Here is a 115,343-nt window from a genome sequence, read left to right as displayed (position 1 = left end):
GGCCGAAGAAGGTGTTGACTATGCACGTGAGCAGGTGGCCAAATTGATTGGCGCTAATGAGAAAGAAATAATTTTTACTTCTGGCGCTACAGAATCAGATAACCTTGCTATCAAGGGCGTATTTGAAATGTATAAGGATAAAGGCAATCACATTATAACTACCGTTACCGAGCATAAAGCGGTGCTTGATGCCTGCAAACACGTAGAAAAACTGGGTGGCAAGGTTACTTACCTTCCGGTTAAAGAAGATGGTCTTGTTGACCTTGCTGTTTTAGAGGCAGCCATGACCAGCGAAACCATTTTGGTATCGGTAATGTATGGTAACAACGAGATTGGTGTCATACAACCTATAAGAGAAATATCTGCTATCGCTCACAAGTATGGCGCACTGTTTATGACAGATGCTGTACAGGCGGTTGGTAAAATACCTGTTGATGTTAATGCTGATGGTATTGACCTTTTGGCACTATCAGCACATAAAATATATGGCCCTAAAGGTGTTGGCGCATTATACGTTCGCCGTAAAGGACCAAGGGTTAAAGTTACAGCACAAATGGATGGCGGTGGCCACGAACGCGGTATGCGTTCTGGTACATTAAACGTACCGGGCATTGTTGGTTTAGGTAAAGCCTGCGAGCTTTGCGGTTTAGAGATGGAAAGCGAAGCAAAACGCCTTTCAGCTTTACGCGATAAACTACAATCGGCATTAACTGTACTGGAAGAAAGCTATGTAAACGGAAACGTTGAGCATCGCTTACCACATGTAGCCAACATCTCTTTCAAATATGTTGAAGGCGAAGGTTTAATGATGGCGATGAAAGACCTTGCTGTATCATCAGGCTCTGCCTGTACCTCAGCTTCACTGGAGCCTTCATACGTACTGAAAAGCTTAGGTTTATCTGACGATTTGGCACATTCATCTATCCGCTTTGGCTTAGGTCGTTTTACTACCGAAGAAGAAGTTGATTACGCTATTGAAGTAACCAAAAACTCGGTTACCCACCTGCGCGAGCTTTCTCCGCTTTGGGAAATGTTTAAAGAGGGAATTGACCTTAACTCTATTGAGTGGGCAGAACATTAATTTTTGATGCTGGATTTCGAAATTTCAATTTCGGATTTGGCGCAAGATTTATTTTAGAATTTAGAAATTAGAGTTTAGGATTTACCTGGCTCAGAACAAATAACTACTACTTAAAAATTTTTGAAATGGCATATTCTGATAAAGTAATCGATCACTACACTAACCCCCGCAATGTGGGCACTTTGGATAAAAGTAGCCACAAAGTAGGTACCGGCTTAGTTGGTGCGCCTGAATGCGGAGACGTTATGCGTCTGCAGATTGAGGTGGATGATAACAATGTTATCACCGATGCAAAATTTAAAACTTTCGGTTGCGGTTCAGCAATCGCTTCTTCATCTTTAGCTACTGAGTGGTTAAAGGGCAAAAGCATCGATGATGCCATGAAGATTGACAATATGGATATCGTTGAAGAACTGGCTTTGCCACCTGTAAAAATCCACTGCTCTGTTTTGGCAGAGGATGCTATAAAAGCAGCTATTAATGATTTCCGCGTAAAAAACGGCTTAGAAGCATTTGTAAGCGAAAAAGCGCACCATTAATAAGTAGCAAGTATCAAGTAGTTAGTATCAAGATTTAGGTACTAACGTATCAATTTAAGCTTGATACTTAACGCAACTTATTTGTACTGAAAGTGGTAAGATATTTGTTTGATAAATGCATCTTTCTACTTGATACTAACTACTTGATACTAATAAAATGGTAACTGTAACTGATAAAGCTAAAAGTAAAATAGAACACCTGATGCAGGATTCGGGGCTTGATGCCTCTTATTTTCTGCGTGTGTCTGTTCAGGGAGGTGGCTGCTCTGGTTTATCATATAATCTTGATTTTGATAACGAAGAAAAAAAAGGCGACCAATTTTTTGAAGACCAAGGCGTACGCATGGCCTTGGATATGAAGTCATTCCTATACCTTGCCGGTACCGAACTTGATTTTTCTGACGGTTTAAACGGAAAAGGCTTCAATTTTCACAATCCTAATGCAAGCCGTACCTGTGGCTGTGGCGAAAGTTTCTCTGTATAACCATTTACAATAATAAAATATATTAAAGCGGCGTCGGATTGATGCCGCTTTTGTTTTTACCGCTTTTTTCTGTTAAAGAAAATTTGGGTTAACCACATTCAGCAGGATGTGGTTAAATATTAATCTCCGTCACCACAAATCAACAAAACTTCTATGCTGAATTGATTTGAAAAATAATTAACTTGTAAGGTAAATAACCATACCAGGTATGCCGCTCCAGATTAAATTACCGCTCATATTATTGATAAGTGCCCTGTTTACGCTTCAACAAAACAACTATAAAGTTGACGTGGAAACTATCAAAGCTTCAAGAGCCGCATCCAACACGGCCATTGCTAAACATAATATTGACGGTATGGCTAAATACTGGCTGCCTGATTTTACTCAAACCATTGGCAGGGGAATTACCACCACAGGCAAAGACAGCATTATTGCCGGCTGGAAAAAATTATTCAAAACCAATAAAACCGTAGCTTACATCCGCACACCCGCAACAATTACCGTAGGCGACAATGGAATAATGGCATGGGAAACCGGTACCTGGATAGCAAATAATTCGTACAGCAGGGGTGGCAATTATTCGGCCATGTGGCGTAAAATTAATGGCACCTGGCAATTACAGGCCGAGTTATTTGTATCATTAAAGAAATTATAAAACAAAAGAGGCAATGTCGCCTCTTTTGTTTTTACTAAGTTTTCTTAAAACATATCTTCAGCCTCAATACCTTCCGGCACAGCCTGTTCTACGCTCCAGTGCTCTGCAATCTTATCAGTGTCAACCCTAAAAACTTCATAGCGTACAAATCCCTTCCCCCCTCTTTTAAATTGAGATTGAACTACTACAAAATCTCCTTCGGCGATAACACGGTGAATTTTAATGTCACGATCAGGATCGTCTGATAAATAATCCGCAAGGTCTTTACCGCTGCTAATTACCGTTGGATTATGCTCAATGTAATCAGGCTTAATAAGCTCAATGGGTGATTGCTTATTGATGACAGACTCATAAAACCTATTTACCACCTGTTTACTGTTTTCTGCTGATTTCCTTTCATCGATATCTGTGGCACCGTTGGTCGCGGTGATAGCAAGGCCTGTTTGATCGGGCATTTCCTGTATGGCATCCCAATGTTCAGCCAGCATTCCGTCATTTAGTTTAAACAGGTCAATAACTACCATGTGCTTACCCATAAACTGAATATCAAGATGAGTAATAACAAGATCGCCCTCCTGTACAGCGCGAATGATGGGTGATTTAGCTCCCGCAGGCGGCGGTGGCAGCGTTTTCAGGTAGTTGATCATCCCGGTGATGCCCGCTCTGCCCTGGGCAACCGTAGGGTTGTGTTGTTTATAATCCTCCAACACAAATTCGGGGATAAGTTCGGCCTTGCGCTGACCAACAATCAGCTTGTAAAACGCTAGTACTTTTTGTTTATTTGATAAAGTATCCATAGGTGTATTTGCTTTGATGGCCGGGCTTGTGCACATTAATGCGCAGCAAAAACCCATTGCCAATGTATGTGTAATTTTCATTACGATTAGATTAGAATAATAGAATGATGTAAAAATTAGATTGTGCGAAACACTTGCGCTAAGCAATCAGCGTTTCAGAAACCTGGATTAACAGGCAGGATTTTTGGCAATCCTTATTTGATATGTTGTTGAAGTAATTATGGAATAAAGATAGCTTTTTAGAGCGAAGTACCCGAACAAAGAATAAAAGAATTTTTGAAGACAGAATTTGGACCGAGGTCACTTAAATTGCTGACAATTCATATCAAAAGTATTCCGGACGATGTTTTCACATGACAGAAACTATGCACCTGATCACTAAAATTCCACCGGAACCTTATAAAAGCGATTATCAAAATTCACTAAAAACAGTTCGGTAGTGGCACGGGTAACAGCGGTGTAAAACCATCGAAGAAAATCCATATTGATCATTTCGTCGGTTACATAACCCTGGTCAACAAAAACCGCATCCCACTGGCCGCTCTGAGCCTTATGACAGGTAATGGCATAGGCGAATTTGATCTGCAGGGCGTTATAATATGGGTTCAGTTTTAACTCATTATGCATTGCCCTTTTATTTGTCAGGTGTGCATAATCCTTCATTACCTCCTCGTAAAATTTCTTTTGATTTTCCTGTGATAAGGCCGGCGAATCGGCATACAAGGTATCCAATAGTATTTTGCAATCCAGTACCGGGTCTTCGGCGTAGTCAATAAACTCTATTTGCACATCTGCAAAACGAAAACCATACATGTCCTCAATCCGGCGTACCTTTCTTATACGGGCAATATCACCGTTGGCAATAAAATCGGTACTATTCTCATCATTATCTTTAAGCCAGAAATAGTTGTTCTTAACCACCATGATCTGATCGCCGCCGGTGAGCTCCTCTTCCCGGTACAGGATGCGGTTACGGATCTGGCCGTTATATAAGTTGGCATTCTTGTTTGAGCGGCAAATAATGAGCGTTCTATCGTACCCGTATTTGTTATAAGCATAGTTCAACCCTTCTTCCAGTCGTTCACCCGTCATCCTAAAAACATCCTTATAACCTTTGGTAATAATTTTAGGTGTAGTCACCTCTTTTTGGCGGATAATATCGCGGATAGCAGTAGCATTAAACAAGATACCCGAATCCTTTTGCTGACGAAGTACATCCGTAAGCTCATATTTAAAAACGTTTACGCCAAACTTCCCCTTCATAATAGCTTCATCCAAAGCAGGGCTATTATCTGAGCCCACAGGAGGCAGCTGCGCGGTATCACCCACCAACACCAGTTTGCAGTTTTTATCGTTGTACACGTACCTTACCAAGTCATACAACAAAGATGCCCTGCTACCAACAGGATCATCTGATATCATCGATGCCTCATCCACAATAAACAGGGTATCGCTGGCCAGGTTATCAGCAATAGCAAAACCATCATCAAGGTTAAGGGCCGATTTTTTACGGTAAATACGTTTATGAATAGTGAAAGCTTTTTTTCCCGAGTAATTGGTGATCACTTTGGCAGCCCGCCCGGTGGGCGCCAGTAATATCGATCTGTAATTATATTGCTTTAATGCTTTTACAAGTGCGCCAAGCACCGTAGTTTTACCGGTACCGGCATAGCCCCGCAGGATAAAACATTCGTCGCCATCGCGGCTCTGTAAAAAAGCATGTAACCGATCAAACAGTTCCAGTTGCTGGCCTGTGGGAGTATGCGGGAATGCTTTACGGATATGATCAATTACAGTCACTTTGCAAAAATGCTGATAAGTAATTGAAAAACCTTTACCCTTATTAAAAAGCTAACAGGATTAGTTATAAATTTGACCATGGAATTTAATGAGGATAAAGTAGAAGAACAACCAGACGATTTTGTAGATATTTATTCAAAACGGGCAATTTTTGGTTTTTCTATTTTCAGTTTTTTATTTGCCGGGGTGTTGCTTGTTCTAAACTTATGGGCAGCCGGCTATAAAAAAGCAATAAGCCAGGTTTTACTTTTCCTGGTGCTTTTTTATTTGTTATATATTAATGTAATAAGGTATTCTGGTATTAAAATAGATACCGAATTACTTAAAAAAGCTTCGTCGGGTGCAACTTTAACATTTGGCCAGCTATTACCCATGATGGAACTTATGGGCTTAATTATAGCGCTAAACATTATAGGCGGGTTGATACTAACAAGATATTTCTTTAAAAAATACTTCCCCGATGATGACTATTACCCCAAACCTATCTGGCGGCCTCTAATTATTTATATTCTGCTATCTCTTTTTTCAAGGTTTCTTATTTAGGCATCACCCAAAAGTGAAAGCATTTTAATAGTTGCCTATATGGTATCTGCTAAAAAATATTACTTTTGTTAAACTGGCATGAGCGAACACAACTACAATTACCATGATGATAACTTTAGTCTTGATAAAGCACAGGGCTATACTTTATTAATACAAATTGATAAAACATCGTTTTCATACGCGGTAAGCGATCAAAACAAGCTTATCGCCTTGGCAGATAAACACCCGCTGGATGAATTAAGTGATCCGCAGGAGTTGCTCGATCTGTTATCTGCAAACTACAAAAAGGTAGTTATTGGTTTACCCAATACAGGCTTTACACTTTTGCCACAAAGCATTTTTAAACAGGACCAGGTAAGCAATGTGGCTCGTTTTCTTGATGTACAGGCTAACGAAAAAGTTTTGGCCCAGCCATTAGATAATAAAAACATCATTATTTATAAAACATCAGAAGCTTTAATAAGTGCCGCTGAGGATTTTGGTTTACGCAATACTGTATTTTCATCAAAAGGCTGGTTAAACGCGATAGCTGCTAACCACCCCGGCGACCGGGACCTGTACCTGAACATCAATGAGGAAACGGTGGAGATAGCCAACTTCAACTTTAGCAAGCTTCGTTTTTACAATACCTTTGAGTTTACCGGCGAAGATGAACTGGCTTATTTTGTATCATTAGTAACCAGCGAGCTTAATTTACAACCTGCCTACACTTATGTATATTTAAGTGGCGAGGTTAATACCGGCGATAAAAACATCACCCGCTTAGCCGAATTTTTCGGAAAGGTAGAGATCAATACCATAACTCCACTTCAATTACCTTACGAAATTGAAGGTCACAAAATACTGTCACTTTCTGCTCTTTCATTATGCGCATCATCGGAGGCACTTTAAGAGGTTTAAGGCTTAACCCACCTAAAAATCTTCCGGTACGCCCTACTACCGATCTGGCGAAGGAAGCTCTTTTTAACATTCTGCTCAATCAAATTGAATTTGAGGGCATCAAAGTGCTCGACCTGTTTAGCGGTACCGGCAATATATCATTGGAGTTTGCTTCAAGGGGTGCTGCTGAAGTTATTTCTGTTGACAGGAGTATCCATTGTGTAAATTACCTGAAAGATACATCGCGTCAGCATAAACTAAACCAGGTAAAAGCTTACAAAGAAGATGTGTTCAAATACCTGCAAATAGAAACGGAACAATATGACCTGGTTTTTGCCGACCCACCATATGACCTGAACAAGATTCCCGACATACCAAAAATCGTTTTTGAAAGGAACATTCTTTTACCAGGCGCTCTGTTAATAGTTGAACATCAATCAATGCAAAACATTAGTCAACACCCGGCTTTTGTGGAGCAGCGAAAATATGGGCATTCGTCGTTTTCTTTTTTCAGAAACCCCACAGATCAGCCACTTTAGTTATTTCACTTTTAAAATAGTTAAAGCAGTATCTTTAAAGCAGGCCAGTTTTGCGTCATCAGCATTGGTAATAATGGCTTCTACCTGGTTAATATCAGCAAACTTTAAATAAGTTTCTTTTCCTATCTTACTGCCATCACACAACATATAAGTGTAGGCACTTTGTTGTATATAGGCTAACGTAATATCAGCTTCCAGCTCACTATTGGCAAATAACCCGTTCTGTGATATACCATCAACACCCAAAAAGGCTTTGCCCGCATGATACCTGGCTATATGTTCATTTGCTATTTTACCATGCACCGCTTGTCGTTCGTTATTAAACTCGCCTCCTACTACATTTAGTGAAACTGCGCAATTTTGTAATTCATAAACAACAGGTAACGAATTGGTTATCACCTTTATTTTTTTATTTTTTATAAACTGGCATAAACGAAAAACAGTACTGCCGCAATCCATAAAAATAATATCGCCATCGTTTATATGTTCGGCTGCCTCACGGCAAATATTATCTTTAACTGTTGAATTTTGAGCAGTTTTGTTCAAGAAATCATGTGGTTTTGCCAACGGATCAAGCTTCATCCCCCCGCCGTGCGTACGGTAAAGCAGCCCATCATTGGCAAGCTGATTTAAATCCCGCCGGGCGGTGATCTCTGAAATATTTAATTCAATAGCCAGATCTTTAATATCCACCTCCCCTAAGCTATTTAGTTTATCAAGAATTTTTTGTTTTCTTTTTTGAAAGTTCATTTAAATATTGTTGATTTGTTCAAAATAATCATAATCGATCAAATTCAATCATAAATCATGGATAAAATTAAAATATTAGAGATTGATATCCTATCAAACAATTGGTATACCCTAAATAAAGTGACTTTTGAGGCAACCAAAAAGGACGGCTCGGTATCGCAACTCAGCCGCGAAGCCTATGACAGGGGCAATGGTGCTACCATACTTTTATATAATACTGCCAATAAATCTGTAATACTTACCAGGCAATTCAGGATGCCTACTTACATCAATGGAAACGCAAACGGGATGCTTATTGAGTGTTGTGCCGGCCTGCTTGATAAGGATAACGCCGAAGATTGCATAAGGAAAGAAACTGAAGAGGAAACAGGCTACAAGATTGCCAATGTAAAAAAAGTATTTGAGGCCTACATGTCGCCCGGATCGGTAACTGAACTACTTTACTTTTTTATAGCCGAGTATACAAAAGACATGAAAGTGAGCAATGGCGGCGGCCTTGACGAAGAGAACGAAAATATTGAAGTGTTGGAATTACCTTTCGCCGAAGCCTTACTAATGATGAACAATGGCGAAATAAGAGATGCCAAAACAATAATGTTATTGCAGTATGCCCAAATAAATAATTTAATATCATGATGAATAAACCTTTAACAATTTTAATAGCCGGCCCCTACCGTTCTGGCACAAATGATAATCCTGAATTAATGGAAGAAAATTTAAAAAAAATGGAAGAGGCGGCGCTCCCCATATTCAGGGCAGGGCACATCCCTGTAATTGGCGAATGGTTTGCCTTACCTCTTTTAAAACAAGCTGGCTCAAAATATCCCGGCGACGAAGCTTACGAAGAAATTTCATACCCGGTATCGCGCAGGATACTTGCAAAATGTGACGCGATATTAAGAATCTCAGGTGAATCAAAAGGAGCTGATGAAGATGTTAGAATAGCAAAAGAACAAGGCATTAAAGTTTATTACAAACTGGAAGATATAATAGCATTATAAATTCCATCTAACAGCATTAAACTTTAAAAATCATTGCTACTTTTGGCAGAAGCATTAACATTACCCTACTATGAAAATCGCTCTTTTTCCAGGCTCATTTGATCCGGTTACCAAGGCCCATGTTGATATCGTGAAACGTTCTGTTAATCTGTTTGATAAGGTTTACATCGGCATTGGGGCAAACAGCAGCAAACAAGGCTTATTGAGTATTGAAACCCGCGAACAGATGCTGAGAGCAGTTTTTAAGCACGATGACCGCATTCATATCATAGCTTACGAGGGCCTTACAGTTAACTTTTGTAAAAGCATTGGAGCCACGTACATGATCAGGGGAATTCGTACCGTATCCGACTTTGAGTACGAAAAAGCCATTGCCCAAATGAACCATGCCCTGGTACCCGATATTGAAAGTATTTTTATAGTAAGCAAGCCCGGATATTCATCCATTAGCTCAACTATAGTACGTGAAATTATGCGCCATCACGGCGATGTTGCCCAATTTATCCCTTCTGAGGCATTAGCTTATTTATAGCCAGTTTTTCTTTATGCAATACATCCAAAATAGATGGAAACGTATTGTCAATTATGGGTTCAATATGATGCTTTTCAAACCAGCGGGCATCGGTAATGCCTTCTTCTTTTTGGGGTTTTAACTTGTTCCTATCCTTGCAATCCATGTTAAACCAGTGAGTTTTCTTAAGCACAACATCACCCCGGTTAATATAAACATGGTACGTTTTGCATATCTTATCTTTTAGCTTACTTACTTTTATACCACACTCCTCCTCTACCTCGCGCACGGCGGCCTCTTTTACCTTTTCGTCTTTTTCAATTTTACCTTTTGGCAGGTCCCATTTATTATTACGATATATAAATAAATAATGCCCTGCAGTGTTTTTTACAAGTCCGCCGGCAGCTTCAATAAGTGTTATGCTTTTTTTAACTGATTTTAAAAATTCTTTGGCGTTATTGCACTTTATATAAAACAGTTTTTTGGGGTTAGCCAATATCCAGGTATAAATTATTTTAAGATCAAAAGTCTCTGCTTCAAGCTTTTCATAATCTTCAACTTTATGAGGTTCTGATTCTGTTAGCAGGATAACCTTTTCGTTAATATAAATTCTGTATTTTTGAGCCATGTTTAATAAAAATGAGATAGAACAGCAGGTTGCCGAATTCCTGTTGCAAATTAAAGCAATTAAATTACAACCTAATAATCCTTTTACATGGGCTTCGGGATGGAAATCGCCGATCTATTGTGATAACCGCGTCACGCTCTCTCATCCGTCAATCCGTACCTATATCAGGCAACAATTAACTGTTATTATTCAGGAAAAATTTGGCAGTGTTGGCTGTATAGCTGGCGTAGCAACCGCGGGCATACCACAAGGCGCGTTAGTAGCGCAGGAATTGGGGCTTCCATTTATATACGTACGTGCCAAAGCAAAAGAACATGGCACAGGCAGTTTAATTGAAGGAGATATTACTACCACTACCGGCAAAAGGGTTGTTGTAATTGAGGATCTGATATCAACCGGAAAAAGCAGCTTACAAGCCGTTGACGCTTTAAAAACTGCAGGATTTGAAGTAGCCGGCCTTGCAGCCATATTCAGTTATGGTTTTGATGTAGCAACAGAAAATTTCAAGAACGCCGGTTGTCCGTTTGTTACCTTATCAAACTATAATGCATTGATAAAATACGCCGAAGAAAACCAATTTATTGCCGAAAAGGACGTTGCCGTTTTAAAACAATGGCGTGAAGCTCCTGCTACCTGGGGACAAATTGCTTCGAGCTAAAAGTTAATCCTAAATATTATAATATCGCCGGTAATGCCCTGTAATTCCTGCATAAACCTTAATGCAGGTGATTATTGGGCTATTTGAACTTTGACCGATTTAACTTTCAGTATTTCTCAAATCTCTAAATTAATAAATGACCACATTCACCAGTTCTATCAGCATAAACAAACCCATAACTGAGGTATACAGCTACCTGGCCGACTTTAACAATCACCAGAAACTAATGCCCGATAATATACAGGAATGGGTATCTACTGCTGATGAAGCCAGCTTTAGCATACCAAATATGGCCAAACTATCACTAAAAATAGAAAGCCGCGTAGCTAATGAGGAAATTGTGATTGTACCGGCTGCAAAGCCTCCGTTTGATCTGAAATTAAAATGGTCATTATCTTCCAATAACGACCATACCGATGTTCTTTTTACAATTAATGCAGACCTTAACATGATGTTAAAGATGCTCGCCTCGGGTCCTCTGCAAAAATTGGCCGACCATGAAACACTAACCTTAAATAATATATTAATTTAAGTGCATTTGCAGGCCGTAAGGTATATATTTAATATACCTTACGTTTTTGTATATTATTGAAAGCTATCACAATATTGATGATAACTAAGCTTACGATTAATGCTCCCATGACCCGTTGATATTTAATTTATTTATTATTGTAAGTCAAAGGTTGTTCCATTCATTTGTGTTTTGCAAATTTTATCCTTACAACGTATAAAACAGGCATTTAGTCTACTCTTAGCAAATATTTTGAGCAATTGCATCCACAATCACCAAAATATTTGTGGGAAATAAATACGATATTTTTCCCCAATACCCTCAAAAACATAATATCTGCTTAGTTTACCATAAAACGAAGTATTTACCGTAATTTTGCGGCAAATTACAGGTGCAGCATGATCACGGTATCCAATCTATCTCTACGTTACGGTAAGCGTACATTATTTGAAGACGTTAATCTAAAGTTTTCGCAAGGTAACTGCTATGGCATTATAGGTGCCAACGGTGCAGGAAAATCAACATTTTTAAAAATTCTTTCGGGCGATATCGACCCAACCAGTGGTTCGGTGAGTTTTACACCCGGCGAACGTATGGCGGTGTTAAGTCAAAACCACTATGCCTTTGATGAATTTTCGGTAATAGAAACCGTGATGATGGGGCATAAGGAAATGTATGCCATCATGAAAGAAAAGGATGCCATTTACCTAAAGGAAGATTTTACGGATGCCGATGGTGAGCGTGCAGGTGAACTGGAAAATCTTTTTGCCGAAATGGATGGCTGGAATGCCGAAAGTAATGCAGCTACCCTATTGAGCAACCTGGGCATTAAAGAAGAGTTTCATTACAACCTGGTAAAAGATTTGGATAACACTCAAAAAGTACGTGTGTTACTAGCACAGGCTCTTTTTGGCAAACCTGATATTTTACTGCTTGATGAGCCTACCAATGATCTGGATATACAAACCGTAAGCTGGCTGGAAGACTTTTTAGCCTCATATGAGGCCATTGTATTGGTAGTATCGCACGATAGGCACTTTTTGGATACTGTTTGTACCCACGTTGTGGATATTGACTTTGCCAAGATGACTATCTATACTGGTAACTATACATTCTGGTACGAATCAAGCCAATTAGCCTTAAAACAACGATCTGATCAAAATAAAAAGACAGAAGAGCGTGTTAAGGAACTCCAAGAGTTCATTCGTCGATTTAGCGCAAATGCTTCTAAATCTAAGCAGGCAACCAGTCGTAAAAAGGCCCTGGATAAGATCAATATTGACGAGATACAACCGTCAAACCGTAAATATCCAGGAATTATATTTAACAACCTTGGCCGTGAAGCAGGTGACCAAATCCTACAGGTTGAAAATTTAAGCAAATCGCTTAATGGCGAAATTTTATTCGCCAACATCAATTTCACGGTGAACAAAGGCGATAAAATTGCCATCTTGTCGCAAAATAGTTTAGCCACAACTGCCCTATATAATATTTTAACCGGCAGAGATACTGATTACAAGGGTACCTTTAAATGGGGTGTTACCATCAACCCGGCAGATATCCCTATCGATAATGCAGAATACTTTAAAGGCAAAGATGATAACCTTATCGACTGGCTGCGTGAATACTCTCCCGGCGAAAAGGACGATCAATTTATTCGCGGCTTTTTAGGCAGAATGTTATTCTCTGGCGAAGAAGTATTGAAAAAAAGCAATGTATTATCAGGAGGCGAAAAAATGCGCTGCATGTTTAGCCGTATGATGCTGCAACAAGCCAACTTGTTAATGTTTGACGAACCTACCAACCACCTTGATCTTGAATCGATCACAGCGCTTAATAATGGCATGAAAGACTTTAGGGGGACCATTTTGTTTACCTCACGGGATCATGAACTGGTAGAAACCGTTGCTACCCGCATAGTTGAACTGACCCCTGGTGGCTATATTGATAAACTGATGACCTATGACGAATTTATTAATAGCGCTGTGGTACAAAAACAGCGTGAGGATTTGTATGCAGCAGTATAAAATACTGCTGTAACAGGCTAAGGCTTAAAGACAAAGGGATCAATTCAAAAAAATCTACCTAAAATCTATAATCCCCAAACCAAAAATCAAAAATAAATCAGCATATTTACATCCCGTCAAAAAAATGACTCGGTAGCTCAGCCGGTAGAGCAACTGACTCTTAATCAGTGGGTCGAGGGTTCGAACCCCTCCCGGGTCACCTTTTAATTGCAGCTTCTGAATTAATTTTCAGAGGCTTTTTTTGTGCGTTAACGTGCTATAAATCGTGGTTTTTACTTTTTCCGTGTGATAAATGCTTAAATAAATATAAGATTTTTTTGCAAGATAAACAAGACATTTTGTTTAATCAGTAAGATAAAATTGGCGCAGTTTGGCGCAGTTGATGGCGCACTTTTCCTTGTTTAATAGTTGCCTAACTCATACCTATCGCAACCTATTTCGGCATCCGAATTTTGTTTAACACCAAAATTTAACAAATGCATCAAAAACTTACAATTTCAGGATATTCACAAACATCAACAACTCTTTCCTCATTTGATGATTCAATTTTGCTGGTTATCAGTTTTTATTTAGTCCGTACTGTTAACATATCATCGTCAAGCGGTACTATCAGATTATTTGTTTCTTCTTTCATCAAATCAGGCCTATTGATGATGCAATTGAATCCTGTGAAGTAAATCCTTGCAAATCTGCTACAGAAGTGGCAACCACCTCCGCACTTCTTAGTGCTGTTGATGAAATAGTTAAAATGAAAAAACTATTAGATTCTAGTGCTATACCTCTGGTAGAATATGATGCAGCTAAGAAAAAAATATTAAGATTATAATTACTTATTAACTTATTTTCAAGCCCCGGCAATGGGCTTTTTTTATTTCCTATATCTGCCTTAACTTGATAACAGCTTTATTAGTTCGGGGGCGTTATGGATTAGTTCTTTTAGCAAAGGCTTCAATGCATCAAAGATTTCATCTGCACCTTTCGTCCCCAAATAAGATACAACTACCCCTGATGCTCTTTGATACCACCTCTTTTTCCCCAAAGGAAAATCAGTTTTCAAAGATTGAAAGTCATTTTTTAGTTCATCAATTGAATCAAAAATAATTTCTTGCCCTAATTCAATTTCATTCAGCTTGCTTAATATCGTGTCAATCCTATTATTTAAAGCTGACACCTCGTTATCTGAAAAAGTATTTGAATCAAGGTTGTACCCTGTGTAAGTTGACAGTAACCCATAAAGGTAATACTGCATTTCGTTTAATGAATCAGTTGTAGACTCGTAATTGCGTTTGTAGTGATCGTGATTTTGCTTTTTGACATCCAATTTATTGCGGTTGTCTTGATGTTCATTTTTAAGGTTAACGATTCGAGTGATAATCATTATAACAAATACAATTTTATCACCTGCTTGAATTAAGGTCGAAAAGGATTGAAAAATTTCCTGCTCTATTCTCTCGTTCGCACCACCGTAAGGATTACTAAAAGCACCTAAATACAAATGCGAACTAATAATGTCCTGCGCTTTTTTCCTTGCTATATTTTCAAAAAGGAAATCTGCCGATGGTACTTCAATAGTTTTAAAATTCATAAATTAATTGGAAAAGGTTTATTACTAAAGGTAAAAATAACTTAACGATATCACTATCTATAGATTCTAAAATCCCGTATCTGATTGGGTGTCCAGATAGTAAAGTTCAAATCGTACTCCCTGTTTCTTATCCTTTGTATACTGGCTTCAATTAACGGGTGAAGTTTAGCGTAACCATCATTGAAAGTAATGCTTGCAGGTATCACCACTGTTATTGCCGAATCTTTAACAGTTATGAACTGACTATAGGGTTCTGGTAATTCTTGTGTAAGGTAGATCCTTACTTTCTCTAAATAACTTTCTTCGCTCATTGTTTTGCTTGCAATTGCTCGTGTATCCGCTCACCGATGGCTTGTACATCATCTACGGTAAGTTCACGCTGGTTAATGTGTAACCTCACCCATTTTCTATTCTGGTTAATTATTGAACCATAGCAATAGTTATCAATAAAAATCATATAGTACGCACCATCCATACCTTCCGGTGCCATAATAACCACGTTAACACGATCATTACCTATTGTTGCTGTAAATTTCAGATTAAACATTACAACAAAACTATACTAAAATAATTAGCAATAAATAGCATGTTGAAAAGTTTATCTTCGAGGTTCTAAACCATCACGATAATATGAATCAGATTCAATGCCCTAATTGCAAAACCTTTTATGTTGACTACACCACCAAATACGGAAAGTTTTTTAAAGGAGGGATAGCTGGAATCATCGGTCTGGTAATGCTTTACGAATCTTTTGATGCAAAGCCGGGATTGATATTTCTTGCCTTACCTTTTCTAATTTACTCTGGCTTACAAATCTATATCGGTATTAAAAATAAAAACATCTATTGCACCTGTCAGAATTGCAATTATCAGTTCACCAAACGACCTTAATATCTTTGGATACAAGCAAATAAAACTTATTATCTTTATGTGCTAAACTTATCGCAATGAAAAGATTTATCCTGTCTGCATTATTTATTTTCAGTGTCCTTCTAACTTTTGCCCAAGTAAGTGTTAGGGGTTACACTAAAAAGAACGGCACTTATGTAGCTCCGTACACCCGTTCAAGTCCAGACAAAAACCCATATAATAATTATAGCTATCCCGGCAATACAAATCCCTATACTGGTAAAGTCGCAACTGGCAACCCGGATACCTATTTAAATAATTATTATAACAGGTCTACAAATTCATCAACTACGGCAGCATCTACTAATTCTTCTTCTGTAAAGTATAAAATTTACGAACCATCATATATTAAAAGCGGAAGTTATTTAAGAAGCTTTTTTAAAGGCGAAACCTTTACGGTTTATGATGTTTATGATTTCTATAATAATTATACTGGATATTTAACTTTATTTAATGATAGAACCGCTAAACTGTATAATAAAGACAAGCAACTAATATTTGCATATTCTAACTTTGATTTCCCCTTAACACCAGTAAACAATATCAGTACCGCAACGTCAACTGCGCAGCCCACGCAAACATCAACTTCAAGCTATCAAAATTACGCTTACTCTAATAATACTACACCAGTATCAACCTATTCAGGTAGCAGTTCTAATACTTCTACTGACCACAGTATGAACGTGCTTTTAGCAGAAAAGAAATACCTAAAAGACGCTAAGGGCAATTATACAGGGGAATATCTTTTGCTTAAAGATGAAGACGATACAAGGAAAAAATATGCCTTGTATGATGTAAATGACTTTGAAAGGGGAACACTTGTTGTTTATGCGAATGGGCAGCGGATACTATTTAATAACTCTGGAAAAGTAGTTGCTCGCAGCGGCACTAAGAAAAAATAATAGAATGATAACTGGTAATTACAGGTCATACTCATTTGGACTATTTCGCCATTACTGATTGTTAATCACTCTACAGACCGGTAAACTACCTAACTCTTAATCACCAAAGGGACGGTAAAAATGAGGCCTTAATTCAGTCTAAAAAGAACGTACAAACAGCGAATTTATACAGCAATCAGATAAAAGATCTTGATTAAAACTAAGAAAAAGCTACAAGATAATCAAGCTCTTTTTTGTTTAAATGACGCATTTACTGACACACAGAACTCTCTATGATTAACTTTAATCAGCCGTCCCTTTCTTACTTTTAGAATTAATTAGTGGTTTATTATTTGAACTGACAGACTTTGGGGGCGAGATTCCAATCCTCTCACAGGTCTCGTTTAGTAGTAGCGACTGATTTTTAAATTAAGGTCTGAGAGATGCTTTCGAGCAAATCAACCTATCTTAATTTAAGTTATTCAGTGCATCATTAATTGGATTTTTCTGCTTTCTTATTAATGAAGCGTGGTAGTTTATAATCACCTGATGTAGTAAAGGTAATGCTTCAAAATATGTTAAAGCCTTCGGTGAATATTCAATAAATGAGGCAATAAAGTGACTAATTAGTTTGATTGCATGCTCAGCGTTAAATAAACTCATCCTTATAAAAGAGGTTGTTGATGCAAACAAATCTCTGAACTGAAATACTGACACATTAGAAGGGTGGGAATAAAAAGAATAATATGTGTACATAGAATCGGATAATGCACTATCCAAGCCCATATGTATTGAAATATCTTGCCAGCTTAAAATTCTTCCTTTACCATTTTCAAATAAGATTTTATAATCCTTATCTTTTATCATCCTATCCGTAGCGGACTGAAAGTTACCAACGTTAGACTGGTAAAGACCGGTGTTATGAATTTCATCTATTAGCGTTTTAATAGTATCTGCTTCATCCGTTTGTTTTTGGCTGTTTTCGGGTGTGGTTAGCTGAAATCTTTGCCGGTATTTCAAGCCCGCAATTACCCATAAATTATAAAGGATAACTCTCTCATCAGATGAATTTGGTATCACATAAATTATGTTAAACATTGATATTGTTTCATAAATTATTCTAACGACCCCGGCAATAACAGTAGGATCAATAATATTATTTAATCTGAATCCTTTTCCGTTATCGTATGAGATACCTTTTAGCATCTCTTTCAAACTAAGCAATTTTGTAGCCACCATTTGGACAATCAGTTTAGCCTCATTATCCTGCTGAGTAGTATAAGGCTCTTTGGCATTTTCTTCAATAAGTTTAAAAAGAGCCTCTGCCAATATTTCTAAATTTTGGTTACTATCTGCAATGCTTTCAGAATGCCCTAAACGCATAAGCTCGTTTCGTAAAAAGGCTCTATGCTGTAAATCAAGTTTCATAGCGCACTATATTCAATATTATTAAAAGTTCAACACTTGTAGCATTTTTTATATAACCCTTTTTATGGCATTGGGCTAAGTCGTAGCCAATGTAAAAATATAGATTACGCTGCTATTTTCGGTATATGTATAAAGTTAGCATTCACCATGTTTGAGATTGACACACAAAGGGAAAAAATGCACAACTATATCCAGCAACTTGAACAGAAAAAGATTGATTAGATAGCAACTATCTCAAAGCCCAAATCCTGCAAAAATTCCTGTGCCATATATGTCTGAAAATTAGCAGGGTCAGGATTCAGTTCAATACCGTTAGCGTAATAGTTCCCCCAAGATATAAGCAGTTTACATGGGTAATTTTCATTCTCATAACGCAATGCCCATTCTCTTGCTCCTCTGTGAGGGGGAATACCTTCTCTTTTAGTTTTTAACATTGCCTGAAAAATATGTTCTCTGGTTATGTTTTGTGGGATTGGCATAGCAATAATCTAGAGATTTAATTCTATATCTGCACTGATATAATAGCAGGAGCGTCAGGAATAAAAGTTCCAGCAATACCTGTAATAGTTACGCTCCCATCATTATTATATTGGTACGATAATGGGGAATCGCCTCGATATTTAAGATTTTTAGATGCAAGTGATGAATTAATATTAGCAATCGCCTCTTGTTCATTAAAGCCAATACTAACACGTAAAGCCCCCTCTGACGACTGCTCGAACGGATGTGTAATCGTTATCGAAAATATTTCTTTTGCCATTATAATTCTTGTTAAACGATGTGCTGATAAGGTTATTATGAATTTACTTTCAAATATAATTAAGAAATTCGATGTAAAAGATTGTTAACCAATCCTTCACTAAATCTCCATGCATCCGGTATCTTATCAGTAGTACCATACCCATGAGCATTTTTTCTAACATAAGTATAATCCTCATATAGAATGGTGTCGCCTCTACCTTTTGCAGTTTCTTTTAATCGTTTAACCACCTCAATAGGGGTAGCTAAATACAATCGTGGTAATTGGTCAGGTTGAACGTTTTTAAATTGAACGAAACAAAATATTGTTTTTGGCCGATGTTTTAATATCCAAGTATCAGCAGCAGCGTGGTAATTAGCTTCTTTGCAATAACTCTGTGTCAACCCCCAAGAACCATCTTTACTGCCTTTAACGGACACTTTTATTATGGCATCTCCTTTAGAAACCATTAAATCGTACTCCGGCTGGTCAGCACCATATTGAACTGATATATCAAATCCAAGCCTTGCAAATTGTGCTGCTGCAAATGCTTCCGCTGCAACCCCGACATGCCGGGAAGTAAAGTTTTCAGGTAAGTTTATCATTATCTGTTAAGTAGTTTTGAGATTTCTTTTTTAACAGATTCAACTTTCTTTTTCAGAATAGCTAAATCCTCCTCCAAGGTATTCCGCTCTGAAACTTTAACTTTTAAATCACTGTTCAGATACCATTGCAAGACAGTTTGTAGCTCTTTTTCGCTGTAATCAACAGGTTTTTTTTTGCCTTCTAAGACATCTATTCTATGTCCGCAGGCTTGACCGTTTTTACCGGCACCACATTCACAACTTCCAGAAAATACACCATCCACCATGAAAAATTGAACCTCGTACGGCTCTTTTTTCACATCCGAACTTTGCACGTTAAATTTGAAGGTATCCATTATAGTTAGTTGGTTTAAGTCTTCTAATGTATAAAACTTATGTGACTTCGTTATTTATAAATGATGATTTCAATAAAATCATCCTTGGTCTCCAAAAAAAGTATAGTACATAATTTATAATTGGATACCTTCGTAAAAAAACCGAACCAATTCACAATGAAAAAACTCCTACTATTTCTATTAGTATCCTTTTCAATTTCTGCACATGCTCAATTCAATGCTAATAATTTTCAAGGTGGATTAGATAAACTGTTTGCCCAAGAATACAGTAAAGCAACTACCGAGTACCTTACTAAGGTTTTCATTTCCCGGAACGTATTGAAATTGACAGACAATGAACTCACAGGGTACCAGATTGACGCTATTACAGCCGCTAAGAGCGGTGAATTGACCACTGTCTTATATAACTGCCCGAAACTAAATCAAAAGGGTTTAGTATTCGTATTTTACAATTACAGACATTACAGTTTTTATCACTTTGAGTATAATGAAGCAAAAACTTTATTTGAAAAGCTATCAGCTGCCATAGAAGATAATAAGATTGTTTTAGACGAGGTTAATACGAGTGTATTAAAGGCAAATGATATCCATTTCATTTTTGCAGATAATACAATTAGGGTAGTATGGGGCGAATATGATTCATTATGGGATAAATCTAACTTTAAAACTACCTACCACCGATTTGAAAAATTCTTTAAAAAACAGTTTAAAGGCTAATCACAGATATTAAATATAAAACCAAACTCATATCACAATGAAAAAGTTCATCCTATTACTATTAGTTGCACTTAGTACACTGGCTACCTTTGCCCAAGTACATGTTAGGGGTTATACCCGTAGCAATGGCACTTACGTTGCACCTTACACCCGTTCAAGTCCCGATAAGAGCCCATATAATAATTATAGTTACCCCGGCAACAAAAATCCCTATACTGGTAAAGTCGCTATTGGCAACCCGGATACTTATTTAAATAATTATTACAATCGCACCTCATCTACCAGTAATTCTTCTTCTGGTTTAAGTTTAAACAGTACTTCCGTTTCAACAACGGCTACGTACCCGCCTACAACCTACCCAACAACTTATCCAAACAATAATTCCGGTACTAATAGCGGAATTTCTCGAAACCCATTGGAATCGCCTCTTCCGTCACCTGATGAAAGAGCAGCTACCAAAAGAGCTAATCAACATATTGAAAATGCTTTGTTAGCTAAAAAGAAATACTTAAAAGACAAAACAGGTCATTACACTGGTGAATACCTACAGCTGTCTGAGGAAGATGATACGGTGAAAAAATACGGTTTGTATGATGGTAATGATTTTCAAAAAGGGACATTATTAGTTTACGCCAATGGTGATAGATTATTATTAGATAATTTCGGTCATGTAATCGCTCAAAATAAATCAAAACGTTAACATTAATATGGGCACTTTTTTAATTTTACTATGCATTGTTGGTGGCGGAATTTATTATGGAATGTCTTACAATGCCAAAGTGGGTAACGGTACGACATGTCCTATTTGCCGAAATTTAGGAGCAGAACTATACCGTACTGGAAAAATAAATGGCAGGAAAGTCGTTAGGTTTAAATGCAAAAAATGTGGTTCATTTTTTGACAGATAGTGATGAGTTTGAATAATATTATCTCAATTTACTAAAATCCCTATACTAAATCTCCTTTAATATATTGAAATTGTTGGTTTTCAAAATCCAGTTTATGGTTAGACTTGAAAGCATTCATTTTGTGTGCATTTTTTGAAAGTTTGAGAATTGACATTACCAGTTTACAAACGATCTAAAATATTTGTAAATGCAAGCCAATAAAACGATTGAGCTTGTTAAAAAACAATCATAATGAAAAAATTTATCCTCTCCATATTGCCAATACTTTGTGCAATATTAGTTACGGCTCAGGTTCACATTAAGGATAAAACCCCCAATAACAATTACAATTATCCGGGAAATAAAAACCCTTATACAGGTAAAGTTGCCACTACAAATAAAGAAATATATTTAAACCGCTATTACAACAAAAGTGCAAGTTCAAATATTTCATCTACCCAATATTATTCCAGTGATAATTCCGGTTTCAAATCTGGCATATTCTTTAAACTTTTCAGAAAATCGGAAAGGTATATCGTGTACAACATCTACAAGGCAAATAGGTATGTGGGATTCTTGACAATCTATCCAGATAATACTGGAAGACTATTTGATGAAGATAATAATTACGTTAAAACCATCAAATATTTAAATTCTGATATAATAAAATCATTGAATTCTGACTACTTTATCGCTAATCCGTCATTAGCAGCTGCTCATAGTTCTAATGTACATTTACCGAAGTATCTAAAAGATATCAAAGGGGATTATACCGGTGAATATTTAACGCTTAAATATGAAGATGCTGTTAGTAAAAAATATAATTTATATAATAGTGCGGGTACTCAGATTGGCTATTTAAGTACATATTCAACGGGAGAAAGAATTCTATTTGATGTATCAGGTAAAGTAATTAAACGTACCGCTGCACCTAAATAATTATTTGTAAAACAAAAAAAGCATTTGCACCAATAACATTTGCCTACCCCATTTCGATAGCTTTTTACCTATTTCTAAGCAGAATCTCGAAAAGGATAACTTCAGAGATGTCTCAACAGCGCATAAACCAACCGACCTTATTCACCAAAAGATCAGTAAAATGAGGTCTTAATTCAGTCTAAAAAGAACGAAAAACAGCGATTGTATACAGTAATCAAACAAAAAAGCTTAATTAAAGGCAAGGAAAACCTACCGGATAATCAAGCTCTTTTTTGTTTAACTGACGCACTTTAAACGTACTATAGCTTTACTTTTTATTTTTTTTTGTGTTAATGATTTTAGCTACTTTTTGTTGAACCTTTCCTAAATCGGTCTTTGAGCTTATGCTCAGAGATTGTTCCTGAATTTTAGTCTTAAGAAAGGCTTCCAAAGGTGTATTCTGGCGACAATCGAACATCAGATAGCCGTATAATTTCAGTAAGATTGTTTGTTTCAACACGCCTATCCTAATTACTTCCATCGCTTCTGAAATATAATTTTTATTTGCTTTTAGATTTAAATCCACAAGCATAAAGTATAAGATTAAAAGTTTGAATTGGTTATCGAATTTTACTGAAGGCTTAAGCTCTTTAATTTTGGCTAAAACGATGCGCTCCAAATTTGCCTGTGCCAACGCATCATATACAAATGTTTGTACAATCAGCGGCATAAACGTTGACATCAAAAGTATCATCAGCTTCTCTTTTGACTGGTCACCATCATAAGAAATTTCCGTTTTCACCTCTTCTACTAATTTAAATCCGATAATACATGAAGCCTGTAAAATAAAATTCAATATTTCTTCATCGAGCTTATCGTCCAGAAGTGCGCTATTTCTGAATACCCGAGATAATATAAATAATGATTTTTCGAGATTAACCTCGGTCTTTTCAATTACCTCATAAAACTTCTTCTGAACGACTTCGGTTTGTTTATTGTTAGTGCTCTGTAATTCCATAAATGCATTATCTTGGGCTTCCAAGGAAAGTGCGCCCCTAATATCTTGAGCCAATTTCTCAATTGGGTTTTCAAGATTTCTCGACACTATTAATTCAAGAGTTCTGTCTATGGAGACAGATGAATATAAATCGGTTAGCTCTGAGAAAATATTTTTTGTTTTGTTAAAAATCCGTACAACATAATCTTTGTCCTTTCTATTAAAACCAGCACACAACTCAAGCTCATTACTAAATGATAGATAATAGTGGTCATCATCAATAATTCCATTTCGAAATTTAGAATTGTCTTTCATATAGTAAGCTATGAAATACTCAAACACTCCTGTTAACCTAATGGTGTAACGACTCACGCCATTTTTCCGAATTACACCTTTTGATAAAAGTATTTGAAGAATTTCTTCCACCGTAATTACAAATCTTTTATTTTTATCTATGTACTCTTGAGTAAAAACTACCACCTCCGCATAAGTTGCTGTATATCCAAAAGAATGATGATTTTTAACGAGATAATACGCCAATTCGGCTAAATACTCTTTAAAATCCTCAAATTCAATTTTTAGTGCTTTATCATGGATGAGTTTATCTTTATCTAGAAGGTCATCAACATAATATTGTATTAACTCAAAATTATTCCTAATGTTAGCTTCCTGATTTTTTTCAAAAACCCAAATAAACAATGAGACAGTCCAGTAGTTAGCAGGGATGTTAAGTTGAGCCAGAACTTTAAAAATCTTTTCTAAAATTAACTCTCGTTTTTCAGTTGTAAGATTGGGCCACTTATTTGCCAATGTTCTAACCTCCGTTCGAGATATTTCCTGAATAATGATATTTTTATAAGTACGCCCATCAAAATGATAAATATCAAACGAGGTTAGCAGCGTTTCTTCCGTTGTTGCCACAAACGACATCTTCTCATGTATACTTAATAAAGAATCAATAACCTCGTTGAATGCGATAAAGTTAGGGTCGTAGTTATCCAGTAATAGCCGTATATTATACTTCTCTGGTAATTTATCGCTGTTATTTTTATTTAACTCATAGAAAAGCGAGATATAGTTTTGCAGATTAAATATGGTAGATGATAATTTAAATTCTTTGCAATCAATATAAATTGGTAATGTTTTATAAAGTGCAAAATTTGAAAGAAGTTCCAATTGTATCTTAAAAAGAATAGATGTTTTCCCAGCTTTATCTTTACCAAAAACAACGTAATTTTCATTTGATTGAATTATCGATTCTAACGAAAACTTGCTGCTATCCGATTTCTGTTCAGCAATTTGAGCTTTTGTCTTATTTTTTAATATGGGGTCGGTAAATAAATCTATAAATCCCCTACCCTCAATGTCGTAATTTGAGATAAACAATTCATTAGCTCTTTTTAATACTTCGTAATACCTTTTTTTCAGAGTCTTTCTAAAACCGTTTTGTTCTCTTTTTTCTGTATTAACAGGAATCGAACCTTCAAATACTTCAGGTAAGTTATAAAAGAATCTCTCCCCTTTATCATACTTCCTTGATTCTATTTTTACATCATAACTTTCTAAATCAACTTCAATTATGGTAAACCCAATATTTGACCAATTATCTATAGCTAATGTTGCGGGAGAAAAACAGCACAAAATCCCTTCATCGGAACATATATGTAATGACTGTTTTTTTTGATGTACGTGCCCCGAAAAAAGCAAATGAAATTCTGAATGGATTAAATTTTCTATTTCCGATGAGTTCCAGTCTTTAAAATCGGTTATCGGGTGGTGAATAATTGCAATTCTAAAATCAGAATTATTCTTTAATTCATTGATAGCATTTTTTAGGAGTGATATCGGGAACAAAAGATTACCACGATCAGTTTTGGAATCAAGAGCTCGCCACCCCGAGTTGAAACTGGCTATTCCTATTCGCTTACCATTTTCAACTCGATAATGTAAAGTGTATAAACTTGACAAAACATCTTTTCCAATTTCTCCGTGGCTAGCATAAAATTTACTTTCAAAATGAATGTAATTTTTGATTCCCTCTAAGCTCAACTTAAATGATTTCCCGCCCTGCTCTTTCACAAACTTTTCAAGGTCTTCATTTGATTTAAGCTTACTTAAGGCATCGGTTATTGGGATTAATTCCTGCCCTTGATAAACGTCATGATTCCCCCCACAAATAAATACTTTATCAGTCGGAATTTTCGCTTTTTCCAACACCTTATCAATAAGAAATCCTTTTGCCTTTTCAAAATCAGATAATTTGCCGCCGGACTGAACGAGGTCTCCCGAGAAAATTAAATAATCAATTGGGGTTTCAGTTCCAAGCTTTGCGGCAAGGGCATCGATGACATTAGATTGCTCATATTGATGTTTTGTTCCTGATTGAAAATGGAAGTCAGTTAGGTGTAAAATTCGCATAATGTAATTCTGAAAAGGCTAGGGTTTTAAATTGAAAATTGCCTGAGGGCTAAATATAAACTAAGATTTTTAATAATCTTTGACTTAACGGCAATATTTATTTAAGAACATATTTACTTGTATTATTTTAAATTATAATTAAAAAGGCAACTCTTTTCATGAGTTATTAAAGAGAGGTTAACAATAATAGATGATGATTAATACTATGAATTAAAGCACCACAATAAGATATGTGTTTTGCGGTTAGGAGAGATTCGATTTTTTAAAGCTACAATTTTCCAAACCTATATTTTTAATGTAGCCCTAAGACTAAAACCTTAGGCTTGAAAATTTTTTCACCAAGTAATATAAATGAGAGCAAAAATGTTTTGAAACTTAAACGCCCTATGGCAGCAGCTATTCATCTTCTACCTAAAATATAAGTAGAATATCCAACTTGAACTTGCGCAAAATTGTTGTCAACATTTTTTAATTCATAATTGTAGCGAATACGACCAAAGAGCTTACTTTCTGAATTCACTTTAATTGTGATAAGCATTTCTAAAATATTTAACCACGAGTGAGTATTTGTGGTTAAAATTTTACTGTTTTTTGTATTAAACGATAGCAGTTCTGTATAATTGTTATAAGCTTTTAAATGAATGAATTTCTCTGAAAAAGTAAAACTAAAACGCTCTTCAGGGAAAAAACTCGTAGTTATTGATGGATACCATTGTAAAGTCGTTATAGAAAAGTTACTTACAAACCCCGTCTTTTTGATAATACCTTGTTTAATATTTGTTAAGGAGTCTGTTACACTTGTAATTCCAAGTTTAGCACCAATATTCAAATAAAAATTATACTTTAAATCATGGTTAGATAAAGTAATAACGTTGATATCCATACCAGCTGAAAAGGTTTGATACTGATACAAATTTAAAGGTGTTGCAAATCTATGTTTAGTAGTTTTCAGTCTTGCAGTGTCAATTATTCCGGGGTTGGCTCTTAAAGAATCTAAATCATTTAAAACTAGATATTTATTATGTTGCTCAATTTTCGATAAAGTAGCATTGGGACTAGCATACTGAAAACTCCCAACACTATGGGCAATTAAGTCAAACGGCTTTGGGATTGCTTTTTGAACAGTACTAATGTTAATGTTTTTGCTAATTTCAGTTTGAATTAAACCGTTTGGACGATTATTGCTTAGCCCCAGAAAGTCGGTATAAATTTGCGCCTCAAATAACTTATTAGTAGCATCTTTAAACAGTTTAATTTCTTGACCACCTGCAACCTCTGTTGAAATATCTTGTGGGCTGTAATCTCTTCGATTAGAAGCTATTTCATAGTCATAACTCAATATGTTTGCCAAGCTTATTTTATAATTTAGCCCTGTTGAGTTAGGCAGGGAAAACAGAAAGGTTTTAGGAAATGATTTTATATTTTTCAAATTACTAATTCCAATTCCATAATCATTAGTGAAATAATACAATTTGTTATTAATTAAAACATATACTTTCAAATTTTCTAAATAGTCATTATTAATTTCAAATTTCATTTTCAACACTTTACCTTTAGTCTTTACATCCCTTTGATCATGCAAACTTGTGTCTATATTGACACATGTAACTGTATCTTCTAAATGCAATATTCCGGCTAAAGGGGTTAAGTCGCTTGTATTTGCCGCAATAATTGCTAGAAAAATATTTCTTCCAATTCCCATTATTTCTTCACTTTGAGTGGTACTACAGGCAGTTGTATCATTAATAAATAGCAACAATTCTTGCTGGAAAACTTTAGCAAAAATTTCCATATCTGTTGTCTTTGTTGAAAATTCCCGGTAACTTGTATCGCTATTTTCTACATGAGTAATTCTTACGACTAAGAAATTATCAGATTGAAGGTGGGAGGATATATTATAACTCTTATCACAGGAGATTATAGTTCTACTAAATGTTTGCGCTAAAACATGGTAATGAAACATTATCATACATAAAATAGTTAATGTGATTTTCATTTTGCAGATGATTATTAAAAGTTAATATTACCATAAGTAAACAATTATATTAACATTACATAACTACTTTGTAAGACTAGGTAATCATCTAATTTACAAAGACATACTCAATACCACAACTTTCATGTATACAATATGATATACAATTAACTACAATATTTTACATTATTATACACAATTCAATAATTCTAAGACATATACTCTTCGAATGGGTTGTCGACATAACTATCTATTCTCTCAAATTGAATAATATCTACTGACTTTAGGTTCCAAAGCGAATAATTACGAATATTCTACATCTTTATCGATAAAAGGTTCTTCTTTACTTTACCAATAAAATTAGGCGAACAATCCAAAGTATCCTGAATCATTTTATAAGACACACCTTTGCTAAGAAGGACTTTAACTTTATTCACTTTATTTTTTGTAGCCCAATCGTTAATCGTTTCTATTGAACCAGTTTTTCTGCCCCGGTAGGTTCCTTTAATCTTAGCTATCTCAATTCCCTGTTTTTGATTTTCAAGAATCTGGTTTCTGGTCATTTGACCGATACAGCCAAGCATACTAATAAACATAGTGGCAATTGGATTTTCAGAACCATTTTCTAACAGTGTATTTAATGACTGGTCAATAAAGTTTATATTGATTTTACTGTCAGTAAAAAGTTTGATGGTTGAAAGTATATCCAATAAGTTCCTTCCCAATCTATCTACCTGCCATACCGATAAACTTGTTATTTTATTTTCTAAAAGAAGTGTATAGATTTTCTTTCCCTCCGGTCTTTCGAAAAATGGAATGGAACCCGATACTTTGTCCTCAAAAACCAAATCAAAATTCTTTTCTGTTATTCTTTGTCTATCTGTTCTCTGGTCTAAGGTACTAATGCGTGTATATAAAATTTTCATATTGCTATTATTTTAGGGTATATAAATATAATAAAATAATAGTGTATTTCCAAGCTTTGAAACAGGTTTATTATTGCCAACGTTCTATAAAACCGCTACTCAATTAAGGTATAGTCTAAAGTGATAGTGCATTTGCAAAAAGAAGTTATATTTATGTAGCCCGGCATACTTGGAAAACTTTGAAAAAGCATATGGGGTATTTAAATGAATTGATTGCCGAAGATTTAGATCACGAATATGGCGGCCGAATAACAGCCATTTATTTAGATGATTTTGAGCAGGATGTCATAGACAAACTTAATATTTCAATACAGGGATTGCTGCAATAAACAATTAACTCTTAATCACCAAAGGAACAGTAAAAATGAGCCCTTAATTCAGTCTAAAAAGAACGAAAAACAGCAATTTTATACAGCAATCAAATAAAAGAGTTTGAAGAAAGGTAAGAAGAAAAATTTACCACATAATCATGCTCTTTTTTGCTTAAATGACGCATCTAGTGACGTATTTTTTGTGAGCTCTGTTAAGCTATTTGGAATTGTGAGTTTTCTAATTTAACAATTTGTTAATTGATTGCTTCTGTGCACCAAAAGCAACCGTTACCGAAAGTTATTTTTTGTGTATGTGAGGCACTATTTCTATTTTATTTTCTCCCATTTTGACAACTTTTCATGCATAGTTGACAACTATTTTTACGATTTAGGTACTGATACATAATCGTGACAAAACGACCTAACGAAAAATGCCCGTAAAATCGGGCATTAAGGTCTTAAACTAGGATTTAACTTTTTATAAACCTTTTTTTAGGATATAATCCTTGCTTGGCATTTCATCCAATTCTGTCCAATCTCTCTTCTTTGTTACCTGATTATATAACCCATACCAATGAAATATCAATTGATTGTCTTTAATTATAATTGTAGCTACTGGTATTATTTGTGAGTATTTATCAAAGTAATTGTCTTTGAGACTATTTGATTCGTGTAAGCCCCAAAGGAATAAGTTATATTTATTTTCAGATTCCTTTTTTAATATAATGTCTATAAAAGTTTGACCGATTAGGTCAAAATAAGTTGTACCTCCATCAAGAGTAAATTTATCACTGCTATTATCGAGTATTGAATAAGTACCATCTATTTTAGATAATTCTCGTGTATGTAAATGCCAATATTTAGTCAATTCAACACTATCTTTTTTATTGGAAGGAATCATTTGAGAATTAGCGGCTGTTACTTTGTGTATTAAATTTGAGCCGTTACTAATACTAATGTTGCTCCAGTCAGTATCACCAGTACAAATTGTAAGCCCTCCACAATTACTGGTTATACTGTTTTTACCTATTTTTAACCATATGAAACCGTTAGCTACTCCACTAATAATCTGTCCATCATTTATAGCATCTATATAATTAATCGGAGATGTTTTGTCTATCCCTCCGCTACCATTAATGAGTAACAGAAGGTTTTTGACTTGGCCCTTGCTTGTTACCCTATCGAAATAAACAATGTAATAAGCGTTATTTTCCATAACACGACCCTTAATATCAGGTTTACCTAAGAAAATATCTGCTTTTTCGTTTCGACCATCTATTAACGCCATTTTAACCTCTTCAAGGGTTTTAAGCTTTTCTTTAGGGGTTACCGATACAATTTTTGTAGTATCAGTATTTTGAGTTGTTTGATGTTGATTGGAACAAGAAACTAATAGTATCGTGAGGGTTAATAAACTAAATTTTTTCATAAGTGTTGATAAGGTTTTGAATTGCTCTCCCAAATATTTGAGGTTAATGCCAGAGCGAGAGCGTTTAAACTATTTTCTAACATAACTAATATTAATTACAGGTAACGCCTTCAAATTTAAACGGGTCTTCCGTTGTGCAATTATTACATGCAGTGGTTGAGGTAAACATAATTTCTTTATCAGTACCGTTTACACCAATTCCCGACCAAGTAACATACCAGTCGTTGCCACATTCTTCCTGTTTTATTGGCTCGCCCCATTCTTTGACCCTATTTTAAAAAACAAAAAACTATCTTCAATCCTTGGCTAACTGCCTGAATTTTTATCACTTTGACAACCCGGCCTCCGGCCAGTGTTAAAATCCGTAACGTTATGGTACAGGTAGAGTAGTTCAAACAGCACTAAATATTGGTGTTATTTAACTATAAATTCAGAATCCCCCAGCATCAGGAATAAATTTCCAGATTGTAGTTTCGCACGAACCTGAAATTATAAAATTATTTATTATATCGCTTCCGATTTTTATCGACGTGTCTAAGTTGTACACGCAGTACCCAGCAAAGCAAAGCAAATAGAGTATAAAAGCCAACATTCTGACCGATAGAACCAACGCTTAGCTCCTTCGTTAATGTGTGTAGTATAGAATTATAATTATCGATAGGGCTAAAGTTATTACTGTTGTATTAAATTGTTTAACTAAGCTCGATAACAATAGAATATTTGTTTTCGAAAATAAATACCTATAAAATAACAGGGATTGTTTTCATAGAACAAATAATCACACTCATTAGCGGTTGGTTGTGAGTATATCAATCCAAAAACAAAAAGGTAACCACTTATTTTATTTTTTTTAAAATAAGTTCAGCTTGAATGCTGTAAGAAGAGGTTGGTGATTTCAAGTTAATAAAAACCTGTTGTGTACTATCTATTTCATTTACTTGCCAGTACGATAATCCTAAACGGTATTGAGCTTTATCATAAAAAGTTGATTGTTTATCAACCTTTTTAAAAAAATTGATTGCCTTTTTATATTGTCCTAATTCATAATCATTTACACCAATGTAATAAGTTAGCGTATCTGTTGTTTTTTGGCTGGATAATAATGTTAAAATACTTTTTGACTTTTCGTAATCATTGAGTTTATAGTAAGACATTGCCCTGTCCAACTGATTATTATTACTTTCACCCATAACAACAGGTAACCCAATATCTTTTTCGTAATAAGCCTTTGCGGGTTCATCCAATTTATTCTGGTGGAAGAATATTATGCTTACTGACAGCAAAACAACCAAAGTAGCGGCTACATAAAGGATAACTGGTTTGCGCTTTTGATTCGATAATAATTCTTTATCCAAAACAGCATCCAATAATTGGAAATCATTTTTTAAGTTATGAATATTTTGCTTCTTTATTATTTTTAAAGTGCCCAAAAACTCTTTATAAGCTTCTGCCAGTTCAAGGTCAATGACAAGCCTCGCCTCGAATAATAACTTATCCTGAACACAAAGATTACCAAGGTGATAATCGTTTATTTCATCAAAAAAAGACCTATCTGTGTGCTCCACTTTGTTTTTCTTTTTGATAAATAACTGTTAATTTCTTAAAACATTCATAACGCTTCTTCTTTGCAACGTCTTCGCTTTTATAGCCCATAACCTTGGCTATTTTTTTTAGCGGGAGTTCTTTGATGTAAAACAAATCAATAAGTGTACGGCAGTTTTCGCATAAATGAGTTAAATAATTAGTTAATTTGTGATTGATGTACTTTTCTTCCTCCGTATCGAAAAAGGTATCAACTCCAATTTGAGTTTTATACAAAAAGTCCTCTTCGTATAGTGTTTTGTGTTGCTCCCTTTTCTTTAAATTCAATAACTTAAATTTCCCTATCTGATACAGAAATGTCCTAAGTTCACAATTAAGTTCAGTTAACTTACCGTCCATAACATTCTGATATAACGAAATAATTATATCTTGGAAAACGTCCTTCGCTTCTTCTATAGAAACGTTATAATTTGTTACCGCCCAACGAACGAAATCATTTCGGTATCTTTTATAGACATCCAATAGCACGTCCTTTTTACCCGATTTAATTGAATTAATAAAGTCCGTTTTCAATAATATATAATTGTTATGATAAAGAAATTAAGGCTAAAAGTCACTGCTATTTACGTTGGAGGTTTATCGGCATAATATTACCATATAAAATAATTCCAGCCCAATAATACGGATTTGCAGCATCAGTAACCGCTTTATTTATATAATTTATTTGAGCTATATGTAAAGCGTTCATCTTATTTTCGTGATTATATAACCCTGAATAAAAATCTGTATAAATCTTAGAGGTCATTTCATCATCCACTTTCCAAAGCGTTGAAGTGATCGAATGGGCACCAGCGTATGTAAATGCCCTAACAAAATTCAGAACCCCCCCAGCGTCGGGATTAGATTTCCCGATTGAAGTTTCGCACGAACCTAAACTTATAAGATTAGCATTTGTTGAATACTTATATATTTCTGTTATTTTAAGATGCTGGTTATCCAAAACGATATAAGATTCATCGGGATTGTTTTTATTTATTATTGTATGTGCTGCAATATGTATCAAGTTCTGATTGTTAAAATCATTTAAAATATTTTTTAAAGGCAAATTGCTATTGACCAATTTAGCTTTATAAACTGATTTCATTTCATTGACCATATTTTTCGTAAACGGTAACGGTGATAGACTTGACGGCGAAGAATACAATATTTCAAAACCATTTGATTTAATGATGGGGCGGTTGAATTGCGCTGCAATAAGAATAGATAGTGAATAGTGAAAATTAAATTTATAAATTAAATAATCCAATGTTTTAAAACTATCCCCCTTTAATGACGAAGTCAACCCGACAAATGGGATGTTATAAGAAAAAGTCACCCCCGGAATAACATTAATATTTTTTACATTATTGAAAATGCTACTATTTAGTCCTAACCTTAAAAATGTACTAAAAGCCAGTGCTTTATAATTTTTATGCAATAAACGGTCTGATTTTGATAACAATTCGAAGTTTTCAATGTCGGATTTTGAAATTGCAATACGCCGTAACTGTACATCGTTCCTGATAATTGTTAATGTGTATATTGCATCAATGTCATCGTATATTTCCCAAATGGCTTCATTGGGTAATATTGTTTGTTGAATTTTATGAATGTCAAGTGATTTTTCTTTTGCCGATTTCAGAAATAACTCCACATGCAAAGTACTTGACATTCTCTGTTTGAAGAATGCACTATATTTAGATAGTTCAATATAAAATAAAGCTTTACCTAAATATTTTTTGTTTTTTGTTTTACCATATAGACTTATACAAACATCTAACGCTACTCCATAAGGAGGTTTAAAGTAGTAGGTAGTAATATCTTTATTGGAATTTAATTTATAATTATTAATTAGTTCTGCCCAAACGACAATTAAATTGTCTGTGTAGTTTAGGATGATTTTATCAAATACCACTCCTATTGAACCCTTATTTAGTTTATTTATGGCATCTATTTTAAATGAAATAAGGGATAAATATTGATGAATATTATAAGGAGGTTCCTTTAAAACAGGCAGCGTTAAGTAATGAATAGTATCAGTTTGAGGTATGATTTGCCGAATTGCCTTTTGATAGTCAATTAAGGCTAACTTGGGGTCTGCTCCATAATAAGTGTGTACCAATCCTCTAACATAATAGGTCATCGACAACCGAGGGTTTTCTTCGGGAATTAATGACTTAAATATTTTTATTGCACTTGAATAGTATTTTAAAGCTTTCCGATAATATAAAGTTCCTTGGTGTTTATCCAAATCTGATTTACTCCCCATGGTCTTATTTAACTCGTCTGTGTAAGTATTGCCGATGCTGTGCAAAACAATAGCTAACCAATAATTTTGTTTCCTATAACGGCGTTGGTTATATTTTAATGCCTCCGCCAAAATAGGCCTTACTAACGTGCTGTTGTACCAATCCTGCTTATTTTTATCGACAACCTTTTCTTTAACTGCGTATGCGTATTCACAATAAATCCTTTCGAAGTTTACATAGTTGTTATTGGCCGGATGACCTTTAATAATGAGATAAGCTATTTTTGTAAAAAACATTGCACTATCCAACTGTTGAGCGTAATTGTAATATCGCCCCATGTTTGAATAGGATAAAGCCAAATCTGCATCGTTTTCTTTCAAAACTTTCTTTTTAATTTCTAACGACTTTTTGAAGTAATAACCAGCCTGTTCAACATCAGATTTATAATATTTCAGCTCTCCCAAAACATCGTAACATTGAGCCAGTAAAAGCGAATGATTTGGCAATTTTAAAATCCGACTTTCATTTTGAATTAAAATTTGTTCCGCTTCTTTTTCTTTACCCAATATACGAAGGTTTTCCCCCAAACGGTTTATTGTATTGGCTGCCTGATATGGTTGTTTTTTTCGGATATACCAGTTTGAACCGTTACGAAAATAAATTTCTGATTTAAAAAACTGACTATTGTGAAAAGCCAATTCTCCTTTGCTGTAATCATTTGCCTTTATTTGCATCGATACTGAGCAAAGAATAAGACTGCTCAAAATGACCTTTATGAAAAGTCTCACATATGCATCTATCATTGATAAGGAGAGGTATTTAATACTATTTTGTGATTTGAAAAATAAATAAAAATTCTGAAATTGACAAAGCCCTATTTGTCGCCCCCACGCACACTTTGAACGAAAATTTGATAATGATACATTAAAGTCTTTTAATATCAGCCTAAAAAACTATCAAAATCAGCATATTCAAATGCCCTCGGCAGGCGGCCTTTTGGACCAAGGGCTTGAAGAAAGTTTAGAAGCTCCCCGTTAAACTTTTTACATTATTTGAATATTTTTCAAATCAAAAACGGAGTTAATTGTCGCTTCCCCCCACTTTTTTTTCAAAAAAGGTAGATACTGCCTTATTGCTTGCCTAAAACAACACCAATTTGATTTAAACGCAGTTTTTTAAGTTGGTAACCATCATGAAATGCTATTTTACGGTACGTTTTAATACCAAACAGTACCGTTAAAAGAGGTTTTGGGAGAGGTTATTCATTAGTTTCAGTAGAGATATTAACGCCTAAAATCTCAATATCATCATATGTAAAAATGGCCTTTTTTAATTCTAACCCCTCGTACAATGAGCACTCCAACCTATCGCAAAATCTATCGCTAAAGTCGTCCATAAAGAAACGCTCTACAATCATCAGCTGGCTATTGCTTTTGAGGTAAACAACCATGCCTACCCGCCAGTTATTAAAATCTTCTTTAGAAATCATCTGCGCTCAATCTAACGTTTCCGGGAATCCCGCAATACCCGTACACTGTCAACCATGCCCTTCATCCATGCAGCGTAACAGACATTAGCCCACCGTTTTGGCGGGGCTTAAACGATCTGCTTTTGACTATGAACATAGCTCGTTCTTCTAACACCTCAATCAAGTCACCGACCAAAGGCATAACCGGAAAGCGATAAGTTAACAACTCGCCAAAAAACTGAGTGTTATATAGAGTGATTTGGTATCGGTTTCTAATCATGCTTTAAATTTAACGTAAATGGAATTTCTTATTCAAACGACTACTGACGGCCAACTGAAATTTTAAATCCAAATGGGATTTCTTCTTCAAACGGCTCTGATCGACCAGTTGGAATTTCTTCTTCAAACGGCTCTGAACGGCTAATTGGTTCAAGAAGTAAAGCATAGTAACGAACACAATGATGAGTTGGATCCCAAAAAGAGTTTGATGCTACTATAGTACAACCATTACTGAGAGCGTCATCAAGTAGTATCGAAAATGTTTGCCGGGAATCACTTTCAATAATGCAATGGTGATTAAAATCCATTCGATTTTTTTATTAAGAGTTAGAGAAATGCATATGCATCCGCATAAGAGTTTTTTTTAAGATACCGATGTAAAGCCTATACCATATCAATAGGAATGAGATAGCTTCAAGTAATATAATCCTTGCTTGTACTATAGGTAGTTAGCGGTGCCTTAATGCCCATTGATCTTCTAATTTTCTCGCTTGGCTGAATGGGCGTTTAATTGGGTCTATAATGAGTTTCGCATCCCATTCTTGGGTGAAATTATTATAACGTACCCAATGTTCTTGGGTCTGAAAAAGTTTTTGACCATTCACGATTGAAACTAATGGCCCGGCATTAGAAGAAAATTCCCACTCCGTCCATTCTATTTTAGAATCACGATAATTCGTATACCATTTTATTCCTCCGATAACTAATAAGACTGCTACAGCCAATATTGCACTAATTAAGTAAAGTACAAAGACACCTATTAGAATGCCGATGAGGGATTTGATAAGTCTGGCCATAGAGTTAAGGTTTGGACTCCTAAGATACAAAAAATAATCAAGATACAACACATCCGTTGTACGATTATTTTGGGTGTTACCCTACCATTATACCGCAATGGTAAAGGAGAAAATACTTAAAAATCTTGGTGAACGTATCCGTAAAATCCGGGAGGAAAAAGGTATTACTCAGAAAGATCTGGCTCATTCAATTGATAAAGACCAGCAATCTATTCAGCGATTAGAGATGGGCAAAATAAACCCCTCTATATATTACTTGTATGAAATAGCAAAAGGATTAGAGGTAGATGTCGAATTTCTTTTATTGACTATTAAGCAGGATTAAGATATTCATTAATATAAGTGGCAAGTTCAGCTAATCTACTGGTACTATAATCAATAAATTGCTTAGATTGATAAACCGCCATAACCCCTTCAATAGTTGAATTCCACGTATTATAAGGCTTATCAGCTTTTTGATACCAAATATCAGGAATTACATGGCCATTTAAATGACTTTCAACGAATTCGTATAATGCTTTTTTATCTTCCTTCTGGCTTCGGACGAAGAAATGTACCCTATCACCATCATAGTCACCGATTCCGAACACTACGTTTTGCCATTTCGAATTAGACAAATGAATATTCATGGCAGTTCTCATATTTGCGGGCTTAGTACGTGTAATAGTCCAATCCCCGCCGATTTTTGGCAACGTTGCTAACAGTTGTATTTCAAGTTCTTCAAAAAAGACTTTTACAAGGCGATCAAAAATATCTTGCCACAATTGATGCGTTTTGAAAGCTATTTCTAAATTTCCGATGTTATTGGTGGCTTGATTAATTATAAGATTATCGAAATCTTCGTTCATGAGATATTTTTGATATAGTTTAAAAAATCACGTAAGAACCATCTGTACTTATCAGACTGGCAAAAATTCTGGCATGCTTCTAACCAGTTAAGTAAACCATAAGAAAATAGCATATTTATGAATTGGCCTTTGCTTTGTAATATATTTAAATCATTAACTGATATGCTGTGTTCTTGTGGTGCAGTTGGTATAATTGATAAATAAATTATCAAAAAATTTTCATTGTAGCACCGACGCATGTAATCCCTATAATCAGAAATCTGTTCCTTTTGGTCAATTGCCCAAGGCTTATTTTCGATAATTATGCCAAAATCTTTCCAATCAATCAAAATATCAATCCTTCTTTGAGTACGTTTTATTGAAGACGTACTTGCTTCCCGGTATATAAAAGGAGGGTTACTACTTAATTTTTTTATTTCCGGCAGGTTTAACAAATTAAGAAATTGAACTAAAAAAATATTTCCCTGACCATGGTTACCGTTCGGCTTCAACAGGTCAGCAATTATGTCAGATAATGTATTTTCATCTKGCAGGATGTAATCAAATACATCGAAGTCTGTTGATAGATAGAGTTGGCTCTGTGAATCATATTTCTTTAGTAATGTTAGCTGCTGGTTTACGTCTCTGTAATAGGACTCCACTTGTTGAGTTAAGTTCATCTGTATTTATTGTGTTTTGTCCCGTGATAAGATAAGACAAAACCTATTCTACTATTTATCACGGGTCAAAAGGTAAGGCATTGAATATTGTATACTTTTCAAATTAATCGATGTAAGTTACAATGATTCTCACCTATTGGCTTTCAATCTAAACCTTTCAGACTTAATCCAATCCTTATTATCATTATTGGTAACTGGCCGAATTTCGCCTCTTTCGTTTTCCATTAAAATAGTTAATACGTACAATGGCGTAGTCGGAAGTTTCTGATTGAGGAGTTGATTTGTTTTGGCTCCGTTCCCAAACACAATAATGTCTGGCAACTCATTTTCTAATTCAACACAAAACCAATTAGAATCACTATCAAAATATTCATCAATAAAAGATGCTGGAAGATTGCCTGTCATTACTTCACCATTAACGTTAATGGACAATTTCTCTGATAAATTTCTACGTTTAACGGTCTTAAAATCACTCTCAGATAAAGCAACCAATAATCTTAATTTTTCATCATCTGTACCGGTAATGCAATACATCTTACCAGACCAATTGTATGCTGTGTCTGTACCTATATCGACGTAAATCCAAAAGTTAACAATGATTTCTTCCATCAAACATTTTGATTTAAGCTATGGTAAACCTTCTTCAACATATAATTCTTTACTAACCCGCCAAACTCTTTATCATCCATCATTTTGGAAAAAATATCCTGATTCTGCTCCATCCGGGATATGAGTTTATCCATGAAGATGTCATCAAAGCCAAATTTAAAGTTCTCTATAGTGTTGCTTTTAGCTTGCTGGCTGAGTTTTGCATCGGCTACTAACTCGGCTTCAATTTGATCAAAGAAGAGTTTGTCAGCGTCGTTAAATTCGGTTGAAAACCGTTTATTAAGTACCTCTATTATTTCGGACAACGCCGCACGTTCGTCTTTGTTCATGCGGATACCGGCCTCGTTCTGGCCATCTAAACCATACTCGCCTTGCGGTTCCATTACGATATTGGTTTCGCTTATTTTTTGCAGCCGGTAATACTCTAATGAGACCTCATCACCTAACTGGAAACGGTCGTTGGCATTACGTGGCAACTTTCTAAGCAGGAACTTGCCGTAAGTATAAAGCTTCTCCAAATTCACATCTGAAAACGGCATGATTTGAGTAAGAAATGAATATAGCCGAACGAAAGACTGTAATGAATTTTTGAATCCCTCTTGTGTGGATTCGGTATTGACCACATCGTCTTTAGTATTCTCTATAGGGAGCTGTTTGTAGCGGTCTACAGCGGGGTCAATGTAAGCATTAAGCTTTCCTTGTTCAGCTACAGATAATGTCTTAGCGGACTTAAAATAAACGTTACAAAAGTTGTCTATCTCTGCGTCCCATATAATCCGGGCCTTCTTTATTTCCGTTTCTAAATCGTATAAATGGTTAGGATCGGTTGTTGTTTCAACGGTGGTCAACTCATAGTACGGCTGAAACGAATTTAGAATATCCTCGGTCTCATTAGCGAAATCCAATACAAAGGTGTCATCCTTGCCTGCGGACATCCTGTTTAGACGGGATAGTGTTTGTACTGCCTTCACACCTGATAATTTTTTATCTACATACATGGTATGCAGCAATGGCTGGTCAAACCCCGTCTGATATTTGTCGGCCACTAATAATAACTGATATTCGTCAGTATTGAACTTCTTAGGCAACTCTTTTTCCTTGAAGCCATTTAATTCAACTTCTGTTACACCTTCGGGGAACATATCATAGATTACCTTGCCAGAAAAGGCTACAATGGTTTTTACATCCTTATAACCCTGCTTAGCGATGTAACTATCAAACTCTTCTTTGTAGCGCACTGCATGTAGTCGAGAACTGGTTACCACCATTGCCTTAGCCTTACCACCGATTTTTTTAGATACGACCTGCCGGAAGTGTTCTACCATTACTTCTGCTTTTTGAGACAGATTATGCGGGTGCAGCGACATAAACCGGGCTATTGCCCTCGCAGCCTGCTTCTTATTAACATCAGGGTCATCTTCAATCTCTTTAGATAGCTTAAAGAAGGCTTTGTAAGTGGTGTAATTGTTCAGTACATCTAAAATAAAGCCTTCTTCAATTGCCTGCCGCATTGAGTAAAGATGAAATGGCTTAGGCTTTCCATTTGCATCAGGGGTTCCAAATACCTCTACAGTTTTTGCTTTTGGCGTAGCAGTAAAGGCAAAGAAACTTAAATTTGTCTGTTTGCCCCTTGCTTGCATTGACTTCCGTATTTCGTCTTCTGCATCTTCATCTAAACCTGAAAAATTTTCATCCTGCTCTGCTTCTTCCAATGATTTGGCGGCCAGTACCTCTTTCATTTTTTTGGTAGCCTCGCCCCCTTGTGAGGAATGCGCCTCGTCAATTATGACTGCATATTTTTTATTAGCCAATTCACCCACCTTATCCAAAACAAAAGGGAATTTTTGAAGGGTTGTTATTATGATGTTTGCCCCGGCAGTAATAGCATCCGCCAATTGCTGTGAGTCTTTATCAATCTTTTGCACGACCCCTTGCTTGTGTTCAAATTGGTAAATTGTTTTTTGCAATTGGTCATCTAACACGGTTCTATCAGTTATAACAATTACAGAATCAAAAATCCGGTCGTTATCGTTATCATGTAAGCTGGACAACCGATAAGCAAGCCACGCAATCGAATTAGATTTCCCTGAACCTGCGCTGTGCTGGATCAAATAGTTATGACCAGCACCAACCGCACGGGCATTTTTACTCACCTCACGCACCACATCTAATTGATGATAACGTGGGAAGACAATTGTTTCTTTGATTTTGCTGACTCCATTAAATTCAAATTCGTCTGAACTCAGGTGCAGGAACTTACCGATAATATCCATAAAACTGTCCTTAGCCCAAACATATTCCCATAAGTATGCAGTACGGTACCCCTGTTTATTTTGGGGGTTGCCTGCACCATTATTGTCACCTAAGTTAAATGGTAAATAGCGAGTATGCTTGCCATCCAATTTTGTAGTCATAGAGCACTCATCGCTATCAACAGCGAAGTGGACTAAAGACCGCTTTTTAAATTGGAATATTGGTTCAGAAGGCTCCCGATCATAAACATATTGCTTTTTAGCATGGCTTATATTTTGCCCTGTAAACTGATTTTTAAGCTCTATGGTGGCAATAGGCAGTCCGTTGAGAGATAATACCACATCAATGGAATTATTGCCCTTACGCTCGTAAAATAGCTGCCGGGTAACAGAAAGATGGTTAGTCAGATACAGTAAATCTGCGGTTGGGTTTAAAGATGATTCCGGCTTAAAATACCCCATCTTAAACTTTACACCATAATCAGTAAACCCGTTGCGTACAACATCTAAGGTGCCCCTTAAATCCAGTTCTTTTAACAAGCGTTGGATAACTTTCTTTTCAACATCTGTTTTATGTATTGATTCAATTTTAAGCCACTCTTTATTCTGAGAGGCTTTCAGGAAATCAGTAACATAATCAGGAAACAAACCTAAGTTGACATCAAAAGCATTCGAGTTGCCTTTTATATATCCGCCGGTAGTTAATAGTGATTGCTCAATTGCTGCTTCAAATGTCTGCTCAGTGTGGATGCCTTGTGCCATGGTGATTATGCTAATTCTGTCAAGTCAGTTAATACCTCATTCCACACATCTATCTTACCCGTCACTACTTCTGAAATTAATGCTGTTTTGTATTCCTTTAACAACTCTATTTCCTTTAGAATCTTAGCAAGGATTGAGTCAATATTTCCACATTCAGTTTTTATGTGATCGACGATTGTTTTTTGTTCTTCAATTTCAGGAACCCCAATTTTAAACTCTTTTAAAAAGCTTGTCGGAACTCGTTTTTGACCGGCGGCTCCTGACATAAATGCTTCGCCGAATGTCATAAACCTCTCTGACTTTGTTATATAGTAAATAAACTCTTTAGTTACAGTCTCAGCGGCACGGATAGTATGAAATTCAGTTGAGCCGAAGCCATAATCGGTTTCAAGATTACTCAACAACGCTCCCTTTCCATTTTCGAAACATGGTGTAATTTTAGCTACTATGACATCATCCCTTTCAAAATATGTAAATCCACTTATTACATCAGACGTTTTTCTTCTAACATCTTGGCTAATATCTCCCTCTTCTGACACTTTCTCCATTGGTAGAAAAACGACATACTCTTCCTGTCTTTCAGTAAGTGCATAGGTTTTAGTTGATGGATTAATATGTGCTATGTGTTTTAATTTCTTAACCCCCCAATTACCGGGTATTTCTCCTAATCCTTCAACGCCACTATCTTTCATGCGCTCATTAGGGTTTACACCTTTTGTAACAGCTTGATTTATGACCGAAGTTCGCTCTTCATTTAAAAGGTTAATAAGCTTTTCTTTATCGGTAATGAGTTTTTCTATTTGAGCGGTTTTATAATCGAGATATTTAGCAATTTTACTTTGTTCTTGTAAAGGCGGGACACAGAGCGACAAGTTAAGTAAATCTGTCGATGTTATCGATGGATAACTAACCCCTCTTGAAATAGAATGAACTTCACTGATAAAGCCATCTGAAATGCAGTAGTAGTATAAAAAACCAGAATCGACTTCTTTTCCGGCAGATAAAACTGCAAACCCTGTAGATGCAATTAGATTGCTATCGTTTGAATTTATACGAGCAATGGCTTTCAAGTATGTTCTAACCGTCGATATAATGACATCATTTTTTTTAACGATTCTTCGTGCTCTTGACGGAGATTCTTTAAACGTGAGTTTCTGAGTAATCGCAATTCCTTTTTCTAAAGTGACGGAGCCAATATCGATGTATTCCAATAAATAGTTGTCATCGGTATTTTCAGCCAACGAGTTTACGTTGCATACTACAAGATGTTTCATCGGCTTTATAAACCAATGATGAGGTGCTTGGCCTATCCATCCAATGGATGAATCTTTGTATAATGAATACCTGTTAAGCATAGATTTTTTCTAATAACAATTGAGTAATTTTCTTTCGTGCGGCATCAAAGTCTCTTTCAAGGATTTCTAAAATTACTTTTGAAAAGTTGGCAGTATCCTTCGGGTCGAAATGGTATGTTTTTTTAAGAAAGTGAATATAAGGTTGCGGCTCATCTACGTGTTGCAGGTGGTGGTACTTATCTGAAATGTTATCAATTATATGCTGTTGTACCGGGTAAGCTATTTTATGCCCTTCTATTATAATTTTAAAAGTTGCCCGACTTGAAAATAGATGCTCAACAAATATGGCGTAGTAAAGCTTGTCGTCTTTAAATTCCGGGAACGGAAAGTACCGCCGGTCATTTTTTCTTTTGGCACGCACCGGTAACCCCAATGCTTCACCCACAACGGTGACTTGGTTCAAGATATAAGTAGTAGCATCGTCTTTTATATTCAAAAGCTCATTTACCTTGTCAATGTTTTCAAAGTAAAATTCAAGTTTTGCTTTACGCTCGTTAGACATGTAAAATGAATTGATATTCTCGATGTAATCCTTTAAATAAACTATATATTTTGTGTTACCATGTAATAAATATGCACCTAAGTTTTTTAACACCTGCTTACAAAGCTGTTGGTGTGTAATGTTGATGTAACGCACATCTTTAACGTTGATAGCGTACATGCTCAGCACTATGCCTATCTTATTGCTTGAATTAATGTTTGGGTAGTGCTGCCAGTAGTCATTTAAATCATTGGCCAGCCAATGATAAATTTTATTCTCAATAATTATAACCTTGTCTTTGTCCGACGATTGGATTTCTATGTCAATGCGCTTGCCTTGTTTGGTTGTTATTTCTCTTTCAACTGTCCAATCCAATAGAGATAATTCTTTATGTGAACTTGCCAGCTCTAATAATGAAGTGACGAATAAATCTTTAAACCCGTGCTCCTCATTTTGGTCAAGAAAGAAAGTTAGGATATTGCTGTTTACATTTTCGTAATGTGGCATCTGTGCAATATCCAAAAACGTTTTGCCCTTCTTTGCTTCAAGCGGAAACTCTCTCGTTAAAACGTCGGCAAAATGCGTTTCAAGGTTAATCATCAGGCGATAACATCATTAATTAAACCTGCGGTTTCTTCTTCCAATGCCAAAATATCTTTTCTTATTTCTTCCAGCGACCGTAGAGGCTTATACTGGTAAAAATATTTGGTAAAGTTAATTTCGTACCCAATTTTGGTTTTGGTTTCATCCACCCAAGCATCTGGTACATGTGGTAACACTTCTTTTTGGATGTAGGCTTTTATATCCTCTTTTAATGGAATGCTTTCTGTATCTCTTAAACTACTATCAGCTTTTGGTTTACCGTTCCTATCGGTCTTAATATTGCCTTTAGCATCTCTTTCAGGGCGTTCTACTGTCACCTTGGAATATCCGAAATCCCGGTTATCAAAAATCTTACTAATTTCATTTGGCACAAACTCACCGTACACTTTAGTGATTTCAGCAATATGATCGGGGCTTAACTCATTACGTTTATCACCAAGTGACTTACTCATTTTTTTATAAAAATCTACAGCATTGATAAGCTGTACTTTACCTTTGCGATTAGCGGGCTTGTGATTAGAAAGTATCCATATATAGGTATTAATGCCAGTATTGTAAAACAATTGGTTTGGCAGGGCTACAATGGCCTCTAACAGGTCATTCTCTATTACCCACTGCCTTATACTTGATTCGTTTTTTGTAGAACTTGGGCTACCTGAGAATAGTGGTGAACCGTTGAATACAATTGCCAATCGGGAGCCTTCCGGCTTCATTTTAGAGATGAGCGACATGAGGAATAGGAAAGAACCATCTCCCGTTGATGGTAACCCAGCACCGAATCTGCCGCCAAATCCCTTTGAATCATGCTCAGCCTTAACCTTTGTAGCTATCTTTTCCCACTTTACACCGAAGGGGGGATTGGTAATCAGGTAATCAAACTTTTCAGTTGATAAGTGGTCTTCTGAAATGCTATTACCCTTTTTAATGTTAACCGGGTTCTGTCCCTTAATTAACATGTCCGATTTGCAGATAGCATATGATTCGGGGTTTAGCTCTTGCCCAAACACCTCCAATCGTGCATCAGGGTTTAATTCATGCAGGTACTCTTCGGCTACACTCAACATCCCACCAGTACCGGCACAGCAATCGTAAATAGTTTTAACAATCCCTTTTTGGGTTAGGATGTCCCGATCATTCAAGAAAAGTAAATTTATCATTAACCTAATGACCTCACGAGGGGTAAAGTGCTCCCCAGCGGTCTCGTTTGAAATTTCAGCAAACTTGCGGATCAATTCTTCAAACAGATAGCCCATTTCCATGCTGGTTACCTTTTTGGGGTGCAGGTCAATTTCTTGGAAGCGTTTAACCACCATAAACAGCAGGTTGTTATTATCCATTCTGGTTATTTGGCTCTCAAACTCAAACTGCTCTATAATCTCACGGGCATCAGCAGAGAAACCGTTGATATAGTCTATTAGGTTGGCAGCAATATTATTGGGATCGGCAATTAGTTTTTCAAAAGTAAACTGGCTCCGGTTGTGAAAATTGTACCCGGCAACCTTATTAAGGATGGGGTCAATGTTCTGGATATTCATAGTTTTGGCCTGCTCGTTCTTTTTTAGTACCTCAACCTTGGTTCCTTCCAGTACGCAATCCAAACGCCTGAGCACCGTTAATGGTAATATTACTTTGCCGTAGTCGCTTTGTTTGTAATCCCCCCGCAGCAGGTCTGCAATTGACCAGATAAAGTTTGCTGTCTCTCTAAAATTTCTCATGTAGTTCTTTGAAAAGGCTAAGTTGCCCTAAATGTATGGAATTATTGCAAATATGTTTAAATGGTTAATAATATCATGTTTTGTCCTGCAATAAAGAAATGACAAAACCACCTCCACTATTTATCACAGGACATTAACTATTTTATCAAAAGCTATTAACAAAAACTGGCATTTTTTTAGAACTAACCTATTTTTGCTTAAACGGCTGACAAGTTCCAGTTTTAGCACAAAAAACCAAAGACAATATGTTTTCCGAAAGGAAACCTTAAAATAAAACTTGCTTTTTTTGGAACCTAAACTATGTTTGCAGTAGTGATTGATTATGCATGATTAATCACACAACAATGAATTTTCGACTATGCGCAGAGTAATGAAAAATCAATTTAAATTAAAAAATCGGTTGTAGATAGCCCATGATTCTACCTCTCGATTAATGTAGTCGTGGGGCAAGAAATGTGAAAATGAATTTTATACTACAAAACGAAGTCTATTACAAAATCCTTAAAGAAGTCCGTACACCAACAGGACGCATCTCTGAACCTCTTTATCAAAAGTACTTTTATGTACTACATTACATCAATCGTTGTAAGATATTTGACGCTGACGATTATGAATTAGGAGTGTCAATGTACTACCCTGTGCTTGAAGAAATTTTAATGCTGAAACCGGCAAAGGTGAGCAAGATATTGAGATGGTTCGTCACCAATAAAATCATAAGGAAGGAAAAGAACTACTCGACAGGACATAGGGGGTCATTGTACAAGTTGCATCCTAACATGGAAAATAAGGCTATAGATTTTAACAGTATTTCGGCAATCGAATCGAGATTGGTTAAGAAGTTTGAGTTCTTTCACAAGAGAAGGCAGTTTGAATGTGAAATCGCCAGCCACCAGCGCAAGCTTATTGAAAACCGGCTGACAATCAGCGATGATGGAAAAGCATACCTATTCAAGAAATATCCAGAACTTGAAGTTGACCAAGAGGTCGCTTATGCAAGTATGGATCCGAAAGATTATTACCTGCTGTCTGTTTATCTTGGCGAAAAGTATTGCCGAAGAGTAGCAAGTACCAAACGCATATATTCAACGATTACCAGTATGCCGAGTCATTTAAGAAAGTATCTGCTATTAAATAACATGCCGCTTTTGCAAATTGATTTAAAGAATGCCCAAATCTTGTTAAGCGCACCACTAATTATTGACGAATATCGAAGGGAAAATGGAAGCGACGCAATCATCCCTAATGATATATTGATGTTTAAAGAGCTGGCCGAAAAAGGTGAATTTTACGAATATGTCGCTTTTAACGCAGGAATTGACATAAGTAATCGCACAAAACGGGAGGCGTTTAAAGAGAGCTTCTATAAGCATATATGGTACTCAAAGTGTAAATCGTGGAAATCCAAACTAAAAACAAGCTTTATAGATGATTTTCCAAATGTGTGGAAGGCCATAAATAATATTAAATGGCAGGACTACAGAACTTTTGCGATTAATTTGCAAAAATTTGAGGCGCAAATTTTCATTGACGAAGTATTGGCAGAACTTTATAATAGGAACATAACTGCGTTATCAATACATGACTCTATTGTTACTAACAATATAGACGACCTGTATTTGGCGGAAGCACTTTTGCGAGAGGCACTTTTAAAGTATGGATTAAAACCAACGTTTAAAATTGACGGTGGTGATGAACTTCGGGTGGCTTCATAAATTCTCTTAAAATATTTATAAAAAGGCTTTAAATAAAAGTAAAGCCAAATGTTTTAAAAAATAAACGAGGTTAAGTTTATTTTACATAAATATTTGAATATCAAATAGTTTTTGTCTTGTAGTAAAATAACCCACTGCTTTCTGAGGCAATTACATAAAAACCCGATTTTAAAATTCCCGGATAGAAATTTCCGGGTTTATATCTCAAAAAATACAATATGAATAACACTAAAGAAGAAAAAACCACAATACTATTCCACGACGGCAAATACGCTGTAATGGAGACAGGCTCACATTATTGGAACACGCTTGCCGGAGACTTATCATTAATCGGTTGCATTACGGATACTGCCGATGATGACACAAATCACCCATCTCTGGTGATTGACTTAAATGGAATGACATTTTATTTCCAACCTGTCAGTCATTGTCACCGTTTTATCTATTATGATTTAACCGGCGATAATTCATTACTTGAATACAGTAAAATAATAGCTACTATTTACAAATTCAACAATACAAAGAATGGATTACTATCCGCATTAAAGAAAGAATTAAAACCGACTTTAAAAAATATGATAGACTTCGTCGGCAGAAAACAAATAATCCCGTGTGGCGACCTGTTATTATTGTTAACCAGTTTTAATGACCATATAACAGTTATTGCGAGTGAAACCAAAGATTTCTACCGAGATCAAATCGGTTATAAAATATTTGAACTGCACGGGTTCACTAATATCTGGTCGAATTCACTAAAGAACCCGACGCTATCAAACCTCGCATTATTTGTGCACAAATGCATGGTTAAGAACATGATTAACAAACAGCTAAATATTACTGTTTAGTAATACTCATGATAAAATTATAGACCACAATCCACCACGATTTATTTTATAGAAAAAATTTGTTGTTATGGTACCACGGAAACCGGAGCAGCAAAAATTTCACTTGGAACAGGTTAATGGTGAATTGATACAGCGTGTGCACCGGTGGCAGTTAATAAGAACTAATTCAACTGTACGGTTATTTTCTAACTTCCCACTGTTTAAGGCGAAGTATATTTAATTTGATCGGTATCAGACGCAACCCTATTACCAGCAATCATTAAGTCGGTAATAGGGCTTAATATTTGGACTGATTTTTCAACAAAAAAAAATTTTCAAGTAGCCCATATTTTTAAAAAGTGTTGTGTGTTTTAAAAAGCCTTTTTTTTCTAATTTGAAATCAGGTCGACATGTCGTTCGCACCCGCCGAGGGGAGCTCCCCCCCATTGGGTGGGGGCTATACCCGGATATCTGTGGGGCATGCACCGGGGGGCTAAATCAATTCCAACACAGGCAGTGCATCTTTTAATTGCTGGCTATTCAATTCACCCAATCCCCTAAGATATTTTAAGGTTACAATCATGGTGGAATGGCCTAAAAGCTGTTGAAGTATGTGGAGGTCTTTTGTACGGGAGAAAATGTCTACAGCGGCAGTATGACGGAACGAATAAATGGTTTGGTCTGTCTGTAAAAGCCCCTCGTTCAACATTGCTTTTCTTAGCCTTGTCCAGTTCATACTAAAATAATATTCATTATAAGGTTCGGGATTAAGTGAAAATATATTGCTATCGGGATTAGATATGCTGGTAAGTCTTTCAGTAAGTACTTTTCGCACAAAGTCAGGAATACCAACTACTCTAACCCGTGAGCTTTTATTTTCAAACCCGGATAACGATATTGTGGTCAGGTCGTCATTAAAGTGTTTCCTTTTTAAAAATCGAATTTCCTGATGTGGGCGTAATAGACAACCATAAGATAGCAGGCAACACAAATAAAGTTCATTGCTGTTATTCTTTAAAAAGTGTAGTATTGCCGTTAACTGTTCTTTGGTGTATATTTTATGAAGGGACGCTTTTGTTTTTATCCGAGGAGTAACCTTTGCAAGGTTAGTTGATATATATTTTTTACGAATAAACTCAGCCATAAACACACCCAGAGTTCTGCGCTTATTCATGTACAGTGTTGCAGAAGCTTTAAATTGATTTAAGAAATCTTCAACCCGGTTAGCTTTCAAGTTTCCAATATCGTCCGCTTTTTCCTCTATAGTCAGAAAGTCTAAAAATTGCTTAACTAAATTTTTAATCTCTCTTTTATAGATGTGACTATATGGACTATTTAACTTATGAAACTCAAACTCTTTAAAAGCGGCTTCAATTGATACTGAGGGTTCAGGAATAGGCACAATAACAGCGAGTTTTAATAAGGTGGGATTCCATCCGGTCTCTAAAGCTTTTTTAAATTCAAAAAGCAATTTTGCTAACAGGCGACTTTTTTCTTTTAAGTTAGCCACCCGGTTAGGGTTAATTTTTAATTCGAGCTTCTTACCATTGTATTCCCGGTAACGATTACCGTTAAAAGTGAATTGAATGTAAGACCTGTAGGCAAGGTCATTTGTAGTAACAATTTTTGGTTCAGTGAACATGATTTGGCGCATTAAGTGGCGCACTCTCACCGGAATCATTAAAAACCGCTTTAAATTAGCTCATAAAGCCGGTAGAGCAACTGACTCTTAATCAGTGGGTCGAGGGTTCGAACCCCTCCCGGGTCACCTTAGACCGCAAATCAGATTTAACACCTGTTTTGCGGTTTTTTTTTTGCTCAAAAACAGCCTTTATGCTATTAAAAACGCAGATTGCATCATTTACAAAAAGAGTTCGATGTTGTTCTCCATCAAAAGTGAGTTTTAGAGGGAACATCGAACTCACTATATGCCTTTTCTCCTCAGAATCAGCACTTTGATATAATTGTGGCAATCTTGACATATTTTTCAATGCCATATCAAGTAACGGTCCGATGCCCGCTGTTTTTACAGTCGAATCAACAAGCTTTCCTTCTAAAATTGTTATTTGTCGTTCACTATCACTTTTGATCTTTTTGTATTCCGAACCGTCGAGGTCGCCGGCTAAAAGCAAGTCCCTTGCCCTGGCAACTTTATCTTGAAAATCGCTAATTTGCTTTTTATAAAGCGATATGTCCCCTTTTCCTTGCCCAACCGCAGCCTCATAGGCCTCTACAATAAGTGCCTTGTATAATTCACAGACAGCAGGCTCAATTGCATGTTTTTTAAGCAACTCAATAAACTTCTCGTTTACTAAATTTGAATTGAATCTCGCGCCGCATTTAGAATTACAATGGTAATAATGTATGTATTTGGTTTTACCTTTCGAAGCGCTACCACTCAAATTCAATCCGCATCTTGGACATATAAGGTGTCCACGGAGCGGTAGCTCGTCCATTGACCGGATCTTGGTTTTGTTGTTTCGTTTTCTACCATCTAAAACATCAAGTACTTCATAAAATAAACTTTCCGAGATAAGAGCTTCATGTTGTCCTGAAACCAAATGCGCTTCCTCATCTTTAAATTGAGGGATAATAATTTTGCCACAATAAACAGGGTTGCGTATGATTTTCCAGAAATTTTTCCGACCCATTTCTAAACCTTTTAGCCTTGCTTCACGCCAAATTTGATCAATAAAGTAGTTGCCCGTAGCAAGTTGCTCAAACACCCACCTCATTATAGAGGCATTAGGTTCTTTCGGGGCTATACATTTTCGACCTTGTGCATCTATCCTGTTTTCATATCCAACAAGTGCATGCCCCATCCATCTGCCCTCTTTCCGCGCCCTGCGCATTCCATAAAAAGTGTTTAATGCCCTTCGGTCATTATCAACTTCAGGCTGGGCGAGATAAACCGCAAGCATAAGCTTACTTTCGGGAATCGACATGTCAAGCGGTTGCTCAATGGCCTGAGGCTCCACAAAAAGGTTTTTCAGGATGCTAATCATTTGATAAGCATCGCCAGTATTTCGACTAAACCGATCCCATTTAGTAAATAGAACATAGTCTAAATGCCCTTTTTTCTTTTTAAGGTCAATAAGTAATTTCTGCCATTCGGGTCGCTTAAATGTTTTTGCAGAATAGTCCTCGAAAATTATATTTCTAATTTGTATATCCCTTAGATTACAGTACCGGATTAGAACTTCTTCCTGGCTTCTTTGCGAGTAACCTCTATCAGCCTGTTCATCTGTACTTACGCGAATATATAGGTCGGCAATCTTCATTTTTTAAGGTATTCTTTTACCTCTAATTTAGCTAAAATGCTTAGTAAATCCAAGATGTTTTTTGCCTGCTTAAGAGAAACTTCCATCCCCCCTTTTTTTAAAATCTCCTTGGCCTTCTCAGGAGTAATTTTAGATCTTAATCCTGAATCAGCTATTCCAGTATCCATAGTTCCAAATATGGAATGACCTGGCTACTTAATTTGACAAGTGTTTCGGTAGTACCGACTAATTTAAATTGCTGAATTAGACCTTCCTCATAACATGCACTTGTTGATTTTCCATTATTTTAAATGAGTTAGTTCAATTCAGTAGTTTTTTCAAATTTGTTTAAAAGTACTTTTGCTTCAGAATTATAGTTTTCCAGATTTGTCCAGCATTTAGATGGATCCAATAAATAATCGGGGATACCCGGACATGATTCGGGAATATTCAAATTAAAGATTTTATCAACCTTATAACTTACCTGATTAAGTGATCCATTTAAAGCTGAATTTATCATCGATCTTGTAAAAGCAAGTTCAATCCTTTTCCCTATACCATAGCCCCCTCCTGTCCATCCGGTATTGATCATCCAAACGTTGCATTGATTTTTAATTATTTGGTCTCTAAATAAGTTCGCATAAAGTCGAGGTTTTAAAGGAAGGAATGGTGCACCGAAGCAAGCACTGAATGTTGCCTGCGGTTCCTTGACCCCATTCTCAGTACCGGCAATTTTCGCTGTATATCCATTCAAGAAATAATACATGGCCTGATCTGTGTCGAGTTTACTTATCGGAGGTAAAACTCCGTAAGCATCGCAGGTTAGAAAAAAGATATTTTTTGGCACTCCTGATGTTGATGGGCTCTTTGCATTCGGAATAAAATCTATAGGATAGCTAACACGGGTATTTTCGGTTAGGGTGCTGCATCTATAATTGATTTCTTTGGAATCATGTTTAAAGCTCGTATTTTCTACCAACGCACCATTTTTTATTGCATTAAAAATCTCCGGTTCATTTTCCTTTGATAGATTGATAACCTTTGCATAGCATCCGCCTTCGAAATTGAAAACTCCGTTTTGATCCCAGCCATGTTCGTCATCCCCTATCAATTTTCTGTTCGGGTCGGAGCTTAGAGTCGTTTTACCTGTACCGCTCAGACCAAAAAACAGGGCTGAATCTCCCTGACTGCCTTCGTTAGCACTGCAGTGCATACTCAGTACGCCATATTCTATGGGAAGGAGATAGTTTAAAACAGTAAACACGCTTTTCTTAATTTCTCCGGTGTAGCCGGTACCTCCAATTAAAATTGTCTTATCTGTGAATGAGACAACCGTGAAATTACCTTGCCTTGTACCATGTTCATTAGCCACAGCTTTAAAACCGGGCGCATGAATGACCGTCCAGACAGGCTTCTTATTCTGAACTGGTTTGATAAACATATTGGCAGCAAAAAGATTGGAAGAAGGGGTTTCAGTGACTATACGCAAATTGATGCGATATTCATCACTTGCGCAGGCACAGGCATTTCGAATCCAGATTTCTTCTTTAGCTTCAAGATACGCGGTTATATCCTCTTTTATCTTCGAAAAATGGGTTTCTGAAATGGGATTGTTAAATTTATTCCAATCAACGGTATTATCCGTTATCTGATCTTTAACAATAAATTTATCAGCAGGGCTACGTCCTGTAAATTCTCCTGTTGAGATAACCAAAGCGCCTGTATCGCACAATGTGCCCTCATTTCGAATTATTGTTTGCTCTACCAGATCTTCTACTGAAAGCTGGTAATGAACTTTTGCTTTTGAAAACATGATTTAGTTTAAGGATATAAGTTTACGTAGGATGTCAAGTGCTACTTTTTTGAGCTGCCTTACCCGTTCAATTCCCAGCCCAAGGTGTAGACCGATATCGGCTGGTGTCATGGGAAAAAGACCATTGAGCCCGTAACTGAGTTCGATCAGCCGCCGCTCCCGTTCAGGTAGTTTATTCAGCAAACCGGCAAGTTCAACCGAATTTGCCTCTGCAGTCAAAATGGAGTCAGCTTCGAATTCATTAGAAGTTATTCTGTCCAACATAGAAAATTCCTCTTCACCGAATACCATATCAAGGCTGGTAGTCCATTTAGCGTCATTTAAGGCATCTTTTACAGTGGCGGAATCCATCTGAAGGTAATCAGCTATTTGTTCAGGAGATGGCTCCCTAAACATCTTTTGCTCCACTTCATTAATTGCCCTATTGATTTTGGTGATCTCATGAATCTTATTCACAGGCAGGCGAACCATTCGTGCATTTTCGGCAATGGCCGCGATTATGCTTTGCCTGATCCACCATACCGCGAATGAAATGAATTTAAAGCCGCGTGTTTCATCAAAGCGATAGGCCGCTTTAATAAGGCCAATATTACCTTCACTGATCAGGTCAGGTAAGGCGAGTCCCTGGAACTGGTATTTTTTCGCTACAGAAACAACAAAACGCAGATTACTTGTAGTTAACTTTTCCAAAGCCTGCCGGTCACCCTGCCTGATTCTTTTCGAAAGCGTTATTTCGTCATCACCGCTACAAAGCTCTGCTTTACTGATCTCATTAAAATATATCTCTACCAAAGAATTTGTATTGGTAATGGATTGTGTTATTTGCAAACTTCTCATCAGATGGCGGCAACATCTTCTATTTGAAAATCAGGAAAGGACTCCAGCACTTGTTGAGGTGGATTTTTACCGGCAAGGTGTTCAATCATGCCAGCTGTCATAGTGGTTATATTGTATTTAGGTACCCATCCCCAATCTTTTCTTGCATCTGAGTCATTTATACTAGCAGGCCAGCTATCCGCAATAGCCTGACGGTGATCAGGAAGGTAGACGACCCGAAATGTGCTGAAATGTCTTCTGATCTCCTCCACGAGGTCGCAGGGTGCAAAACTCATTCCCGCAAGGTTGTATGAGGTGCGTACATGAATATTAACGACAGGACTATTCATCAATTCCAGGATTGCACGTACCGCGTCTTTCATATAGAGCATCGGCAGCACAGTAGATTCCTCTAAAAAGCATTCATAATAATTTAGGTTAATTGCCTTATGGAATATATCCACGGCATAATCAGTCGTTCCTCCTCCTGCTGGTGCAGAATGAGAGATTAATCCCGGAAACCGGATACTGCGCACATCTACCCCATATTTTTCAAAGTAATAGTTGCACCAATATTCCCCTGACCTTTTGCTGATCCCGTAAATTGTTGATGGTTCCATTTGTGCATTTTGCGGACAGTTAAATTTCGGTGAGCCGGGCCCAAATACAGCGATACTGCTTGGCCAGAAGACTTTATCCAGTTTAAGGTCCCGGGCTATGTTTAAAACACAAATCAAACTTTGCATATTTAAATTCCATGCAGCATTTATATCCTTTTCTCCCGTAGCGGATAGTATTGCTGCGAGTAGATAGATCTGTGTAACAGCACGGTCTTGCACAATCTGCTTTAATTTCGCACTGTTCATAACATCTAATTCAAGATAGTTTTCAATGCCGGGATCCTGAACATATCTGTCAGATGCAATCACGTTTTCTATCCCATTAATTCCGCGCAGTGCGGCGGTAAGTTCGGTCCCTATCTGGCCGCATGCACCGATGATGAGAATGGTGGGTTTATCCATAATATAAAATTTTAGTAAAACTGATTTGGTTTGAATTGGTGCTGTAAAGGTTCAGGGAATACAATGAAAAAACTATACAAGCCGTGATAATTAGGCAGTTCACCTAAAATTCAACACTTTTTCAGGTAAACCACCTAAACTACTTGATTTCCTGTCGTTATTTCAGGAAAACATACAACTTCGATACACTTAGCCAAGCAATAGAAGTCATTTTAACAAACTTAAATTTTGTTTTTTATGCTTAATTATTCCTAATTTCGGCGAACCAATTAGAACCAATAATACTGTAATTTTTACACTAAGCCTATGAATAACTTCATTACGCTCGGCCAGTTTATTATCGAAAAACAGGCCGATTTCCCTTATGCCAAAGGCGAACTTTCGAGGTTACTCAGAGATATCGGTATAGCCGCCAAAATTGTTAACAGAGAGGTTAATAAAGCCGGCCTGATGGATATACTGGGAAGCGCTGGTATAAACAATATCCAGGGGGAGTGCCAGCAAAAACTGGATGTATATGCTAATAACCAGTTCATTTCAGCCTTAAGCAGCGGAGGTGAATGCTGTATAGTAGCATCCGAAGAAAATGAGGAAATCTTTCATATTGATTCAGCGGTATCTGAATCAGCAAAGTACATCGTGGCAATTGATCCGCTGGACGGTTCATCAAACATTGATGTAAATGTCCCTATCGGTACTATCTTTTCAATATACCGGAGAAAAAGTACTGAAGGAAAGCCGGGTCTATCAGATGTACTACAGAAGGGCACCGAACAGGTGGCAGCAGGGTATATAATCTATGGATCATCCACGATGCTGGTTTACACTACCGGGCGGGGTGTTAACGGCTTTACACTTGATCCGTCCATCGGTGAATTCTGCCTGTCACATCCTGAAATGAAGATCCCTGATTCCGGTACTATTTATTCTATTAATGAGGGGAATTATGTTCATTTCCCAACCGGCGTGAAACAGTTTATAAAATATTGCCAGGTTGAAGATTCATCAACTTTTCGTCCCTATACTTCGCGGTATATCGGTTCAATGGTAGCCGACCTGCACCGTAACCTGATCAAAGGCGGAATATTTATTTACCCTAATACAGCCTCGGCACCTGCAGGCAAGCTTCGCCTTGTTTATGAATGCAATCCCCTTTCCTTTGTTATCGAACAGGCAGGCGGCAAAGCCTCTGACGGAACTTCGCGAATCCTTGAACTGGAGGTAAATGAACTTCACCAGCGTTCCCCAATTTTTATCGGATCGACGCTTATGGTTACTAAAGCGGAACAATTCATGACAAATGGTGGCGAACTTATAATTAACGGCGAAACCACATTATTGATTAATTAATAACAAATGCAAAGAAAACTTGACCGGACCGACATTGGAATATTGAATGCACTGCAAAAAGATTGCAGGATATCTAATAAAAAACTTGGCACCCTTTTAAACAAAACACAAAGCCCTATTCAACTACGTATCCAGCAGATGCATGAACAAGGATTAATCAAACGTTTTTCGGCGATATTGGATCCCAAGATGATCGACCGCGGTTTAATAGGTTACGTTCAGGTAAACGTAGAAAAACATACTGAGGAAAGCCTGACGGCATTTATGGAAGGTGCTGCCAAACTGGAAGAAATCATGGAATGCTATCACATGACAGGTGCGATTGATTTTTTATTACGGATTGCTATCAAAGATATGGATGAATACAGCCTTGTGTTAGTAAAAAAACTTGGAAATCTACCCGGAGTTCGACAGTTTACGAGCTTATTTGTTATGTCAGAAATCAAATGCGAAACTGCCTTTGTTTTGAAATAGAATCGACGATAAATCCGTATTCATAGGAGCAATTTGTAAGTGTCATTAAGCTTTTTAGCTTTGCAAAATGACGGATGAAGAACTTATAGCTCATTTTAAACATGCAATATTACCGGCTACTTTAAGGCTTGACCGGGCAAATACTCATTTCAATGTAAAAGAGGCTGTCGACCGGAACAGGGAATCAATGTAAGCCGATCCAAAGGCTCAAGAAGCAGATATCGCCTCAACTGATTTGCCAAAGCAATAGCGCATCCGTATGATGGTCCGGAATTACCACGGTTATGATTTTGTGTGTGTCTATCCCTTTCTAATTCAAATGCTATCGCGCTTATACGGAAATACCGATTTATATTAAAATCGGCCAGGCTCCTGTTTTTTCTTTAATAGGATGCCCCTAACTTCCGTAAGGCACTTATAATATTAAGCCGATATTCAAAAAGGTGTCGATTTAAATACTTTCCATCTCTTCGTATCAGGAAATGCCAGGAATTTATGACGCAGGTCATTAAATCAAGCGTCCGTGTCCGGAAAAAAATCATGTTTGTCACAACGGTCTTCATACCATCCGGCAAAGAACTTTTCACAACCGGCAATATATTCTTCAATAGCAATTTTCCCTTCAGTGATTACTATACCGTCATCAATAACCGGAACCCGCTTCTCTTCGGTTAAAACAGCTTCGTATTTAGTAAATGTTGCTTCGAGCCTTGATTTCCAGCTTTCTATTTCAGTAGTTTCCGGCTGGTAATAAATAATAATCATGATTTATCAATTATAGTTTTTAGAAAGAAGTTAATTAAAACAGAATTTTAAATGGCGATTAATTTAGCGTCACGGGGATTTAGGTAGATTAGACTGCACAGCGGGTGTGTGCTGAAAAAACACGATAAAAAATGTAACCACGGAAATGATGAGGCCAAACATAAAAATGTTGTAGGCCACTCTTAACATAAGGTATTTCTTACCAAGTACGATCCCCTGGCCGTACACATCTTTAATCAGGCTTTTATATAATATTTTTTTGTCATCCATTAACCTGAACATACCGTCTGTATAATCTGCCAGGGACATCCGGTAAAAGTTGCCGAAAAACAAAAGGTTCGCAGAAAGCGCTTCCGGTTCGTCATCATTAACACGGCCTTTCGGAATGGTTGGCCGTGTTGCCAAAATGGCGAAGATCATGGAAAACAAACTTACAGAGAGCAATGTGAATGTAGGATAGATAAGGTAGCTGCTGTCGTCTAATTTACGCAATAACAAACTGATTATGGCTGATAGAATGATAGAATTGACCGTGATCAGAATATGTGCCTTATTATCGCCTAAACTTGTAAGGCGCTGGTTGTTAGAAGTTGCTACGCGAAACATTGTTTCAATCCCTTTATCAGGTTTTTCGGCATCCTCGATTCTTGTACTATGGTGAGAACGATGTTCATGAAAAACTTTATTGTGATGCTCAAGGACTTTTACCTGTTCCTCCAGTAGATCCAGGTTCTTTTGTTTCTTACGCTGCAATACCTTGCTATGATTCGTGTAAAAATGATAGGTCTGCATAAACACCATTACCTGCTTTAACCAGTCGCCGACCGGAATTTCCCGCCCTTCCATGAATTCAGTATCCTTACGCAGTGCTTCTGTCCAAAGGTTAAATGACTTCTTTGTCCAATGAAAACGCAAAGCGTCTGAGAGAATCTGTTCCAGCAAACTGAGTGGTGGATTGTTTGAATAATCCGCTGGAAGAAGATTTAAAATCGGCTTGATATATTCCTCTTCTACCCCACTTTCTCGAAGTAATTTGCTTATCGTTGTTGGTGCGCCGTTAATATCTTCCCAATATTCCAATCTGGAGACATCAAAGAACCATCCGGCAACCTGGACCTCAAAAAATTCATCCTTGGAAATATGCAGATCTTCAGCAAATTCTTTAATAGCCTCCACCAACAATTCAGAATGATTGGAATTGTAGTAGTGAAAGCTGCGCGGATATCTTTCCCTATAAATTCCATTTAAAAAGGACTTTAAACCGGATAATACAAGTTTGTTGTTCATAGAATCAATTATAATTTCGAATCCTTAATTAAGGTTTGCAGCTAATTTGAACCACAAGTGGATGGATAGGCCCTGAGAGAAGGCGGTAAAGGAGGTCATTAATATACCTTTGACGCCATAGGAGAAAGAGTTGATCGCATAAATTACAGAAGGTAAACCGGTTATAGATTCATCAGCAAACAGAAAGGTCTCTACTATCTCAAAATCATCCGGGCTTATCAATTCACCATCCTGAATACAGCGTAGAAATTCATTATTAAGGGTGAAATCCAAATCGTAGCCTTTGGTTTGTAAACCGATGATCACTTTGGCCCTAGAGTCTAAATTTTTCATGTCTCGAATATTTAATGAAGGTTTATTGCTACAGCGAATGAACTCAACCGTATATCTTCTTTAACCAAAGTGGATACCAATTACTTAAATGATTGAAAATCATTTAAGTAAGGTTACCATACGAAAATTAAGACGGCTTTATTTCGCTAAACTAAAATCCCATTAGCGAAATGTGCGCAAATAAGCAAAGCGGTAAGAAAATGGGCCAAAGAATGTGACGCGATTAATGCAGTGAAAGTGGTTTTTTGAATTAATAAATCGCTCGACGTATTACAATCGGATAAGAGTGTCAATTTAATAACCGGTTGAATTATTAGCATTCACTGATTGAGTTTAAGCAATTGCCAAAAGGTACTGGCACTCCTTTTATTTCATTTTTGAGAAACAAGAATTGATAATTATTTTAAATCAGCACAGGCTGTCGGAATCAAGAAGCAACATTAGATAAATCTTATTCATATATCGCTGTGATTTCGCCAATCCCTGAAATGGCATAACTACATAAATGACTACCATTCTTTAACAACTTGATTTACAATAATTTAAGTTAGTGGCATATCATATGTAAATAGCATTGCATTACCATATTCATTCAAATGAAAAGTGCCATGCAAATTAACATCACGGGATCCGGGGCAAATCAATTGACCAGGGCTCCATATCCCAACCCTCTAACTGAGGAATCTAAATCCTATCCAGTTAATATACCTGCGAAAGGGTTATCCGACAAGCTTTCTCGAATTTGGGCTGACCCGGTAAAACTTGTACAGAGTAAATTATTTACCATCTATCTGTACGCGATTGAATTGCTTTATATCTTCTATAAATAATCAATAATTATCCATTTTAAAATTAACAACATGAAAAATCTAACAAAAATCAGCTTTATCCTTCTGTTTACAGCAGCCTTCTCTTTCCGGGCAAAAGCCCAAAGCAACGTCACAGCAAATGGTGTAGTCTACAGCGTCGGCGTTGAAAGCGGTGTATCAACCGGGAACTTTAAAAAAGGTTACGGATGGAACATCGGCGGATCCGTTCAAGCTGATATTCCGATTGCCGATAACCTCTTTGCAACAATTAATGCAGGTTATTTGAACTTTTCCGGAAAGGACAATATCAATGGCAGCAAATTATCAGCCCGGGACATTCATTTCCTTCCGGTTATGGCTGGTTTTAAATATTTCGTGATTCCAAATTGGTATGTACAGGGTGATGCCGGCGCTGGTTTTACCTTAAATAAAAAAGATCTGGGCTATACAAAAACAGCGGCCTTTCTATACGCCCCGCAGATTGGCGCACAATTCAATGTAGGCGGAAAGAATTATATCGATGCAGGTATAAGGTATGAAGCTACTGGCAGATATATCCGATCTGTAGAGAATAGTAAGCTTAATTTCTTTGAGCTGCGTATCGCCTATGCTTTCACAAGTAAATAACAAATTAGTTTAAATGCTTAACCGGGACGCTGTGTTGTTCCGGTTATCATTTATCATCATCAATTAAAATTAATTTTATGGAAACGCTTATTTTCTTAATAACCAGATTGATCATCGCCTCCTGTATTATCACCGTACTCATTTCAGCATACGGTATACAAAAAGATCCTTCCGTCTCCGATCAGTCCATATTCTAGAATACCCGGCAGGTACCGGCAAATCAAACGTCCTTTTATCCATATTTCAATTCGACTTTTTTAAAATAGCGAAATGTCGTCAATTGAAATTTTCGAAAAAATCGATTTAATACTTGATTAACAAATATTTACGTCGCGGCATGAAAGTAGCCTGACGGTGATATACGATATAAGTGCTAATCCACTCATTTATGAAAACTACCTTCCATTACGACTCCGCGGCAATTGCTATAAATGAACTTAAGCGCCAGGGTTACATCATTGATTTTAACCTCGAAGCTAATAGCCTCATTGGGCGTAATGCCCTATATAATATTGACAACTTTCAGATCAGAGATATTTATCGTTATGAAGGGGAATCTGATCCGGCGGATGAGGTGATCATTTATGCCATTGAATCAATCAACGGGGAAAAAGGAATTTTCGTCACAGCTTACGGAATTGCAATGGACGAGGGTACCGCACTCGTTATCTCACGACTGAAAACATCAAGTTGATTCGCGTAAATAAAAAACAGCCAACATTAATTCCTTAAAGCCATGAGCATATTCACGAACTTATTCAGCCGGCAGGCGATGGTAAGCACTATCCTGATCCTATTAATCCTGCTGATCAGCATCCAGTTTTTGCGCCCTGAGTTAGCCAAACCACCTGTTACGAGTGATATTCCCGTTCCTGCTAATGTTAAAGCCATATTAAAGCGAGCCTGCTATGACTGCCATTCTAACGAAACAAAACTTGGCTGGGGCGACCAGATTGTCCCTATCTATTGGCAGGTGGCCAGGCACGTCAATCAGGGAAGGGCGCATTTAAATTTTTCAGAATGGGATAAATATACCCCGGCAGAAAGAAAGCAGAAATTGTGGGAAGCCATCAATCACGCCTCCCTTGGTGCCATGCCTAAAGCTGATTACGCATTTGTACACCAGTCGGCGAGATTATCCGCAACTGATATTTCAGCCCTTAAAAAATATCTGGCAGGAATTGTGGACTATAAGGTTTCCGACACAGTAAAATTAAATGCGGCGGCTCGTCAATACGAAGAATGGCTGCATAATAGTCGTTTGTCCCAAATCCCTGTATCTCCAAACGGCATCCCATATGATCCTGATTATAAGAACTGGCAGCCTTTAAGCATCAGCGACCGATTTGAAAACGGAACCATGCGTGTCATCTTTGGAAACAATATCGCCGTTGAGGCGGCGAAGACCAATCAAATACGTCCATGGCCGGATGGCGCGCGCATCGCTAAAGCCCTATGGACTCAGGTAAGAGATTCATCGGGGAATGTCCGGACAGGTACTTTTGTTCAGCTTGATTTAATGATCAAGAATAGTCAAAAATATGCGTCGACCGGCGGATGGGGATTTGCTCGTTTTAAAACTTTAAAAATGATTCCATATGGTACATCTTCAATGTTCGCATCGGAATGCATTAATTGTCACCGTCCCATGAAAAACGAAGATTATGTATTTACTATTCCTGTAAAACAATAATGTTATGAAAAGAAAAATTTATATGATCATCGCAGCATATGCACTCCTATCAGCAAACTGTACGGAGTCTACGATAATTGATGAAAAAATTAATGTTAAAGCATCTCTGCCACAGAATATTAATTTTACAAAGCAAGGCTTTAAAGTAATTAGCTTGCTGATTAATAAAAAAGTTTGCACGATGGCTACGTTATACGGTAATGATATAGCTGTAAAAGCCGCATTAAGCGAAAATAAAATACTTCGCTCCGGTTTCCAAATGGCTCTGGTCACCTGGCAACAAAGACCAAGCCCCTATTGGTTTGGCGATAATATACCTGACAGGCTGCAATCTGTAGAACTAATAAAAACAGATCCTGTGACTGATAAATTGATTTACGAAAAATATGGAAGCACCGGCGCAAAAATTGCCACCGACAATCGGAATGTAAAGGAAAGGATTTCTTATATGTTGAATATTAAGCCATCTGTATTGCCATAAAATGGCCAAATTGATGAGCGACTTAATTCATTTCGACTTGATATTTCCAGCCGATGCCATATGTCGACCAGAATGTCCATAAGATGGGCTCCTGCCGGTTTCTCCATCAACCCTGTAACGTTATAGGTCGAAAATTATCGATTGAAGATTAACCTTAAAAATTTGCTCATTCGCTAAAATTGATAAAAAATTGAAATCTTCATCTGTCAGCCATGTTGTGAAGAAGCCTGTCCACCGCTTTTTTACAGGCACTATATCACGAATTACAATGCAGATTTTAAATGCCTAATAGGCTTTGAATATATAACAACTCTCTTCATTCCTGCACAATCTTTCCCCCCTGGCAAACCTGCCATACAAAATTATTGACATTTCGTTAACGAAGATGCGATTAGCGATATATCGAACCTGCCATCTCGTCGTTAATTACTCTAATTGGCAAGTAATCAGATAGATAACCCAAGGCACAGCTGTTGAGTATACAAGGACCGTGTTCTTTGTAAGTGATAAAACGCCCAGATTTTAATTTTAGATAATGAAATGCTGTCAAAATCTGAAAATCGTATAATACACCTTAAACATACAGGATGACAGCATTGATATTCAATCATTAAAAATATTGCTGTTGCTTGGCTAAGAGGTTACATGCAGGATATCAGATGATAGCCTTGTTTTTCTCATGCATCACCAAATTACACGCCAAATGAACCGAGGGAGTTTTGCCGTGATTATAGAGAGTGCTATACCGTTGTTTCTGAAACCTAAAAGTCGTCACAAAACGTTATGAAATATCTGCTGCTAATACTGATACAATTTTTCCTCGTAACATTGACAACGGCTCAGCAAATAACCAGGCACGAAGCTGATGGTTACGGCAGGGTCTTGCGTAGAAAGATTAATAGCACCACCCGTGCGGACGCTTTGCTGAAACTTGCCTCTTATCATATCTTGAAAGCGGGTGAGAATAAAAAGGATTTGGATAGCGCAGAAGCATTTATTCGACAGGTAAACCAATTAAACGCCATACTTAGATCAGTATTAATAGAGGGGAATATATTGCTGTTAAAAGCGTATTTGTCCAAAGAAAGAGGAGAAAAGAACAAAAGGCCGTTTGTCTTGGCAATTCAAACTTTAGAGAGGTCTGAAGACAGGTATCATTTAGCTTTGGCGGATATTGAGCTGGCAAAACTCTACCATAGCAAGAATCCGATAGAACGACCGCAAAAAATGCTATTGCAAAACAAGGCGCTTTCTCTTTTGCAAAAATGCGGATCTATCGAGCAAAAAAAATATGGACTTCTGGAAGCAAAGAACGATCAGGACTTTATAGATTCCGCAGACCTGGATTGGAAAGTTAGGTTTCTATCGCAAATGCGTCCGATAATTTACCAGCTTGGCGATAAGCAATATGAGTTAAATTTCTTACGCGAATGTGCAGATCTTCATTTACAACAGGGTAATGCAACGCTGGCAGAAAGAGAGCTACTTAAAATGATTAGCGACTTCGGCGGCGTTGAAGGTATATACCTGGGGACTACATATGATTTGCTCGCAGGCGTATACCAGTACAAGCTAGATTTCAATAAATCTTTGATTTATGAGCTCCTGGCTGTAAAAACCATTGATAACAAAAACAGCAGAGATCAGGAGGCATTTCTCTTAAGGCTGTGTGACATTTATGAGTCGTTAAAAAAGTTCGACGATTATATTTTGATCAAAAATAAGTTGGCTTCCCTTTACCGTTTAGGTCATCAACCATCACTGGAATGCTTGTCATTTAAAGACATAGCTTGGGCACATTTGCAGCAAGGAAAAACGCGTTTGGCAGAGCGTGAATTCGCCCATGTTCTTAAGGCTTTCGTTGGTAAAGATCATTATCTACCTATCAATACTTACGGCTGGTTGATAATCGCCTGCCAGCGAAACGGCAATTATAAAGAGGCCCTAAGCTATGCACTTAGGGCTATGCAAATTCGAACCTCTGCTGTCGATTCAGCTAACTACAATTGGGTATATACCGGTCTGGCAAACACTTATTTCACTTTAGATATGAAGTCTGAATCAAAGGAGGCCTTATATATATTGAATGATTTTTACATAAAGAGAAAGCAAACGGATCGGATTTATTATGGTGTCAGGCAGATTGCTTCGTTATTCGTATTAGAAGGTAATCCATCAGAAGGCTTAAAGTATATTAATGAACAAGAAAAGAAATATCCGCCGGTAGCTCCCTTTGCTAAAAAATTAGTTGCTTTGGGGAAAGCACAGTGTTATGAAGCCTTGAAGCAAAATGGAAAAGCCGCCAAGTTTATCGACCAGGCAATTCTTTATTTTAAAAGTCAGAAATCTAAAAGTGGTTATGACCCGGACTTTAATACCGATTATTTAATTGGCGGTTTTTATACCCGGACAGGGCAATATGCAAAAGCAAAGAATTGGTTGAAAGCGGCGCTAAAGGTACAGGAACGTGAAAATACCAGTAACTCTGTTCGGCAAATCAATGTTTACCTGTTTAAAATAGACTCAGCCTCCGGCAAATTTAATTCCGCGATCAAGTATTTACAACGCAGCCAACAATTAAAGGATTCAACTTTCGATCTTGCCAAGAATAAAGAGATCCAGAGACTTTCCATTGCTTATGGTACTGAGCAAAAGAAAAAGGACATTAAAATATTACAAAATAAGGATAAGCTGCAAAGGGCTCGGCTAAACTATGCAGAGAAAACCCGTAACTGGATTGTAGCTGCCTCAGCATTATTGTTCATGTTGTTGGCTTTAAGTTATAAAATGTATCGCTCTAAACAGCGAAGCAACAAGGAACTGCAGGATCAGCGTGAAAAAATCATCGCTATTAACGAAAATCTAAAAGAACTTGTATTAGAGAAGGACGTTTTGATCATACAGAAAGATCATTTGCTAACTGAAAAGGAGTGGTTATTGAAAGAAGTACATCACCGGGTGAAAAATAATTTACACACCGTAATATGTCTCCTCGAGTCCCAGGCAGCCTATCTGGAAAACGATGCCTTAAAAGCGATTGAAAGCAGTCAGCACCGGATATACGCTATGTCACTCATCCACCAGAAACTATATCAAATGAGTGAGACCAAAACCATTGATATGTCGGTATATATTCCCGAACTTATTCAATACCTGAATGAAAGTTTCGGAAAGCAGCAACATGTCCATTTTCAACTGGAGATCGAACCGATCCAATTAGGAGTATCTCAGGCCATTCCTTTAGCGTTGATCATTAATGAAGCGGTAACCAATTCCATTAAATATGCTTTTATGCCGGATCTGTTAGGTTTAATAACTATTTCCATGAACCAGGTTAACACGGAATTTATATTGATCATTTCTGACAACGGCGTTGGCATAAATCCGGATATCGCCGATAAGCCAATTAATTCCCTTGGATTTAAATTGATGAAAGGACTTAGTGAAGATATCAATGGGGTTATAGATATTGCAAACAACAATGGCACCAGGATTGAAATCCGCTTCAATGTTGACCCGTTAAATGTGGATACCGCCTTAACAAATTCATTGGCAGTGCTGTAAATATTAATTAGTTAATTAAATAATGATTTTGCACTTTAACAGGCCGGAGCTTCGCAGCAATCGTATACTAAGCCGATATAAAACCGTAAACGCCATAGCGATTAGATCATAGGAAATACTTGTTGCAGTACATTAATAAAATGCAGGATAGCTCCAAAATCTGGCGCGATCCTGCATTCACAAGGCATGATTATAATAAAGAATTACCTTTAAAGTAATCAGAAAAATTCCCGTACTAATCTTAATTGAAGTTACTGGCCAGCCTCGGGTTTGGCAACAAACACGCTTCTATAATATTTTAGATACGCCACACATAAAAAAAGATTTAATGCCAGGATACCTAACGCCATCGGTATGCCCGATGGTGCGAGCATCGTGTGAAATAAGAAGATATTCACACTAACTGGCAAGACCATAATTAAAATGAAAGCGGTGTATCGATTAATCAGCAAAAAAAACCCACCAGCTACTTCAATTATTTTGAGGAATTGAAAAAAATAACCCGACGTTATAAGCGATTTTAAAAACACATCACCTTCCTTTCCCATTTGCGGGATAGGAACAAAGTTGAAAAAGAAGTTCAGTCCGAATATGAAATAAATCAGGCCTAACAATATACGGGCGATTAACGCAGTTATTTTCATTTGATTGTGTATTTACAGCTTGTTATTTTAAATACTTACGCAGTTCAGCCGCAGCCTGAATAAATAACGCATCTGTCTGAGGCAGTTTAGCCAATCCGGTCAGCAATCCCCAGTCATGAATTACCCCATTATAACGAACCGTCGTAACAGTCACACCCGCTTGCTCCAACCTACGGCCGTAGGCCTCGCCTTCATCTCTTAAGACGTCATTTTCGGCGACTTGGATCAGTGCCGGAGGTAAACCCTGCAATTGTTCGTTTGTAGCCCGCAGGGGCGATGCGTGAATATCGTCACGTTTATTATCTTCGGGAATGTACATGTCATACATCCACTTCATTAATGGTGTACTCAGGAAGCGGTCGGCGCCGAAGGCTTTATAGGATCCGGTTTCAAAATCGTGATCTAGTATCGGCCACATCATGATCTGAACACTGATATGCGGTCCGTTATTTTCTTTTGCTTTGATAGCGGTGACGGCGGTCATATTTCCACCGACGCTGTTTCCGACAACACCAAGCTTTTTGCCATCTACATTAATTTCACTGCCATGCTCTGCAACCCACTTTGTAGCAGCATAGATCTGATCAATCTGCGTTGGGTAAGCTGCGTCAGGCGTCCGTGTATAATTTACAAATACACCCACACAACCTGATAAAACAGCAAGATTCCTTACCATATGTTTGTGAGTAGGGAAATCACCTAAAACCCAACCACCGCCATGAATATATATAAATACCGGTAAAGGTCCTTTCAGGCCTGTCGGTCTAACGATATTAAGCTTGATTTCCTGACCATCAGCTTTTATTGTTTTTTCTGAAATGTCTACCCCGGACATATTGACTTTATACGCTGCCTGGACATCTACTAGAATCTGTCTTGCCTGAACCGGTGTCAGTGTTTCCAAACCCGGCCCACCGGTATTCAGTGTTTTCAAAAAGGTTTTAACTGCCGGGCTGAGATGTTCATCCGTCGCATAGTCTTTAACCTGTGCCTGAACGCATGTCGCAGCGGCACATATCAGTGCCAGCAGAAAACCCGCACGTTTTACTATAAATTTTAATTTGTTGCTAATTTGATTTTTCATGTATTTTAATTTAAGATGTGATTTGAAAAATGGAGCTTATTCCTATTTCTTAACTAAGATGCTTCTTCAATTCGGCGGCACAAAACGCGAACATGGATCGGGTTGGATGGATGTCTGCCAGTTGGTTTAAAAGGCCAAAATCGTGTATCACCCCGTTAAAACGGGTTACCGTTGTGCGGACACCAGCCTCGTCCAGTTTCCGGCCATAGGCTTCTCCCCCATCGCGCAAAACATCGTTTTCTGCGACTACTATTATTGCCGGGGGCAATCCTTTTAATTGTTCCTTTGATGCCTGTAAAGGCGAAGCGTAAATATCCTGTCTTTTTTCAGGCTGTGGAATATACATATCGTACATCCACTTCATTAAGGGTGTTGTTAGAAAGCGGTCTTTACCAAAACGCTTGAATGAATAGGTCTCAAAATCAGCGTCCACTATCGGCCACATCATAATTTGTACCTTAATATCAGGACCGTTATTCGCTTTAGCCTTTAAAGCAGTAACGGCCGTCATGTTGCCGCCTACACTGTTACCTACCACTGCGAGCCTTTTGCCATCTACATTTATTTCATGGCCGTTAGCAGCTACCCATTTTGTTGCAGCGAAGATTTCGTTGATCGCTCTGGGGTATGCTGCATCAGGGGTGCGGGTGTAGTTGACGAATACGCCAGCAGCGCCTGATAGTAATGCAAGGTCACGTACCATTCTTTTGTGTGTCGGGTAATCCCCCAGGACCCAGCCACCACCATGAATGAATATAAATACGGGCAATACAGCTTTGACACCTGCCGGCCGAACGATATTAAGTACGATTTCAAATCCATCTGCATTGATGGTATACTCAGATTCTTCCACACCGGTCATATCAACCGGTACCGACATTTGCGAATCGAACAACACCTGCCGCGCCTGTACAGGCGGGAGAGATTCTAAGGGAACGCCTCCCGGTGCGTTTAAAGCTTTTAGAAATTCCCGCACTTCGAATGAAAGTTTAGGATCTTCTGCAAATGGCGGTATAATTACTTCGCCAACGTTTTTTTCTGTTTCCATTTTTTTAATTTTAATAATGATATATGCTTACCCGTAATTAAATTATTTCAATTTTTAATTACAGGCATAATTCGGAAACCATTCTGCCAATGGAATGCCATGCATTAACAAACAGTGAACCAGTCACTTATGCAATAAATTTCAACACTGTGCTGGCGAAATATAACCACACTTAAAGTCTTTGTTTAAATATCATGGTCACGGGATAAGTACAGGTTTCGAAATTATTTATCACAGGGATGGAGAAAAGACATAGAAAATCTCTACATCGTAACGTCTTATGTGCTAATGCCACATTCAGCCGGCTGTAATACTGATATAGCAATTGCAATTTGAAAAATAGCGACATATCATTACCGGACATTCATTTAATATCACCTAATACATTCTCTATCAAACAGTTCAATTCAGGCACTCATTTGGATAATCCTAAAAAAAATCAGTGGCTAAACGGATTGGTTTTTTAAGATCATAAATCAAAATTTAATGCATGGATACGATTAATAGTGTAAAAATTATTTCAGGAAAAAACAGGGAGAAGCTTTTATGGCTACTGGCTTCAGCAACCTTTATCATCTTTTTTCAAGCCTATATGATTGCGCCGCTAATACCAAATTTATCCGTGATATTTAAGGTTTCGCAGCAGTTTACGGGGATATTAATTCCTGCATATCTTATTCCTTACGCGATTGCGACTCTGTTTTTCGGATTGCTTGCAGACCGTTTCCGGCCAACATCGATCATTATTATTTCACTGCTTGCATTTATCATTCTGACTTTACTGACTTCTACTGCATCAACCGTAAACGAATTGATATTATGGCGTTTTCTAACGGGCATGGGTTCAAGTGGCGTTATACCGATTTCCGTAGCACTCACGGGTCGGTTGTACAGTTTTGATGAACGTGGCAGGCCTCTTGGATGGCTATTCGGTGCGATGGCGGGTGGCGCTGCCGCAGGGTCTACAATTGGAGTTGCGCTCGCCCCGATGGTGGGCTGGCGGATGTTATTTATCGGGCTGGCTATTCTCGCCGCAGTAGTGCTGATTTTTCTGGCTGTTTCAATCAATAAATTAAAGTTACCGAAACCTATAACTGCAGGTATTACCTTAAACAGGGTGATTAACGGTTATTATGACCTGCTTGCACAAAGACGGGGCCTGCGGACTTATTTCTATGTTTTATGTAACGGTATATTTCACGCTGGAATTTTCACCTGGCTGGGATTATACTTTAAAGACAATTACAGCCTCAATGAATGGCAGATCGGACTTGCGCTGATGGGTTACGGTTTGCCTGGTTTCCTGCTCGGACCGGTTATTGGAAAAGCTGCTGATATACACGGCCGGAAACACCTTTTGCCTTTGGGATTTCTTATAAGCGGCCTGAGTGTTGCATTAATTGCATTTCATCTTCCGTTGTGGTTAACCTGTATCCTGGTTACTACCCTATCATTAGGCTATGATCTAAGCCAGCCGTTACTAGCCGGAATAGTAACTGACTTCGGGAAAAATCAACCGGGACAGGCAATGGGCCTGAATGTGTTCATGTTGTTTATGGGTTCGGGTATTGGAAGTCTTCTATTTGGTGCTTTAATTCCTTACGGATGGCCAGTAGCCCTCCTTACTTTTACTTGTTTTCAGTTAGTAATTGCTGTTATTGGATTCCGCGTGTTTAAGCGGGAAACCAATAAAACTTAAAATCTATACTATTAATCAGATCAGTTAAACTGTAGTTAATCTATCCGAGAGGGTATGTTAAAGCATTTTATTATAAGACTCGGGTAATAACGTGTTTTCTATTTATGAATAAAATGTTTTCTATCTATGCCCAGCTTTTTCATCCTGGAATTAAGGGTGGATACATTGATGTCCAACAGTTCAGCAGCGCCTCCTTCACCGTAAACCTTCCAGTCACATTTTATAAGTGTTGCAAGGATATGATCCCGTTCATTTTCTTCGATGGTTTTTACTTTATCCACTTCTATCTCAATAATAGCTTTTCCCTTATCCTTGGGCAACACCAGGGTGGTTATTAATGTTCCCATTGCCAGCAAGACGCTCCTTTCCATCATATTTTCAAGTTCCCGAACGTTACCGGGCCAGCTGTATTGTTTAATTAAACTAATAACTTCATCAGAAAAGCCTGTAATTGATTTGCCCTGTTTATCAGCATATTTTTTCAGGAAATAACTGGCAAGTTGCAAAACATCACCTTGTCTCTCCCTTAATGGCGGCAGAAGGATAGGGAATATATTAAGACGGTAATAGAGATCAAGACGGAAACGACCGGCGCTGATCTCTTCTTCCAGATTCCTGTTCGTTGCGGCAATGATCCGAACATCTACTTTTTTTGCATTTCCTCCAATCCGCTCAATCTCTTTTTCTTGTAAAACCCTTAAAAATTTAACCTGCAGGTCCAAAGGCAACTCTCCTATTTCATCTAAAAAAATAGTTCCTCCATCCGCTTGTTCAAATTTACCGATCCTTTTATTGAAAGCTCCGGTAAACGACCCTTTTTCGTGGCCGAAAAGTTCCGACTCAATAAGATTTGCCGGAAGAGCTGCGCAGTTAACAACGATCAAAGGTTTACTTTTTCGTTTTGAAAGCCGATGGATGGCCTGCGCGATGAGTTCTTTCCCGGTACCGCTCTCACCGAGTATAAGAACAGCAGTATCGGACTGGCTAACGAGTTTTACGTTATTCAATATGTTGGAAATTGCAGGACTGTTTCCGATGATTTCCTTAAGTTCATTTGAACCGGATAATCCGCCGTTTTTGATAAACGCGTCTTTGTTTTTAATTTCCTCCTCTGCCTGTTGATGTAAATACCAGGCAACATCAAGCATAATTAATACGTCTTTGGCGCGGAATGGTTTAACTAAAAATCCATAAGGCTTAGTAGCCTTGGCGGCGTCAAGTATCTGCTTATTGGAGTTAGCCGAAAGATAAACAAAAGCAATTTTCATTTCGCGAAGCGTTCCGGCTAGATCAATGCCTGTCAGGTTTCCCTGCAACAAAATATCCAGCATGACCATATCCGGCTGTTCCTTTTCAATCATTTTAAGGGCAATAGGAACAGAACGGGCTATGCCGGTTACCTTATATCCGGCGCGTTCAAGAATGCCCTGCATGTTATTTGCTTCGATAAATTGGTCTTCTACAATTAATATTTTTGTTCTCACAATTTAATTATTTGAAATACGACAGCCTTTCCATGGAAAATCCAGGTTAGGTTGTTTAAATTTAATTTTATTTTTTATCATGTTGCCCACTAAGCCGCCTGAAATGGATAATTTATTTTTAGAGCGCGGACATTTTCATAACGAACAGATGATAATTTAAGGTCAAGCTATATTTCGCTGTGCAGGTCTGCATTTATATGATCAGTTTATACCTGTATTACCTTAGTTGTATCATTGAATCATTATTTAATACCGTTGTGTTAATTGCTTATCACTTATATATTCTACCGGAAAAACCAATGACACCTTTGTGCCTTGTTTACTTTCAATAATTATTTCACCGTTTATATCTTCACTCAACCCGTTTATAAGAACCATTCCCAGCGTATCAGAAGGATTATGATTTTCATTAACATCTATCCCAATGCCGTTGTCGGAAATTATAAGTTTCACTAAATCATTTGCTTCATGCATACTTACCAAAATTCTCGCAGTCTTCGTCTTATCGAACGCGTGTAATACCGCATTTGTAATCACTTCATTAATAATAAGTGCCAGTGGAATGGCCTGTGTCATGTTGACTTTTACCGGATCTATATCAAGTTGGATATTAACTGGGTTTTCAGAAGGATAGCTTCCCTTAATGTACCGGGATAGCTGATCAATAAAGTTTTCGATATCGACCTTTTGCAGGTATTCATCGCAATACATGTTTTGGTGAATCAATGACATCGCATAAATCCTGTGCTGGCTTTTTTCAAGGGCTGTTAGCGCATCATTTTTAAGGTAAACTGCCTGTGATTCCATTAATGAGACAATTGTGTGCAAATTGTTGCGCACCCGGTGATGTATCTCAGCCAGCAGCCATTCTTTCTGTTCGATCAGGTTTCCCTTCTCTTTTAACAAACTGGATTTTTCTCTTGACAGGTTCTCATTACTTAAAGCAGTTTCGTCGCATTGATCTTTAAGGATTTTGCTCAGGCTTCTTTTAGCAAGGTATCGGTTAACAAACAATAGCAGAAGCCCCAACAAAACAACTACTGCAACAATAAAAAATCGTTTAATATAATCAGAATGATAATTGGCATCCAAAAACTCGTGCGGTGAGGGTATTAAACTTTCATGATTATTCTTTAAAGAATCTTCATGTGTCGCTTGAAGTCCCTTTTTAAAACCGGGGATATTTGGATTTAGAAGATTACGGTTAGAATTAATCAAGAAATTTAATTCCGATATAAATTGATTATACATTAATGGTATTTAAGAAAGTTGTTAAAAAAGCTGTTCGTAGTATATCATCATATCAAATGTTCCTTTTTAATGCCCAATCGTTTTATTTTGGAATTTAATGTACTTGGCGGCACGCCTAATATTTCCGCTGCACCCCCCGGGCCGGAAATCCTACCCTGGCAATACTTTAAGATTCTCAATATGTGCTCGCACTCGTTTTCATCGATCGTTTTCAATGATATCTCGCCGTTCGATGTAATAACAGTATTACTTGTTTTATTTGAGGGCAGGTGAATATGCTTCAAAGTTGGGCCGGTAGTAAGTAAAATACTACGTTCTATCAGATGCTCCAATTCACGGATATTACCAGGCCAGCTATAGTGTACCATATCCTGTAAAGCCTTATTGCCGAGAGTAGTAATTTGGCGTCCGGTCTTTTTTGAATAGCGATGAATAAAATGCGTGGCCAAAATAGGGATATCCTCTTTCCTGTCCCGAAGAGCTGCCAGCTCTATAGGGAAAATATTTAAACGGTAATAGAGGTCACTCCGGAAACGACCCTCATCTACCTCCTTCTCCAGATCCCTGTTAGTCGCCGCGATAATTCTAACATCAACTTTGATTGTTCCCCTGCCGCCTACGCGCTCAATCTCTTTTTCCTGAAGCGCTCTCAACAATTTGACCTGTAGTTCCAATGGCATTTCACCGATTTCATCCAGGAATAATGTGCCGTTATTAGCTATTTCAAACTTTCCAAGCCGGCGTTCAGTTGCACCGGTAAAACTTCCTTTTTCATGTCCGAACAACTCACTTTCGATTAAATTGGCCGGTAATGCGGCACAATTCACTTTAACCATCAGTTTATTTTTTCTTGGAGAATTATTATGGATAGCACGGGCGATCAGTTCCTTGCCGGTACCTGTCTCACCTAAGATCAAAACCGTACTGTCAGAAGGTGCAACCTGGGTTACCATCCGGAAGGTTTTCTGCATCACCTGGCTCTCCCCTATGATTTCTGCATAATTTTGGTTAACCTCTATTTCTTCCTTTAAATAAATAGTTTCTTCCTCAAGCTGCTGTTTGTAACGGTCTATTTCTAACAATTGTTGATTTACCTTGTCATTGGCTAGAATATTTGATACGGCTATTGAAATTTGAGAACAAATGCTTTTCAGGAGTACCTCCTGATTTTTTACCTGAATAAAATCAGAATGAATAAACGTTAATACTGCATTGCCATCGGAACCGAGTTTTATCAACATACCTACACGCTGGTTATGAGGGCACTTGAACAGAGATTGTGAATCTGCAGGCAATACAATGTTTTCCTCCGTTACCTCATATAATATGGGACCGTCACTGCCGGATACCAGCTCCACAAGGCCTTTAGGATAATTTATGGTGCTGATCAGGTTTTCGTTTAAATCAGGAACGTCACCTGATAGGATGTCACTGTCAAAAAGAAACGCCCGGTACTCATCAGTTTCTCTGTTAAATACGTGAATCACATATTGCCTGATACCAAAAATTTCATAAAGCTGAACCTTAAGGACTTTGGAAAGCAATTGTTTATCCCTTAAAGGCGCTATGGCATTGCTAAACTTTAGTAACCGCCCCTTTTCAACTTCCCGGCTCTCGATCTCCTCATTAGCGATAATATTAGCTACTGTTATACAAAGCTGATGCGATAAACTTTGTATGAGTTGAAGCTTTTCGTTAGTTATCAGCTCTTGATCACTGAAGTATATCAGCCAGTATCCAAACACATCATCGCCTTTTGCCAATCTGGTAACCAGCAGCGTCTTTTGCTGCAGATCATGATTGAGTTTGATATATAAAGGCATCTCACTTAATAATTCAAGTGCAACCAAATCAAATAAAACCGGTGAAGCGGAAAGTTTAGACTCGGTTAAAATAGGATCATTGGTTTTGTAGCTGCTTTTATGCGCTTTGAAAACATCCGGATGAGCTTTCGCACGCGCAGATTCATCCAATAAAAAGGGACTGAATGTCTCTCCGTCACTATCTATGACTGCAATCATCGTATGACTGCAACCAAGGAATTTTTTAAATTTCTCTTTAATGAAGGTCGCCAGTTCCTCTGCACTTCGTACCGATGCAATTCCGGTATTTATTGATAGCAATAATTCCATTTCATTTTTCCTGCGTAATATTTCCTCGATCCTATTGATATTGGAAAGCCCTACTGAGAGCTGCGCACAGATACCTTGCAATAAATTAATACGTAATGAACTGATCGCATCCGGCATCATGTGGAGGATCAGGTACCCTAAATTTTCCCCGCTTACTTTCAGTGCAACAACGGCAAAATTTTTCCACCCTTTCTCATCCCAGGATTTAAATAAGCTCGAATCGGTCTGGTCGTCTGCATAGGCCGCGGTATCATAATAAAGTGGCGCTCCAGTACCAGTCAGTTCTTTTAGCATAGAATTTAACCGCGAATCGAACAGAGTCGTTTCATTGAATATCAGTTCCCTTTGATCGGGTATTGAAGACCCTTTTTCAAATCCATAAAGATGGTAGCGATCAACAATTGGTTCATTTAATACGATGGTGAGGCCTTCTATGTCAAAGAAAGTGGCAAGTTTTGAATGTACAGCCAAGAACAAGCCTTCGCTGTTCCGCGCGGCCGCAATTTCATTACTCAGATCAAGCAATATTGATTTCTCATCGTCATCTGTCGCTGAAGTGCCTGATGCAATAACGTTTGCGATCTCTTCTTTTAATTTTACGGAAAGGGTCTCTATGCTCGAAAGGTGACTCTTCAGCAATTCGGAAAATCCTTTGTCTTTATTTTCAACTGATGCGGTTTCTTCGTAAACTTTGACCATTTTTTATTGATTTAAGTGGGTTACTTATCTTTTGGGGTTGGAACCATAATTACACTTCATTTTGCAAATGCAATGCCGATAAATAAGTAGCTATAAACGAGTTACTTACATTAACCAGATCGTGGTCCATTTGCGATATATAAATAATTACGAATAACCATTGTTGATATATCACTAATCACGCGATACAAGTGTTAATTATTTACAGCGGACATCACCAGGCCCTCTAAATCAAGAAGCTTTTCTACCTCCTGATTTAAATTATACCTTGTAGCTAAATAATCAGAAGAATTGAATGCTATACGGACTACCTTATCTGTGCTTTCCCAGATCAATAATTTTAATGGAAGATCCAGGCCTGCCACAGGCAATTCCGGCAAAATAAGGCTACCGGTTCTCGGGTTTCCAAAGATGATCAATCGCATCGGAGGAATGATTTTGCCGACTGAACTTAATTCCGTTTGCTGGTCAATGTCTGCATAAATGATAATGCCGCGGCTTTTTAATATTTCCAAAAGTCTTATGATACTTTTACCAAATGGAAATACGCTCGTTTTTACAATAGTCCCTTTTGGATCTAACATAGCCTGATAGTTTTTTGGTATTACGTAAACTATGCCTGCAAAGAAAGTCTGACAGATAAATTTACGCCTGGATTTGCCGACAATGGTTTTATCGGCACTAATGTTTATTTGTGCCATCTGAGATAAAGCGATGCTGATTCACTCATGTTTATGATTGCTCCACCCATAATGACAATATCCTTGAGTACCAGCCTGCCGCGTGCCGACAGATAGGGAAACCCCCAGTCGGTATCTCCGAGATTGGGAACCCAGGCTTCCGGCGTTGTTACTAAAAATGATAAGGTCACAGCAGTCATGATGACTATCAGTAAACTTGCAATCATACTTGGAAGAGGTAAAAATTTATGTAATGATACCAGCAACGCAATTACTACCAGGAAAACACCCAGGATATTTGACAATATATAAGTCCCGTTTTTAATCTGCCAAAAATGGTTTGTCGTATTCAATTCACCCTCCTTATTGATATGCTTCTTGTAGGCGCCCGGATCTTTGTAAAGAAATGACATCATAGGGCTGTTCGCAACAAAGGGCACTATACCGTCAGCTTCGTATGTAAAGAATTTTAAACCGCCGATCCAAAGAAAAACGATGACGATTCCAGCTCTCACTAGGTTTTTCCCGGCCTGTTCGAGGCCGGATAAAAATTTGATAATTGAATATTTCATTTTATTAATTTATTGTTGACAGGAAGTACATTGCCGTTGCTTTGAGTGGATAAATTGTCTAAAGGCTCGTCAGCACTCATCTCAGGGTGGTAGTTTAACCCAGGTGTAAGCCAGTATAAAAGGATCACTCTGGAATACCTGAAATTAAAAGGAGCTAGCATCAATGCCACGGTAAGTGTTACAATAACATATACCCAGGGATTTTCACTGCCGGTCAGCACAGAAGTTGCTACTGCCAGCGTCACCATTTCTGCTACAATCATCGAGTAACTGATCAGCATGGCTACGTAAAAATACCCGGGTTCAATTTCATAAGTCAAATGACAATGGTCACACTTTTTTAACATTACCTGCCCGTGAAAACCGTACATCTCATTTGCAAACATCTCCCCTCGTCTGCATCTTGGGCATTTTGCCTGTACCAACGCAGGCCAAAGCGGCCACTTGATGGGATCTTTAATTTCCATAACTAATTATTTTAACTTTTTTCTTCAGGTAGTTTGAATACCATTAATCGAACAGGGTATAATCCCTGTTCGACACTGCAAAGATTTTGAACTAAACACCGGCGTAAACCAGTTTCGTAAAGAAATCACCCTTGATCACAAAGTTCCCGAATTTAGGATCGAAGGATGCAGTTGGCTTAGCTGCAATGGTGTCTTTTAGATTCCTGCCTTGTTTTTTCAGCTTCGCAACCCGGTCACGGACAGTTACAAGCATATCGTGAAATTCTATTAGCTGCGCGTGATTGCCGATTGCCCCGTGCCCTGGAATGACGATGGTATGTTTATTCGTCCTGGCTACATTCTGGGCTGCGGCTGTTATCATGCCGTCAATGCTGCCGCCGGTGGCGTAATCGATGAAGGGATAGTAGGCGTTCCAAAAAGTGTCGGCTACATGAAGTATATCGGCATTGGCAAAATAAATTGAGGAATCGCAGTCTGTATGTGCCGGTTGATAAGTTTTAACCGAGATCTTTTCACCATTAAATTGTTGGTGATACTCGTTTTTGAAGGTAATGGTTGGTAAACCACCTTTCGGCAATGGCTCGAAAGTATAATCCCATTCAGGTTGATAAACCCTTTTGGTTAAATGTTCACGGGTGATATCCTGCGCTATGATTGTCGCGCCGGCGTTATGCATATACTCATTGCCGCTGGTATGATCAAAGTGCCAGTGGCTGTTGATAAGCAATTTGATCGGTTTATCACTGATCGTTTTCAAAGCAGCCAGAACATGTGCTTTGGATACATCAATACCGGCATCGATTAAAAGTTTTCCTTCAGGGCCGTTCAAAACAGCGATGTTTCCACCGGACCCTTCAACCATGTAAATATTACCTCTCAACTTGGTTACATTGATCTTTGCAGTAGCTGCGGCTTTGTTGATCATTTGGACAGGTCCGTCCGGCTTAGTTTGCCCAAACATAAGTTTTGGAGCGATCAGTGCTCCGATTGTAAAAATACCGGCTGTACCCAAAAAAGCACGGCGGTCCATATTAGTTTGATTTGTGTTCATGATACTTGGTTTTTGATTAATAATTTTGAATTTTTTGAATTAATTAGCCCATTCCGCAAATTGCTCCCGCACACCGGCGACGTCTGAAAAAAAGGAATTGATCCCTGATATTTTGCCATCCCTCAACGTTGTGACTGTTGCGACATGCTCTTGTGTGTCGGACCCAACGGTCACGGTCTTATTTTTGATAGCCAATGCCACACAGTTTAAGCTGTATTGAATATGGTTGAGTTCAAGGCTTAATTTGATTACAAACTGTTTAGCTTTTTCGACGATCTCTGCCGGCCCGGCCGATTCTCCCGCCAGTTCACCCATACCCGGTAACGACCAGGTACAGTCCTCAGTTATGATAGACTTTAAAAGGTCCCAGTCCCGGTTTCGGAACGCTAAAATGAATTGGTTACCCAGCTTAAGCTTGTCTTCATCACAGGTAACTGTTGAATAAGCCTGGTTTTTTGTTGCACTCATGAGTTCTTATTTTAATTAATTAGATAAATAGCCGGTTCCGGTAAAAACTGAATTGAAGCCGGAAGCACTTTAAAACCTGCCGGTTACTTTAAACTTAATGCTTGGGGGAAATCGATAGGAACTCCTGTAGCCGCATAAACATAGTTGGTAAATATTCTAACCACGATAAGGCCTATCAATTCTATCAGGGCATCCTCCTTGTATCCTGCTTCGAAAAAATCCTGGAGTAATCCCGGATCAGCCTGGCCCTGGTTTTCAGTGATATACTTTGCCAATTTGATTATGGCGCTGAGTTTAGCTTTTTCAGTAACCCCTTTTCGGATGCTGATGGTTTCATCGTGGGTGTAGCCATTGCTTTGTGCGGTCACTGTATGTGCGGCAAGGCAATAGCTGCAGTCGTTTACCTCAGAAACTACAAGATTGATGGCTTCTCTCTCTTTTAGGGTAAATACGCCTCCACTCAAAGCAGTGTCAAACTGCAGAAAGCCTTTTAGTGCCTGTGAGGAATAACCGATTGTTGCATACAAATTTGGAAGCTTACCAAGCTTTTTTGAAATCTGCTCAAAAATTACCTGCGAATCTTCATTGACATCTTCCCTGGTCGGAACTTTAATTGTTTTCATATATATTTTTTAGTTGGTGATTTAATACCCTCCTGTTGCATGAATTCACAACTTGTTGGACGACATGGGAAGAGTAATTTTTATGCCATCAAATAAAGTATTGATAACAAGACACTTACGAATTTTGCTAAAGATCCAACATTACGGCATTTCGCTATTTATTCCTGTAGAAATGATATAACGAGTATTTAAGACCGGGCATTGAATTTATGTACGTAAAGGCCGCTGGGAACGGTATTCAATCGCCTGCAGAGTTGCTTTATACCTTATTGCTATTTCATTTTAAAAGCCAAATTCCATGAAATATCGCAGGAAGTCGCATTAATAACTTATTTCAAATATTTGATTAACAATCAGTTATGATATGGCATGTCATTTTCTTACTGGACGGTATTAAGAACATTTAAAGACCTAATTAAAAATCAGATGAATCTTGAAAAATTACAACATACAATCAGTCAGTTGCTCTACAAGGATAAGGGGTTGCTGGCAATGGATGAGAGTACCGAAACATGTAACAGCAGGTTCCAAGCTGTAGGAGTTCCGCAAACAGAAGAAATGAGGCGTAAATACCGGGAGTTAATCGTGACTACACCTGCGCTGAGTAAATATATCAGCGGTGCAATCTTATTTGATGAGACTATCCGCCAGCGTACAGATCACGGAGACATGATGATCGATGTACTTAAACAGAATGGTATTATTCCTGGGATAAAAGTAGACGAGGGAACGGTTGAGCTACCCGGCTTTCACGGGCATAAGGTTACTAAAGGATTGAATGGCTTAACAGAAAGGCTGGAGGAATATTTGAGAATGGGCGCACAATTTGCAAAATGGCGAGCGGTCATACAGGTGGAGGGTAATGAACCGGCGTCCTGCGCAATTCATGCCAACTGTTTGCTGCTTGCGCGGTATGCTGTTCAATGCCAGGAAGCCGGCCTGGTACCGATTGTAGAGCCGGAAGTGCTCATGACAGGCAATCATAATATTTACGCATCCGAACGGGTGACGCGTAAGACTTTAAACATTCTTTTTGAAGAGTTATATAAGAATAATGTAGACCTCTCTGCAATAATATTGAAACCGAATATGATATTACCGGGATTGGGATCGCATGGTCAGTCCGATCTTGAAACGATAGCAGAACTGACAATACTATGCCTGTTGGAAACAGTTCCGGCTGCTGTACCAGGGATTGCTTTCTTGTCAGGGGGACAGACGCCTGAGCTGGCAACCACCCGCCTTAATAGTTTACACAAATTGTATGATCAGTCTATGCCATGGAAAATGACTTATTCATTTTCAAGAGCATTGCAGCAACCTGCCCTGGAATGCTGGAAAGGCAACGATCAGCAAATAATGGCAGCACAACGTAAACTTTTCAACCGGGCTTCACTGAACAGCAGCGCCAACCGCGCAGTTTACAACGACGATATGGAAATTGAATAACATAAATAGAAATTTAAAAACTGATAAAATAATTAAGATCCCATGACCAATTACAATTATAATTACAACGTTGCAGCAAAGTCCGAAATCAAAGTGCTGGACGAGGATTTAGTTAGTCCCTATAATGATTACCTAAAAATGTATGCTCCGGAACATTTCTTGCCTATGATCGTCGGTTCAAATTATTCCTTTCAGTCTGCGGGGCTTGGCGTCTGGAGTTTTGACTTTAAAACAAAAATTTTAAGGCTTTGTAAACATTGTAAAAAATTGATCGGTTTACCGGATTTGAGCCAGGTTTCAATAGAACAGTTATCAAATTTTTTGACCGAAGACCAGGAGGCCGGTTTGTTAGAGGCAATCGTAAACGCAGGTGAACTTGGCTTACCCCTGTGCTACCAATTTCCCAACACCCTGCAACCTGGACGAAACAACCAGCAGCAGTGGCTAAGGATCACAGGAATAATAGGTGATGACGAAGAGTGTGGCCGTAAAAAATTATTCGGTACCCTGTGTGATATAACAATTCCCATCAACCAGGAATTACGCCTCAAAGATGCTGTTGAGGTAATAAACCATGAATTGAGGTCTCCTCTTTCGTCAATTAAATTGTATATCCAGCTTTGCCAATCGTTCGCAACAGGTAACGAGGACAAACGGGTGTCCAAATTTTTAGCTTGTGCAAATGAGATGGTGGATAAAGCAGTCACTATGCTGGATTACTTTGAGAAAGGTCCATCATTTCAAAATGGCAGGATAAAGCTTCATCCGGCAGAATTTAACATGAATAAGCTTTTATCTGAAGTTGTAGATAACTTCCGGATAACCCATCCGGATTTCCTCTTTATTTTAAGGCAAGGCCCACAGGTAACTATCAACGGGGACAGGGATAGGATCGGGCAGGTCATTCAAAACCTGATCGCAAACGCTGTTAAATATTCTCCGGAACCGGATACAATTGTGATCAAGTATATGCTTCAGGGGGAATATCTCCATGTGTCAGTCCAAGATCACGGAATAGGCATAGACAGGCAGGAACATGATAAGATCTTTGAGAAATATTATAGGGTTGAAAATACCACAGGTACAGCCGTAAAAGGTCATGGCATCGGGCTTTATTTGTGCAAAACCATAATTGAAGGGCACCGCGGCAAGATTTGTTTTAAAAGCGCAAAAAACAAAGGCTCAAACTTCTTTTTTCAATTGCCCTTAAGCGGTCATCCTGATTGCATAATTAACTGATAGGTTGCTGAATCCTTAAATGGATAGATCTTGTTATCTGTTGATCAGCGGTTTTTATTGGTATTTAATAAACATCATTTTATCTTTTGAAATATCGCCACCTGCGCAAAATGTAATTTCGCTTAACAACCTGAAAATCTGTATTTTATTATTTGGCATTATAATTTTATGGATGTAAACGGATAGACATCACCTGGCAATTACGGGTTTGCAATTGAAATAAAGCCGGTAAGAAGCGTGAAAATGCTCAGGCGGTTAATCAAAAACAACAATAAAGAAATGATACAAAAAGAACCGTTACCTCCATTTACTATGGAAACCGCCTTGCAGAAAGTCCAGGCCGGTGAGGATGCATGGAACACCCGTGACCCTGAAAAAATTGCACTGGCTTATACCATGGACACGGAGTGGCGGAACAGGGATATTTTTATTAACGGACGGAAGGCGGTCATCAAATTTCTTTCAAAAAAGTGGAAGAAAGAACTGGAATATAAACTCAAAAAGGAATTATGGGCTTTCACCGATAATCGAATTGCTGTAAGATTTGAATACGAATACAGAAATAAAAAAGGGGAATGGTTTCGGGCTTACGGTAACGAAAATTGGGAATTTGACGCAAATGGACTCATGCGAAAACGGTATGCCAGTATAAATGAAATTTCTATCAAGGCGAAAGAGCGCCGAATTTTTTGAAATAAAAAATCAGTTGAGGCTATAACAATTAAAAAATCAATCAAATAATAATTATGGAATCGGAATTAAATGAATGGTCAGAACCGGAAATAACCGGGAACAGGTTGCAGGGCAAAATCGCCTTGATTACAGGTGGGAACAGCGGTATCGGGTTAGCCAGTGCCAAAAGGTTTGTGGCCGAAGGGGCGTACGTGTATATAACCGGCCGCCGGCAGGAACAACTGGATGAGGCTGTAATTGCCATTGGGGGAAACGTCACAGCCATTCGCGGAGATGTCAGCAACATGGACGATCTTGATAACATTTATTCGGTCATAACTGCTGCGCATAACCGTCTGGATATCTTATTCGCAAACGCCGGTTTAGGTACTTTGGAAGCTTTGGGCAGCATTACTGAAAGTGGCTTTAATCTGGCATTTGATGTCAACGTTAAAGGCACGCTATTTACTGTTCAAAAAGCCCTGCCTTTGTTATCAAAAGGCGCATCAATAATTCTTACCGGATCGACAACGGGGTCTATAGGTACCGCTGCTTTCAGTGTATATAGTGCGACTAAAGCTGCAATAAGAAATTTTGCACGGAGCTGGGCACTTGATCTGAAAGGTAAAGACATCAGAGTCAATGTCCTGTCGCCAGGTGCTACAGCAACTCCAGGACTATTAGATCTGTTAGATACGACCGGAGCACAGCAAGAGGCATTGCAAGGATTTTGTGACCAGTCTCCTCTATCACGTGTGGGCAATCCTGATGAAATTGCAGCAGTAGCGACTTTCCTGGCATCAAACGATAGTTCTTATATGACTGGCAGTGAAATTTTTGTAGACGGCGGCCAGGCCCAAGTGTAAGCTCAGCGGGAAGCCACTGTAGTCGTTTGAGTGTTTAGGCTGCAGTGGCTTATGCCCGCTCATCGTAGTTGAAAATGCCCACAAGAAATCAAGTTTCGAATTGACAATTATCAAGTTTTTTCCTATTAAATGTCAAGAATTATAAATCGTTACCTGAATAAATTTGTACCATTTAAAATCGTGTCAGCAGCAGTTGGCATATCCTAATTCAACTAAAAAATTACTATTTAACAAGCAAACGCAAGTCATGGATAACACTACACCAACAGCTGATATTACCGCATTGGTATTGCGATTTCTGGATTCGGCGACATCCGATGTCGACCTATGGTTAGCGCTTATCCATGAGGATTGTGTTATCGAATTCCCATACGGCGAATCTGCCGGCCTTCCTCAAAGGGTTACAGGCAAAGAAGCAATCAAAAATTCAACCGAACACTTTTTAAAAACTGTCCCGGGTATCAGGTTCAATAACCCGGTGGTGTTCCCAAGTTTGGATCCCCATATGGCATTCGCTAAATACGATGTCAGCGTGTCGGTTCCCGCTACCGGAAAAATTTACAGGCAGTCTTATATCACCATTTTTAAGGAAGCTGATATGAAAATAATCAGCATGGTTGAATATTATGATCCGGTGAAATTTAACACGGCATTTAACTGATAACTAACGCCTGAATAAAGGTTTCAGCTCATGCTATACTAAACGAAAGTAAAATAAAAATTAACACATAAAATCATGAATAAAAAAGCTGCATTTGTTGTACACACAACGTACACCATTCATCCGGACGACAAACAGATATTTATCGACGCCGTGAAGTCACACATCTCCATAACCAGGAAAGTTGAAGGAAATGTTTATTACCATTTTTCCTGGGACCTGTTGGATCCCAATACCTGTGTTTTAGCCGAAGGCTGGGTCGATATGGAGGCTATAGACAAGCAATTAAAAAGCGAAGTTTTTCAAGCCGCCCTTAAAGGCGTTATCGAACACGTTCGGATTCTTGAAAGGCACGGAACACTTTATACGGTTTCCGGTGAAACTGATATCATTCCTGAAGTAGCAGGATAATATGAAAAGGCGGACGTGTTCCGCCTTCATTATTTAGTTTGGGAGAGAATAACCTGCCATAACATTTATTAGAAAATCTATTCATTATGAAATTAGAAAATAAAATAGCCGTCATCACCGGTGCCGGATCAGGAATTGGCCGTGAACAGGCAAAATTGTTTGCTGCTGAGGGGGCGACAGTAATTGCAATAGACAGAAGCGCTGAGGGCATCAATAAACTTGTGGCTGATATAAATCAAACAGGCGGTACGGCAACGGCCAGGCACTTGGACGTGACTGATAAGGATGCTGTCAATGAACTGGTAAAGGAGGTTATTGGAAGCTATGGCCGCATAGATATTCTCGCTAATACTGCCGGGGTTTTCGACGGTTTTGTAAAATCACTGGATACAACTCTTGAGATGTGGGACAACCTGATGAATGTCAATGTCCGCTCTGTTTTCATCTTTTCAAACGCTGTATTACCATATATGCTGGAAAGAAAATCGGGGGCCATTGTAAATATGGCTTCCATAGGCTCGTATGCGGCAGGCGCAGGAGGCGTGGCCTATACTTCCTCAAAACATGCTGTTCTAGGCCTGACTAAACAGCTCACAATGGATTATGCGTCCTATGGCATCAGGGTAAATGCAGTGGCACCCGGGCTGATTCAAACACCCTTGAATAAAGATTTTTTTGAAAATAAGAATTCCGGTGTTGAGGAAGTAATAGCCGCTATACCAGCGAAAAGAGCAGGACAGGCAATTGAGGTAGCAAAGGCTTCTCTTTTTCTTGCCTCTGAGGACGCGGCTTATATCTACGGAGCAGCCATTATTGTTGATGGCGGCGTAACTGCAACATTACAATAGTTAAACCGACATAATTCCTGTAAACGCTGTTAAACCATGTTTAGCAGCGTTTTTATTTTTAAAATTAACCTCTGATAAAGGACATCTATTTCCACCCCGTTCCTATTATGGTTTACCGATGACTTTTACCGAAGTTGGTATCTGATGTTTTATATAATTTTGTATTTTCATGGAGATGTTTGAAATTTTTAGGAAATACTTAGAAGATAAAATTGCTTTAACTGAAGACGATTACGCCTTCATTGAATCTGTCAGCGTCATTAAACGCCTTAAAAAACACCAGTTCCTGCTCAGTGCCGATGATAAATGGAATTTAAACGCTTTTGTTTGTGAAGGATTATTGCGGAAATTCAGTATTGACGAAAAGGGTTACGAACACTCGGTTTATTTCGCCATGGAAAACTGGTGGACAGGAGACCGGGAAAGCCTGATGAATCATACACCTTCAAAATACTATATCGATGCAATCGAAGACTCGGTTGTATTATTGATCCATGAAACAAATTTTCAACAAATATTTCAAAGGCTGCCGCAATTCAGGGACCTTGTAAATTCAATTTTACAACGAAGCTTAAATGCTGCTCATGAACGCATTAACTCGACCTTTTTATCTACGGCTGAAGAAAAATATATCAATTTACTTCACTCCTCCCCATCCCTGGCTAATCGGGTGCCGTTACACATGTTAGCGTCCTATCTGGGTGTTACCCCCGAAACACTCAGCCGTATCCGGAAACAGATAGCGGCAAAAAAATCCAAATTATAACTGCAATTACCTCATCCGGAATTCTTGATAAATGTCAAGTTTCTTTTTACCATATATCAAGTGTTACCGTCTTGACAAACCTGAAATTTGTTCCAAAACAAATAGCATATGTCAAAAGTAATTGTAATAACAGGAACCAGTTCAGGGTTCGGAAAACTAACAGCGCTGACGCTGGCAGCAGAAGGCCATGCCGTCATTGCAACCATGAGAAATACCGGTGGTAAAAATAAAGGCGTTGCTGATGAGCTGTCCGCTGTAGCCAATATTGAAGTCGTAGACATGGATATCGCGGATGATGACTCCTTAAACACTGCCTTCGGATATATTTTAAAGAGATACGGCACTGTTGATGTACTGATCAATAATGCCGCGGTGACCGGTTTCGGTGTGGCTGAAGGTTATTCTATTGAAGGATACAAACGGATGTTTGAAATCAATTTTTACGGAGCTGTCCGTGCATACCAGGCGGTGTTACCCTCAATGAGGGAGGCTAAACAAGGTCTCATTATTAATCTGTCGACCGGAGCGAGTGGTTTTGCAGTACCCTACATGGTACCCTATATGGCATCTAAATTCGCTTTGGAAACCTTTATTGAAGGCATTGACTCTGAATTGCGGGATTTCGGAATTGAAAATGTTTCCATCCCCTGTGGTGTTTACCCAACCGGCATGGCAGATAAAGGCGGATTTAATGCTGACAGAGATGAAATAACCGCGGAGTACACTGACTTCGGCCCGAGAATGGAAGGTCTGGGAAAAGCTTTCTTCGGAAAAATGACCGAATTTGAAATGAACCCGCAAGATATCGCGGATGGAATTAAGTCATTGATCGATATGGAAAAAGGTTCCCGCCCGCTGAGATACCCGCTGGATAAGATCGCCCAGGGTACGGATCAGGAATTCATCTCTGCTAAAATAAAAATTAAAAGGAAATGGGCCTCTAAATATGGCATCGACCTTTAAAAACCGTTCACTTTAACGATATAAATGGACGTGACTAAAGCCGGCAGAACAGCAACATAAAGATCCTGCTCTGCCGGTTGTTTATATGCATCCCTCACAATAACTTATTTGATATGCTCGCTTTAAACATATACTTCGGTGACTGTTTTTGTATCAGACAACCTTTTCGTAACTTCTAAATTCTCTGGTTTAAATGTGACAGTAATCCGTGTGCCGTTATTGACATCAATGGCATATTCTCCTCGAAGATCTTCACTCAACCCTTTGATTAATTTTATTCCCAAAGATTCCGGCGTGGTACCTTTTTCGGTCATAGGCATGCCGATACCGTTATCTGCTACCTCCAGCTGAATATAATCGCCGGTGTTAATCATTATTATTCTTATTTCACCTTTTCTATCATCAGGGAAAGCATACTTGATCGAATTCGTAATCGTCTCATTGATGATCAGTCCTAAAGGTATAGCTTGTGATATTTCCAATTCTATTTTTTCAATGTCGTATATCATTCTGATATGAGATGAGGAATCAAAACTTTCTTCAAGTGATTTAACGAGCTCCGGTATATATCCTGACATATCAATGGTTTTGACATCGTCGGACTGATAAAGCTTCTGGTGTATCAATGACATGGCGTAAATGCGGTGCTGGCTGCTTTCTATTGCTTTCAAGGCATCATTTTCCAGGTACCTGGCCTGTGATTCCAGTAAGCAGATAACGGTGTGAAGATTATTTTTAACCCTGTGATGCACTTCTTTTAAAAGCCATTCTTTTCCGTTCAGCAACTGCTGCAACAGTTCATTTTTGTGCGTAATGATCTTATTTGCCGCCTGCTTTTGCATGTAGATCCGATAGATCAGGAAGGAGATCACTGCCATGACGACAATTCCGCCAAATGTAAGATTCTTCATCAGGTTCGCATGTTCCAGCTTTGATTGATTGATAACCTCTTTTTGCTGAAATAACTTGATCTGCTGGTCCTTTTTTTCAGCCTCAAACTGAACCTGCTGTTTTTGGAATTCTATCGCTTTCGCCTCATTGGATATAGAATCCTGGATTTTATTGGTCATCAAAAGGTGCTGTACCGCGGCACCATAATTCTTCAGCATCGTATCCAGCCTGAAATGAAGGCTGCTTAAATTCAATCTGTCATAGGTTGATCCGGCTACTTTAATGAGCTCATCATTATTTTTGATAAATACGGAAGCGTTATTGGTCTCACCTGCGGCAAGGTAGAATTTAGCTAATACCATATTATCATCTATGGCTTTGACGTTATTTTGCTTGATATATTCAGTCTTGTCGATCTCTTTTAACCGCGCCGCATAAGGCCTGCCGGCATTAATGTCTTTCAACGCTGCGTAAACTTTGACAAAAGAAGAATTGATGATCCGGTCCAAAACCAACTCTTTTCCCGACACGGGGTATAATCTTTCAATCCGTTTTAAGATCACCTTCGCTGCCGATGCTTTATTGATATTCACGTCACAATTGACAATGTTATCTGCCAAAAGGTAAATGGTATTCCGATCCCGGTATGCTTCCGCCGTTTTTAAAGCTTTAACAAAATATAAAGCTGCATTTTCAAACTCACGTTTTTTAAAGTAGATAATACCTATATGGTTTTCTATCGTACACAATTGCATGGTCGTATCCTGATTGAGTTCGGCAGTCTTTAGTGCCAATAACGCATATGGAAGTGCTTTCTGCAGGTTGAGATCAAAAATGTAGGCAATGGAAATCAAATCATAAACTTCCTGCAAAGCCTGGTATCTAATGGATTTATATAAAGTCAAAGAAAGATTCAAATATTTCAGGCTTCCGCTTACATCGTTGCTGAATTCACCAAGTCTTTTATAACCGTAAGCCTGTCTTTCAACAGCATTTGCTTTTTTAAATGCTGTTATCCCCTTTTCAAATAGCTGAAAGGCAATGATGGCTTCTCTATCGTTGAATGAATCATAATAAGTCGCTCTTTGATAGTATGCCTGGCCCAGATCATAATAATTATTCGACTTCAACAGCAGGTCAATTGCTTTATCGTTTAATTTTTTCCCTAATGAGTCATTAAATTTTTTTCGCACCAGATAAGATTCTTCTAGTGCGATAGATCCTTCAATCGAAGGAGAATTCTCCTTTAAATTTAACCTTTTCGCCTGATCAATTAAATATGAACCACTGTCCAGTCCGGCATTCTTGCCTACCTGCTTCCAAAGGTTGAATTCCGCGAGCATCAGTAGATTATGTATTCTCACGGTATCGTTCAGGTTTTGCTTCAATGACTTGTAAAGCGTATCAGCCTGATGCTGGGTTATATTTTGGCAATAACCCGATGTGAACCAGCCGAACAACAAAAAGAAAAGTAAAAATTTCTTCATATATCGTTGATTATTAGTTATACATTACCTGTTATGACTAAAATAGAGAATTAAAGCTTTTGACCTTTAGTAAGCTCAATCGGAATGCTGTCTAATTTACAATAATATTGTGATAACAGCATTGCAGGCCGACACCTTACTTTTCCCGGAATAAACCTCTATCATAGTAACAAATATCAGTTTGAATTATCAGCTTAACCATGATATGACGCCTTCTACTTTCATTTAGATGGTGGAAAAAGTCCATAAAACGATTAAGCGTCATCGGAAACCTGCAGGCAGAAGTATTGTATTCAGCAAAAACAAAAATCCCAATGCTTTTATAATGTATGGGATTTTTATCGTGTCAAAACTTATTTGCTCACCTGTTTGGCTGCCTGCATGATGACCGCTGCTACTTCCTGCGGATGCGTCATATAGACGACATGGCTCCCTTGCAGCTGTGTAACGATACTTTTGGATCTCTTATAGCCACTTAAAGTTATTTCGGGATTAATACTTTTATCTCCGGCTGATGAAATTCCGAATGTTGGTTTGGTCTTCCATGCCGCTTCGGACACAGGTGTACCGAAGGCTTCAGCAGGTATAAACCCGGAGGAAGCAAACATAAAATCAGCTGTTTCCTTGCTCACATCAGCGCAGAAACCTGCGTGAAATTTGTCTTTGTCATAATAAACGTTTCCTTTTTCATCCGGGGAAAGCAGACCGTTTTCCGGCTTTGCCGGTGCACTTGTTGCCAGTTTAACGGTATTTTCCCCTATTTCCGGCTGAAACGCATTGATGTAAACCAATGCTGCAACCTTCGGATTTACGCCGGCCTGCGTAATGACTGTACCTCCCCATGAATGCCCAACAAGGATTACCTGCCCATCCAGTTTGTCAATAGCGAAGTTCGTCGCATCCACATCCTCCTTAAGCGAAGTACATGGATTTTGTACACAAACTACATTATAACCTTTTTTGGTTAATTCCTTATAAACGCCCTGCCATCCTGATGCGTCAGCAAAAGCCCCATGTACAATAACAACATTTTTTACGGCCGGAGCCTGTGCATGCGAAACTGATGTAAAGCTAAGGCTCCATAATATTACTAATGCAAATACTAATTTTCCCGACCAACCGGTCATTTGTTCTGTTTTCATTTGGTACATTTTTAATTTTAACGATTTGATTTTCAAGGGGTATACCAAACCGATACCAATCTTTAAATGCCTTATATTCAATTTGTTATTTATACAGGTCGATATTGATGATTACGACATTTCACTATAGTTAATTCCATTGGTCATATATCGCAACCGTTTAACCGGGAATTTTAACCTGCCAGCAATTCAGCGGATATAGATGAAAGCTGGTTTTGCAGAACAGCCTGCCTCAATCGATCGGCTAAAAATCCGGGAAATCATTATCGGTATTTAGCGGAGAATTGGGTTTTCACGAAATATCGCTTTTTCAAAATACCGAAGCACAAGCTAACTACCTTTAAATTAGCAGGTTAAGATCAGGCATAAATTAGGTTATATACTATGATAAACAGCCATCTTTTGCTGTTATCCACTAAGCTTAAATAAGAATAACTATGACTGATCAACCAATAATACCTGCAAAGATTTCATTTATCGAATTTATTCCCGTTAGCATTTTCGGAAGTGTAATGGGTTTATGCGGACTTAGTTTTGCATGGCATCGTGCCGCTGTATACTGGAAATTAACTCAATTGCCGTCTGAAATAATCGGTTACCTGGCCGTAGCTTCCTTTATCACATTAATTCTTTGTTATGCATTAAAATGCGTGAAGTTTCCTGAATTGGTCGTTAAAGAATTCCGCTCACCCGCAACCATTTGCTTTTTCGCAACCATAATCGTTTGCCTGGTTCTGCTTCCTGGCGTGTTGCTTGCTGGCTTCCCGCGTATCGCTGTTATCATGTGGTGGATTGGTACAGTACTGATGGTTATTTTTGCATGGTATGTACTGCGCAGGTGGATCGACAATAAGCAGGAGCTAGCAAATACACTGCCGGCATGGGTGCTTCCTATTGTAGGTACATTGGACATACCGATCATAGGTGACCGTTTGCCCATACACGAGGCTCACGAGATTTCATTAATGGCATTTGGAATAGGGTCGGTTTTCGCTGTCATCTTATTGATCTTTATCCTTTTCAGGCTGATTTTTGAAGCACCCCTGCCGGATCCGGTCCGGCCATCGTTATTAATTCTCACGGCACCGCTGGCCCTCGCGTTTACTGTTTACCACGAGCTTCATCCGGCATTTGATATCATAACCGGCACATTGTTTTATTTTAACATGTTCCTGCTACTACTATTCGGAAGCAAAATTATCATAATACCGATCAGCTGCCCTTTCAAAATTACCTGGTGGGCTGTAAGCTTTCCGTTATCCGCAGTTACTATTTCCGCCCTTACTTATGCCGGTTTTAAAGCAGACTGGGTACATCAATGGTTCGCTGGCGCTTTACTCGCGGTGGTTACTATTGTTATTACGTACCTCTTCGTCCAGACAATTTACAAAGTGCTGATGGGCACATTTTAATTAATAAAACTGTAAAGGTATTTTCTAGAATTAAATTTTAAAAAGCCTAATAGCATTAAATGTCCTTATATATTTAATTGCTGAAGATAACGCACTTGATCAAAAACCTCCATTGGTGATTTCTACAGTAATATTTTGATGGTTTCTACCCTTGCAGCACTGATTCAAGCTGATTGCCCATAAGAGTTATCGGGTCAGTAGCGAACTCAATAGTAAACCTGGTACCGTTTCTGTTTTCGATTTTGAGTTGTCCGTTGATATCCTCACTGAGGCCTTTGATTAAATTAAGCCCCAGTGATCCTGTGCTTGATTGAATGAATTCATTTTTAATACCTGTCCCATCATCCGCGATTATTAGTTTGATAAGATTTCCCTCCTGGTAAAAAGAAATCTCAATTAACCCTTTATTTGTTTCTTTAAAAGCATATTTAATAGCATTAGTGACCGCCTCATTCACAATCAGCGCTAAAGGTATTGCCTGTGAGATACCAAGCTGTAAGGACTCGATACTAAGCTGAAAACGAATTCGACCCAAAACTCCAAAGCTATCCCCTAGATAATGGACAAATTCCGGCAGGTATGCCGCCATATTTATCGACTTGATGTCTTCTGACTGATAAAGTTTCTGATGGATAAGTGACATGGCATATATGCGGTGCTGACTGTTCTCTACGGCTTTCAGAGCGTCATTTTCCAAATAAACAGCTTGCGACTCTAACAAACAAATCACCGTATGCAGGTTGTTCTTTACCCTATGGTGGACTTCCTTTAAAAGCCATTCCTTTTCTTTTAAAAGATGTTCCAGTAACTTATTTTTTTCGTTGATCCGGATATTAGTTTGCTGTACTATCAGATTTCCTTTTTGTTTCAATCTGTACTGTCGGAATAATAAACTGGTAATCAACAGCATTAGCAAGATTCCGCCGATTGTTATATTCTTGACCAGGTTTGCCTTTTGAAGCGAAGTATTCTGAATTTGAGCTTTTTGGTTTAATATTTTTATTTCGCTTACTTTTTTATCCGTTTCGAATTCGACCTCCAGCCGTTTAAATTGCCTGTTTGTATTTTCATTTAATAGCGAATCTTTGATCCTGTTTGCTTTTAATAGATAACTTAAGGCTGACTTGTAGGATCCCTTTGTCGAATCGAGCAAATAGGACAGTTCAAAGTATTTTTGCAGTTGCTTTGGAATTTCTCGCTGCTGCATATCCATTTCGTTTATTCCTTTTTTAATGTAAAGTTTTGCTAATTCATATTGGCCCGTAGCTGTAAAGTATCTAATCAGTATTGGTGCCATTAAGTCTGGTTGCTGCGAAAAATTTCTAACCAGAATTTCAGCATATTTTCCGGCAAGAGGATATTTTTTTAAATAGGTGTAGACTTCGCAATATAAAGCGTCAGGAAATACAGCGATGTTTTTTGTAGTTGTTTTAAACTCTCGGGGAGGAATACTCTTCATAAACTGTAGCGCTTCGTTGTAGTTTCCTGATTTATTATAGGTTACAACTATATTTCTAACAGTTAAAATAATTCCATTGTGGTCATCATATCGCCTGGCAACTTTCAAAGCCTCTTTAAAATAAACAAGTGCTTTCTTGAAATCATTCATCCTTGTAAGCAACTCACCTGTGATATTGTAAATCAGACTGATCTGCATGGTTGTATCATTTACATTTTCTGCGGTCTTCAAAGCTAGAAGGCTATATTTATATGCCTCTTTATAATTTGAATGGTACGCATAAAGCCGGGATAAAATGATATATACACCTTGGACATTCGCGTACCGAACTGCCTGATAATTAGCTAAAGCGCCTTTAACGGTTGCTATACCTTCATCCAGCCTAAATTGATTTAAATATAAATCAGCAAGAAATTGCATATTTGACGCTAATTTAAGGCTAGGACCGTCCTTCCTGAAATAACTAATGGCCATTTCCACCGCCTTGGTCTTCTGCGCTAATTCGGCAGGTATAGTATAATCGAAGTACACTGATAACTCTTTATAGGCGTCGCCCAAATGGATTGTATCCTTACTCCGTTTTAAAAGATTGATGGCATTGTCGATTAAGGCCTTACCGTGTCTAAGATCCCCTTCCTCCCTTTTCAACATCGCTTCTACCATGAAAATGTATCCCTCGGCTTGTTCACTGCCGATTCTAAGATTAACCTGATGCGCCCTTGCAACATAACCGGCAGCACTATTGAGATCTGATTTTATTTCACCGGGTTTCATAATGTTGTACTCAGCAAGTTTTAATAAATGATTGATTTTAGTGGTATCATCTTTGGCATTTTTAAGAGATCTTATCAATAAATCTGCTTGAGTTTCTGTAAGATTTCCATTTTCATTCTGGGACATTGCTTTTAAAATCATTAATAAAAACAAAAAGGAACAAGCAATTCTTCTCTTAATATTCATTGGTATTAAATTAGGTGGTTAACAATTAATCATATTATGTCAAAAGCATGCTTCTTATGAATCTGCCGGGGTTCTTGACTTATCTTCGCCGGCATAGTCAGGCGAAATATGTTAGGGCAACAAGACCAGGTATGTTATTGCCCTTTTTTTACTGTTAAAGGAACAGATTATTTCCAGCCCCCACCGACAGCTCTGTAGAGATCAACCATTGCATCCAGGCGCGCCTTTTTGATGTTCACTAATTCCAGTTCGCTTTGTAAAACATTGCCCTGTGCAAAAACGACCTCCAGGTATGTTGCCAGGCCGCTTTTGAACAATTGCTGTGAATGAGTAGTTGCTAACTGCAAGGTGCGGACGCGCTGTGTTTCCAGGTCCTCCTCCTGTTTCAATTTCGAAAGCTTTACAAGGGCATCGGAAACATCTTCAACTGCGATCAATACCGATTGCCTGAACCGTATGACCGATTGTTCTCTTCTGATCTTTGAAAGGTTATATTGGGTTCGTAATTTTTGCTGATTAAAAAGAGGCTGGGTTATGCTGCCGGCCAGCGTGCCGAATAAGGACGCCGGAATATTGAACCAGCTGCCGGCTTTAAATGACTCCAGGCCGGATTGCGCCGTTATAGTAAATGAAGGGTACATTGCTGCTTTTGCAAAACCAACCTCAGCATTCGCCCTGGACAATTCGAATTCAGCTATTTTCACGTCAGGCCGCTGGCTTAGCAGCGCGGCCGGCACCCCCGCGCTGATGCTATCAATTCTTGGCAAAGGAGAAAACCTGTCTGTGCGGTCAATCGCGACGGGGTATTCCCCCGTCAGGACACTCAGCGCATTTTCCTGGATATTTATCCTTTGCTCAAACCCCGGTATCAGCTCAGCAGATACCAGGCGCTGTGCTGCGGCCTGTTGAACGGCCAGCGAAGTCACCTGGCCGGCTGCAAATTGCATCTGAATGATCTGTAAGGTACTATCGTTTAACCGCAGATTCTTTTGCGCTATATTTAACAGTTTATCAAGCGTGACAAGATTGTAGTACCCCTTGGCTACTTCGGCGACAATTGCGGTCTGCACAGCATTCTTCGCTTCCCCGGTCTGCAGGTATGAGGCCAGCGCGCCGGCTTTCCTGGAGGCGATCTTCCCCCAGATATCTGCTTCCCAGCTTAAGCCTGCGCTCAGTGAATAATCTTCCACATGAGAAGTATTCAACGACTTATTTAAATTTAACCCGTTGAAGCTGTTATCTGAAGGACGGTTGAATGAACCGGTTGCCTGCAGGTTGATAACCGGCACATTCCCAAGCCGGGACTGTCGGAGTACAAGCCTGGATGCTTCGATGTTCTTGACAGCTATCAGCAGATCGTTATTGCGCGTTACTGCTTTTGCTAAAAGCTTTCTCAATTCAGGGTTTTGGAAAAAATCCATCATCGTTAATCCGGAGGCAGAGGTGGTGCCATCAACATAAGCTGTATTCCGGTATTCTTCCGGTAACTTCACGTCCGGTATTGCAATATCTTTTGATACTTTACAGGAATAGCAAATCACCGTTTGAAGAAGCACAATGATCAGCAGTTGAGTTTTGAATCTTTTAATCATGATGGTCAGGGTTTAAAGTTTGAGTAATAACCGGAACCTCTGCGATCTTTTTGCGGCTGATTTTTTCCTGAAGTGTCTGAAAAATCACAAAAAATACAGGGATGAAGGAAAGGCCCAGCATCACACCGAAAAGCATTCCTCCTGCTGCCCCGATACTGATGGAATGATTACCGTTAGCAGAAGGGCCGGTAGCGCTCATCATAGGGATCATTCCTACTACAAATGCCAGTGAAGTCATGATAATCGGGCGAATACGCAGCGTTGCCGCCTCTATAGCGGATTGTATGATCGGATGCCCGGCCCTGCGCCGCTGAACTGCGAATTCAACAATCAGGATCGCATTTTTTGACAACAGCCCGATCAGCATAATGAGGGCTACCTGTACATAAATATTATTTTCAATTCCGGTTAGCCCTATCGCGACAAACACACCGAATATCCCGTTCGGAATAGACAGCACTACCGCAAAGGGAAGAATGTAACTTTCATACTGAGCAGCGAGAAGAAAGTAGACAAATACCAGGCATAAAGCAAAAATGACTATCGCCTGGCTACCCGCGCTGATCTGTTCTTTTGTTAAACCAGAAAAGACCTGTGAATAACTTTCAGGCAATTCCGTTTTTGAAACTTCCTGCACCGCTTTGATGGCATCTCCGGAACTATACCCCTTTTTCGGTAAGGCAGTGAGCGAAATGGAGTTGAAAAGATTATACCGGGTCGCCGTTTCAGGGCCGTAAACACGTTTTAATTTGATAAGTGTATTCAGCGGGAGCATATCACCGCTTTTTGATTTTACGTAAACATCGCTAAGCCCTGTTATATCCGCACGGTCGGGCACATCTGCCTGGGCAACCACCCGGTAGTATTTACCAAACCTGTTAAAGTCCGAGGCCTGAATGCTGCCAAAATAGGTCTGCATAGTATTCAGGATCTCACGAATTCCTACGCCGAGTTGCTTGGCTTTCAGTTTATCGATCTCCAGATTGTACTGCGGATAATCCGAGCGGAAAGTAGTGAATGCGTAAGCTATTTCTTTTCGTTTCATCAACGCGGTCAGATACTTGTTTTCGATAGCGCTGAATGTGCCGAGGTTCGCCTCTCCCGTTCGGTCCTGTAAAACCACATCCAGTCCGTCAACATTGCTGTATCCCGGTATGGAAGGAAACTCAAAGACGAAGAAATCCAGCCCCTTGATGGTAGACATCTTGGCCTGGGTTGCTGCCATGATCTCCGGGATTGTTTTTGCGGGGCCGCGCTGATCCACCGGCTTTAAAATAATAAACAGCTGTGTGGAGGAAGGACTGTTTGAAAAAGTTAGAAAATTGAACCCGATCAGGGTATTAACCGCTCTTACCTGCGGCATCTCTTTTAACGCTTTTTCCGCTTCACCAGAGAGTTTTTTCATTCGCTCCAGTGATGACCCGGGTTGCATATTGACCGCTATAGCCAAAAATCCTACATCCTCAGTAGGAATATACCCGGTTTGTGTTTTTTTGATCATGACCCCTGTTAGAAGAATTATTCCACCCAATGCTCCGAAACACAGCCACCGGAAGCGGATCAAAAAAGCAAGGCTCGCAACATATTTGGCGACCATCATTTCAAAAGTGGTATTGAAAAACAAGAAAAATCGTTCCTTATAGCTTAATGAAACCCGGCCGGCCATTTCAGTGTGCGGATTTTTAAGAATAAGTGCACACAGCGCCGGGCTCAAAGTCAAAGCATTGACCGCGGATATAACAATCGCTATAGCCAGTGTAAATGCGAATTGACGATAAAATAATCCGGTAGACCCCTTAATTAATCCTACCGGAAGAAATACCGCTGCCATAACCAGTGTTATGGATACAATGGCCCCGGAGATCTCATGCATGGCAGAAAGGGTTGCCGCAGCAGGCTCCAGTTTTTCCCGTTCCATCTTTGAATGCACAGCCTCAACAACAACGATAGCATCATCAACGACAATACCTATGGCCAGCACCAACGCGAATAGGGTAAGCAGATTGATCGTGAACCCAAAAACATCCATGAAAAAGAACGTTCCGATGATCGCCACAGGAACTGCAATTGCAGGGATCAAAGTTGACCGGAAATCCTGTAAAAAAATGTAAACGACAATGAATACCAATATAAAGGCTTCAATCAAAGTGTGTTTTACCTGTTCGATGGAAGTATCCAGGGCAACTTTTGTATTGTATATGGGCAGATTGTGAACCTCTTTCGGGTACTTCAACTGCGCTTCGTGCAAAAGGCGGTTTGCCTCAATTTGGATTTCATTGGCGTTGCTTCCGGGAAGCTGCGTTAATGCCAGCGTAACTCCCGGTTTTCCACTTACTGTATTTGCGCTGTTATAGGTATAAGACCCCAGTTCCACTCTTGCAACATCCTTCAACCGAAGGACTGAACCATCGGGGTTAGCCCGAATAATGAAATCTTCATATTCCTGCGGCCGGTTAAGCTTTCCGTCATATTTGATGACATACTCAAAGGACTCTCTGCTTCCTTCGCCGAATTTACCCGGAGCTGCTTCCAAATTCTGGTCGTTAATGGCTTCAAGTACTTCGCTTGTAGATAGATTGTACGCAGCCAGCTTACCCGGCTTTAACCAGATCCGCATCGCGTACTCTTTATTGCCACCTATAATAAATGCCTGCCCGACTCCCTGAATACGCTTCAGATCCGGTATGAGGTTTATATTCGCATAATTCATCAGAAATTTCTGATCATATCGTTCCGGTGAATCACTGTAGATCGTCTCTACCATCAGGAGGCTGTTCTCCTGTTTGGACGTTATTATTCCTCTTTGAACAACTTCGGGAGGAAGCTGACTCGTAGCCTGGGATACCCGGTTCTGGACGTTTACAGCCGCCTGATCCGGATCTGTTCCTTTTTTGAAAAAAATAGATATAACCAAAGACCCATCGTTACTGGCGACAGAACTGATGTAGGTCATATTATCTACTCCGTTGATCGCTTCTTCCAGGGAAGGTGCGACTGAACGAAGTATAGTTTCTGCATTCGCGCCCGGGTATATCGCGGTCACTTTTACAGCAGGCGGCGCTATGTCCGGGAAACGTTCAAGAGGGAGACTGAACACGCCGATCACGCCCAGGATGACTAAAATGGAGGATATTACGGTGGCAAGGACCGGCCGTTCGATAAACTTTTTTAACATAGCGACAGATTAATTATTTGCTGTAAGATTGATATTTACCGGTACTGGCTTGATCACATCGCCTTCATGAAGGTGTTCAAAGCCACTCACCACAATCCTGTTGCCCTCGCGCAGCCCTCCCTGTAATTCAGGCTTGATGAGGTAGTTATTTCCGCTTTTGCCGGTGATCTCAATTAATTGTTTGGACACTTTACCCTGCCCGTTAATAGTAAAAACAAAACTCTGATCCTGGATCTCAAGAACAGCTGCCTGAGGAACGAGCAATTCACTGTTATGCCTGAGGCCAAGTTTAACTCTACCGGTATTCCCTGATCTGAGTATACCATATGGGTTTTTAAAAGTGGATCGAAAGGTTATCGCACCTGTATTTTTGTCAAATTGCCCGTTAATAACATCTATTTTGCCCTTTAAAGAATAAGCGCTGTCATTGGCCATGATCAGTTCTACAGCTGGTAGCTTACTAATTTTTTCTTCCAGCGTTCTACCGGCATAATCGTCCCGGAAACGGATGAAATCGCTTTCTGCCAAAGCAAAAAAAGCATGTACCTGGCTGACATCAGATAACTCGGTTAAAGGCGACGGGTCGGCAGGTCCAACCAAACTGCCCTGCCTGCGCAGTAAACGTCCTATATATCCACTGGCAGGTGCTTTAACAATCGTATAACCAAGATTAATTTTCGCAGCGGCAATATCGGCTTTGGCCTGATCTACATTTCCAAATGCCGTTTGCCTGGCAGAAGTAGCCGACCTTAACTGTACATCTGAGACAACATGGCTTCGAACCAATGGGGTAAGTTTGTCAATCTCGATCTGCGCATTGCTTAAAGCGCCTAGTAAGGACTTATAAACCGCAAGGGCGTTGTTCAGTCTTTCACGGAACGGCGCTTCTTCAATCCTAAACATCGGCTCGCCCTTTTTGACATATTGCCCGTCATCCACAAGTGTTTTTTCTAAAATTCCGGTAACCTGGGGGCGTATTTCTATATTCAGCACCCCTTCCACAGAAGCCGGATAACTTTGATAAGTGATTGCTGAACCCCTTTGTACTGTTGTAACAGGAAGGCTTTGTATGACCTGGGGCGGCTGTTTTTTTTCCGAACAGCTAAACAGTAAAAAAATAAAGATCAGGGCTAATAGTGATAGTTTCATTGCAGCTATATTTAAGGTTGTCCATGCGGGAAATAACTGCAAGCGCATAGATGTATAGACATTAACCCTTACAGAATTCCAATAATTTGTAAAGGCAGGGCTAATTCGATACCAAATTATAAACGGTTGATTATGAATATTTTAAATACAAATGAGGGATTTGCTAATAACGGGATATCGCATTTTAAGATGCGAAAAATGAAATACCATCAAAGTTAACGGCCGATAGAATATCCATGACAACCAGGTACGGAATTATTCTGTAAATAATGATCCGGGTTTATGAACGGAACATCCATAGCGCTATTTTAATATCAATAAAATTACGCCGATTAGCGATATTAAACATCTACGAAAACCATCAGAATTTTATAATCAATTGATAATCATTTTATTAAAAAGAGGTACATGGATTGAATGTATAGGATACCGCGACAATAATTTATCAAGTATTATTAAACAGATTAATCATGGAACCAAAAAACAATCAAGAACACGAACCGGCCAATGACCAACCGGCGGAAATGCATCATCACACTTACCTGGAAGGTGAAAATCCGAATCCGGATCATGAATTTCCAAGTGTGGGTCATGTAAAAACAGATTTTGTATCAAGAGATCACGGCAGAACATCCCATCGTATGATAGACCATGAGCCGGGCTCATTCTGATATTGCTGATTGCTTAGGGTTTAGGTTAAGGCTGCAAAAAACGGCAGCCTGATCTAAACCCAATTTGTTTTATACCCCCTTATCGTAATGAGAACTTAATTATAGAAGGCTGATCGTATTTCTAAAAAAATCAACGTTATGACTATCTTTTTTCTTACACTGGCGATCTTGGCCGGCGCGTATGTCGCAGGCCTCATCGGATCTATGACAGGTCTCGGCGGCGGTTTTATCGTCATTTCATTACTCACCCTGCTGTTACATGTAAACATCCACTACGCGATTGGTGCATCATTGATCTCAGTCATCGCAACCTCTTCGGGTGCAGGTGTCGCCTATGTTAAAGAAGGGGTTGCCAATCTCAGGCTCGCCATGTTTCTCGAAATATCAACCACAATCGGTGCAATTGCAGGTGCATTATTCTCCGTATTTGTGCCGGCGCATATTATACCTGTTTTGATCGGTATGATCCTGATATTCTCATCTGTTATGTCATTACGCAAAAAGAAAGAAACGATCCGTCAAATTCCCTCCCCTTTGAGCGAACTGCTGAAATTAAACGGTAGTTACCGCAACGAATCTAAAACTGTCCCTTATGTTATCAGAAATATAATCGGCGGGTCCTTTAGTATGCTGTTCGCAGGAGTAGTTTCAGGTTTGCTGGGAATAGGTTCAGGCGCACTGAAAGTATTTGCAATGGATACTGTCATGAATGTTCCTTTTAAAGTGTCCACTACAACGAGCAATTTTATGATCGGTGTTACCGCTGCAGCAAGCGCCGTTATCTATTTCCAGCGCGGATACATAGATCCGGTAATCGTAATGCCTGTTGGTATCGGTGTGCTATTCGGTTCTATGACAGGTGCAAAGCTGCTGACAAAAATAAATTCACCCCAGGTGTTACGCTTAATATTTGCTGTAGTTGTTGGCCTGCTCGCTTTACAAATGATTTATAATGGATTAAGCGCTCATAGAAAATGAAAAAAACTGACGATAACAACCTTCACCTATTGATTGGGATAGCTTTGCGGACCGGGGTTATCCTTTCAATAACTTTCATGTTTTTTGGAGGAATAGGCTATTTATCGCTCCATGGCCAGAACATGAGTAATTTCAGCTCATTTAAACCAGTTAAACCATCCTTTTCACATATATGGAAAGGTGTTTTTTCTATTCAGGCGGAATCCGTGATCTACCTGGGAATTATTCTTCTTATAACTACCCCTATCATGAGGGTATTGCTTTCAGCACTCAGTTTCGCGTTTGAAAAAGATTGGTTATATACGACAATCACCGGCATTGTCCTGTCGATAATCATATTTAGTATTATGACCGGATATGCCGGCTAACCACCTTGTTTAAGCAAAACATTTAAGTCAAACCTCTGCGACATTGGGTAAAGCTTCAACAGTTTCAATAAGCTTACCCTTAGTTTGACCTCCCGGGCTATGGCATTATTATCATGCCGTCAACTTTCTTCTCCAATTTCCATCCGTCACGGAGGCACATCATAAAGACTAGCAATATTTCAAATTTCAAATCATTTAAAATTATTGGCATTTCATTTCTGTGAATCTTAAATATCGACATGTCGTCAATTATTAGAGGGTTTCAAATTTTTAAAATACTCATCATCAATACTTTACAGCGTGGCACCAATTTTTGATACTGGTATTAAAAATAAGAGCAGGCGATGCCCTGCTTGATGAAACATTTTAAACAAAACCTAAAATTTTAACAGCATGGCACAGAATGTAGCAAAGCAACTCGTCGAACTATTAGTGAAAGCCGGAATTAAACGCATATATGCGGTTACCGGCGACAGCTTAAATGAATTCAATAACGCGGTTAGGGAAGATGGCAACATCCGATGGATACATGTAAGACATGAAGAAGCGGGGGCATTTGCAGCAGCGGCGGATGCGGAGCTTACAGGTTTAGCCTGCTGTGCCGGCAGCAGCGGCCCCGGGCATGTTCATTTGATCAACGGACTTTATGATGCCCATCGCTCCGGTGTTTCCGTACTGGCAATCGTTGCAACCTGCGCAACAGCAGAATTCGGTACCGGATATTTCCAGGAAACCAATACGACCAGGTTGTTTGACGATTGCAGCCATTACAATCAGGTTGCCAATACAGCACATCAACTACCCAGAATGGCCCAGGCTGCAATACAGCACGCTATTCAAAAAAAGGGTGTCGCCATCCTCGGTCTGCCGGGAGACGTTGCCGCATTGGAGGCCGTAAACAACATATCAGCAGATCAGAATTATTTTGCCAAAGCAAATATTACCCCGCAGGCAGAAGAAATCAAACAGTTGGCAAGTTTGATCAACAGCCACCGGAAGATTTGTATTTTTTGCGGGATCGGTGCTTCAGCGGCCCATGATGAGGTTGTAGCGCTTTCCGAACGCCTGAAAGCCCCGGTAGGCTATTCTTTCCGCGGGAAAATGAGTATAGAGCACAACAACCCTAATGAAGTTGGAATGACCGGATTGCTTGGCTTACCTGCCGCCTATCACAGTATGCATGAAAGTGATCTGATCTTATTATTGGGAACTGATTTTCCTTACGCTCCGTTTATTCCGAAGGATAAAATCATTGTTCAAATAGATCTGCAACCGGAACGCCTTGGAAGGCGCGCTAAAGTAGACCTGGGATTATTCGGCGATATCGGGAACAGCATAAATGCACTGCTGCCTCACTTAGATGTTAAAACAGATGACTCTTTTTTGAATGCACAGTTGCACGTACATCAAAAGGTAAAGGAGCATCTTAATACCTACATTGACGACAAAGGCAGAAAAGACGCCATACACCCCGAATCTGTAGCGGCTGTCATGGACAGGCTTGCTTCAGATGATGCGATATTCACTGTCGATACCGGGATGTGCTGCGTATGGGGTGCCCGTTATATAACCGCCAACGGGAAAAGAAAAATGATCGGCTCGTTTATTCACGGTTCTATGGCCAATGCCATGCCCCAGGCTATCGGTGCTGCTCTGGCATTCCCTGATCGCCAGATTGTGGCGATGTGTGGTGACGGCGGTATCTCTATGCTGCTTGGCGACCTGGCTACTGTCAGGCAATATGATCTCAATATCAAGATAATTGTCTTCAATAACCGCTCTCTCGGAATGGTGAAACTGGAAATGGAAGTAGCGGGATTGATAGACAACCAGACAGATATGGTAAACCCTGATTTTGCATTGGTAGCGGAGGCAACCGGTATCAAAGGTTATACTGTTCACCATCCCGGCGATGTCGAACCTGTTATGGCCGAAGCCTTTCAGCATTCAGGTCCAGTACTGATCAACGTTTTCACCGACCCGAACGCGCTTGCAATGCCTCCGAAAGTAGATCTGAAAATGGTAAAAGGAATGTCCCTTTGGATGACAAAAATGATGCTCGGCGGCAAATTTGAAGATGTCATCGATACGGTCAGAGCGAACTACAAGCATTTAAAGGACCTGGATAATTAAGAAAAGAGTATGAAAAATCATTTCATAATTCAGGATAATGCGGCAGGCAGGAAGATATTTCAGGACCGCACTTTTATCATCGCATGGATATTCGGCTTACTTTTTTATTTCCTCGAATACGTTGTCCGCTCCGCTCCTGCTGTGATGATTTCCCAGCTGACCGGTTTGTTTAAAGTTAACCCTTTAGGCGTCAGCACCATTTTAGGAACATACTATTACACCTATTCTATAACCAGCCTGATTGCCGGCGTATCGCTTGACCGTTACGGTGCCCGGTATCCGATTGCTATAGGTACGGGAGTATTGTTTATCGGTTGTATCCTGTTTGCGGTTCCAACAGCAGCAATGGGTGATTTCGGACGGTTGTTACAGGGTGCAGGATCTGCTTTCGCCTTCACAGGTTGTGTTTATCTTGCCGCACATGGATTTGCTGCGCGGTTTCTTGCTACAGCTATCGGCATCACCCAGTGTATAGGGATGCTTGGCGGATCTGTGGGTCAATTTGTTACAGGACCATTATTGAAAAGCATATCGGTTACAACATTTTGGATAGGGCTCGGAATTGCCTGTGGTATTGTTTGCCTGCTGCTTTTCATCAGCACCCCCAAAGAAGATAAAGTCAATGAACACGGAAAGGCTTTAACGAGTGTATTGGTACCCTATAAAATAGTTTTCACCAACATTCAATCTTACCTGAGCGGCCTCATATCAGGACTGTTGTTCGCGCCTACCACGATTTTTGCCATGACCTGGGGCGTTACCTTCCTGCAACATGACCGCGGCCTTACTTATGATGCTGCGGTGGTCACCTGCTCCATGGTACCGCTTGGCTGGGTGATCGGCGCCCCCCTGCTTGGCTGGATCTCTGACCGTATAGGCAAAAGGAAGCCTATCCTGAATGTTGCAATACTAATCATGCTGGCTTGCCTGTTACAACTGGCATTTGTACCGGATCTGTTACCTCCTCTCATTACTATGCTGATATTCGGCATTGCATCAGGTGCAGCGATGATCCCTTACTCTATTATTAAAGAAGCTAACCCTGATAGCGTTAAAGGCAGCGCGACAGGCGGTATTAATTTTTTAACATTCGGCGTTACCGCAATCCTGGGGCCTCTTTTCGCTCATTTATTCGGTAAAACATTACTGACTGCACTCAACCATGAGGCACATTTTTTAGGGGCAATCGAGTTTCTGCTTGCCAGTACAACCCTGGCATTACTGGTCAGCTTTATCATAAAGGAAACTGGCCATACTGTAAATAATCATTAATCCGAAATCTTTAAATCTAAAATCATGAAATCACTTTTATACTATTGCAAAGGGCTCCTAATTGCCTCCTCTTTTCTTTACAGCACTATCGCCTACGGCCAGGGAGGTTCTCCTTCTTATACAGATGGCCTAACCATAAAATTGGACAGTACCGGTAAAAAGTATGTCAGATTTTTGGTGTGGACTGATTTCAGGGCTCGTTATTCGGAACTTAACCCGGGTACAGCAGTAAATGGCATACCTAAGAAAGATATGCTCGACTTTAGCGTCAGGCAGTTTCGTTTAGCGCTATACAGCCAGTTGAGCCAGCGCTATCTTGTCCTTGGTACCATCGGCGTTGATAACCAAAGCTTCTCGAGCGGCGGTTCGGCAGGCGGAGGCAATACCGGCAACGGTGGGCCTACTTTTAACGGGACTCTGGGAAAAAAGCCATCACTTTACGTTCATGAATTATGGAATGAGTACACTGTGGTTCCTGAAAATGATTTTAAGACGCACAAACATAATTTCGCATCGCTTTATATCGGTACCGGATTACACTACTGGGTGGGGATCAGCCGGATGTCTTCCTTAAGTTCATTCAATTTTCTTGCCGTTGACGCGCCGATTTATAATTGGCCGCTGATCGATAATTCCGATCAGCTGGGACGCCAGGTGGGAATTTATGTAAAGGGTAACATAGGCCCTGTCGCCTATCGGTGGGCAGTTAATAAACCTTTTACGGTACTAAATCCTCCTGTAGCCTATAAACCCGGAGCGCCTGAATTGAATTATGCGGTAGACAATAACGCGAACGGCAATCTTTCTACAACAGGGTATGCGGCATGGCAATTTTTTGATAAGGAAAATACGCTGGTACCTTATACTACCGGCACATATGTAGGTACAAAAAAAGTATTTAACATCGGAGCCGGTTATTATTATACAGCCAACGGCACTACTACGCAGGCTAACAATACCGCATCATCTCCGCTGATCAATCACAACATCTCCATCTGGGCAGCAGACGTATTTGCAGACATTCCCTTCGGCGGTAAAAGGAAAAACTGGGCAGTTACAGCATATAGCGTCTATTACCACGACGATTTTGGCCCTAACTACCTAAGGAACGGGTCTATAATGAACGAGAATGTCGGCCCGGCAGCCAATTACACGGGTGCGGTTTCACAAGCCGGTTTTGGCAACCTCGCACCTATCATCGGTACCGGTTCGTCCTGGTTTACACAGGCCGGACTGCTGCTTCCCAAGACATTGTTAAAAACCGATGTGGTAAGGCTACAGCCATTTGCCGAATACAGTCTGCAACAATTTGATCGCTACGGAAGCGCTAAATTTACCTGGTGGAGCGTTGGCGGCAACGTTTACCTCGATGGCCACCACGCAAAAATATCCTTTAAATACCAAACAAGGCCAATCGTTATCGATAACCGCCAGGCATATTCAATGGGAAGTTACGTTATTGCAACACAGGTATTTCTGTAATAATTGTGCGTCGAGGTTGATGAAACCGACGTTGCTTCCTTAATGTTTCAATATGATCGGGCTGATAACAGGTCTTCAAGCTAAGCATGGACCTGTTATTACCTAATTTACCGTCTGATCTAATGACAGAATGCTTTTATTATAGTAGGCAATATTTGGAAACCACTTGTTATCAGGTGGACTGAAAATAACGTTGACCAGACTCATTAAATTGGAGCAAATAATAATTCCTCAACTTTAAAGGCAACAGTTATACAGGTGCCGTTTTTATTTTCAATTACGGTCTCTGCCTTTATATCCTCAGAAAGCCCCAACAATAAATTTAAACCAAGTGAGGCTGATTTCAGCTGCAAACTACCTTCATCAATCCCTACCCCGTTGTCGGCGATTGTCAGCGTTATTTCCTCCCCCGCTTTCTTTAGGAAAATAAATATTGTCCCTCTGTTATCATTCGGGAAAGCATATTTGATGGCATTTGTAACCGCCTCATTAATGACAAGTGACAACGGTACTGCATACGAAACGTCAAGTTTTATGGCATCAATATCCAGTTCAAAACGTATCCGCATTCCTGTTTCGAAGCTATCCTTCAAATAGGCGACAAACTCCGGAAGATAAGCTTCCATGTTAACCGTTTTAACATCTTCTGACTGGTATAATTTCTGGTGGATAAGCGACATGGCATAAATTCGATGCTGGCTGTTCTCTATAGCTTTCAGCGCATCATTTTGCAGGTACCCTGCCTGTGATTCTAAAAGACATATAACCGTATGCAGGTTGTTCTTTACCCGGTGATGTACTTCTTTCAATAACCACTCCTTGGATATGATTAAATCATTCTTTTCATTGATCACTTTCAGCAACTCCGCATTTTTTTTATCCATTTCCCGTTGCTGCCGTCGATTCTTATAATACCGGCTGTATAACAGGATGATGATTAAAGAAAAGGCCGCTATGCCTATGTAGATAAACTTGCGTGTAGTTGCAGCCTGTTGAAGTTGGAAGTCACTTCGCGCCTGTAGTATCTGCAAATCTTTCACCTTTTGGGCCATCATGAACTGTAGCTTTAGTCCTGCAACACTTTTTACGTCGTTTGCTTTAACATATTTGTTGTTGATGCCGATGTACTGCTGGAGGTGTTCGGCAGCAGATTTATAATTACTGCGCAATGAATCAATCTTGTAAAGGAGCATATGTGAACCCGACAAAATAGAAAGCTCATCATCCATAGGGCCGGAATTATTCATTGCCGCCTTTAAGTACTTTTCTGCTTTACTATAGTTTTTGACCTCAAAGTAAAATTGACCCATTCTGTACTTAACCATCGAATTGCGGAATTCTTTAGTGATTAGCTTGTCATGCTGCTGCAGTTCATCAGCCAGGATATAGTAGCGTTCAGCTGTTTTAAAATTTTTCAATGCCTCGAAACTTGCCGCCAAAGACATATAGGCCAGCATCTTTACCCTGTCATTGACCGGCGGGATTGCCTTCATCGTTTGCTTCAATAAAGTAGCCGCCTCACCGCTCCTACCTGATTCAACTAAAATATCGGTCAGGCTGAACAGCGAAAAATAAATATCCGGGTCACGGTTTTTTCGGAATTCATCAACTGATTTTCGTACCCAGTAAATCATGTATGGATCTCCTGCTAATTTTCTTCCGGTTTTAATTTTGCTTAACCTTATATAAAAGTATGCTAAGCCCAAACTGTCTTTTGTAGCCAGTGCCGATCTTACAGCATTGAATTCATATTCAAGATTTTTATGCTCACTTTCTCGTAAAGCTTTGTAGAGTGATAAAATATCGTAGGTATAATGTAAATATGGAAATTTTAAGCTTAGTTCGAGTCGCAATGCCGCCAATGCGTCAGCCTCACCACCTTTCGAATCATTTACGACGAATTTGAGGTAAGCCAGATTCATTAAAGTATTAATTTGGCTGGCCGTTTGACCGGTCAGCTTGTAATTAAGATTTGCGTTTGCAACACTTTTGATCTTTTGAGCAAAAGTTTCTGCTACCGGAGGAACGTAACTTCCCTGGTAATCCCAGGCTTTGGCTGCCATCTCGTAATCATGGGATTTTTGGCAAGAGTTGATTACCTTTTCAAAGCATTCATTTCCGGCAGTTACTTTATTTTCTTTAAAGAAATTTTTACCGAGCAATATCAGGCTTTGATTAAGCCAAAAATCAGCATGCCGTAGTACACTTTCCTTCTTTGCTTCTGATAAAAACAGACGCGCACTATCCCGGTCTGTCTGGTGATATCCGGGCTGAAACGCATAATATGCTCCTAAAAGCACCAAAAGTTGAAGACGATCTATGCCTTTAAGGGTAGCAAGCCGTGCTTTGGCAACGCCGGTCTGCCTGGTGTCTATCCATTTGTTGTTATTCTCGCTTAGTGCGCTGCCAAAACCCTCCGAAATAACTGGCCAACGGCTCACATGGTTCTTTATGCTAACCAAAAGCAAACTACTGTCCTGATCTACTCTTCCTTCCTTCACTACGGTATAGTAGTTAAAGGCGAGTTTGAGATACAGCCGCTGGTTATCGGTGCTTAATTTTGATACCTGCCCTTGGACAACCATAGTGGGAAGTACAAATAAGAATAATAACACCTGCCTGATTTTCGCACCCATGATATCAACCGGTTATTTTTGGCAAAAAATGTGCGTTGTTTATCCGATGTATTTGGAATTATGATATTATGTCACATTAGTTACTCGTATAAATCAACACGATCCATGTAATTTTAGAAACGGGAAAATAGGATACCAATTCCTGTTTACAAATATTATTAACTAAAATAATATAGTTATCTCGTAATTGCAAGGAGTAACAAGCTGGTAATACGAATGAAAGGCGAGTTTTTACTTAATTCAGTTGTTTTATTATATGGGGTGAATAATATACCGCTTAACCTTAAAGTTTTTTTATGCATGTTGCCTGAGTTGGGCATGCCGTTCGATAGGTTATAGATTTGTTAAAAAAAGGAAATAATAACAGGGAGAGGCGTTACCGCCTCTCCCTGTTATTTTAAATTATCACGCTGTCAATACCTTTTTCAAGTGCGTTTTCTCTCAATAAATCTACCGAAAAACCTTCAGCCCTGAATACGGTTACATCCGTTAACCCTAAAAAACCTAATACATGTTTAAGATACGGTATAACAAAATCATAGGGTTGATAAGGTCCTGAACTGTAAACGCCGCCGCTCGTTGCAGCCAGATAAACTTTCTTTCCCTTAATCAGGCCTTCCGGACCATGGTCGGTATACTTAAAAGTAATGCCGGCACGCGCTATATGATCAATCCATGCCTTTAAAGTAGAGGATATTGAAAAATTATACATTGGCGCATCGATCACAATAAAATCAGCCGCCATCAGCTCGGCGATTGCCTGGTCTGAAAATTTAATGGCCTGGCTGTTTTCAGGGGTGTGCTTTTCAATCGGTGTAAAGAAGGCATTTAAATGCGCTTCTTCCAGGTGCGGAAACGGATGTGAAATCAGATCCTTTATAACGACACTGGCAGAAGGGTGCTGCTCCCTTATTTTATCTACAATCGCGCTGCCTAATTTAATACTGTTTGATTCAGAGCCCCTTGGACTTGATATCACATGAAGAATTCTACCCATATATTGATTATTATTTATGCTTGTTTGATATTACCGGTTGGAATGCAGGCCGGTTCGCTGCTATTGGTGTTGTTTGACCTGCAGTTAAATTCTGAAGTTCAGTGAAATGTAAGGGTACCATCCTTCCACAGAATGTGCAGCTAAAACCTGAATGACGGTCATGCTGGCCGGGGCAAAATAAACTCCGCCACCGGTACCGTGGTGCCATCGGCCATCATTTTTTCCGTTTACCCATACCCTCCCGGCATCCCAAAAGCCGCTTAAACCAAGTTGGCCCGGTAATATATATCCGCCGAGATTGGCGAGACGCACTCTGGCCTGGAGGTTGTTATATACCAGTCTTGGCCCCGCAAAACGATTTTCCAGATAACCAAGTAAATTCCCCTGCCCGCCGAGAAATCCGGTTTGGTAAAAGGCTGGATTACCGAAGTCCATACTACCCCCTATTCGGTCAGACAAGACAAAAACTCCTGCGCTATCCAGCTTTTGGTAAAAGGTGAACTCAGGCCTGAACTGCATGTAGGACATGGTATTACCCGTTATTCCGACAAAACCGTGCAACCTCAAATCGAGAAAATAACCGGCCGATGGCAGCGTTCTGTTATTCCGCTGATCTGATTTAAAATTGAGTACAAGCCCGAGGTGCAGCTTGTCTTTGCTTAGCGAAGTGCTGTCATAGGAGTCAATTATACCCTTTTGGAGTATAAACCGTCCGGCATTTTCGGAAGGGTTTAAGTGATAGAACTGCAGTGCAGGTCCGGCACTGAACGAAGCACCTTTGCCTGTAGCCCAACGCAATCCCGACTCTACTTCATAAAAATCAAAGCGGGTTCTGTAATAGCGTCTGTAATCGCCGGACTTATTTAAAACAGTCCCGTTGCCTTCCCCAAAAAAGTTAACCGTATTGTCAGGTGCATCTGCCGTTGCACTAAGCAGCAAGTCTGCGTTTCCAATTGCTTTTATCCATTCACCTCTGTAGGCTATCCGAAAAGCATTTGTTGCAAAAGAATGTGTTAACATTAATTGCTGAACATTACTGTAAAGCAATTTCCTGAATCCATCATGGCCGGTATATCGAAATCCTAAACCCAATAAAAAACCGTCATCAGAATTTACACCGGCTGTCGCCAGAGGCATCCAAACATTATAATGATTGGTGGGAACGAACCTGGTGTTTGTGGTATCGCCGGCAACATGAATCGCTACCTGCCCGGCATTTCCCCTCAATTCAGCCGGCGGACGGTTACCATACACCAATACCTTTTTTGCTGCATGTTGAATATCAAAAGATTTGTTACCGGCACTGTCAATTATCCTTAACTTGATACTGGTCTTAAGCGTATTGACCTTTACCCGGTCGTTCCCGCCCATCAGGTATAATCGGATCTCGTGGGTAACAGCTGACCCATATTCCATGTCCAGCAATGGTATTTGATCAGGACCATATTTTACCGTAATATGCATCCCATTGCCGGCAGCATCACTGATAACTACTTCTTCATCTTTGTCGGTTAGCCGCAGGTCAACTATCTTATTGATAAAACGGTAGTACTCGTCCATAGCTGCCGGTAATTCATCCCGTCGCTTTTTTAGTTTATCCAGAAGTTCGGTATGCCGGATTTGATAAACTGCCAGAGGCAGCCGTTTGATCCCGGCCTCCAATACTTCGTTAGTTTCGGCACGTACGAATTCATGGACAAGCTGCATCCATTCTTCATGGCTGAATTGCGCGTCCGGATAAGGTTGCAGGAAGCGGGTTTTTAATAGGGAATATTTTACATTGGGAATGCTGCCATCAAAATTGCCGAGGACCGGGTCAACCCAGGGTAGCTTGGCGATGGATGGAAACAAACCCTGCATAACATGCATTACCTGGTCACGGTCACGAGGTACCGCAATGTATTTTTTCCCCTGTCCATCCTTAGTTGCCGCCCATCGCCACTGGTCTTCGTGCCTGTCCCAATCGCCGATCAAGAGATCCAGCATGCGGGCCATTAAAACCTCTTTCTTGTCCAGCCTCACCGCGGGGTTGGAATAGATCTCTTTAAATGTCTTAAAGGTATTTTCAGATGGGCCGGCAGGCTCACGCTCTTCGATCAATACCACCCTTCCGGCGTAATTAGCACTGAATTTGCCCATGGAAGGATCAGGTTCAAGTACCCCAATCACGGGGTTGGAATGCGGAACCTTCACAGCTTCCGCAAGCGGCGGAACAATTAACGCAGAATAGGGATGCTGTCCGCTGTATTCATCATCGACCCAATCGACGGCAAACGTTTGCCTTAGGTTTTCCGGGATCAGCTTGTCCGGCACTTTCTCTACACTCCGTATTACCCATTCCTTGCCGGAAGAGTCCATCATTCGGATAGACATAGTCTCCATTCCGCCGCCGAACTTAACCGGCTTTAAACCGCCGCGGACCTGTTTGATATTAATAAGGGGTAATTTAACCGGGGCTGCCCACTCTTTCCGGTAGTTTTCGCCAAACAACCACCGGTGCAGCCCACTGACGCGATTATAGGATGCGTGAACGCTGATCGTCGTACTATCAGGGTAGTCAGCATTTGATGAAGGATTATTTGCCCGCTGCCCGTAAACGGTGCTTATTCCGGTGGCAAGTAATAGGATTACCGATCGTTTAAACATAACCATGTATTTCACCGTGAAACCCAAAGCTTATGCCTTTATATATATTATTGATTTACAATCGATTAATGAAGAATCTCTATTTGGTATTGAACGATATAACGCTGATTGTCCAGGGCGTTAATGAAATAACAAAAACAAAACACATTAATTACCACTAATTAT

105 protein-coding genes and 2 tRNA genes (1 of these 107 running past the window's edge) are annotated in these 115,343 nt (G+C 39.0%); 48 read left to right on the top strand and 59 right to left on the bottom strand.

From position 1 onward, the window contains the following. The 4 genes from AC1D0K_RS14965 to AC1D0K_RS14950 form a co-directional block, all read left to right on the top strand. A protein-coding gene (locus AC1D0K_RS14965) for an IscS subfamily cysteine desulfurase (protein ID WP_477394931.1) crosses the window boundary here: on the top strand, positions 1-1,081 show its 3' portion. Its footprint begins 131 nt before the window's first position; the window shows 1,081 of its 1,212 coding nt (coding positions 132-1,212); its start codon lies off the left edge, out of view; its stop codon occupies positions 1,079-1,081. A gap of 125 nt (positions 1,082-1,206) precedes the next feature. After that, the gene (gene iscU / locus AC1D0K_RS14960; protein ID WP_477438147.1) at positions 1,207-1,620 is read left to right on the top strand and encodes a Fe-S cluster assembly scaffold IscU; all 414 of its coding nucleotides are present in this window, start codon (positions 1,207-1,209) and stop codon (positions 1,618-1,620) included. Between the two features lie 157 nt (positions 1,621-1,777). Beyond that, positions 1,778-2,104, top strand: coding sequence for a HesB/IscA family protein (locus AC1D0K_RS14955; RefSeq protein ID WP_477394927.1), 327 nt, complete (start codon positions 1,778-1,780; stop codon positions 2,102-2,104). Positions 2,105-2,312: 208 nt separating this feature from the next. Beyond that, complete coding sequence (locus AC1D0K_RS14950; RefSeq protein ID WP_477394925.1) at positions 2,313-2,759, top strand: YybH family protein; 447 nt, start codon at positions 2,313-2,315, stop codon at positions 2,757-2,759. A 44-nt stretch (positions 2,760-2,803) separates the two neighbouring features. Here AC1D0K_RS14950 and AC1D0K_RS14945 read toward each other — a convergent pair whose 3' ends face one another. Next, positions 2,804-3,637: a nuclear transport factor 2 family protein gene (locus AC1D0K_RS14945; RefSeq protein ID WP_477394923.1), complete on the bottom strand. Its 834-nt coding sequence runs from the start codon at positions 3,635-3,637 to the stop codon at positions 2,804-2,806. Between the two features lie 297 nt (positions 3,638-3,934). Next, on the bottom strand, positions 3,935-5,356 hold the full coding sequence (locus AC1D0K_RS14940) for an ATP-dependent DNA helicase (protein WP_477394921.1): 1,422 nt from the start codon (positions 5,354-5,356) through the stop codon (positions 3,935-3,937). A gap of 78 nt (positions 5,357-5,434) precedes the next feature. Here AC1D0K_RS14940 and AC1D0K_RS14935 point away from each other — a divergent pair, with 78 nt between their 5' ends. From AC1D0K_RS14935 to rsmD, 3 genes are all read left to right on the top strand, one after another. Continuing rightward, on the top strand, positions 5,435-5,899 hold the full coding sequence (locus AC1D0K_RS14935) for a hypothetical protein (RefSeq protein ID WP_477394919.1): 465 nt from the start codon (positions 5,435-5,437) through the stop codon (positions 5,897-5,899). A 78-nt stretch (positions 5,900-5,977) separates the two neighbouring features. After that, positions 5,978-6,790: a DUF3822 family protein gene (locus tag AC1D0K_RS14930; protein ID WP_477394917.1), complete on the top strand. Its 813-nt coding sequence runs from the start codon at positions 5,978-5,980 to the stop codon at positions 6,788-6,790. After that, positions 6,766-7,317: a 16S rRNA (guanine(966)-N(2))-methyltransferase RsmD gene (gene rsmD / locus AC1D0K_RS14925; RefSeq protein ID WP_477394915.1), complete on the top strand. Its 552-nt coding sequence runs from the start codon at positions 6,766-6,768 to the stop codon at positions 7,315-7,317. Before AC1D0K_RS14930 ends, rsmD begins: the two co-directional genes overlap by 25 nt. Here rsmD and AC1D0K_RS14920 read toward each other — a convergent pair whose 3' ends face one another. Beyond that, complete coding sequence (locus tag AC1D0K_RS14920; protein WP_477394913.1) at positions 7,318-8,067, bottom strand: DeoR/GlpR family DNA-binding transcription regulator; 750 nt, start codon at positions 8,065-8,067, stop codon at positions 7,318-7,320. Positions 8,068-8,124: 57 nt separating this feature from the next. Here AC1D0K_RS14920 and nudK point away from each other — a divergent pair, with 57 nt between their 5' ends. The 3 genes from nudK to coaD all read left to right on the top strand — a co-directional run bounded on the left by nudK (position 8,125) and on the right by coaD (position 9,600). Beyond that, entirely contained in the window at positions 8,125-8,703 is a 579-nt protein-coding gene (gene nudK, locus AC1D0K_RS14915; RefSeq protein WP_477394911.1) for a GDP-mannose pyrophosphatase NudK, read from the top strand. Further along, on the top strand, positions 8,700-9,068 hold the full coding sequence (locus tag AC1D0K_RS14910; protein WP_477394909.1) for a DUF4406 domain-containing protein: 369 nt from the start codon (positions 8,700-8,702) through the stop codon (positions 9,066-9,068). Before nudK ends, AC1D0K_RS14910 begins: the two co-directional genes overlap by 4 nt. A 70-nt stretch (positions 9,069-9,138) precedes the next feature. Continuing rightward, complete coding sequence (coaD, locus tag AC1D0K_RS14905; protein ID WP_477394906.1) at positions 9,139-9,600, top strand: pantetheine-phosphate adenylyltransferase; 462 nt, start codon at positions 9,139-9,141, stop codon at positions 9,598-9,600. Here coaD and AC1D0K_RS14900 read toward each other — a convergent pair. After that, positions 9,569-10,207: an NUDIX domain-containing protein gene (locus AC1D0K_RS14900; RefSeq protein ID WP_477442801.1), complete on the bottom strand. Its 639-nt coding sequence runs from the start codon at positions 10,205-10,207 to the stop codon at positions 9,569-9,571. The two genes, coaD and AC1D0K_RS14900, sit on opposite strands and share 32 nt — an antisense overlap. Between AC1D0K_RS14900 and pyrE the strand changes: the two genes are divergently transcribed. The 4 genes from pyrE to AC1D0K_RS14880 all read left to right on the top strand — a co-directional run bounded on the left by pyrE (position 10,206) and on the right by AC1D0K_RS14880 (position 13,602). Continuing rightward, entirely contained in the window at positions 10,206-10,865 is a 660-nt protein-coding gene (pyrE, locus tag AC1D0K_RS14895; protein WP_477394902.1) for an orotate phosphoribosyltransferase, read from the top strand. The two genes, AC1D0K_RS14900 and pyrE, sit on opposite strands and share 2 nt — an antisense overlap. Positions 10,866-11,001: 136 nt before the next feature. Next, positions 11,002-11,397 (top strand): SRPBCC family protein, encoded by a 396-nt coding sequence (locus AC1D0K_RS14890; protein ID WP_477394900.1) that lies wholly within the window; start codon positions 11,002-11,004, stop codon positions 11,395-11,397. A 377-nt stretch (positions 11,398-11,774) separates the two neighbouring features. Beyond that, positions 11,775-13,403 carry an ABC-F family ATP-binding cassette domain-containing protein gene (locus AC1D0K_RS14885; RefSeq protein WP_477394898.1) on the top strand — a complete coding sequence of 543 codons (1,629 nt, stop codon included), beginning with the start codon at positions 11,775-11,777 and terminating at the stop codon, positions 13,401-13,403. A 126-nt stretch (positions 13,404-13,529) separates the two neighbouring features. After that, positions 13,530-13,602, top strand: a tRNA-Lys gene (locus AC1D0K_RS14880). Between the two features lie 687 nt (positions 13,603-14,289). Here AC1D0K_RS14880 and AC1D0K_RS14875 read toward each other — a convergent pair. From AC1D0K_RS14875 to AC1D0K_RS14865, 3 genes are read right to left on the bottom strand one after another with little or no spacing between them, the layout of a single operon-like run. Next, entirely contained in the window at positions 14,290-14,988 is a 699-nt protein-coding gene (locus AC1D0K_RS14875; RefSeq protein ID WP_477394896.1) for a hypothetical protein, read from the bottom strand. Between the two features lie 53 nt (positions 14,989-15,041). Then, positions 15,042-15,299, bottom strand: coding sequence for a hypothetical protein (locus AC1D0K_RS14870; protein ID WP_477394894.1), 258 nt, complete (start codon positions 15,297-15,299; stop codon positions 15,042-15,044). After that, positions 15,296-15,535, bottom strand: a complete 240-nt coding sequence (locus AC1D0K_RS14865; protein ID WP_477394892.1) for a hypothetical protein — start codon at positions 15,533-15,535, stop codon at positions 15,296-15,298. The genes AC1D0K_RS14870 and AC1D0K_RS14865 overlap by 4 nt, the downstream gene beginning before the upstream one ends. Before the next feature lie 400 nt (positions 15,536-15,935). Between AC1D0K_RS14865 and AC1D0K_RS14860 the strand changes: the two genes are divergently transcribed. Then, positions 15,936-16,799, top strand: a complete 864-nt coding sequence (locus AC1D0K_RS14860; RefSeq protein WP_477394890.1) for a hypothetical protein — start codon at positions 15,936-15,938, stop codon at positions 16,797-16,799. A gap of 447 nt (positions 16,800-17,246) precedes the next feature. Here AC1D0K_RS14860 and AC1D0K_RS14855 read toward each other — a convergent pair whose 3' ends face one another. The 5 genes from AC1D0K_RS14855 to AC1D0K_RS14835 all read right to left on the bottom strand — a co-directional run bounded on the left by AC1D0K_RS14855 (position 17,247) and on the right by AC1D0K_RS14835 (position 19,885). Next, entirely contained in the window at positions 17,247-18,206 is a 960-nt protein-coding gene (locus AC1D0K_RS14855; protein WP_477394888.1) for a hypothetical protein, read from the bottom strand. 218 nt (positions 18,207-18,424) lie between these two features. Then, on the bottom strand, positions 18,425-18,685 hold the full coding sequence (locus tag AC1D0K_RS14850; protein WP_477394886.1) for a hypothetical protein: 261 nt from the start codon (positions 18,683-18,685) through the stop codon (positions 18,425-18,427). Positions 18,686-18,708: 23 nt separating this feature from the next. Next, complete coding sequence (locus AC1D0K_RS14845; RefSeq protein ID WP_477394884.1) at positions 18,709-18,966, bottom strand: hypothetical protein; 258 nt, start codon at positions 18,964-18,966, stop codon at positions 18,709-18,711. Between the two features lie 59 nt (positions 18,967-19,025). After that, positions 19,026-19,550, bottom strand: coding sequence for a hypothetical protein (locus AC1D0K_RS14840; RefSeq protein WP_477394882.1), 525 nt, complete (start codon positions 19,548-19,550; stop codon positions 19,026-19,028). Next, positions 19,550-19,885, bottom strand: coding sequence for a hypothetical protein (locus AC1D0K_RS14835; RefSeq protein WP_477394880.1), 336 nt, complete (start codon positions 19,883-19,885; stop codon positions 19,550-19,552). The genes AC1D0K_RS14840 and AC1D0K_RS14835 overlap by 1 nt, the downstream gene beginning before the upstream one ends. A 156-nt stretch (positions 19,886-20,041) precedes the next feature. Between AC1D0K_RS14835 and AC1D0K_RS14830 the strand changes: the two genes are divergently transcribed. From AC1D0K_RS14830 to AC1D0K_RS14820, 3 genes are all read left to right on the top strand, one after another. Then, positions 20,042-20,602 (top strand): hypothetical protein, encoded by a 561-nt coding sequence (locus AC1D0K_RS14830; RefSeq protein ID WP_477394878.1) that lies wholly within the window; start codon positions 20,042-20,044, stop codon positions 20,600-20,602. 37 nt (positions 20,603-20,639) lie between these two features. Beyond that, a complete protein-coding gene (locus AC1D0K_RS14825; RefSeq protein ID WP_477394876.1) occupies positions 20,640-21,302 on the top strand; it encodes a hypothetical protein in 663 nt (220 codons plus the stop codon). A gap of 439 nt (positions 21,303-21,741) precedes the next feature. After that, on the top strand, positions 21,742-22,428 hold the full coding sequence (locus AC1D0K_RS14820; protein WP_477442795.1) for a hypothetical protein: 687 nt from the start codon (positions 21,742-21,744) through the stop codon (positions 22,426-22,428). Positions 22,429-22,735: 307 nt separating this feature from the next. Here AC1D0K_RS14820 and AC1D0K_RS14815 read toward each other — a convergent pair whose 3' ends face one another. From AC1D0K_RS14815 to AC1D0K_RS14805, 3 genes are all read right to left on the bottom strand, one after another. Continuing rightward, on the bottom strand, positions 22,736-25,822 hold the full coding sequence (locus AC1D0K_RS14815; protein WP_477394872.1) for a metallophosphoesterase: 3,087 nt from the start codon (positions 25,820-25,822) through the stop codon (positions 22,736-22,738). A 400-nt stretch (positions 25,823-26,222) separates the two neighbouring features. Continuing rightward, entirely contained in the window at positions 26,223-27,818 is a 1,596-nt protein-coding gene (locus AC1D0K_RS14810) for a hypothetical protein (RefSeq protein ID WP_477463075.1), read from the bottom strand. 293 nt (positions 27,819-28,111) lie between these two features. Then, entirely contained in the window at positions 28,112-28,723 is a 612-nt protein-coding gene (locus tag AC1D0K_RS14805) for a recombinase family protein (RefSeq protein WP_477399988.1), read from the bottom strand. A 191-nt stretch (positions 28,724-28,914) separates the two neighbouring features. Here AC1D0K_RS14805 and AC1D0K_RS14800 point away from each other — a divergent pair, with 191 nt between their 5' ends. Continuing rightward, positions 28,915-29,052, top strand: a complete 138-nt coding sequence (locus tag AC1D0K_RS14800) for a hypothetical protein (RefSeq protein WP_477442789.1) — start codon at positions 28,915-28,917, stop codon at positions 29,050-29,052. A gap of 460 nt (positions 29,053-29,512) precedes the next feature. On the opposite strand, the gene AC1D0K_RS14795 is transcribed toward AC1D0K_RS14800, so the two are convergent. The 7 genes from AC1D0K_RS14795 to AC1D0K_RS14765 all read right to left on the bottom strand — a co-directional run bounded on the left by AC1D0K_RS14795 (position 29,513) and on the right by AC1D0K_RS14765 (position 36,837). Then, positions 29,513-30,463, bottom strand: a complete 951-nt coding sequence (locus AC1D0K_RS14795; protein WP_477442787.1) for a hypothetical protein — start codon at positions 30,461-30,463, stop codon at positions 29,513-29,515. An 836-nt stretch (positions 30,464-31,299) separates the two neighbouring features. Beyond that, a complete protein-coding gene (locus tag AC1D0K_RS14790; protein WP_477399577.1) occupies positions 31,300-32,028 on the bottom strand; it encodes a tetratricopeptide repeat protein in 729 nt (242 codons plus the stop codon). Beyond that, positions 32,012-32,578 carry a sigma-70 family RNA polymerase sigma factor gene (locus AC1D0K_RS14785; RefSeq protein ID WP_477399579.1) on the bottom strand — a complete coding sequence of 189 codons (567 nt, stop codon included), beginning with the start codon at positions 32,576-32,578 and terminating at the stop codon, positions 32,012-32,014. The genes AC1D0K_RS14790 and AC1D0K_RS14785 overlap by 17 nt, the downstream gene beginning before the upstream one ends. Positions 32,579-32,624: 46 nt before the next feature. After that, complete coding sequence (locus tag AC1D0K_RS14780; protein ID WP_477399581.1) at positions 32,625-35,096, bottom strand: CHAT domain-containing protein; 2,472 nt, start codon at positions 35,094-35,096, stop codon at positions 32,625-32,627. A 455-nt stretch (positions 35,097-35,551) separates the two neighbouring features. Further along, positions 35,552-35,782, bottom strand: a complete 231-nt coding sequence (locus AC1D0K_RS14775; protein ID WP_477399930.1) for a YodC family protein — start codon at positions 35,780-35,782, stop codon at positions 35,552-35,554. Positions 35,783-36,081: 299 nt separating this feature from the next. Next, positions 36,082-36,348: a hypothetical protein gene (locus AC1D0K_RS14770; RefSeq protein WP_477399928.1), complete on the bottom strand. Its 267-nt coding sequence runs from the start codon at positions 36,346-36,348 to the stop codon at positions 36,082-36,084. 141 nt (positions 36,349-36,489) lie between these two features. Then, entirely contained in the window at positions 36,490-36,837 is a 348-nt protein-coding gene (locus AC1D0K_RS14765; protein WP_477399926.1) for a hypothetical protein, read from the bottom strand. A 97-nt stretch (positions 36,838-36,934) separates the two neighbouring features. Here AC1D0K_RS14765 and AC1D0K_RS14760 point away from each other — a divergent pair, with 97 nt between their 5' ends. Further along, on the top strand, positions 36,935-37,162 hold the full coding sequence (locus tag AC1D0K_RS14760; RefSeq protein WP_477399924.1) for a helix-turn-helix domain-containing protein: 228 nt from the start codon (positions 36,935-36,937) through the stop codon (positions 37,160-37,162). Here the strand turns inward: AC1D0K_RS14760 and AC1D0K_RS14755 are convergent. The 7 genes from AC1D0K_RS14755 to AC1D0K_RS14725 all read right to left on the bottom strand — a co-directional run bounded on the left by AC1D0K_RS14755 (position 37,149) and on the right by AC1D0K_RS14725 (position 46,121). Then, positions 37,149-37,685, bottom strand: coding sequence for a hypothetical protein (locus AC1D0K_RS14755; protein WP_477399922.1), 537 nt, complete (start codon positions 37,683-37,685; stop codon positions 37,149-37,151). The two genes, AC1D0K_RS14760 and AC1D0K_RS14755, sit on opposite strands and share 14 nt — an antisense overlap. Beyond that, a complete protein-coding gene (locus tag AC1D0K_RS14750; RefSeq protein ID WP_477463074.1) occupies positions 37,682-38,344 on the bottom strand; it encodes a PDDEXK-like family protein in 663 nt (220 codons plus the stop codon). The genes AC1D0K_RS14755 and AC1D0K_RS14750 overlap by 4 nt, the downstream gene beginning before the upstream one ends. A 129-nt stretch (positions 38,345-38,473) precedes the next feature. Beyond that, the gene (locus AC1D0K_RS14745) at positions 38,474-38,953 is read right to left on the bottom strand and encodes a hypothetical protein (protein ID WP_477397567.1); all 480 of its coding nucleotides are present in this window, start codon (positions 38,951-38,953) and stop codon (positions 38,474-38,476) included. Continuing rightward, positions 38,953-41,967: a type I restriction endonuclease subunit R gene (locus AC1D0K_RS14740; RefSeq protein ID WP_477397565.1), complete on the bottom strand. Its 3,015-nt coding sequence runs from the start codon at positions 41,965-41,967 to the stop codon at positions 38,953-38,955. The genes AC1D0K_RS14745 and AC1D0K_RS14740 overlap by 1 nt, the downstream gene beginning before the upstream one ends. 5 nt (positions 41,968-41,972) lie before the next feature. After that, positions 41,973-43,208, bottom strand: coding sequence for a restriction endonuclease subunit S (locus AC1D0K_RS14735; protein ID WP_477397563.1), 1,236 nt, complete (start codon positions 43,206-43,208; stop codon positions 41,973-41,975). Positions 43,209-43,314: 106 nt separating this feature from the next. Then, entirely contained in the window at positions 43,315-44,403 is a 1,089-nt protein-coding gene (locus AC1D0K_RS14730; protein ID WP_477397561.1) for a PD-(D/E)XK nuclease family protein, read from the bottom strand. After that, positions 44,403-46,121: a type I restriction-modification system subunit M gene (locus AC1D0K_RS14725; RefSeq protein ID WP_477397559.1), complete on the bottom strand. Its 1,719-nt coding sequence runs from the start codon at positions 46,119-46,121 to the stop codon at positions 44,403-44,405. The genes AC1D0K_RS14730 and AC1D0K_RS14725 overlap by 1 nt, the downstream gene beginning before the upstream one ends. A gap of 461 nt (positions 46,122-46,582) precedes the next feature. On the opposite strand from AC1D0K_RS14725, the gene AC1D0K_RS14720 reads away from it, so the two are divergent. Then, positions 46,583-47,833: a hypothetical protein gene (locus tag AC1D0K_RS14720; protein WP_477397557.1), complete on the top strand. Its 1,251-nt coding sequence runs from the start codon at positions 46,583-46,585 to the stop codon at positions 47,831-47,833. A 218-nt stretch (positions 47,834-48,051) separates the two neighbouring features. Next, positions 48,052-48,678 (top strand): hypothetical protein, encoded by a 627-nt coding sequence (locus tag AC1D0K_RS14715; protein ID WP_477397555.1) that lies wholly within the window; start codon positions 48,052-48,054, stop codon positions 48,676-48,678. Positions 48,679-49,150: 472 nt separating this feature from the next. Here the strand turns inward: AC1D0K_RS14715 and AC1D0K_RS14710 are convergent, their stop codons facing one another. Further along, positions 49,151-50,299: a tyrosine-type recombinase/integrase gene (locus tag AC1D0K_RS14710; RefSeq protein ID WP_477397553.1), complete on the bottom strand. Its 1,149-nt coding sequence runs from the start codon at positions 50,297-50,299 to the stop codon at positions 49,151-49,153. Between the two features lie 57 nt (positions 50,300-50,356). Here AC1D0K_RS14710 and AC1D0K_RS14705 point away from each other — a divergent pair. Further along, a tRNA-Lys gene (locus tag AC1D0K_RS14705) sits at positions 50,357-50,422 on the top strand. Here the strand turns inward: AC1D0K_RS14705 and AC1D0K_RS14700 are convergent. The 5 genes from AC1D0K_RS14700 to AC1D0K_RS14680 form a co-directional block, all read right to left on the bottom strand. Continuing rightward, positions 50,391-51,938, bottom strand: coding sequence for a recombinase family protein (locus tag AC1D0K_RS14700; protein ID WP_477442284.1), 1,548 nt, complete (start codon positions 51,936-51,938; stop codon positions 50,391-50,393). The two genes, AC1D0K_RS14705 and AC1D0K_RS14700, sit on opposite strands and share 32 nt — an antisense overlap. Next, positions 51,935-52,105 carry a hypothetical protein gene (locus tag AC1D0K_RS14695; protein WP_477397549.1) on the bottom strand — a complete coding sequence of 57 codons (171 nt, stop codon included), beginning with the start codon at positions 52,103-52,105 and terminating at the stop codon, positions 51,935-51,937. Before AC1D0K_RS14695 ends, AC1D0K_RS14700 begins: the two co-directional genes overlap by 4 nt. Positions 52,106-52,233: 128 nt before the next feature. Beyond that, the gene (pckA, locus tag AC1D0K_RS14690; RefSeq protein WP_477397547.1) at positions 52,234-53,730 is read right to left on the bottom strand and encodes a phosphoenolpyruvate carboxykinase (ATP); all 1,497 of its coding nucleotides are present in this window, start codon (positions 53,728-53,730) and stop codon (positions 52,234-52,236) included. Positions 53,731-53,733: 3 nt separating this feature from the next. Further along, positions 53,734-54,567 (bottom strand): sigma-70 family RNA polymerase sigma factor, encoded by an 834-nt coding sequence (locus AC1D0K_RS14685; protein ID WP_477397545.1) that lies wholly within the window; start codon positions 54,565-54,567, stop codon positions 53,734-53,736. After that, the gene (locus AC1D0K_RS14680; protein ID WP_477397543.1) at positions 54,567-55,568 is read right to left on the bottom strand and encodes an NAD-dependent epimerase/dehydratase family protein; all 1,002 of its coding nucleotides are present in this window, start codon (positions 55,566-55,568) and stop codon (positions 54,567-54,569) included. The genes AC1D0K_RS14685 and AC1D0K_RS14680 overlap by 1 nt, the downstream gene beginning before the upstream one ends. 306 nt (positions 55,569-55,874) lie before the next feature. Here AC1D0K_RS14680 and fbp point away from each other — a divergent pair, with 306 nt between their 5' ends. The 3 genes from fbp to AC1D0K_RS14665 all read left to right on the top strand — a co-directional run bounded on the left by fbp (position 55,875) and on the right by AC1D0K_RS14665 (position 57,585). Continuing rightward, positions 55,875-56,918, top strand: coding sequence for a class 1 fructose-bisphosphatase (fbp, locus tag AC1D0K_RS14675; RefSeq protein ID WP_477397541.1), 1,044 nt, complete (start codon positions 55,875-55,877; stop codon positions 56,916-56,918). A 6-nt stretch (positions 56,919-56,924) separates the two neighbouring features. After that, on the top strand, positions 56,925-57,392 hold the full coding sequence (locus AC1D0K_RS14670) for an Lrp/AsnC family transcriptional regulator (RefSeq protein ID WP_477442286.1): 468 nt from the start codon (positions 56,925-56,927) through the stop codon (positions 57,390-57,392). 67 nt (positions 57,393-57,459) lie between these two features. Then, entirely contained in the window at positions 57,460-57,585 is a 126-nt protein-coding gene (locus tag AC1D0K_RS14665) for a DUF6965 family protein (protein ID WP_477399711.1), read from the top strand. Positions 57,586-57,905: 320 nt separating this feature from the next. Here the strand turns inward: AC1D0K_RS14665 and AC1D0K_RS14660 are convergent, their stop codons facing one another. The 3 genes from AC1D0K_RS14660 to AC1D0K_RS14650 form a co-directional block, all read right to left on the bottom strand. Next, positions 57,906-58,157: a hypothetical protein gene (locus tag AC1D0K_RS14660; RefSeq protein ID WP_477399713.1), complete on the bottom strand. Its 252-nt coding sequence runs from the start codon at positions 58,155-58,157 to the stop codon at positions 57,906-57,908. Between the two features lie 69 nt (positions 58,158-58,226). Beyond that, positions 58,227-59,444 (bottom strand): Pycsar system effector family protein, encoded by a 1,218-nt coding sequence (locus AC1D0K_RS14655; protein ID WP_477399714.1) that lies wholly within the window; start codon positions 59,442-59,444, stop codon positions 58,227-58,229. A gap of 24 nt (positions 59,445-59,468) precedes the next feature. Then, positions 59,469-59,777, bottom strand: a complete 309-nt coding sequence (locus tag AC1D0K_RS14650; RefSeq protein WP_477399715.1) for a hypothetical protein — start codon at positions 59,775-59,777, stop codon at positions 59,469-59,471. 860 nt (positions 59,778-60,637) lie between these two features. On the opposite strand from AC1D0K_RS14650, the gene AC1D0K_RS14645 reads away from it, so the two are divergent. The 5 genes from AC1D0K_RS14645 to AC1D0K_RS14625 all read left to right on the top strand — a co-directional run bounded on the left by AC1D0K_RS14645 (position 60,638) and on the right by AC1D0K_RS14625 (position 66,951). Further along, positions 60,638-61,213: an outer membrane beta-barrel protein gene (locus AC1D0K_RS14645; RefSeq protein WP_477399717.1), complete on the top strand. Its 576-nt coding sequence runs from the start codon at positions 60,638-60,640 to the stop codon at positions 61,211-61,213. A 388-nt stretch (positions 61,214-61,601) separates the two neighbouring features. After that, the gene (locus AC1D0K_RS14640) at positions 61,602-61,907 is read left to right on the top strand and encodes a phosphoribosylpyrophosphate synthetase (protein WP_477442288.1); all 306 of its coding nucleotides are present in this window, start codon (positions 61,602-61,604) and stop codon (positions 61,905-61,907) included. Between the two features lie 42 nt (positions 61,908-61,949). Further along, positions 61,950-62,906, top strand: coding sequence for a heme-binding domain-containing protein (locus AC1D0K_RS14635; RefSeq protein ID WP_477398645.1), 957 nt, complete (start codon positions 61,950-61,952; stop codon positions 62,904-62,906). 4 nt (positions 62,907-62,910) lie between these two features. Further along, positions 62,911-63,387 (top strand): hypothetical protein, encoded by a 477-nt coding sequence (locus tag AC1D0K_RS14630; RefSeq protein ID WP_477398647.1) that lies wholly within the window; start codon positions 62,911-62,913, stop codon positions 63,385-63,387. Positions 63,388-64,170: 783 nt separating this feature from the next. Next, positions 64,171-66,951 (top strand): histidine kinase dimerization/phosphoacceptor domain -containing protein, encoded by a 2,781-nt coding sequence (locus AC1D0K_RS14625; protein ID WP_477398649.1) that lies wholly within the window; start codon positions 64,171-64,173, stop codon positions 66,949-66,951. 251 nt (positions 66,952-67,202) lie between these two features. Here AC1D0K_RS14625 and AC1D0K_RS14620 read toward each other — a convergent pair whose 3' ends face one another. Genes AC1D0K_RS14620 through AC1D0K_RS14610 form a run of 3 tightly spaced genes read right to left on the bottom strand, consistent with a single transcriptional unit; the run spans position 67,203 to position 69,727 of the window. After that, entirely contained in the window at positions 67,203-67,595 is a 393-nt protein-coding gene (locus tag AC1D0K_RS14620) for a hypothetical protein (protein WP_477398651.1), read from the bottom strand. 22 nt (positions 67,596-67,617) lie between these two features. Continuing rightward, positions 67,618-68,679, bottom strand: a complete 1,062-nt coding sequence (locus tag AC1D0K_RS14615; protein ID WP_477398653.1) for an alpha/beta hydrolase — start codon at positions 68,677-68,679, stop codon at positions 67,618-67,620. A 49-nt stretch (positions 68,680-68,728) separates the two neighbouring features. Then, positions 68,729-69,727, bottom strand: coding sequence for an alpha/beta hydrolase (locus tag AC1D0K_RS14610; RefSeq protein WP_477398655.1), 999 nt, complete (start codon positions 69,725-69,727; stop codon positions 68,729-68,731). A 490-nt stretch (positions 69,728-70,217) separates the two neighbouring features. On the opposite strand from AC1D0K_RS14610, the gene AC1D0K_RS14605 reads away from it, so the two are divergent. Further along, positions 70,218-71,426, top strand: coding sequence for an MFS transporter (locus tag AC1D0K_RS14605; RefSeq protein WP_477398657.1), 1,209 nt, complete (start codon positions 70,218-70,220; stop codon positions 71,424-71,426). Positions 71,427-71,524: 98 nt separating this feature from the next. On the opposite strand, the gene AC1D0K_RS14600 is transcribed toward AC1D0K_RS14605, so the two are convergent. From AC1D0K_RS14600 to AC1D0K_RS14560, 9 genes are all read right to left on the bottom strand, one after another. Next, entirely contained in the window at positions 71,525-72,910 is a 1,386-nt protein-coding gene (locus AC1D0K_RS14600; protein WP_477398659.1) for a sigma-54-dependent transcriptional regulator, read from the bottom strand. Between the two features lie 246 nt (positions 72,911-73,156). Further along, positions 73,157-74,161: a sensor histidine kinase gene (locus tag AC1D0K_RS14595; RefSeq protein WP_477442292.1), complete on the bottom strand. Its 1,005-nt coding sequence runs from the start codon at positions 74,159-74,161 to the stop codon at positions 73,157-73,159. 47 nt (positions 74,162-74,208) lie between these two features. Then, complete coding sequence (locus AC1D0K_RS14590; protein ID WP_477399461.1) at positions 74,209-76,992, bottom strand: sigma-54-dependent Fis family transcriptional regulator; 2,784 nt, start codon at positions 76,990-76,992, stop codon at positions 74,209-74,211. 194 nt (positions 76,993-77,186) lie between these two features. Then, on the bottom strand, positions 77,187-77,693 hold the full coding sequence (locus tag AC1D0K_RS14585) for a DUF302 domain-containing protein (protein ID WP_477399459.1): 507 nt from the start codon (positions 77,691-77,693) through the stop codon (positions 77,187-77,189). After that, positions 77,681-78,244 carry a DUF417 family protein gene (locus tag AC1D0K_RS14580; protein WP_477399457.1) on the bottom strand — a complete coding sequence of 188 codons (564 nt, stop codon included), beginning with the start codon at positions 78,242-78,244 and terminating at the stop codon, positions 77,681-77,683. The genes AC1D0K_RS14585 and AC1D0K_RS14580 overlap by 13 nt, the downstream gene beginning before the upstream one ends. Beyond that, on the bottom strand, positions 78,241-78,711 hold the full coding sequence (locus AC1D0K_RS14575; protein ID WP_477399455.1) for a DUF983 domain-containing protein: 471 nt from the start codon (positions 78,709-78,711) through the stop codon (positions 78,241-78,243). The genes AC1D0K_RS14580 and AC1D0K_RS14575 overlap by 4 nt, the downstream gene beginning before the upstream one ends. 91 nt (positions 78,712-78,802) lie before the next feature. Beyond that, on the bottom strand, positions 78,803-79,762 hold the full coding sequence (locus AC1D0K_RS14570; protein WP_477399453.1) for an MBL fold metallo-hydrolase: 960 nt from the start codon (positions 79,760-79,762) through the stop codon (positions 78,803-78,805). Positions 79,763-79,801: 39 nt separating this feature from the next. Further along, the gene (locus AC1D0K_RS14565) at positions 79,802-80,230 is read right to left on the bottom strand and encodes a nuclear transport factor 2 family protein (RefSeq protein WP_477399451.1); all 429 of its coding nucleotides are present in this window, start codon (positions 80,228-80,230) and stop codon (positions 79,802-79,804) included. Positions 80,231-80,313: 83 nt separating this feature from the next. Then, the gene (locus AC1D0K_RS14560; RefSeq protein WP_477442294.1) at positions 80,314-80,853 is read right to left on the bottom strand and encodes a carboxymuconolactone decarboxylase family protein; all 540 of its coding nucleotides are present in this window, start codon (positions 80,851-80,853) and stop codon (positions 80,314-80,316) included. A 369-nt stretch (positions 80,854-81,222) separates the two neighbouring features. Between AC1D0K_RS14560 and AC1D0K_RS14555 the strand changes: the two genes are divergently transcribed. The 9 genes from AC1D0K_RS14555 to AC1D0K_RS14515 all read left to right on the top strand — a co-directional run bounded on the left by AC1D0K_RS14555 (position 81,223) and on the right by AC1D0K_RS14515 (position 88,728). Next, the gene (locus tag AC1D0K_RS14555; protein ID WP_477399954.1) at positions 81,223-82,302 is read left to right on the top strand and encodes a class I fructose-bisphosphate aldolase; all 1,080 of its coding nucleotides are present in this window, start codon (positions 81,223-81,225) and stop codon (positions 82,300-82,302) included. A gap of 42 nt (positions 82,303-82,344) precedes the next feature. After that, positions 82,345-83,541 (top strand): sensor histidine kinase, encoded by a 1,197-nt coding sequence (locus AC1D0K_RS14550; protein ID WP_477442298.1) that lies wholly within the window; start codon positions 82,345-82,347, stop codon positions 83,539-83,541. 279 nt (positions 83,542-83,820) lie between these two features. Next, positions 83,821-84,234, top strand: coding sequence for a DUF1348 family protein (locus tag AC1D0K_RS14545; RefSeq protein ID WP_477393180.1), 414 nt, complete (start codon positions 83,821-83,823; stop codon positions 84,232-84,234). A 53-nt stretch (positions 84,235-84,287) separates the two neighbouring features. Then, positions 84,288-85,079, top strand: a complete 792-nt coding sequence (locus tag AC1D0K_RS14540; protein WP_477393178.1) for an SDR family NAD(P)-dependent oxidoreductase — start codon at positions 84,288-84,290, stop codon at positions 85,077-85,079. Between the two features lie 247 nt (positions 85,080-85,326). Next, positions 85,327-85,740, top strand: a complete 414-nt coding sequence (locus AC1D0K_RS14535) for a nuclear transport factor 2 family protein (protein WP_477393176.1) — start codon at positions 85,327-85,329, stop codon at positions 85,738-85,740. 75 nt (positions 85,741-85,815) lie between these two features. Then, entirely contained in the window at positions 85,816-86,151 is a 336-nt protein-coding gene (locus AC1D0K_RS14530) for a putative quinol monooxygenase (protein ID WP_477393174.1), read from the top strand. An 86-nt stretch (positions 86,152-86,237) separates the two neighbouring features. Next, entirely contained in the window at positions 86,238-86,999 is a 762-nt protein-coding gene (locus tag AC1D0K_RS14525; protein ID WP_477393172.1) for an SDR family NAD(P)-dependent oxidoreductase, read from the top strand. A gap of 169 nt (positions 87,000-87,168) precedes the next feature. Continuing rightward, entirely contained in the window at positions 87,169-87,765 is a 597-nt protein-coding gene (locus AC1D0K_RS14520) for a Crp/Fnr family transcriptional regulator (protein ID WP_477393170.1), read from the top strand. Positions 87,766-87,873: 108 nt separating this feature from the next. Continuing rightward, complete coding sequence (locus AC1D0K_RS14515) at positions 87,874-88,728, top strand: SDR family oxidoreductase (RefSeq protein ID WP_477393168.1); 855 nt, start codon at positions 87,874-87,876, stop codon at positions 88,726-88,728. A 122-nt stretch (positions 88,729-88,850) separates the two neighbouring features. Here the strand turns inward: AC1D0K_RS14515 and AC1D0K_RS14510 are convergent, their stop codons facing one another. Both AC1D0K_RS14510 and AC1D0K_RS14505 read right to left on the bottom strand, forming a co-directional pair. Continuing rightward, positions 88,851-91,106, bottom strand: a complete 2,256-nt coding sequence (locus tag AC1D0K_RS14510) for a sensor histidine kinase (protein ID WP_477393166.1) — start codon at positions 91,104-91,106, stop codon at positions 88,851-88,853. Positions 91,107-91,459: 353 nt separating this feature from the next. After that, positions 91,460-92,248 (bottom strand): alpha/beta hydrolase, encoded by a 789-nt coding sequence (locus AC1D0K_RS14505; RefSeq protein ID WP_477393164.1) that lies wholly within the window; start codon positions 92,246-92,248, stop codon positions 91,460-91,462. 437 nt (positions 92,249-92,685) lie between these two features. Here AC1D0K_RS14505 and AC1D0K_RS14500 point away from each other — a divergent pair, with 437 nt between their 5' ends. After that, positions 92,686-93,660, top strand: coding sequence for an SLAC1 anion channel family protein (locus AC1D0K_RS14500; protein ID WP_477393162.1), 975 nt, complete (start codon positions 92,686-92,688; stop codon positions 93,658-93,660). A gap of 145 nt (positions 93,661-93,805) precedes the next feature. Here AC1D0K_RS14500 and AC1D0K_RS14495 read toward each other — a convergent pair whose 3' ends face one another. The 4 genes from AC1D0K_RS14495 to AC1D0K_RS14480 all read right to left on the bottom strand — a co-directional run bounded on the left by AC1D0K_RS14495 (position 93,806) and on the right by AC1D0K_RS14480 (position 101,995). Further along, positions 93,806-96,079 carry a tetratricopeptide repeat-containing sensor histidine kinase gene (locus tag AC1D0K_RS14495; RefSeq protein WP_477393160.1) on the bottom strand — a complete coding sequence of 758 codons (2,274 nt, stop codon included), beginning with the start codon at positions 96,077-96,079 and terminating at the stop codon, positions 93,806-93,808. 167 nt (positions 96,080-96,246) lie between these two features. Then, positions 96,247-97,671 (bottom strand): TolC family protein, encoded by a 1,425-nt coding sequence (locus AC1D0K_RS14490; RefSeq protein WP_477393158.1) that lies wholly within the window; start codon positions 97,669-97,671, stop codon positions 96,247-96,249. Next, positions 97,664-100,846, bottom strand: coding sequence for an efflux RND transporter permease subunit (locus AC1D0K_RS14485; RefSeq protein ID WP_477393156.1), 3,183 nt, complete (start codon positions 100,844-100,846; stop codon positions 97,664-97,666). Before AC1D0K_RS14485 ends, AC1D0K_RS14490 begins: the two co-directional genes overlap by 8 nt. A gap of 9 nt (positions 100,847-100,855) precedes the next feature. Further along, positions 100,856-101,995 (bottom strand): efflux RND transporter periplasmic adaptor subunit, encoded by a 1,140-nt coding sequence (locus AC1D0K_RS14480; RefSeq protein ID WP_477393154.1) that lies wholly within the window; start codon positions 101,993-101,995, stop codon positions 100,856-100,858. A 470-nt stretch (positions 101,996-102,465) separates the two neighbouring features. On the opposite strand from AC1D0K_RS14480, the gene AC1D0K_RS14475 reads away from it, so the two are divergent. From AC1D0K_RS14475 to AC1D0K_RS14450, 6 genes are all read left to right on the top strand, one after another. Continuing rightward, positions 102,466-102,666: a hypothetical protein gene (locus tag AC1D0K_RS14475; RefSeq protein WP_477441591.1), complete on the top strand. Its 201-nt coding sequence runs from the start codon at positions 102,466-102,468 to the stop codon at positions 102,664-102,666. Positions 102,667-102,804: 138 nt separating this feature from the next. Next, positions 102,805-103,644: a sulfite exporter TauE/SafE family protein gene (locus AC1D0K_RS14470; RefSeq protein ID WP_477393150.1), complete on the top strand. Its 840-nt coding sequence runs from the start codon at positions 102,805-102,807 to the stop codon at positions 103,642-103,644. Next, positions 103,641-104,012 carry a DUF1634 domain-containing protein gene (locus AC1D0K_RS14465; protein ID WP_477393148.1) on the top strand — a complete coding sequence of 124 codons (372 nt, stop codon included), beginning with the start codon at positions 103,641-103,643 and terminating at the stop codon, positions 104,010-104,012. The genes AC1D0K_RS14470 and AC1D0K_RS14465 overlap by 4 nt, the downstream gene beginning before the upstream one ends. 393 nt (positions 104,013-104,405) lie before the next feature. Beyond that, complete coding sequence (locus AC1D0K_RS14460) at positions 104,406-106,145, top strand: thiamine pyrophosphate-dependent enzyme (RefSeq protein WP_477393146.1); 1,740 nt, start codon at positions 104,406-104,408, stop codon at positions 106,143-106,145. Between the two features lie 9 nt (positions 106,146-106,154). Further along, positions 106,155-107,417, top strand: coding sequence for an MFS transporter (locus tag AC1D0K_RS14455; protein WP_477393144.1), 1,263 nt, complete (start codon positions 106,155-106,157; stop codon positions 107,415-107,417). A gap of 24 nt (positions 107,418-107,441) precedes the next feature. Further along, positions 107,442-108,899, top strand: coding sequence for a hypothetical protein (locus tag AC1D0K_RS14450; protein WP_477393142.1), 1,458 nt, complete (start codon positions 107,442-107,444; stop codon positions 108,897-108,899). Positions 108,900-109,105: 206 nt separating this feature from the next. On the opposite strand, the gene AC1D0K_RS14445 is transcribed toward AC1D0K_RS14450, so the two are convergent. The 3 genes from AC1D0K_RS14445 to AC1D0K_RS14435 form a co-directional block, all read right to left on the bottom strand. Beyond that, a complete protein-coding gene (locus AC1D0K_RS14445) occupies positions 109,106-111,535 on the bottom strand; it encodes a tetratricopeptide repeat-containing sensor histidine kinase (RefSeq protein WP_477393140.1) in 2,430 nt (809 codons plus the stop codon). Positions 111,536-111,932: 397 nt separating this feature from the next. Then, on the bottom strand, positions 111,933-112,532 hold the full coding sequence (locus tag AC1D0K_RS14440) for an FMN-dependent NADH-azoreductase (RefSeq protein WP_477393138.1): 600 nt from the start codon (positions 112,530-112,532) through the stop codon (positions 111,933-111,935). Positions 112,533-112,616: 84 nt separating this feature from the next. Continuing rightward, entirely contained in the window at positions 112,617-115,178 is a 2,562-nt protein-coding gene (locus AC1D0K_RS14435) for a BamA/TamA family outer membrane protein (RefSeq protein ID WP_477393136.1), read from the bottom strand. Positions 115,179-115,343: the final 165 nt, after the last annotated feature.

This window comes from Mucilaginibacter sp. P1_A3 (genome assembly GCF_056406855.1).
The sequence above is the reverse complement of the archived record's forward strand: the minus strand, read 5'-3'. Positions and strand labels throughout refer to the sequence as shown.

Excerpts from the sequence above, each read along its gene's own strand:
- pyrE (WP_477394902.1), top strand. The coding sequence starts at position 10,206 with ATGTTTAATAAAAATGAGATAGAACAGCAGGTTGCCGAATTCCTGTTG.
- AC1D0K_RS14520 (WP_477393170.1), top strand. The coding sequence starts at position 87,169 with ATGGAGATGTTTGAAATTTTTAGGAAATACTTAGAAGATAAAATTGCT.
- AC1D0K_RS14560 (WP_477442294.1), bottom strand. The coding sequence starts at position 80,853 with ATGAAAACAATTAAAGTTCCGACCAGGGAAGATGTCAATGAAGATTCG.
- AC1D0K_RS14710 (WP_477397553.1), bottom strand. The coding sequence starts at position 50,299 with ATGTTCACTGAACCAAAAATTGTTACTACAAATGACCTTGCCTACAGG.
- AC1D0K_RS14870 (WP_477394894.1), bottom strand. The coding sequence starts at position 15,299 with ATGAGCGAAGAAAGTTATTTAGAGAAAGTAAGGATCTACCTTACACAA.
- AC1D0K_RS14645 (WP_477399717.1), top strand. The coding sequence starts at position 60,638 with ATGAAAAATCTAACAAAAATCAGCTTTATCCTTCTGTTTACAGCAGCC.
- AC1D0K_RS14660 (WP_477399713.1), bottom strand. The coding sequence starts at position 58,157 with ATGATTATTATTTATTACCAGCCGGAAACTACTGAAATAGAAAGCTGG.
- AC1D0K_RS14450 (WP_477393142.1), top strand. The coding sequence starts at position 107,442 with ATGAAATCACTTTTATACTATTGCAAAGGGCTCCTAATTGCCTCCTCT.
- nudK (WP_477394911.1), top strand. The coding sequence starts at position 8,125 with ATGGATAAAATTAAAATATTAGAGATTGATATCCTATCAAACAATTGG.
- AC1D0K_RS14655 (WP_477399714.1), bottom strand. The coding sequence starts at position 59,444 with ATGAACAACAAACTTGTATTATCCGGTTTAAAGTCCTTTTTAAATGGA.
- AC1D0K_RS14640 (WP_477442288.1), top strand. The coding sequence starts at position 61,602 with ATGAAAACTACCTTCCATTACGACTCCGCGGCAATTGCTATAAATGAA.
- AC1D0K_RS14540 (WP_477393178.1), top strand. The coding sequence starts at position 84,288 with ATGGAATCGGAATTAAATGAATGGTCAGAACCGGAAATAACCGGGAAC.
- AC1D0K_RS14930 (WP_477394917.1), top strand. The coding sequence starts at position 5,978 with ATGAGCGAACACAACTACAATTACCATGATGATAACTTTAGTCTTGAT.
- AC1D0K_RS14760 (WP_477399924.1), top strand. The coding sequence starts at position 36,935 with ATGGTAAAGGAGAAAATACTTAAAAATCTTGGTGAACGTATCCGTAAA.
- AC1D0K_RS14575 (WP_477399455.1), bottom strand. The coding sequence starts at position 78,711 with ATGGAAATTAAAGATCCCATCAAGTGGCCGCTTTGGCCTGCGTTGGTA.
- AC1D0K_RS14820 (WP_477442795.1), top strand. The coding sequence starts at position 21,742 with ATGAAAAAATTTATCCTCTCCATATTGCCAATACTTTGTGCAATATTA.
- AC1D0K_RS14480 (WP_477393154.1), bottom strand. The coding sequence starts at position 101,995 with ATGAAACTATCACTATTAGCCCTGATCTTTATTTTTTTACTGTTTAGC.
- AC1D0K_RS14435 (WP_477393136.1), bottom strand. The coding sequence starts at position 115,178 with ATGTTTAAACGATCGGTAATCCTATTACTTGCCACCGGAATAAGCACC.
- AC1D0K_RS14610 (WP_477398655.1), bottom strand. The coding sequence starts at position 69,727 with ATGGAAACAGAAAAAAACGTTGGCGAAGTAATTATACCGCCATTTGCA.
- AC1D0K_RS14535 (WP_477393176.1), top strand. The coding sequence starts at position 85,327 with ATGGATAACACTACACCAACAGCTGATATTACCGCATTGGTATTGCGA.
- AC1D0K_RS14950 (WP_477394925.1), top strand. The coding sequence starts at position 2,313 with ATGCCGCTCCAGATTAAATTACCGCTCATATTATTGATAAGTGCCCTG.
- AC1D0K_RS14875 (WP_477394896.1), bottom strand. The coding sequence starts at position 14,988 with ATGAATTTTAAAACTATTGAAGTACCATCGGCAGATTTCCTTTTTGAA.
- rsmD (WP_477394915.1), top strand. The coding sequence starts at position 6,766 with ATGCGCATCATCGGAGGCACTTTAAGAGGTTTAAGGCTTAACCCACCT.
- AC1D0K_RS14455 (WP_477393144.1), top strand. The coding sequence starts at position 106,155 with ATGAAAAATCATTTCATAATTCAGGATAATGCGGCAGGCAGGAAGATA.
- AC1D0K_RS14495 (WP_477393160.1), bottom strand. The coding sequence starts at position 96,079 with ATGAATATTAAGAGAAGAATTGCTTGTTCCTTTTTGTTTTTATTAATG.
- AC1D0K_RS14855 (WP_477394888.1), bottom strand. The coding sequence starts at position 18,206 with ATGAAACTTGATTTACAGCATAGAGCCTTTTTACGAAACGAGCTTATG.
- AC1D0K_RS14635 (WP_477398645.1), top strand. The coding sequence starts at position 61,950 with ATGAGCATATTCACGAACTTATTCAGCCGGCAGGCGATGGTAAGCACT.
- AC1D0K_RS14680 (WP_477397543.1), bottom strand. The coding sequence starts at position 55,568 with ATGGATAAACCCACCATTCTCATCATCGGTGCATGCGGCCAGATAGGG.
- AC1D0K_RS14490 (WP_477393158.1), bottom strand. The coding sequence starts at position 97,671 with ATGATTAAAAGATTCAAAACTCAACTGCTGATCATTGTGCTTCTTCAA.
- AC1D0K_RS14695 (WP_477397549.1), bottom strand. The coding sequence starts at position 52,105 with ATGGATACTGGAATAGCTGATTCAGGATTAAGATCTAAAATTACTCCT.
- AC1D0K_RS14740 (WP_477397565.1), bottom strand. The coding sequence starts at position 41,967 with ATGGCACAAGGCATCCACACTGAGCAGACATTTGAAGCAGCAATTGAG.
- AC1D0K_RS14445 (WP_477393140.1), bottom strand. The coding sequence starts at position 111,535 with ATGGGTGCGAAAATCAGGCAGGTGTTATTATTCTTATTTGTACTTCCC.
- AC1D0K_RS14585 (WP_477399459.1), bottom strand. The coding sequence starts at position 77,693 with ATGGCACAAATAAACATTAGTGCCGATAAAACCATTGTCGGCAAATCC.
- AC1D0K_RS14620 (WP_477398651.1), bottom strand. The coding sequence starts at position 67,595 with ATGAAAATAACTGCGTTAATCGCCCGTATATTGTTAGGCCTGATTTAT.
- AC1D0K_RS14840 (WP_477394882.1), bottom strand. The coding sequence starts at position 19,550 with ATGATAAACTTACCTGAAAACTTTACTTCCCGGCATGTCGGGGTTGCA.
- AC1D0K_RS14545 (WP_477393180.1), top strand. The coding sequence starts at position 83,821 with ATGATACAAAAAGAACCGTTACCTCCATTTACTATGGAAACCGCCTTG.
- AC1D0K_RS14670 (WP_477442286.1), top strand. The coding sequence starts at position 56,925 with ATGCAAAGAAAACTTGACCGGACCGACATTGGAATATTGAATGCACTG.
- AC1D0K_RS14800 (WP_477442789.1), top strand. The coding sequence starts at position 28,915 with ATGGGGTATTTAAATGAATTGATTGCCGAAGATTTAGATCACGAATAT.
- AC1D0K_RS14845 (WP_477394884.1), bottom strand. The coding sequence starts at position 18,966 with ATGGCAAAAGAAATATTTTCGATAACGATTACACATCCGTTCGAGCAG.
- AC1D0K_RS14900 (WP_477442801.1), bottom strand. The coding sequence starts at position 10,207 with ATGGCTCAAAAATACAGAATTTATATTAACGAAAAGGTTATCCTGCTA.
- AC1D0K_RS14470 (WP_477393150.1), top strand. The coding sequence starts at position 102,805 with ATGACTATCTTTTTTCTTACACTGGCGATCTTGGCCGGCGCGTATGTC.
- AC1D0K_RS14725 (WP_477397559.1), bottom strand. The coding sequence starts at position 46,121 with ATGAGAAATTTTAGAGAGACAGCAAACTTTATCTGGTCAATTGCAGAC.
- AC1D0K_RS14780 (WP_477399581.1), bottom strand. The coding sequence starts at position 35,096 with ATGATAGATGCATATGTGAGACTTTTCATAAAGGTCATTTTGAGCAGT.
- AC1D0K_RS14460 (WP_477393146.1), top strand. The coding sequence starts at position 104,406 with ATGGCACAGAATGTAGCAAAGCAACTCGTCGAACTATTAGTGAAAGCC.
- coaD (WP_477394906.1), top strand. The coding sequence starts at position 9,139 with ATGAAAATCGCTCTTTTTCCAGGCTCATTTGATCCGGTTACCAAGGCC.
- AC1D0K_RS14755 (WP_477399922.1), bottom strand. The coding sequence starts at position 37,685 with ATGAACGAAGATTTCGATAATCTTATAATTAATCAAGCCACCAATAAC.
- AC1D0K_RS14860 (WP_477394890.1), top strand. The coding sequence starts at position 15,936 with ATGAAAAGATTTATCCTGTCTGCATTATTTATTTTCAGTGTCCTTCTA.
- AC1D0K_RS14935 (WP_477394919.1), top strand. The coding sequence starts at position 5,435 with ATGGAATTTAATGAGGATAAAGTAGAAGAACAACCAGACGATTTTGTA.
- AC1D0K_RS14580 (WP_477399457.1), bottom strand. The coding sequence starts at position 78,244 with ATGAAATATTCAATTATCAAATTTTTATCCGGCCTCGAACAGGCCGGG.
- AC1D0K_RS14775 (WP_477399930.1), bottom strand. The coding sequence starts at position 35,782 with ATGATTTCTAAAGAAGATTTTAATAACTGGCGGGTAGGCATGGTTGTT.
- AC1D0K_RS14815 (WP_477394872.1), bottom strand. The coding sequence starts at position 25,822 with ATGCGAATTTTACACCTAACTGACTTCCATTTTCAATCAGGAACAAAA.
- AC1D0K_RS14730 (WP_477397561.1), bottom strand. The coding sequence starts at position 44,403 with ATGATTAACCTTGAAACGCATTTTGCCGACGTTTTAACGAGAGAGTTT.
- AC1D0K_RS14530 (WP_477393174.1), top strand. The coding sequence starts at position 85,816 with ATGAATAAAAAAGCTGCATTTGTTGTACACACAACGTACACCATTCAT.
- AC1D0K_RS14715 (WP_477397555.1), top strand. The coding sequence starts at position 48,052 with ATGAATAACACTAAAGAAGAAAAAACCACAATACTATTCCACGACGGC.
- fbp (WP_477397541.1), top strand. The coding sequence starts at position 55,875 with ATGAATAACTTCATTACGCTCGGCCAGTTTATTATCGAAAAACAGGCC.
- AC1D0K_RS14825 (WP_477394876.1), top strand. The coding sequence starts at position 20,640 with ATGAAAAAGTTCATCCTATTACTATTAGTTGCACTTAGTACACTGGCT.
- AC1D0K_RS14515 (WP_477393168.1), top strand. The coding sequence starts at position 87,874 with ATGTCAAAAGTAATTGTAATAACAGGAACCAGTTCAGGGTTCGGAAAA.
- AC1D0K_RS14795 (WP_477442787.1), bottom strand. The coding sequence starts at position 30,463 with ATGAAAAAATTTAGTTTATTAACCCTCACGATACTATTAGTTTCTTGT.
- AC1D0K_RS14665 (WP_477399711.1), top strand. The coding sequence starts at position 57,460 with ATGACGGATGAAGAACTTATAGCTCATTTTAAACATGCAATATTACCG.
- AC1D0K_RS14440 (WP_477393138.1), bottom strand. The coding sequence starts at position 112,532 with ATGGGTAGAATTCTTCATGTGATATCAAGTCCAAGGGGCTCTGAATCA.
- AC1D0K_RS14650 (WP_477399715.1), bottom strand. The coding sequence starts at position 59,777 with ATGAAAAATTTAGACTCTAGGGCCAAAGTGATCATCGGTTTACAAACC.
- AC1D0K_RS14810 (WP_477463075.1), bottom strand. The coding sequence starts at position 27,818 with ATGAAAATCACATTAACTATTTTATGTATGATAATGTTTCATTACCAT.
- AC1D0K_RS14685 (WP_477397545.1), bottom strand. The coding sequence starts at position 54,567 with ATGAGAAGTTTGCAAATAACACAATCCATTACCAATACAAATTCTTTG.
- AC1D0K_RS14475 (WP_477441591.1), top strand. The coding sequence starts at position 102,466 with ATGGAACCAAAAAACAATCAAGAACACGAACCGGCCAATGACCAACCG.
- AC1D0K_RS14590 (WP_477399461.1), bottom strand. The coding sequence starts at position 76,992 with ATGGTCAAAGTTTACGAAGAAACCGCATCAGTTGAAAATAAAGACAAA.
- AC1D0K_RS14595 (WP_477442292.1), bottom strand. The coding sequence starts at position 74,161 with ATGTATAATCAATTTATATCGGAATTAAATTTCTTGATTAATTCTAAC.
- AC1D0K_RS14835 (WP_477394880.1), bottom strand. The coding sequence starts at position 19,885 with ATGGATACCTTCAAATTTAACGTGCAAAGTTCGGATGTGAAAAAAGAG.
- AC1D0K_RS14745 (WP_477397567.1), bottom strand. The coding sequence starts at position 38,953 with ATGGAAGAAATCATTGTTAACTTTTGGATTTACGTCGATATAGGTACA.
- AC1D0K_RS14805 (WP_477399988.1), bottom strand. The coding sequence starts at position 28,723 with ATGAAAATTTTATATACACGCATTAGTACCTTAGACCAGAGAACAGAT.
- AC1D0K_RS14920 (WP_477394913.1), bottom strand. The coding sequence starts at position 8,067 with ATGAACTTTCAAAAAAGAAAACAAAAAATTCTTGATAAACTAAATAGC.
- AC1D0K_RS14500 (WP_477393162.1), top strand. The coding sequence starts at position 92,686 with ATGACTGATCAACCAATAATACCTGCAAAGATTTCATTTATCGAATTT.
- AC1D0K_RS14890 (WP_477394900.1), top strand. The coding sequence starts at position 11,002 with ATGACCACATTCACCAGTTCTATCAGCATAAACAAACCCATAACTGAG.
- AC1D0K_RS14570 (WP_477399453.1), bottom strand. The coding sequence starts at position 79,762 with ATGAACACAAATCAAACTAATATGGACCGCCGTGCTTTTTTGGGTACA.
- AC1D0K_RS14615 (WP_477398653.1), bottom strand. The coding sequence starts at position 68,679 with ATGAAAAATCAAATTAGCAACAAATTAAAATTTATAGTAAAACGTGCG.
- AC1D0K_RS14700 (WP_477442284.1), bottom strand. The coding sequence starts at position 51,938 with ATGAAGATTGCCGACCTATATATTCGCGTAAGTACAGATGAACAGGCT.
- AC1D0K_RS14605 (WP_477398657.1), top strand. The coding sequence starts at position 70,218 with ATGGATACGATTAATAGTGTAAAAATTATTTCAGGAAAAAACAGGGAG.
- AC1D0K_RS14525 (WP_477393172.1), top strand. The coding sequence starts at position 86,238 with ATGAAATTAGAAAATAAAATAGCCGTCATCACCGGTGCCGGATCAGGA.
- AC1D0K_RS14555 (WP_477399954.1), top strand. The coding sequence starts at position 81,223 with ATGTCATTTTCTTACTGGACGGTATTAAGAACATTTAAAGACCTAATT.
- AC1D0K_RS14885 (WP_477394898.1), top strand. The coding sequence starts at position 11,775 with ATGATCACGGTATCCAATCTATCTCTACGTTACGGTAAGCGTACATTA.
- AC1D0K_RS14485 (WP_477393156.1), bottom strand. The coding sequence starts at position 100,846 with ATGTTAAAAAAGTTTATCGAACGGCCGGTCCTTGCCACCGTAATATCC.
- iscU (WP_477438147.1), top strand. The coding sequence starts at position 1,207 with ATGGCATATTCTGATAAAGTAATCGATCACTACACTAACCCCCGCAAT.
- AC1D0K_RS14830 (WP_477394878.1), top strand. The coding sequence starts at position 20,042 with ATGAAAAAACTCCTACTATTTCTATTAGTATCCTTTTCAATTTCTGCA.
- AC1D0K_RS14630 (WP_477398647.1), top strand. The coding sequence starts at position 62,911 with ATGAAAAGAAAAATTTATATGATCATCGCAGCATATGCACTCCTATCA.
- AC1D0K_RS14720 (WP_477397557.1), top strand. The coding sequence starts at position 46,583 with ATGAATTTTATACTACAAAACGAAGTCTATTACAAAATCCTTAAAGAA.
- AC1D0K_RS14510 (WP_477393166.1), bottom strand. The coding sequence starts at position 91,106 with ATGAAGAAATTTTTACTTTTCTTTTTGTTGTTCGGCTGGTTCACATCG.
- AC1D0K_RS14770 (WP_477399928.1), bottom strand. The coding sequence starts at position 36,348 with ATGGATTTTAATCACCATTGCATTATTGAAAGTGATTCCCGGCAAACA.
- AC1D0K_RS14565 (WP_477399451.1), bottom strand. The coding sequence starts at position 80,230 with ATGAGTGCAACAAAAAACCAGGCTTATTCAACAGTTACCTGTGATGAA.
- pckA (WP_477397547.1), bottom strand. The coding sequence starts at position 53,730 with ATGTTTTCAAAAGCAAAAGTTCATTACCAGCTTTCAGTAGAAGATCTG.
- AC1D0K_RS14955 (WP_477394927.1), top strand. The coding sequence starts at position 1,778 with ATGGTAACTGTAACTGATAAAGCTAAAAGTAAAATAGAACACCTGATG.
- AC1D0K_RS14765 (WP_477399926.1), bottom strand. The coding sequence starts at position 36,837 with ATGGCCAGACTTATCAAATCCCTCATCGGCATTCTAATAGGTGTCTTT.
- AC1D0K_RS14625 (WP_477398649.1), top strand. The coding sequence starts at position 64,171 with ATGAAATATCTGCTGCTAATACTGATACAATTTTTCCTCGTAACATTG.
- AC1D0K_RS14945 (WP_477394923.1), bottom strand. The coding sequence starts at position 3,637 with ATGAAAATTACACATACATTGGCAATGGGTTTTTGCTGCGCATTAATG.
- AC1D0K_RS14465 (WP_477393148.1), top strand. The coding sequence starts at position 103,641 with ATGAAAAAAACTGACGATAACAACCTTCACCTATTGATTGGGATAGCT.
- AC1D0K_RS14850 (WP_477394886.1), bottom strand. The coding sequence starts at position 18,685 with ATGCCAATCCCACAAAACATAACCAGAGAACATATTTTTCAGGCAATG.
- AC1D0K_RS14505 (WP_477393164.1), bottom strand. The coding sequence starts at position 92,248 with ATGAAAACAGAACAAATGACCGGTTGGTCGGGAAAATTAGTATTTGCA.
- AC1D0K_RS14550 (WP_477442298.1), top strand. The coding sequence starts at position 82,345 with ATGACCAATTACAATTATAATTACAACGTTGCAGCAAAGTCCGAAATC.
- AC1D0K_RS14865 (WP_477394892.1), bottom strand. The coding sequence starts at position 15,535 with ATGTTTAATCTGAAATTTACAGCAACAATAGGTAATGATCGTGTTAAC.
- AC1D0K_RS14910 (WP_477394909.1), top strand. The coding sequence starts at position 8,700 with ATGATGAATAAACCTTTAACAATTTTAATAGCCGGCCCCTACCGTTCT.